A 113651-nucleotide genomic window follows, 5' to 3' on the forward strand; every position below is an offset into this window, starting at 1 on the left:
CGCCTTGCCGAGCGCGGCGCCGAGGCCGTCATCCCCTCCACCGCCTCCCGCAAAGCACCCATTCCCTACGACACCCGCGCCTACAAGGAGCGCAACCGCGTCGAACGCATGTGGTGCAGGCTCAAGGACTTCCGGCGCGTCACAACCCGCTACGACAAGCTCGCCCGGAACTACCTCTCGACCGTCCTCATCGCCGCAACAACCGCATACTGGCTCAATTGAGTCCGGACCCTAGGGGAGATTGGGGACAGGTCACATTTGCCAGCATCTCACCCTTGCCGAACAACTGCCGCCTGAGCCTAGTCGTTACGGCTGAAACGGCAAAAGGCGTCTCGCGGCTTGGCTGACGACATTCCGGACCTCTGGCGGCGTGCCGCCGCGACCATGAAGGAACCATTGGGCTGGCCTGCTTGGCCGGCCGTCATGCCATTGCCAGACAAGACAAAGTCCGGTGTTCGCGACGTGGACCTTAAGACCGTCGCAGGTCAAACGCCCCGGATCGTCATCCCTCTGAAAGAGCGGACCGGCCCCGGCTTGGAGGGTGTTCGGCTGCGGATTACGGCATGGCCGTTTCGACGCGAGCATGATGGGACAGCGACGCTTGAGGTTGTCGGCGGCAGGAACTCCACCGATCGAGTTTTGCCGTAGCCATCGCGATCACGCTGCCTTGGCAACGATCGACATGGCCGTGATCCGGTAGCGGCTCTCCTGGTCCTTGGGCCCCTTTTCCAGCTCGACCGTGACGATGCAGCGATCGAAGCGCTGGCTCGCCGACGAGAGGGCAACGAGTTGGGTGTCGGCCAGCTTGATGGTGGAGGTAGCGTTGGTGGTCATGGTGGTGGCCCTTCCTGATGAAGTCGCCGACCCATCGCCGGTACCACCACGACCCCGCGAGGCGACAGGCCTCGGCGGGGTGATCTTGATCAGGCATTCGTCGGTGGCAGCGATCGATCAGTCGCGATCGGCCAGTTCCCTCGTTCGCCTGTTGAGCAGGGTCGCGGCGTTGAGGAGATGCTGCACCTCGTAGAGCTTCGGCTCGACATGGAGCACATGCTTGCTCTCTACCTTGATCCGTCCGCCATCGGCCAACCGATTTCTAACTCGGCGTCGCGCAGCGACTGTTCCCACCTGCCTGACGATCTCGGATCAATTCGACTGGCTTGATGGCGCAAGACGATCTAAGCGAGACGGAGTGGCGGCTGCGCCTGATGTTCTGGTCCTCTCGATGGGCCAGAACGAACTTCAAGCTGGATTACCTCAGAGAGGCAACATCAACCGGGCTCAGTCTGCCTCGGCTCGCACCGCGCAGCCGTCCATGAACATGCGCACCACGGAATCAGCCAGTTCGTCGAGGGTATATTTGCCCTGCGGGTGAAACCACTCGAGAGTCCAGTTCATCGAGCCGATCAGCAGGAGACGCTGTAATCCCAGATCGATGTCCGGCAGAAGGGCGCGGTCCTTTCGCCCCCGCTCCAGAATGCCGATCCAGATGTTTTCGTAGTCGTCACGGGCCTTTTTACAGGCAAGCTGAACATCCGGCGGGGCCTGCTTGAAATTGCGAAGGTGCGTTGCCGTGTAGTCGCCGTAGACGTGAAACGCCTGGAGGTGAGCCCGTACCGCCGCATGCAGGCAGTTACGGAAGCTCGCATTCCCCTCGATCTGCGCAAGAGCCGTTACCACAGAATCTGTAACGCGCTCGATGCCAAGATTTAGAATTTCTGTAATAATCTCGTCTTTGGACTTGAAGTGGTAATATACGCTCCCCGCGAGAATATCGCATTCCTTGGCGATCTCCCGCATTGACGTCGATGCAATGCCGTTTTGCGCGAAGAGCCGGGCAGCCGCGTCCAGAATTCGTTGTCTCATGTCGCGAGGAGAATCTGCTTCCAATGTCCCGGCCCCGGTGCGGTTGTACATTGCTGATCTTGCGTCCGCTTCATTGGTTCGACGTTGCCGCGATGTCAATCGGCGCTCAGATTGCGGTTCTGGTGCTGTTCCGAAGACACGCGGGCATCCGATGCTTCGAGGGCCGGCGAACTACTTCGAGCGCATGTCGCGGACGAGCGCGCCGTCCTTGCCTGTCCCCTGCGGCACCACCACCACGCGCCCACGCAAGCCGCATCGCTGCCTGAACAACTGCTCGACAGATTCGAAGAGTCCACTCTCGTGCGGGTCGATCATCGGTTCGACGACGATGCGAACGTCGTCGCCATCCGCGTCCCGATGCACCTCGACCCAGAGCCGCTTCGCCTGCCGAACCTCCGCCGCAAGCACCGCGATGTCGCGCGGGTGGATGAACATGCCCCTGACCTTCGTCAGTTCATCGGTGCGGCCGAGGATGCCGACAAGCCGCTTCTCCACGCGCCCGCAGGGGCACTCGCCGCCAGCGAAGGCCGAAACGTCCCCGGTTCCCAGCCGCAGCATCGGATAGACCTTGCGGGGAATGGTCACGACGACCTCGCCCGCCTCGCCGTCGGGACGCGGCTGGCCGGTCGCCGGATCGCAGATCTCGACCAGAATGTCGCTGCGGACATGAAGGCCGGAATGGACGTCGCACTCGTAACCGATAAGGCCGGCTTCCGCCGTGCCATAGGCCTGCCACGAGGCGACGCCGCGCTCCGCCAGGAAAACGCGAACATCGTCCGTGAGGCGCTCGCCCGCCAGTAGGGCGGCGCGCAGCCGCATCGTCCCCTGCCAGTTCGCGCCTGTCTCCTCATGACGCCGGATGAGCCCGATGAGATGGCTGGGCGTGCCGACGAAAACCGTTGGGCGCAGGTCCTGGATGAGCGACAGGACCGCCTCGCTCCCCATGGTTCCCGTTGGGATCACCGTCGCGCCGACCGATTGCAGCCCCTCATCGAACATGAAGGCGCCCGGCGTCCCCTGATAGGCGAGCGCGACAATGGCGATGTCGTCAGGGCCGATGCCGGCTGCTTTCACATAGGCGGCAAAGCCCCAGTAGTCCGGCCCAGCTCCGGCGAAATCGTAGGTTCCGCCGGGCGAACGGAAGATCCGCGAGACCTCCGCGAGCCCACCGAACGGCAAGACCGGGCCGAAGCCGTCCGCCACCTCCTGCACGGCGGCGAGTTTTCCCTTCGACAAGGTCGGCACCGCTGCGAAATTCGACGGGGTCAGCCCGTCGTGGGCAAGTCCCGCGCGGCCCATTCGCTGCGTGATCTCCGAACCGTCCGGCAGGTCCGAAGCGAGGCGCGCAATGCGCTCGAACACTCCCTCTCCCCGCTTCATGATCCTAGACCCACCGCTTTTTGCGCCGGTACCACTTCACGCTGCTGAAGCGACCCCGGTCATTGGCGCCCGCGCCGAGGTAGAATTCCTGGACGTTCTGGTCGTGCCGCAGATCCCGGGCGGCGCCCTCCAGCACCACCTTGCCGTCCTCGAGGACGTAGCCGTAGTCCGCGACGGCGAGCGCGAAGCGGGCGTTCTGCTCGACCAGCAGGATGGTCAGCCCCTGCTCGCGATTGAGACGCAGGACGATGTCGCAGACCTCCTGAACCAGCACGGGCGAAAGGCCCATCGATGGTTCGTCGAGCATGACGACCTGAGGGCCGGACATCAGCGCGCGGCCGATGGCCAGCATCTGCTGCTCGCCGCCCGACAGAAAGCCCGCGATCTGGTTTCGCCGCTCGCGCAGGCGCGGAAAGTAGTCGTAGGCCAGTTCCCGGCGCGCGGCGATCTTGCGCCCGTCGCGTTCCAGATAGCCACCGACGCGCAGATTCTCCTCGACGGTCAGGTCCTGGAAGATGCGCCGCCCCTCCATCACCTGCATGAGGCCGGCGGCTACCCTGCGGTCGGCCGCCATATGGGTGATGTCCTCGCCTCCGTAGGTGATGCGCCCGCGCGTCACCTCGCCGTCCTCGGTGCCCAGGAGGCCGGATATCGCCTTCAGCGTCGTCGTCTTGCCCGCGCCGTTGGTGCCGAGCAGCGCGGTGATCGCGCCGCTCCGGACCTGAAGCGACAGGCCCTTGAGCACGAGGACGTAGGAATTGAAGACGACTTCAATGTTCTCGACGGTCAGCATGAATTCATCACCGCGCGAAGGGGTAGAGGGACCAGTACATCTTGATCCGCTCCCACCGTGCCGCGAGCCCGGCGGGCTCGACGATCAGGGTCACGATGATCAAGGCACCGAACAGGCCTTCCCTGAGGAATGCGAGCATGTCGGTCAGCCGCGAGGCATCCGACACCAGCATCGTGGCGCCGGTCGTCAGCGCCTCGGGGAGCAGCGTTACGAAAATCGCCCCGAGCACCGAGCCGAGCACGCTTCCCAGCCCACCGACGATGACCATGACGAGCAGGCTGATCGACAGCCCCAGCCCGAACTGCTCGGGCGTGACATAGCCGACGTAATGGCCCCACAGCGCTCCAGCGATACCGGCGAGGAACGAGCCGATGGCGAAGGCGAGGACCTTGGTCCGGAACAGGTTGATGCCCATGATCTCGGCCGCGAGGTCGTGATCACGCACCGCCATGAGCGCGCGCCCGGTTGCGGTCCGCGTCAGGTTCCGCACGAACAGCAGCGACAGGACCGCCGCTGCCAGAAGAATCCAGTAGAATGGCAGATCACCGTGGATCTCGTAGCCGAAGATCTGCGGCGCGCCCGCCGACATGCCCGACGTGCCGCCCGTGACGCTGGTCCAGCCCTTGAACACGAATTCCAGGATGAACTGCGCCGCTAGGGTAGCGATGGCGAGGTACAGCCCCTTGAGGCGGACCGACGGGATGCCGAAGAAGCTCCCGACCACGGCGGCGACCAGCCCCGCGGCCGGCACCGCGACGAGAAACGGCACGCCTACGACGCTGACCAGATAGGCCGACGCATAGGCGCCGACGCCAAGGAATGCGCCGTGGCCGATCGAAATCTGGCCGGTAAAGCCGGTGATGACATTGAGGCCGAGCACCGCGATGATGTTGATGAAGATGAGGTTCGCCAGCCCCAGCTGATAGCTGTTCGCGAAGATCGGGAGGGCAAGCACGAGGGCGACCGCGGCTGCGATCCGTACCCGCCCCCATTTCGTCGGGAACAGGCGCAGCGCCTGCTCGTGCCGGACGATGAATTCACCGCTGCTCACAGCTCAGATCCTTTCGATAGCGCGCTGGCCGAACAGTCCGTAGGGGCGGACCATCAGCACCACGACAAGCAGGGCGAAGGCGGCGACATCGCGGAAGCCGTCGATGTCCAGGATGCTCTTGAACACGCCGTCCGCGACATTCTCGATCACGCCGATCAGGATGCCGCCGATAGCCGCGCCGACGACCGAGTCGAGACCGCCGAGGATCACCGCCGGGAAGACCTTGAGCCCAAAATGCGAGACGCCGAGATTGACGCCGCTGATGGTCGCGAGAAGCACACCGCCGACGGCCGAAACCACGCAGGCGATGGCCCACGACACCGCGAATATCCGACCGACGTCGATGCCCATGGCCATGGCCGCCTGCTGGTCGGTTGCCGTCGCGCGCATCGCCAGGCCCAGACGCGTCCAGCGGAAAAAGGCGCCGAAGGCGACCATGGCCACCAGCGAGAACGCCATGCTGAACAGATACTGGTATGATACCGGAACCCCGCCGATCATGACGGCGCCGTCCGGGATGGGCGATGGTATGATCTGCGAGTTGACGCCGAAAACGGCCCCGACAATCGCCCTGAGCACGATCGAAAGACCGAGCGTGATCATGATGACCGAGACGATCGGATCACCGACGACCCGGCGTAGCACCACCCTTTCGATGATGTAGCCGAGAATGCCGCAAAAGATGCCCGTCATGAGGAAGGACACCCAGAACGGCAATTGGTAGTTGACCGTCAGTGCAAAGCACACATAGGCCCCGACGAGCAGAAGCTCGCCCTGGGCGAAGTTGATGACGCGGGTCGTCTTGTAGATGACGACGAATCCGAGGGCGACCATCGAGTAGACGGACCCGACGACGACGCCGTTGACGATGAGCGAGAGCAGCGAAGACCAGCTCATGCGAGCTCCTTGATGGCAATTTCGACGTCGAGGCGCTGGGTTTTGCCCGACCGGAGGGCGACATCAATCGACAGGTTCGCCGCGATCGCGCCCTTGCGGTAGAGATCGTCGACCACGTCGCCGTACTTCTTCTCGATGACCGACCGACGCACCTTGTTGGTGCGGGTCAGTTCGCCGTCGTCGGCGTCGAGCTCCTTTGGGAGCAGCACGAACTTCTTCAGGTGGTATTCCGGTGGCAGGCCAGCATTGATCTGCCGGACGTGCGCCGCGATCATGTCACGCACCTGCGGATGCGCGGCGAGATCGCGATAGGTCGTGAAGGTGATGCGCTTGCTTTCGGCCCAGTTGCTGACGATCTTGCCGTCGATGTTGATCAGCGCGACCAGGAACGGCTTTCCGTCGCCGAAGACGACAGCCTCCTGGATCGCCGGAACGAACTTCAGCTTATCCTCGAGAAACTGCGGCGAAAAACTAGTGCCGTTGTCGAGGTGGCAAAGGTTGCGCAGCCGATCGATGACCACGAGATGCCCCGAAGCGCGGTCGATATACCCCGCATCTCCCGAATGCAGCCAGCCATCCACCAGCGTCTTCTCGGTTTCCGCCGGATTGTTCCAGTAGCCGGAGAAAACCGCGGGGCTCTGAGTCAGGATTTCGCCGTTCTCGGCGATCCTGATCTCCGTTTCCGGCAGAGGTCGGCCAACGCTGTCGAAGGCGATGTCCGCGCCCTGGTGCATGACCGAAATGCCACACAATTCGGTCTGGCCATAGACCTGCTTCAGCGGGATGCCGAGTGCGTGAAACAGCCGGATCGTATCCGGCGCCAAGCTTCCGCCGCCAGTCATCGGAATGCGCATCCGCGCAAGGCCCAGGCCGTCCTTGAGATGGCTGAAAAGTAGCGTCTCGGCGAGCTGACGCCCTGCCCTCACCCATAGCGGGATCGGTTTCTGGCTGGTCCTCTGCGCTTCGGCAGCCGCGACGTAGCGCGTGCCGAGTGGCAGAAGCAGCCTGTACATCAGTCGCTTGAAGGGCGTCGTGTCCTCGATGCCCGAATAGATCTGGGAAGCGAGATTTTGCCAGTACCGCGGCGGGCCGACGATGAAATTCGGCGCGATCTCGTAGATGTCCTGCGCGACCGTTTCGAGATTCTCCGGGAAGTTGACGGTGAAATGTGCCGCAAGGTGACAGCCGACGACGGACATCTGCTCGCCCATCCAAGGCATAGGCAGGGCCGAGAGGTAGTTGTCGCCGACATGCTTGGCATCGACCCGGTTCATGCCTTCGGCCATCTTGCCCATCGCCGAATAGGTGATGCAGGCGAGCTTCGGTCCGCCGGTCGTGCCGGACGTCACGGCGAGGACCGCGATGGCGTCTTCCGACCCATCGGCGATCAACTGTTCGACAGCCGCGACGGATGGAGGCGTGTCGCCAAGTGCGGCCCAGAACGTCTCCATCCTGACGACGCGCGGATCGCGATAGTCGTCGAGTCCCTTCGGCTCGAAATAGACGATCTTCCGGACGTTCGGAATCGCATCGCCGAGCGCGAGCAGCTTGTCGACCTGCTCCTGATCCTCCGCGAAGACGAAGGAGGCGTCGCACTGGCTGACGACGTGCAGGATCTCCTCGGAAGTCGATTCCAGATAGATGCCGACGGCGTAGGCGCCGATCGCCTGAGCGCCGAGTTCGGCATAGAGCCACTCGACGCGGTTGGCCGCGATAATGGCAACGCGGTCGCCGCTCTTCGCCCCGCTGGCGAGCAGGGCGCGCGCCGTCGCGATCGCCCGGTCGGCATATTCGCGCCAGCCGATTTCCTGCCAGATGCCGTAGCGCTTCTGGCGCAGGGCCACCATCGAGGCAGGAAGCTGTCGCGCATTGGCAAGGAGTTGCTGAGGAAAGGTCATCACGCGCGCCCCTCGGCAATGGAGTCGAACATTTGGGGGTCGCCGAGATAGGACCGCTGCACCTGCGGATCGGCCATGACCTTGTCGGGCGTGCCACGCGCGATGACTTTGCCGAAGCTGAGAACCGTAATGTCCTCAGACAGATCCATGACGACGCGCATGTCGTGCTCGATCATCACGATCGTCATTCCGGCCGTGCGATTGAGGTAGACGATGTACTTCGCCATATCCTCCTTCTCGGTCAGGGTCATGCCGGCCATCGGCTCGTCGAGCAGCAGCAGTTGCGGCTGCATCGCCAGCGCCCGCGCCAGCTCGATCTTCTTCTGCTGCCCGTAGGCCAGCGTGCCGGCGATCTGATGCCGAAGCGGCTGAAGTTCGAGCAGGTCGATGATCGTCTCGACTTCCTCGCGCGCCTCCACCTCGCGCCGCCGGCTTGGTCCCCAGAACACGCCGTCGAGCAGCACATTGGGACTAAAACGCCGGTGTCGGCCGATCAGGATGTTGTCGATGACGCTGAGGTGGCTGAACAGCGCGAGGTTCTGGAACGTCCTCGAAATGCCAAACGCGGCGCGCGCCGACGGCGACAGGCGCGTCAGGTCATTGCCCGCGAAGCGGATGCGCCCCCGCTTGGAGCGATAGCGGCCGCTGATGCAGTTCAGCAGGCTGGTCTTGCCAGCGCCGTTGGGGCCGATGATCGAAACGAGCGCGCCCGGAGGCACCGAAAGCGATACATCGGTGAGCGCATCGATGCCGCCGAACGAGAGTGCGAGGCTGTCGACTTCAAGGAGAGGAGCTGTCACGTCGCGGCTCCCTCTTTCCGGAAGTAGGCGGGTTCGCCGTAGGGCCAGACGTCGCCCCACATCTGCTGGCCGCCATCGACGGTAATGACCTCGCCGGTGACGAACGCCCCGGTGGGGCCAGCGAGATATGCCGCTGCCCCGGCAATGTCCCACGGCGAACCGCAACGCCGCATCGGGTTAGACTCCGCGAAACGCGCGGATGCCTCCGGCGGGTAGACCCCGAACCCGGTGGTTTCGACCATGCCCGGCGCGACACAATTGACCCGGATGCCGTGCGGAGCCCATTCGACCGCAACGGACTTCGACAGGTAGATCACCCCGGCCCGCGCGGCGCAGGTATGCGCGACCTGCGGCATGCCGCGCCAGATGTCGGCGACGATGTTGACGATGGTTCCGCCACGTCCGTCCTTGACCCATCGGCGCGCGGCCGTCTGCATCATGTACCAGGTGCCGTTGAGGTTGGTGTCGACGACCGCGTTCCAGCCCTTGATCGGGATTTCCAGCGCATCTTTCGGGAACTGGCCGCCGGCATTGTTGACGAGGATGTCGAGACCGCCCCATCCAGCCGCCACGTCGATCAGATGCTCGACGGCGTCGGGATCGCGAATGGACATCGGTACCGCCGCAACCTTCGCACCGAGGCCTTCGAGAAAGGTGCGCGCGATATCCAGCTTGTCGGCCTTGCGGCCGCAGATCACCAGCGACGCACCAGTCCGGGCGAAGAGCGTGGCGATCGCCAGCCCGATGCCGCTTCCCGCCCCGGAGACCAGCACCACCTTTCCCGCGAACAGGTTGGCGGCGTAGGCGAGCGGAGCAACCGCGAGGTCATCCATCGACGGACCGAATTGAGTTGGGTTCTCGGTCATCGAATGTCACTCGTAGCGCTTGGCGATTTCTTCGAGCATAACCTCGGTGGCGCCGCCGCCGATCGACAGGATCCGCGCATCGCGCACCATCCGCTCGATCTCGCTGTCGCGGATGTAGCCGAAGCCGCCGTGGAACTGCTGGCAGGCGTACATGACCTCGTTGACGAGCTCGCCGCCGAAGGCCTTCACCATCGAGACCTCCTTCACGCAATCGATGCCTCGCTCCATCAGCCAGGCCGTGTGATAGACGAGCTGGCGCAGCGCCTCGACGCGGGCGTCCAGCGCCGACAGCCGTTGCCGTATCGCCTGCTTGTCCCAGAGCACGCCCCCGAACGCCTTGCGCTCCCGGGCGTAGCGTCGCGTGATCTCCAGCGCGCGCGAGCATTCGCCGATCGCCATCGCGCCGATGACCAGTCGCTCGTTCTGGAAGTTCTTCATCACGGAGTAGAAGCCGTGATTGGTCTCCCCGAGCAGCGCGTCAGCGGGAATTTCGCAATCGTCGAACACCAGCTCCGCCGTGTCGGAGGAACGCCAGCCGAACTTCTCCAGCGGCCGGGCGACGTGAAATCCTGGCGTGCCCTTCTCGACGATGAACATCGACAGGCCGCGCGATCCCTTGGCCGCCGGGTCGGTCCGCGCGGCCACGAAGAAGACGTCGGCATGGACGCCGTTCGTGATGAACATCTTGCTGCCGTTCAGCACCCAACCCTTGTCCGTGCGTCGTGCGGTCGTGCGCAGCGCCGCGACGTCCGAGCCGGCATCCGCCTCGGTCACGGCAATCGCCGTGATCTTCTCGCCAGCGATCACCGCCGGCATATACTTGGCCAGCTGGTCTGGCGTGCCAACATGCGCGAGATGGGGCGACGCCATATCGGTATGGACGAGGACGGTTGCGCTGAAGCCGCCGAAGCCCGATTTCCCCGCCTCTTCCGCAAGGACGACGGTCGCCAGCTGGCTCAGCTCGGCGCCACCATATTCGGCCGGATAGCGAATGCCGAGGAAGCCGAGCTGGCCCATCGCCCGCAGCACATCGCGCGGCACGAAGCCCTGATCTTCCCAGGCCCGTCCGGCGGGCCGGACCTCGTTGTCGATGAAGCGGGCGATCTGTTCGCGGAGCGCGCGGTGTTCTTCGCTGAAGTAGATACTATTCACGGTTTCCCCCGGTATTCAGGATTTCTTGGGCAGCAAGCAGCGCGCGGCTGGCATTGCTGAAATTGGGCAGCCCGAGTTCCCGGCACAGCGACTGGCCGATCTGCGCCACCCGGCGCGCATCGATGCCGGTCGCAAGGCCGTGGCCGTCGAACAGCGTCAGCACGTCCTCGCTGGCGACGTTTCCGCTTGCGCCCGGGGCGAACATGCAGCCGCCCAACCCGGACGCCGCCGCATCGACGCGGCGGACGCCCGCCAGCAGGGCAACATCGAGATTGGCGATGGCCTGACCGTAGGTGTCGTGGAAGTGGACGCCGAGCCTGTCGAGCGGAACACGCCGAAGCACTTCGTCCAGCAGCCTTCGCGTTGCGGGAGGCGTGCCGCGCCCGATCGTATCGGCGAGATAGATGTCATCGACGCCGAGCTGGAGCAGCGCGTCGCACAGCTCGCCGACACGCGCCGGGTCGATCGCCCCCTCATAAGGGCAGACGAAACAACACCCGATATAGCCGCTGATGCGCACGCGGCTGCCACGACGCAATTGCTCGATGCCGGCAATCCGCTCCAGCGCTCCCGCCTTGTCGCAACGCTGGTTGCGCGCGAGAAACGTGTCGGACGCTGCGACGACCACGCCGGCCCAGTCGAGGTCTGCGGCCATGAACCGGTGCATGCCGCGGACATCCAGCACGACGCCGCCATAGGCGACCCCGCGACCGCGCGGCAGCTGGGTGCACAGCGTGTCTGCATCGGCCATGGTCGGGACCAGCTTCTGGTGAACGAAGCTCGCCACTTCCAGTCGTGAACATCCCGCCGCGATCAACTCCTGGACGAGTTCGATCTTGCGTTGCGTCGGGACGACAGTCGGGAGCGACTGCAATCCGTCCCGTAAGGTGACATCGGTCAGCATGACAGGGATATTCACGGCCACCCCTATGCTTCGCCGGCAAAACGGATGAGCGAACGACCCATTGCCACGGTGTCGCCCTTGCGGCATGCCACCTCGGCGACCACGCCCGGTCCCGACGCGGTCAGGTTGTGGATCATCTTCATCGCCTCGAGCACGACGACCGGCTGGCCAGCCTCGACGGCATCGCCCGGCGCCACCAGCACCTCGACGACAAGGCCCGGCGTCGGAGCGGCGATATCGAGGCCGGATTTGGCCCCCGCGCTGGCGCTGCTCATCCGTTCCGCCGGGTCCACGTAACGGAAGGCCTGCCGGAGCGGCCCCACGGCTACGAACCGTTTCGCCCCGCTGCGTTCGACCCTTGCCGTGAAGGCGCGGTCGCCGGAGCGAAGCATGAACCGCTCGCCGTCCTGGCGGGCTTCGATCGCAACGGTCTCGCCGTCGCAATCGACCTGATACGCACCCTTTCGGCCGGAGACCGCGACCCGGTGCCTGCCCCCCGTATCATCCTCGAAATCCACGACGAGGCGCGCGGCGCTCCCCGCCTGTTCGAGCAGCCGCCAGCCGCCGAGGCTGCCCCACGGGCTGTTCCGGCTCCGGTCGCGCTGGACCGCCTCCTGTGTAAGCACCTCCGCGACCGCCGCAGCCATCAGGCCGCGATGCATGTCCTCGCGCGATGGCGCGATCTCCCACGGCTTGAAGCCATCGAGGAAGCGGGTAGTCGCGGTGCTCGCGCGGAATTCCGGCGTCTGCAGAACCGCGCCGAGATAGGCAGCGTTGGTGGCGATGCCGTCGATTCCAAGCCCCTCCAAAGCCGTCGCAAGCCCTTGCCACGCGGTCTCGCGGTCGGGCGCCCACACGATCAGCTTGGCGAGCATGGAGTCGTAGTAGGGCGTCACCGTGCTGCCGGCGGCGATGCCCGTGTCGAAGCGGAACCGGCACGATGGCCCAACCTCGTCCGGGACGACGATGCGCTCGATCCGGCCGAGCGCCGGGACGAACCCGTGCTCCGGCATCTCGGCATTGAGCCGCGCCTCGATGGCGTGGCCGTGAACGGCGACGTCGGCCTGCGTGAACGGCAGTGCTCCGCCACCGGCGACGAGGATCTGCAGCGCCACCAGATCCAGACCCGTCACCATCTCGGTCACGGGATGCTCGACCTGGATGCGCGTGTTCATCTCAAGGAAGTAGCAATCGCCCGATTGCGGGTCGTAGAGGAATTCCACCGTGCCGAGCGAGCTGTAGTCGATGGCTTTGGCGAGGCGCACCGAGCTTTCGAGCAATTGGAGGCGCAGGGCCTCGGGCAGCAGCGGCGCAGGTGCCTCCTCGAAGACCTTCTGATGCCGGCGTTGCAGCGAGCATTCCCGGTCGAACAGGTGCACGAGATTGCCGTGCGCATCGCCCAGGACCTGAACCTCGATATGGCGGCCGGCCGGGATGAAGCGTTCGAGCAGGACCGAGGAATCGGCGAAGGCGGCGGCGCTCTCGCGGCGCACGAGATCGAGCGCCGTGGCGAAGCCCTCGGCATCCTCGACGATGCGGATGCCCTTCCCGCCTCCGCCGGCGCTGGCCTTGATGAGCAGTGGAAAGCCGACCCTACGCGCCGCGGCGGCGAGAACGTCGTCGCTCTGATCCGCGCCGTCATAGCCGGGAACGGTGGGTATGCCGCGCTCGGATGCGATGCGGCGGGCCTGCAGCTTGGAGCCCATGGCCACGATCGCTTCGGGCGACGGGCCGATGAAGGCGATGCCTGCCTCCGCGCAGCGTCGCGCTAGGCCGGGGTTCTCGGCCAGGAAGCCATAGCCGGGATGGATGGCGTCCGCGCCGGTCTCGCGCGCGGCCGCCACCAGCCGATCCGGCAGCAGGTAGCTCTGTGCCGCGTCGGACGGGCCGATCAGCACCGCCTCGTCGCAGGAGCGCACATGCAGCGCGTCGCGATCCGCCTCCGAATAGACCGCGACCGAGACGATGCCGAGCTTCCGGCAGGTGGCCGCGATGCGACAGGCGATCTCGCCTCTGTTGGCGATCAGGACCTTGCGGATCAGGCGCGCCATGACGGCACCGTCTTGTTCAGGAAGGTGCGGATTCCCTCGCGACCGCACTCGGTTTCCCACGCGTCGGCCAGGCGATCGGCGGTGTAGGGAATGTTGTCGTGGTCGGCGTGGCTGTCGACATAGGAGATCAGGGACTTGGTGATCCTGATTGCCTCCGGAGCGGCTTCCAGGAAGGCGGCGATCTCGCGTTCGACGCCAGCATCGAGCGCGTCGTCCGAAACGACTTCGTGGACGAGCCCCAAGGAATGCGCCTCGGTGCTGGAGAACTGCCGGCCGGACAATGCATAGCGACGCGCGTTCGCGGCTCCGATACGGCGCACCACATGCGGCGCGATATTGGCCGGCACCAGCCCGAGCCGGACTTCGCTCAGCGCGAAACGGGCGCTCTCCGCCGCTACGACGCTATCCGCGATAGACACGAGGCCGACGCCGCCACCGAACGCTGCGCCGTTGACGCGCGCAATGACCGGCTTGCCCATGCCGTTCGCCGCCTGAAGCATGTCCGCCAAAGCCCGGCTGCTGGCGACCCGCTCGCTTCGGGAGGCCTCATTGATGGCGAGCATCCAGGCAAGGTCGCCGCCGGAGCAGAACATCTTGCCGGCGCCGGTCAAGACCACGAGCCGGACCTCGGCCATGCGGTCGCACTGCACGAAGGCGGCATTCAGTTCGCCGATCAGCCCGTCATTCAGCGCATTGCCGTTCCGGGGCCTGTTCAGCGTGATGCGGGCTACTCCCCGCGTGTCGGTTTCGATGGTCAGATTGTCGTACATGATGGCCGTTCACATCCGGAAGACGCGGAAGCGCGCAGGCGCGGGCGGCACCCGGTCCGCAAGCGCCAGACAAAGCCCGAGGACGTCTCGCGTCTGTGCGGGCTCGATGATCCCATCGTCCCAAAGGCGCGATGTGGCGTAGTAGGGGTCGCTCTGGGTGTCGTACTGGTCGCGCACCCGTTCCTTGAGCTCGTCGATTTCCTCGTCCGTGACCGCGGCTCCCTTGAGGCCGTTGCGGCGGACATCGACGAGCACGGTCTCGGCCGTCTCGGAGCTCATCGTGGCCACTTTGGAGTTCGGCCATGTGAACAGGAATCGCGGCTCGAATCCGCGCCCGCACATTCCATAATTGCCGGCTCCGAAGGAGGCGCCGATGAAGACCGTGTATTTCGGCACCGTGGCACAGGCGACCGCCGCCACCATCTTGGCGCCGTCCTTGGCGATGCCGCGTTCCTCAGCCTGCTGGCCGACCATGTAGCCGGTCGTATTCTGCAGGAACAGCAACGGCGTGCCGCGCTGGTTGCACAGTTCAATGAAATGCGTCGCCTTCAGCGCCGATTCCGAAAACAGAATGCCGTTATTGGCAACGATGCCGATCGGGTAGCCGTGGATGTGCGCGAAGCCCGTGACGATCGTCGTGCCATACGAGGGCTTGAATTCCTGGAACTCGCTGGCATCGACCAGCCGCGCGATAACCTCGCGCACGTCGTAGCCGATCTTGTAGTCCACCGGCACGATTCCCGTGATCTCGTCCGCGTCGTACAGGGGATCGCGGCTCTCGCGACGGTCGAAGGTCTGCGTGGTCGGCCAGTTCATCTTCCCGAAGATTCCACGAACGGCCTGATAGGCCTGCTCCTCGGTCTCCACGAGGATGTCGGAAACGCCGGACTTGTAGGTGTGCAGCTCCGCGCCGCCGAGGGTCTCGGGATCGACGATCTCCTTCAGCGCCGCTTTGACGATGGGCGGGCCGCCGAGGAAGATCCGGCCGATACCCCTGACGATGACGACCTCGTCGCACAGGGCGGGAATATAGGCTCCGCCAGCCGTGCAGCCGCCGAGCACAACCGCGATCTGCGGCAGACCGTCCATCGACAGGCGGCACTGGTTGAAGAACGAATTGCCGAAATGATCCTTGCCGGGAAAGGTTCGGTCCTGCGTGGGCAGGAACGCACCGCCTGAATCGACCAGGTACAGACACGGCAGCCGGTTTTCTGCGGCGATGCGCTGGGCTCGCACGTGCTTCTGAACGGATTCCGGAAAGAGGGTTCCGCCCTTCACCGTCGCATCATTGGCGATGATCATCACGGGGATGCCGTGGATCTGGCCGATGCCCGTGACGATGCCGGCGCCTGGCGACTGCCCCTCGTACTGGCCATAACCGGCGAGCGTCGACAGTTCGAGAAAGGGAGAGCAGGGATCAATGACCTGACCGATCCGGTCGCGAGCCAGCAGCTTGTTGCGCTCGAGGTGCCGGCTGATCTCGCGCTGACGGTTGCCGGAGACCACCCATGACTGGCGCTCACGCAGGGTCCGCGCCAGCGCCTCATGGTCGGCTCGGTTCCGGGCATAGTTGGGGCTATCGCGCTCAATGCGCGTTTTCAGCGACTGCATGATGTAGGCCTGAAACCTGGGGGCTGGCGGGCGGCCGGCACGTTGCCGGCCGCCGGTCGAACGGCTGCGGCGAGGACCTTAGTGGCCGAGCCAGGACGGACGACGCTCGAGCCTGACCGTGCCGAGCGGGACCGGCTTCCTGGCCTCGATGCGATACAGCAGGGTGACGTCGCTGGACCGGTGGTCGCGCGCCGTGAACACCAGCGGTTCCATCAGTCCGTCGACCTCGATCGGCGTTCCGGAATCGAGCGCCGTCTTGATCGCCTGTCCCGTGAGGCTGCCGGCGCGATCTGCGGCCTTCATCGCGGTGGCCAAAGCAATCATCGATGCCCAGCCGCGCAGGAAGTTCGGGTCGTCGAGCTGCGCGGGATTGTCGGCAGCCGCGGCCATTGCCGTCGCCACCGGCAGACCGCGCGCCGTCAGCGCCGCAAGCTGGACGGTGACCATGCCTTCGATGCCGGGGCCCGCGAGATCGATGAGGTTCGGATCATAGGTCCACACGCCGCCATAGAATTTCGGCGTAAAGCCTGCCTTGTGGCTGTCGCGAATGATGACGGCGACGGTCGAGGCAATCTGCTGCAGCCAGATGAAGTCCGGCTTCAGGTCCTTCAGGCGGGAGACCGGTGCGACAGCATCGATCGCACCGGGATTGACCACCTCCCGGCCGACGATCTCGATCTTCAGTTCGTCAGCATAGCTCTGAATGGCAGGCAGGACGCTCTTGCCGAAAGCATTGTCCATATAGACGATGGCCAGCCGCGGCCGGCGCGTCGTGTCGGTCCAGTTGTCTGCGATATGCTTCAGGCCGGCCCGGGCCTGAGCCGAATAATCTGCGCCGGCAAAGTAGTTGTAGGGTGCCCGCTGCGGGTCGGCGAGATGCGCCGAATAGGATGCCGAGAACCACGGCATCCGGTCACGCGCCACGGTATCCATCAGCGCCTCGGTGTCGCCGCTACCGAAACCCTGGATCGCGATGACGCCCGCGGCCTTCAGTTTCCGATAAGCCGCAAGAGCGCGCGGAATTTGATAGCCGTAATCCTCGGCGAGCAGCGTGATCTGCTTGCCGCCGATGCCACCGGCCGAGTTGATCGCCCGAACCGCCGCCTGGATACCCCGCGCATAAGGCACGCTCTGGGCTGCCACCGGACCGGTGGCGTCATAGAGCAACCCGATCTTCACATCCTGCGCGCGGCTTTCCGCCGCCATCAGCGCGACGGCGAGCCCTCCGGCGATCACCAGCCCCTTTGCCAAACTGATCATGGTATCTCCTCCTACCAAATGCTTGTTTGGTACAAAGGCTCCAGGGCGCCCCGCTTGTCAATGGTCCCTCAAATCCATCGGATGGATGATAGACCTTCGGCATATCACCACGCAGGGGCCGGCCCTCCGTGGCCCGCGCGCCCTTGCGCCGTCAAACCCGGGCGCTGCGCGGTCATCGCCGCCTGCCCCGGTTGGCGTTCGCCTTTTCGGCCCTGTTCGGCAACTGGGCCGGCGTCATGTTGCCGAGCGCCGAGTGTGGTCGGTGATGATTGTAATCCTCCTTCCATGAGGTGATAGCGCTCCGGGCCTCGGCGAGCGTCGAAAGCAGCGTGCCGTTGAGACGTTCGTCCTGGAAGCGCCCGTTGAAGCTCTCGACGAAGGCGTTTTGCATGGGCCTGCCTGGCGCGATGTAATGCCCTTCGGCCCTCATGGCATCAACTCATTGACCTGACACCATTTTCCCCTCAGGCTTGAGCGAGCGTCAGAGTGTTTTCGATCAGGTCACCGGCCACCTTCTGCTATTTTTCAAACGAAGGTCTCTGCGATATCCGCGCCGGCCAGTGGCCCTCGCTCACGAGAGACGTCACGGTCCGGCGGACAAGGTCTTCGACCGCCCGCACCGCGTTGGAGGGCGGGACGCTAGCAAGTCGACACAGAAACACCGACCTCTCGACCAGAGGTTCCACGATCCGGGCCCCCGACAGGCGTCCCGAAGCGAGTTCATCCCGCACCGACGAATAGGAGAGGATCGTATGGCCGATCCCGGCCATGGCGAGATCCTTCAGTTGCGGCACGGCGTCGACCTCGGCGATGACATGCAGATTGACCCCGGAACGGCGCGCATATCCGTCGATCAGTTCGCGAAGGCTGTGCATGCGCGCCGGCAGTATGAGCGGATAGTGCTTCAGGTCCGCAAAGGGGAAGGCACCGGTCGTGGCGCCATGCCCCGCCTCTATCGGCAGGGACTGCGCTGGTCCAACAAAGAACAGTTCCTCGTCGACAAGGGGCTGGTAGTGCAGCCCCTGACCGGTATCGGCTTGAAACATGAACCCAAGGTCGAGATGGCCGGAGCGCAGCCATCCCGGGATATATCCGGTGCTGCCTTGATTGATCAGCAGGGAGACGCGCGGCCAGGCGCGGACCACCTCCTTCACGATCGGCACCGTCAGGGCCACGGCGAGAGACTGGGCCAGCCCGATCGCAACACGGCCGATCGGCTGGGCGGCTTCACCGCGCAGGTCTTCCCGAGCGACATCGAGACGCCGCAAAATCTCGCGCGCATGGGTCAGAAGCTTGGCTCCGGCGGCGGTCGGAACCACACCGCGCCCGGTACGCCACAACAATTCGACGCCAAGCTCGGCTTCCAGCTTCCTGACCTGCAGGCTCAGGGCCGGCTGGGCGATGCCGAGCCGCTCGCTGGCCCGCGAAAACGATCCGTCGTCGGCGACGGCGGTGAAATAGCGAAGCGTCCTAGCGTCCATTAGATATATGGATTCGCTATAGCTACTATTGTCAATATGTCTTTGCGATATTGCTTGGAAGCAGGGAAGTTCCTCCTGCCGGCCTGAGAACGGGCAGGCGAGCGGATTGGCCAGGACGCGGAACACACGCGACGGTCAGGACGCTCCGGCCAAGAAGAAGCCGTCACGGAGGAAGCCATGACGATCAACCGAAGGACCGCGCTTGCGGGAGCCATAAGCCTTGCCGCCCCGGGAGCGCCATTCGCTCCCACGCCCCTACGCGCACAGGCGTGGCCGTCCAAGATCGTGCGCCTGCTGGTTCCGTTTGCGGCCGGCGGGCCCTCCGACTTTATCGCGCGCCTTCTCATCAATCCGCTGAGCGAGGTTCTGGGGCAGCCCGTGATCGTCGAGAACCGCGCGGGCGCGAACGGCAACCTCGGCATGCAATCGGTCATCCAGGGGGAGCCTGACGGCTATACGCTGCTGCACACCACCGTGACCATGCTGTCCGTCAATCCCATTCTTTACCCCGAGGCCCAGCTTCGGCCGATGGAGGAACTGGCCCACATCAGCACGACCGCCTCGCTGCCCAACGTGCTGGTGGTCAATCCGGCCATGAATATCCATTCGGCTGCGGAATTGGTCGCGCTGGCCAAATCGAAGCCCGGCGGGCTGACATGCGCCACGTTCGGACCGGGGTCATCGTCACATATTCTCGGCTCCCTGTTTCAGAAGATCGCCGGGTTCGAGGCTGTTCCCGTCACCTATCGCGGCAGCGCTCCGGCTCTGGTCGACGTGATGGGCGGCCGGGTCGATTTCCTGTTCGACAGCATGACGACCAGTGTCGAGCAGGTTCGGGCGGGAACCGTCCGCGGCCTGGCGGTGACCTCGCCGACGCGGATGCCACAATTGCCGGATCTGCCGACCATGCGGGAGATCGGATTTCCCGGATTCGATCTGACGTTCTGGCTTTCGCTGCAAGTGGCCGCACGAACGCCCCAGCCGATCGTGGAACGTCTACAGGACGCCCTCGGCAAGGTCATGGCCCGAAAGGACTATGCCGACGCCTTGCGCCTGCGCGGCGCCGAGCCGGTGATCGTGCCGCCGCGCGACCTGACGGCCTTCATCACGCGCGAATGTGCCCGATGGGCCAGCGTGTCCCGCGACATCGGCCTGCAGCCCGCCAAATAACGGCGGATCGATCACATGGCTGGCGATCGTGCCTCGCTCCCGCGGCATGCCCGCCAGCCGGCAACCCAAACTTCGGCGTCTCCTGGACGAACTGCAATGAAACCGCTGCGAAACATCACCGTCGTCGATCTCAGCAAGGTCCTGGCCGGACCGCTGTGCGGTCAATATCTCGGCGACCTCGGGGCCGACGTCATCAAGATCGAGCCTGTCGACGGCGGCGACGACACACGCGGCTGGCTGCCTCAGCGAGAGAAGCAGTCAGGACTCTTCCTGGCGGTCAACCACAACAAGCGCAGCCTGGCCGTCGATCTGAAGTCCGACGAGGGCCGTGCGATCGTCCACGCGCTGGTCGCCAAGGCGGACGTCGTGCTTCAGGGCTTCGGCGGCGGCACGGCGCAACGGCTCGGCGTTGACTACGAGACGGTGTCGAAACTCAATCCCAACCTGATCTATTGCGAGATTTCCGGCTATGGCCGCAGCGGTCCGCTCGGCGACAGCCCCGGCTACGATGTCATGCTGCAAGCCTTCAGCGGCATGATCAGCACCATGGGCGAGCCGGGCGGCAACGTCACGCGGGCGAGCTTTTCTCCCGTCGATATCGGCACTGGCCTGCACGCCGTCAGCGGCGTCCTGGCCGCCCTGCTCGAACGCTCGCAGACCGGACGTGGCTCTTACGTGGAGGTCACGCTGCTCGACACCTCCTTGAGTCTGATGGGCTATCTCGCGCAGGGCTACTGGCTGACGGGCAAGATCCCGCAACGGATGGGCAGCGCGCATCCCTCGCTGGCGCCATACCAGGCCTTTTCCGCCGCCGACGGTGAGTTGATGATCGGCGTCGGCAACGACGCCCAATGGCGCCGACTATGCGCGGTCATGGATATGGAGCCGCGCGCGACCGACCCCGCCTTCGCAACCAATGAAGCCCGCGTCGAAAATTTCGACGCTACCGCTGCGCTGGTTGAGGACAAGGTGAAGCAACGACCGGTCGCCGCCTGGCTGGAGGCACTCAGTGCCGCCGGCATTCCCTCCGCACCCATCCATACGGTCGACCAGGCACTGGCACATCCGCAGGTAGCCGAGCGCGGCCTGATCGTTGAAACCGACCACGCGCTTCTGGGGCCTTTGCCCCGCATTGGCTATCCGGTCGCCTTCAACGGCGAGCCGCGCGGCACCCGATCGGCGCCGCCGCTGCTTGGCGAGCACAGCGCCGATATTCTGGCCGGGCTTGGCTATGGCGCCGAGGCAATCGACGACCTGGCGACACGCGGGATCGTCAAGCTCGCGGCCTCCCCCGCACGGCCGGTCGGATGAACCTCCCGCCTTTGTTGCGCACGACAGTTTGAGGATATCGCCCATGACCGCCGATACGGCCATTCGCTACGAGAGCTCTGGGGGTATCGCCGAGATCATCCTCGACCATGCGCCTGTCAATGCGCTGAGCGTCCCGATGATCGAGGCGATCATTGCGGCGTTGAAGCGCGCTGCCGCCGATGATGCTGTGCGGGCCGTGTTGATCGCCAGCGCGGTGCCCCGCCGCTTCTGTGCCGGCCTGAACCTGGAAATCCTGCGTGGAAAGGCCGGGGCCGAGGCACGCCGCTTCGTCCAGCGGCTCTATGTCGACCTCTCGGATGCGCAGCACAATCTCGGCAAGCCGTCGATTGCCGTGGTCAGCGGCACGGCGCGCGGCGGCGGAATGACACTGGCGGTTTCCTGCGACGTGCTGATCGCCAGCGAAAGCGCCACATTCGGCTATCCCGAGATCGACGTCGGCGTCACACCAGCGATCCATTTTGCCAATCTGCCGCGTATCATCGGCCGCCACCGGGCGTTCGAACTGCTCTTCAGCGGCCGCTCGTTCGGCGCCGACGAGGCGCGCGAACTCGGCCTCGTCAGCCATGTCTATCCCGACAAGGACGCGCTGGAGGAAGCGCGCAAGCTTGCCCGCGTGTTCGCTGCGAAATCTCCCGCAGTCATGCGTCTCGCCCGCGCGGCCTTCATGCGCGCCAACGACCTGGACTACCGGCGAGGCATTGCCAATGCCGTCGAAGACTTCTGCAACGTCGTGGCGACCGATGACGCGCAGGAAGGCCTCAGCGCTTTTGTCGAGAAGCGTGCGCCCAACTGGTAGGCGGAAGAACAATGCCATTCGATCCGGCGGGCGCCGCCGCCGGATCAAGCAGGTTACGCGAGCCTGGATTGCGAGCTGAAGCGCCCGGTTCGACTGCGTGACGGCAAGTCGCTCTCGGAATGCTTTTGAAAAATGAGCGCCGGGCCGGCGCCTTGGCGCCAGCCAGCCCGGAGCGATGCAGGGTTCTGAGTCCCGGCCCGCTTCCATTGGCTTGGATTATTGCGCGACGAAATCCTTGCGGCGTCGCAACAGATATCGGTGCCGCCCTTCCAGGACGAGGACACCGGCCTGATTGTGCACGGTGCTCCTCAATCCCACCACGCCCGTCGTACGGTTGGCCGACAACTCGTCCACCTCCAACGCGGGATAGAGCGTGTCACCGACGAAGACCGGGTGGAGGAAGCGGCTCGACTGCTCGATGAAGGCCTTGAGCGAGTCCTCGACCATGTGCGGAAAGGTTCCGGCGCCCGCCACGGTCTGGATGGCGATCTGGTAGCCATGGGCCAGCATGTCTCGCAGTCCATGAGCCTTGCAGAATTCCCGATCGTAGTGGATCGGATGGTTGTCGCCGCTCGCGGCCTGGAAGGCCAGGAAGATGGCGTCGGTCATTGTGCGGCTCGGCAGGCAGAAGCGCTCGCCGATCCTGAAATCGTCGAACCACCGCTGCTCCGGAATCATTCGGTGCGAACGGACATCAAATGCGGCTCTTTCACTCGTCATTGGACGCTCATCCCGGTCTTCTTCACCACTTCTCGCCACTTGGCGATTTCGTCCTTCACGAACGCGCCAAGCGCTTCCGGCGGGGCCGGTTCCACCAGTTCGGCACCGATTTCCGCGAACCGCATCCGCAACGCCGGCACCGTGAGGGCCTCATGCACGGCGCCATTCAGGCGCAACACGATGTCCTTCGGCGTCGCCGCAGGCACAAAGAGCGCCGACCACGTATAGGCCTCGTAGCCCCTCACACCCTGCTCATCCAAGGTCGGCAGGTCTGGTACTATTGAACTGCGCCGGAGCATGGACCAGCCAATGGCCCGCACCGTTCCGCCCCTCGCCTGTGCCAAACCGCTGGCCGCCGCGTCGATGTAGAAATCCAGCCGGCCTGCGGCGAGATCAGTCAGCGCTGGCCCCGAACCTCGATAAGGAACGTGCAGCGCCTCGGTCCCAGCCATCATCAGGAACAGCGCTGTGCCTAGGTGCGGTGCGCTTCCGATGCCCGCCGAGCCATAGCTCGCTTGCCCGCCGCGTTCGCGAATCCATGCGATCAGCTCGGGAATGTTCCGCGCAGGGAGATCGTTCCGGACCAGTACGACGAGCGGAACCTTGGCCACCAGCGCGACCGGAGCGAAGTCCCTCTCGGTATTGAACGGCAAGCTTGGGAAAAGCGATGGATTGACTGCGTGGGCAACGGTCGTGAGCAGGATGGTCCGACCATCCGGAGCGGCTTTGGCGACAGCGTCGGTCCCGACAACGACTCCCGCCCCCGTCCGGTTCTCCACGACCACGGATTGGTTCAGCGATCGCCCGAGATGCTCGCCAAGGAGCCTGGCCTGGATGTCGGTCGGGCCGCCGGCAGCATAGGGCACGACCATTCGGAGGTTGGGGGCCGCCTGCGCGCCGGCAGGACGCGGGAACGCGATGCCGGTCAGAATGGCAGGTGCAAACGCTAGAACTGAACGCCTCGACAGCATGGTTGCGGTTCCTCCTGAGCCTTTTGAGAACCAGAGCGCATACCGAGGCCTATGAACACGCGGCCGCGAGTTGGATATCTCGATCTCGGAGGCGAGACTCACACCTCCTTGCCATGCCGAACAAACGAGTAATAATCCGACCGTCATGAAAGATAGTTATAATGGTGGGGTGCAAAAACCCCGCCGCTCAATCCGATCCGAGTGTTCGAGGCGGTGGAGCGGCACTTGAGTTTTACGCGCGCCGCTCAGGAGCTCAGAGTGACGCAAGGAGCCGCAAGTAAGGCGATCGCGACGCTCGAGTACCATCTGGGCTTCGCGCTCTTCGAGCGCACTGGGAGCGGGCTGGTGCCCTGCGAAGGCGTCGAGCAGTTTGCGCGCAAGGTCCGCTCGTCCCTCCAGAACATCCACGAAGCGACCAGGGTCCTGTCAGCTCAACGGATGCGCCTGCGTGTCCTGACGCTGCAAGCCTATTCAGGCTTCACCTCTCGCTGGCTCCTGCCACGAATGCCGAAACTTCACGCCGAGCACCCGGACATCGACCTCCGCCTGACGTCGGCCCACGACGGGCACGGCAAGGTCCCCGACGGATCTGAAGCGAGGATTCGATACGGTCGCGGCCATTGGCGCGGTGTTGCAGCCGATCTGCTGTTTCGGGACGAACTCTGTCCGGTATGCTCGCCGAGCCTTCTTGCTCCGCACGGCGCTCCCTATCCTCCCGAAGTCGTCAAGGCCATGCCGCTCATTCATCTGCGCGGCTTTCCCGGGGATTGGAATGAATGGTTGGCTGTGGCCGGCAGCCGGGATGTGAAAGGCGGTCGGTCGATCTATGTTGAAGAGCTGAGCGTCGCCTACCAAGCGGCGGAAAGCGGGGCAGGCGTGGTCCTTGGCCAGCGCAAGCACCTCACCCGCGAACTGAATGCGGGTACGCTCTATGAGCCGTGCGCAGCCGTGCTCAGGCGAGAGCTCGGCTATTATCTCACCTATCGATCAGAGCTCCTCAAGGACACCGCGTTTTTGGCGTTTCGAACGTGGCTTCTGTCGCAGGCGCGCGAGACGGGTGAACGGGGCTAGCCGGACTGGACGACGTCCTCTGGCGTAATCTCCACGGCATTGGCATCTCGCCGTATCGCTCAGACCAAGCCGCCGGGCGCGGACGTGCCGACGTTCGGTCCGAGCCGCAGACTGGATTACGAGGTCGAGCTCGGCATCTGGGTGGGTCCGGGCAATCCCGACGGGCGGCCAATCGCCGTTGACGATGCGGCCGATCACATCGCCGGCTACTGCCTGCTCACCCCTGATTCAGTGTGCGGGATTGCTGCGCTCCGGTCGATCCGAACATAAACCCACGCGAGTATGGCATGGTCGGAACCTGCGTTGTCAGAACGGCAGACCGGTCATCGCCACTGCCGTCGACGGCATGCCGGAACGCTTGGCACACCGCGACGAAATCGCCGCTGTGCGGCGACAGGCGGAGCGCAGTGACGCCGGCGCCCCGCAGCGTCCCGACGTCGTCGATCAGGTTGCAGCAATTGTAGGACAGCGTCTGCACGCCGTTCACGGCGAGGAAGTCCTGGCCGTCGAGGGTCTTGACCACCATTCCGTCGGGGTCCTGATCGCAGACGAACTGACAGGAATCCTTGGTCCGGCCATGGACGCGGGCGTGATAGCAACGGGCCGAGATGGCCAGCGGCACACGACCGAAGGCGAATACCTCGACCCCGATGCCGAGCGGACGGGCCGCCGCGGCAAGGCTTGCCACCGAAGCGAAGGGCAGTTCCGGAGGCAGGCAGACCGCCCGTGCACCACGCCCGGCAAAGAAGCCGAGCGTCGATTCGTTGTAGACATTCACGAGCGGCCCGATCGAGAAGGCCGGCTTGTCCGCCTGCCGGTCCTTGCCGACCCAGCGCATCAGCGTTAGGTCGTCGATCTCGACCTCGTGGTCGTTCTGAGCGAACAGCCCGGCGGCGGCCCGCCGCTCACGTGGCAGGGTGACGAGCGCGAGCGAGGCGAGCACAACGCTCTTGCCGCCCCGTTCCAGCCGCTCCGCGGCCTCGAGGACGCGGTCGGCATAGAGCGGCAGGCGCTTCGAGCAGACGGCCTCTCCGATGACCACCCGATCGACCGGCGCCTCGTCGGCGAGGCGAGCGTAGAAGTCACTCCAGGCATCGGTGGCCCAGTGGAACAGCAGTGGCCCGACGGTCAGTTCCATGACGTTCTCCGCCCGCGCCTCAACGCCAGGCCTTGCGATAGGCGCCGGCCGTCGTCTGCTGGCCTTCGGTCAGGCGCCACAGTTCGCTGGCCGGAATGGGCAGGCCTGCTGCTTCCGCCCTGCTAGCCTTGCGGAAGGCGCGAACCACGGCCTCAACATAGGCGCGGCTGCGCTGCCGGCCCTCGATCTTCAGGGCACGGACGCCGGCGCGGACGAGCTGCGGCATCAGTGTCGCGGCATCAAGGCTCACCGGATCCTCGAAGATGTGGCCGCGATAGTGCTCGGTCTGGAAGCAGCCCTTGCACAGCGTCGGGTAAGGCGCTGCGACTGCCTTTGGCACGCGATGGATGGTGAAGCCGCCGAGGCGCGCGACGAGATCATCGCACTCCTCGGAATAGGCGACATGGCTCGCCGGAGAGCAGACGCCGTGCATGTTGGGGGAGCGACCGGTCGCATAGGACGACAGCGAGCAGCGCCCCTCCGCCATGACGCAGAGCCCGCCGAAGATGAACACTTCGGTCTCGACCTCGATCTCGCGATTGATCGCCGCGATTTCCTCGACCGTCAGCACACGCGGCAGCACGACGCGGCGGATGCCGAACGTCTCGGCGTAGAAGTTGATGGCGTCAGCGTTCGAGGCCGCGGCCTGGACCGAGAGATGCAGGCGTCGGCCCGGATGATGCTCGGCCGCATAGGCCAGCAAGCCGGTGTCGGCGAGTATCACCGCATGCGCCCCGCAACCGAGTGCGTCATCTACGGCGGCGTGCCACAGCGCCTCGCTGCCGGCGCGCGGGAAGGTGTTGATGGCGACGAGAACCTTCACGCCGCGCGCGGTGGCATAGGCGATGCCCTCGGCCATCTCGGCGCGCGAGAAGTTGAGGCCGGGGAAGTTGCGGGCGTTCGTCTCGTCGTTGAACCCGCAATAGACGCTGTCGGCGCCGGCATCCACCGCCGTCCGCAGGGCGGCCGGCGTGCCGGCCGGGCAGACGATCTCGAGTCGTTCACCGGCCATGCTGCAGGCCCCCCCGGTTCGGTCTCGACAGGCTGACGCCGGTCAGGCGTTCGACGAGGGGGAGAATGTGGGACACCGGCGGCGCGGCCAGCGCGCGCAGGGGGCCGAGGCCGTGAAGGGCCTCGGCCGATAGATCGATCTCGGCGTCGTCGATGGCGTTGCGAAGCGCAAGGACCGCCTCCGTGTCGCCCTCGACGACCAGGTCGCGAGAGAAGAACAGCGCATCGCCGTCATAGCTGCCATGGACGAGGCCGAGGAGGGCCGCGAGGGGCCCGCCGATGCGAGCGTCCCGGAGCTGCGTCGTATCGCGCGGCAGGACGCGCAAACGGCCGTCCGTCGCGGCGGGATGAAGGATGACGACGAAAGGCAGGTCCGTGGGATCGATGAGGTAGCGGGAACCGGCATGCACGCCCAGCCTGTCGAACAGGCGCGGATGGCGCTCAGTGGCGACCGCAACGAGCCGGGACAGGAGCGTCTCGATCACGATGGACGGTATCCCACGCAGCAGCAATGCGGCGGCCGCCGGAAACGTCGGGATGCGTTCGGACTGATCCATGGTGAACTTACGGCAGGTCGGCGAGGCCGCGTCTTTGCGCCATCTCAAGGCGCCGACCTCGAAGGCTGGTCAGGAAGCAAGATCGTCGCATGCCAGAGAGGACTTTCGGGTGCAGCGGGATCATCCGCGGTTTCGCGGCCTGCGGGAATTTCTGGCCTTTCTCGCGGCGCACGAGGATCTCGCCCGCGTCGCGACGCCGGTGGACACAGTTCTCGACATGACTGAAGTGCAGCGGCGGATGCTGCGCGCCGGAGGGCCGGCCCTGCGCTTCGATGCCGCAATGGTCGGCGGCCGCCCCGCCCTCATGCCCGTCATCGCCAATCTGTTCGGAACGGAGGAGCGCGTTGCCGCGGGCCTCGGCGTCCGCCGCGAGCGCGTCGGCGAACTCGGCGAGCTGCTGGCGGCGCTGCGCGAGCCCGCGCCCGTGGACGGATTGAAGGACGCCCTGTCGCGCTGGCCGATGATCCAGGCGGCGCTGTCGACCCGGCCCGCCGTCGTCCGTTCTCCTCCCTGCCAGGAGGTTCGTCACGTTGGCCTTGCAGCCGATCTCGCGATGTTGCCGGTGCAGACCTGCTGGCCAGGCGAGCCCGCCCCGCTCATCACGTGGCCGCTGGTCGTCACGCGACCGCCGGATGGCGAATGGGGCGACACCGGACGCTACAATCTCGGCGTCTATCGCATGCAGGTGGCGGGCCGCGACACCGCGATCCTGCGCTGGCTCGCCCATCGCGGCGGCGCCGCCCATCACCGGGCCTGGGAGGCGCGGACCGAGGCCATGCCGGTGGCGGTGGCGATCGGCACCGACCCGGCCACCATGCTCTCCGCCGCCCTGCCGCTGCCAGAGACCGTGTCGGAGATCCGCTTCTCCGGCGTACTGCGCGGCGAGCGACCGCGGCTGGCGCCGGCCGTCACCGTACCGCTGATGGTGCCGGCCGACGCCGAGATCGTCATCGAGGGCTGGGTGCACCCCGGCGAGCGCGCGCCAGAAGGCCCCTATGGCGACCACACCGGCTACTACAATGCCGTCGAACACTTCCCGCTCATGCGGGTCAGCGCCGTCACAACCCGCACGGACCCGCTCTATCTGACCACCCATACCGGGCGGCCGCCGGACGAGCCCTCCGTGATCGGCGCCGTCTTCAACGAGCTGGCTCTCCCCATGATCCGTCGGCAGATCCCGGAGATTGGCGATCTCTGGCTGCCCCCGGAGACCTGCTCCTACCGGACGGCGGTGGTCTCCATCGACAAGCGCTATCCCGGCCAGGCCCGCCGGGTGATGATGGCGCTGTGGGGCATGCTGGCACAGTTCAGCTACACCAAGACCATCGTGGTCGTGGACCGCGACATCGCCGTGCGCGACTGGAGCGACGTGATGTGGGCGATCGCCACCCGCTTCGATCCCTCGCGCGATCTGGTCGTCATCGACCGCACGCCGATCGACTATCTCGACTTCGCTTCGCCTGAGGCGGGGCTCGGCGGCAAGCTCGGCATCGATGCGACGACGAAGGTCGGCGCGGAGACGCATCGCGAATGGGGTGCCGTCCTCTCCATGCCGAAGGACGTCGAACGGCGGGTCGATGCCCTGTGGCCGAGGATCGCCGCGGACCTGGCGGGGCGAAAGCCATGACGCCGCGCGTGGTCGTCGGGGTCAGCGGCGCGTCGGGCGCGGTCATCGCGGTGCGGATCGTCGAACTCCTCGCAACCCTCGGCGTCGCCATCGACCTCGTCATATCGTCCGCCGCCGAGCGGACACTCGCCCACGAGATCAATGCCGCCGCCGCGGACCGGCTGCGGGCCCGCGCCGACGTTGCCCACGGCATCGACGACATCGGCGCCACCATCGCCTCGGGGTCCTATCCGGTGGCCGGCATGATCGTCGCGCCCTGTTCCATGCGCACCTTGGCGGCCATCGCCCATTCCCTGTCGGACAACCTGCTGGTGCGCGCCGCCGATGTGCAGCTGAAGGAGCGGCGGCCGCTGGTTCTACTCGCGCGCGAGACGCCGCTGCACCTCGGCCACCTCAGGGCCATGACAGCGGTCACCGAGATGGGCGCCGTGATCATGCCGCCCGTTCCGGCCTTCTACCGGCGCCCCGCCAGCGTCGAGGCGATCATCGACCATATCGCCCGTCGCGCAATCGACCAGTTGCGCATCAGCCCGCAGATTGCCGGGGCGTGGACTCCCTGATCGGCCTTGGACCTGTGCCCATTGCCTGAGGTGACGGCCGAGACCGGCAGGCAACGATACGTTCATCCGCGACTGGCCCAAGGCAGACGGTGGAGAACAGAAACCCACCCCATCCGGACGTGCCGAATCCTGGTATGATCGTCACCGGAATGGTCTGCGGGCATGTTGAGCCGACCAGACGGAACGCACGGATGGTCCAAAGATCAGTCTCGGATAAAAACCAACCTAGGCTCTAACTGCCGCTGGATGACAAATCAGTGGCAGGTCACCCCGCTTGATGATCTGAAGAACTGCGCCGCGCTTGAAGTCATCGGTGAAGTTCGCTTTGCCCATCGGGGGCCTCCTTACCTCAAAACTGGGGAAGAACGCGCCCTGGAATCTAGGGGCGAGGCCTGGCGCAGGTCGGACGTCCGGCGCGGGCGCTCCGATCATCCGCGGCCGGGGGATTGAATCCTGAGTATCCCGACGCGAGCATTCTCGACCTCAGTCATGGCTGCGCCCGCGGCAATTGCGGGGCGGCCATGATCTTGGCCGCCGAATAGACCAGTGAGTGGGCAAGACCGAGCTGGTTGAGCCGGGCGCACACATGGTCCACGGGTGATCGCCTGATCCACTCCCCGACAATGGCGTTAGGCGCCTCGATATTCGCCCAACGCTTGCCGCGGGTGAGGAACCGCTCGCCGGCGGCAGGGGCGGCATCGCCATCGCCTCGCATAGCCGGCCGAACATCGGATCCGATGATACGGTGAGGACGAGAAAACGGCCGCCCGCCGGCTCGAAGTGATCACCGGGCGCGGCCGCGAAATGCAGATTGCCGAGGCACGAACGACTGGTGCCAAGCCTGTCGGACGCCGTCACCAGCACAGACGCCCAGGAGCCGGCGCTACTCGGCCCATGCCACCGAGTGGTCGCGGACGATCTCTGTTGCGCCGATGCTGCCAGGCGGTCGACCATAGACGGCCGCCTCGACGATCTCGGGGCCAAGGAATGCAAGCTGGATCATCATGCGGATGTTGCGGCTGCTCTTGCGCTCTCGCGCGGCAGGCGCATCAACACCATCGACACGCCCGGCGACCAGATCATCAAGCCACGAGCGCGCCTTGACGATCGCTTGGACCAGCCGCTCGCGATTGGCACGCTGCTGAGAGGCGGCGGCCGCGACCTTGTTGCCCGCTGCCGCGGCCTCGTGAATGACCTTCTCAAGCTTGGTCTGTCGGGCCGAGCTTCGGCTCGGCCGCCGAGGCCGAAGGTGCTGCCCGCTCGGTCCGGTCCTTCCGCTTCGTCACCATCGCCGACCTGCCGCAACCTGCGCCCTCGCGCCGGTCACACACACGCTCTCTTCGCTCCAGCAGTCCAGTCGAATGTGCGAGGAAGCTGGAAGATTGCGCGCATGTCTGGAAACAGCGGCCGCCAAGTGCTGCACCAATTGCGGGCGTACAGCTTCAGTGCACGCAATGTCATCCCTTCATCACCGACACCGTCACAAACGCTGGCCGCCACTGGCATCGATGGTCTGGCCCGTGATCCAGGCACCATCCGGCGAAGCCAGCACTGCAACAATGGCCGCGATATCGGCCGGCCGCCCAACCCGGCCGAGGGCGATTGTGCTGGCCACGGCCTGAGCCGTCTTTGGATCTCGCGCGCGAGGATTCATGTCGGTCGCTGTCGCACCGGGCGAAACCGCGTTGACGGTTATGCCGCGCCGTCCCAGTTCGTTGGCAAGAATGCGCGTCAGCGCCTCAAGGCCAGCCTTGGCTGGTGCATAGACGGCCATATGCGCGAAGGCAGCGCGCGTCCCTATCGAGGAGATGTTGATGATGCGGCCACCGTCGCGCAGATGCGGCAAGAGACCCTGGATGACGAAGAAGGGCGCCCGAAGATTCACTGTCACGGTCCGGTCGAAATCTACCGGAGTTGCATCAGCGAACGGAGCACCGCCGCCAACCCCCGCATTGTTGACGAGGATGTCAAGGCGGGGATCGGCAAACTGCGTGGTGAGGACGCTGGTGACGCGGGACACAAGTACATTCGCGCCCTCGGCCTCGGCCAGGTCCGACTGAACCAGAATGCCCTGCCCGCCGGATGAACGAATGGAAGCGAGGGTCACTTCGGCTTCTTCGACCGCCCTGTTGTAGTGAACGATGACATAGGCGCCATCGGCCCCAAGCCGCTCCGCGATGGCGCGGCCGATCCCGCGGCTCGCGCCGGTCACCAGCGCGAGCTTTCCCGCATGTACGCGCATGTCAGAGCGACCAGCCACGCGCGGATTCGAGCTGGCGCGCACGATTGATCAGAGCGCGACGGTCGATCTTGTTGGTGCCGGCCCAGGGCAAGTCGGCAACGAACTCGATGCGCCGCGGATGCTGGTAAGCCGGGCCGTTTTCGATCGCGAAATGCTTTACCCCGTCGACGCCGATGGAGACAGCGCTGGCGTCAGGCTCGCGGCGGACAATGAAGGCCACCGGCACTTGACCGCGGTCCTCGTCGGGGAGCGGCACGACGGCCGCCTGTTGAATCTGCGGATGTCGCTCCAGGAGCTTTTCAACTTCGCCCGGATAGATGTTCTCGCCCGAGCAGACGAACATGTCGTCGGCGCGCCCGACGAAGAAGTAGAAGCCGTTCTCGTCGCGGCGGAAGACATCGCCGGAGCGATACCAGCCTTCGTCGAGCACCTCGGCACTCTTGCCCGGCAGATTCAGATAGCCGGGTGTGACGGCGGGATTGCGCATCAGCAGCACTCCCTCGTTCTCGTCCGGCCCGTCGACGAGCTTCACCTCGCCGGTGGCCAGCGGGTAGCCGACCGCGAGCGGGGGCTGCGGGACACCTCCAGGGTGAGGGCCGAACACGGCAGGCCCGGCCTCAGTCGTGCCGAAGCCGTTGGTTACGGGAATGCCGGGGAACAACGACCGAATGCGCTCGATCAGACCCAGCGTCAGCGGTGCAGAACCAAGCCTGATCCGGCGCAGACTTGAGAAGTCGCGACCCTTCAGCACCTCCGTTTCCTTGACGACACGCGCGAGCATGGTGGGCACCGCCATCACATTCGTGACCTGGTAGCGCTCCAGCGCGTCGATATAGCTCTTCGCTTCGAAACCCGACAGATAGACCACCGCATTGTTGGTCGCGAAGACACTCTTGCTCTGGAACAGCCCGTTCATGTGGAACAGCGGCTGGGCGATGATCGAGCGCTCGGTCTCGCGCTCGACGGCAGCCGTCGTCTGCTCCAGCGCCCAGAGCTGGCCGAAATGGGTGAGCGGCACGCCCTTGAGCCGGCCTGTGGAGCCGGATGTGTAGAGGATCTGGCCGATCTCGTCGGCGGCGACCACGACGGTGTGGAACGGCCCGGGTACCGCGCGCGCCGCAAAGCCATCCGGTCCGTCATCGTCGAAACTGACAACCGGCACGCCGGCCGGCACCTGCGCGCGACGCGCGCCATCCGCGAAAGCAAAGGCGATGCGCGAATCCTGAAACACATAGTCGATCGTGTCCTGCGCCACCTTGGTATTGACCGGCACGGCGACGAAGCCGGCGCGCATGATGCCGAAATAGGCCGCGATGTACTCGGCCCGGTTCAGCGAGAGGATGGCGACCGCCGCGCCGCGCGGCAGGCCGGCACCGGTGAGCAGACGCGCGACGCCGTTGGCGAGGCCGTCGACTTCGGCATGGGTGAGGACGAGCGGGCTTTCCGGCCGATGCAGGTCGATCACCGCCGTGCGGTCGAGGTCGAGGGAGCGATCGATAAGATCGCCGAGATTGTTCCAGCGGGGCATGCCGGGCTCCTGATCGTCGGGCCTACTGGCCCTTGAGGCGGGGATTGAGCGCGTCGTTGAGGCCGTCGCCGACCAGATTGAGCGCAAGGACCGTGAGCATCACCGCCACGCCCGGCACGGCGCAGATGTACCAGGAGGTGCGGATGAGCGTGCGGCCGTCGCCGATCAGGCCGCCCCAGCTCGCGACATTGGGGTCGCCGAGGCCGAGGAATGAGACGGCGGACTCGAACAGGACGGCGCTGGCGACCACCAGCGACGACAGGATCACCACCGGTGGCAAGGCGTTCGGCAGGATCTCGCCGACGATGATCTGTACGTCCTTCATCCCGAGGGCGCGGCAGGCCTGGACGAATTCGCGCTCGCGCAGCGACAGGAACTCGGCGCGCGTCAACCGCGCGATGGGCGTCCAGGTGACGATGCCGACCGCGATGGTGATGTTGCCGATGGACTGGCCGAGGATCGAGACGATGGTCAGGATGAAGATGATGTTGGGGATGGTCTGGAACAGCTCGGCCGCGCGCATCAGCACCTCGTCCAGCCAGCCACCGAAATAGGCGGCGATGGCGCCGACGGTCACGCCGATGAGAGTTGCGGTGAAGCTCGCAAACAGACCGATGAGCAGCGTCGTGCGCGCGCCATGGGCGACGATGGCGGCGATGTCCCGTCCCAGTGAATCCGTGCCGAGCGGATGACGCCAGGTCAGGAAAGGCCAGACTTCCGGGCGGCCGACGATGCGCAGCGGGTTGCGCGGGAAGAGATAGGGCGCGGCCAACGCCGCAACGACGACGATCACCAGGACGGCGAGGCCGGCGAGCGCCGCGCGATTGCGCGCGAAGCGGCCGAGGAATGTCAGGAAGGGGGCCATGCTGCTAGCGGGCGCGGATGCGCGGATCGAGCTTGAAATAGGCGATGTCGACGGCCGCGTTCGAGACGGCGACGATCAGCGATGACAGCACCAGCACGCCCAGCACCATCGGGTAGTTTCGGCTCATGACGCTGTCGAGCATGAGGCTGCCGATGCCCGGCCAGGAGAACACCGCCTCGACGACGACGCTGCCGCCGACGACGGTGCCAAGCTGCAGGCCGAGCAGGGTCACCACCGGCAGCAATGCATTGCGCAGGACGTGACGGACGACCACCGCCCTGCCCGTCAGCCCCTTCGACCGCGCCGTGCGCACGAAATCCAGCCGGAAGACCTCGAGCATCGAGGCCCGCATGATACGGGCGTACATGGCCGAATAGAACAGGCCGAGCGAGAGCGCCGGCAGCACAAGATGACGGGCGACATCGAGCGTGTCGCTGACGAGGCCGCCCTCGCCGCCGACCGTGCGCATGCCGCCGACCGGCAGCCAGCCGAGCTTCACCGAGAACAGGATGGTCAGTATGATGCCGAGCCAGAAGGTCGGCGCGGCAAAGAAGAACACGGCGCCGAGCGAGATCAGGTTGTCCCAGATCGTGTTGACCTTGACCGCCGCGACGACACCGGCCGTCACGCCAATGACGAGCGCGACCGAGATGCTGGCGAGCATCAAGAGGATGGTCGCCGGGAGATGCATCATGATTACGTCGAACACGGGCGCGTTCTGCCTGTAGGAGAAGCCGAAATCGAGGGTAAGCACCGACCAGATGTAGCGGCCGAGCTGCACGATCGCCGGCTGGTCGAGCCCATAGAGCACGCGCATGCGCTCCAGCAGCGCGGGATCGCTGACCTGCTGGTCCGCCGACATGATGTCGAGCAGCGTTCCCGGCGCCAATTGGATCAACGTGAAGTTCAGGACGATCACGCCGAGCAGCAGCGGGATGACCTGAACGAGACGCCGAACGAAGATCCGACCCATTGGATTTGCTCCTATCGGTCGAGCCAGACGCCGGCCCAGCTATCACCCATGAAATCAGCCGTCTGCGAATGTCCGCGCACATCGGCACGGGCGATCGTGGTCGACTGGATTTCGACGAGCGCGGTCCAGGGCAAAGCCTCGGAAAGCACCTCCTGGAATGCGCGCGCCAGCGTCACGCGCTTGGCAGGATCAATTTCGGTGGAGAGCTTCTCGACGACGGCGTCCAGCTTCGGATCCGAATGGCCCGTCGCGTTCCGGAAGGCACCGCCCCTGATGATGTTGTCGGTGGTGACGAAGCGCGTCCATTCCGGCACGAGTTCGACCGTCCCCGAATTGTTCGACAGGGCGATGTCGTATTCGTAGTCGGTGTAGATGCGCTTGAACGAGGTCGCGCGATCGGGGATCGCGAGATCGACCTCGATGTCGAGATCCTCCAGCGCTTGCCGGACATACTGGCCGAGCTTGACGTTCTCCTCGAACCAGCCGGCCGCGACGAGATTGAGCTTGAACCTTCCGCCGCGCTTCTTCGGAAAGCCCGCTGCATCCAGCAACCTGCCGGCCTGTGCGAGATCGAAAGCATAGGGCTTCAGCTTCGGATCGAAGAAGATTTTGTTCGTGCTCGGTACGGAGCCGGATGCCGGTTTGGCGAGACCAAAGAAAATCGTGTCGGCAATGAACTGGCGGTCGATGGCGAGGTTGATCGCCTTGCGGATATCGGGGCGCTTGACGATGTCGCGACGGCTGTTGAACTCGATGGTCGATACCCAGGCCGAATTGTCATAGCCGACCGTGGTCGAGACAAAGCGCTTCGTATCGACCAGCCGCTTGATGTCTGGCGCCGGCGTCGGGTTGAAGACGCCGAGGTCGAGCTGTCCGGCCTCGAAAGCGGCCGAACGTGACGCGGGATCGCGCCACCAGCGGATGACGAGACGATCGAGATAGGGCTGCGGCGCGTTCCAGTAATCCTCATTGCGAACCAGCTCGGCATGGCTGCCGCGCACCCATTCCTTGAACTTGAACGGGCCGGTGCCGACCGGCGCATTGTTCGCGGGGTTGGTGAGGATGTCGCGGCCCTCGTAGATGTGCTTCGGGATGACCAGCCCGGCCTTGCCGGCCAGCACCGACTTCAGGAAGAACTCCGGCAGCGGCGTATCGAACTTCAAGAGCGCAGTGGTGGCATCGACTGCCTCCGCGGCGACAAGCGCCTTCAGTGCAATGCCCGCCGACAGCGGCTTCCAGTATTCGAGCGCGTTGAACACAATGTCGTCGGCGGTTAGCGGCTTGCCGTCGTGCCACACGACATTGGGACGCAGCTTGATGCGATAGGTGCGGAAATCCTCGGACGGTGTCACTTCGAGCGCCAGCACCGGAACAAAATCGAGATCGTTGTCGAGCGTCAGCAGGCGCTCGTGAATCTTGGTCGAGGTAAAGTATGGGCTAGAGCCGCCGCCCGGCGGCACGAACAGGGCCTGCGGCTCGAAGCCGCCCCAAGTGCCCGTCAGCGTGCCGCCGCGCTTCGGCTGCTGGCCGGCCCGTTGCGCGAAGGCATGAGAACCAAGACCGAGAGCGGCTGCGGTGCCGGCTGTGGCGGCGAGCAGATTTCTACGGGACAATTGGGACATGACATGTCACCTCGTCGGTGGATCGCCGGGTGGCGATCAGTTGGATGCAAGGGTTGCGTAGGTGGCGCGGCCGATCGCCAGCAGCGCGCCGCGCTCGTCGAAGACATCGACATCGGCAACGCCGACGCTGCGGCCGTTGCGGCGGACCTTCGCCTTGACGATCAGCGCCGTGTTGACGGCGGGGCGCAGGTAATCGACGCGGAAGTTGATGGTCGGCAGGCCGCGTCCGACGAGTTGCACCAGGGCGAAATCGCCAACCGTGTCGATCACCGAGGCGATCGGCCCGCCATGCCACTGGCCCGTGCCTCCGCTGCGTTCGAGTTCCGGGCGGAACGGAGCACGGACGGTGATCTCCTCATTCGCCGCGTCCGCCTCGACGACCTTGAGGCCGAGGAAGGCGATGAACGGCGAAGCATCGAACCTGGCCTGGATGGCCTCCGCCGACAGCGGAACAGCGACGGCATCAGTCGCTTTGGAAGCGGCGGCACGAAGGGCGTCGGCGCTCATGGCGTCACCACGACCTTGCCGAAGACCTCGCGATCCTCGATCACGCGCAGCGCCTCGCGGGCCTCCGTCAGCGGGTAGGTCTTGTCGACCAGCGCCTTGAGCTGACCCGACGCGACGAGATCGAACAGCGTGCGAATGTCGTCGGGCTCCCAGCCGTTGGAGCCGAGAATCTGGAGTTCGAAGGTCCAGATGAAGCGAATGTCCTCGGTCGGCGCATAGCCGGCAGTGGCGCCGCAGGTCAGAAGCCGGCCGCCGAGGCTCAACGCACGCAGCGACTTCACCCAGGTGTCTCCGCCGGTGAAGTTGACCACCGCGTCGATGCCGCCCTTGGCCCCGCCGCGACGGCGATGCGGCTTGCCGTGACGCTCCTGGATCACCTTGAGGAAATCCTCCTGCGTGTAGAGGATGATCTCGTCGGCGCCGAGTTCCTTAAGGCGCCTGCCCTTCTCCTCGCTGCCGGCTGCCGCGATGACATAGGCCCCGGCGAGCTTGGCGAGTTGCACCGCGCAAACCCCGACGCCGCCGCTGGCGCCGAGGATCAGCACCTTCTCGCCGGCGCTGATCTTGCCGATGGTGCGGACCATGCGCAGCGCCGTGCCGTAGGCGACCGGCAGCGCCGCGGCCTGTTCGAACGAGATGGCGTCAGGAATGCGGATGAGCTGATGCGCCTTGGCGCGGCAATATTCGGCGAGGCCGCCATTGACCGTCTCGCCCATCAGCCCGCCTTCAACGCGGTTGATCGGATCGACGAGGACGCGGTCGCCGACCGACCATTCCGTGACGCCCCCGCCGATCTCGGCGATCTCGCCGACCACGTCGAGCCCGATCACCACCGGGAAGGGAATTTTGATTCCGGGCATGCCGCGGCGGGTGAACACGTCGTGGTAGTTCAGCGAGCTGGCGCGTACCCGCAAGACGACCTCCCCCGCCCCGGCGGCGGGCGTCGGGAAGTCGGTCTCGTAGACCAGTTTGTCGAGACCGCCGTGCTCACGCAGGACAACCGCATGCATCGCCAATTCGCTCCGGTGTTCACCGCTTCTCGACGCAGCTTCGGCTGCCCGATGCGGAGTGCTGGCTGGCGGTCGATCGGCCCGATGCCGAGGGCCACAAGGAGCCAGCTGATTACTGCAGAAGTCTCGGAAGCAACGCCGTCCAAGTCAATGAAATGTACTTTTTAAAGAACGATCATCTATGGAGGCAAAGTCTCTCACGACGGGATCATGGAGATTGTTTCGTCCAATCAGGGCAAATTATAGCCAACCTGCCATTGGCTCTAGGCGAATCGTCCTCTTTAACGAACGACGCAGTGTCACCGCGGCATCGCTGCCGTATCCCGCCAACGCCATCCCTGGGTCCCGCAGAAGCACGACGCGTCGCGCGACATGCCATAGCTCCAACGGAAGCGGGTTTGCGGACTAGGTGCTTAGTCCCGAGGTCAGGTGAACTGGGACGGACTTGAAGCGGCCCGGCTGTTCTGCCGAGGCATTGCAGATGGCTTCGTAGGCGTGAGGCCTTGCAGGGCCTCCAAGCGCGGTCATCAGCACGCTGACGGCAACACCCTCGGCCCGTTCCAGCATCGCGATCACCTGCGCGAGCTTGGTGCCCTCCAGGAAGCGGCTGATCGCCGAGTTCTGCCCGCCCGCCCGCCGATCACGGAACGCGAGACATCAGCAAACCGGATTAAGAAACAGCGATGACCAAATCCATTCGATGGCCACCCATGCATTGACACGTATAATTAATTGAAAGGCAATTTGCAATTTGCAATTTGCAATTTGCAATTTGAAAATAAGCAATACAAATTACAAATAGACCACAAATAGGCAAGTCTATCTCAAGCTAAATACTTCTGAAATTCGCGAATAGCAGCCGCAGCCTCGCGATAAAAGACCCTGGCGGTCGAGGATCTGGATAACGCCATTGCCGGTCTGAATCGCATTGCTTTCACTGAATCCTTTCAAGATTATATTCACTGTTGCCCGACGCAGAGACATCACCTCGGCTATCGTTGCTTGCGTCACCGGGATTGCGCGACGATTGCATCGGTCGTCAGTCGTTAGCAGCCAACGTGCAAGCCGTTGCTCCGCACTGTGGATGTTGACGCAAGCGCTTGACTCCATCAGCTGGAAGATCAGCGCACGTGCATACCGTTTCACCGCCGCCATGACGGCTGGTTCCCGCGCCGTGACCTCGTTCAGGGCATCAATCTCCAGCCACGAGGCATAGCCAGCCACGGCTACGACACTGGTGCTGAGCGCGGCTTCACCACCGAAGAGCAAGGCGGCACCGACAAATCCTTCGTTCCCGATCGACGCCTTCTCGGCTGAAACGCCGCTCGGTTCGGTCTTCCGAAGCGAAACTACACCCGAATGCGGAAATATGGCGTGGGTGAATGGCTCGCCCTCTGAATAGAGCCTTTGGCCAGCGGAAAGAGGCCTGATGCTCAACGCATGACGTAGCGTGTCCAGCACATCTTCGCCGAACGCCAAGAGGACGCGGTTGCGTATGCTGAAGTCGTCTTGGTCTTTAGACATGTCGTCGGCAAATCCTAACCGGGGGCGTTAGGGAAGGTAACGGAATGTTAACGAAATTCGATTACGTTACCGTACATCACAATGACGGCAAGGAACATTTGATGGCGCATTACGTAACGCTTGAGCCATTCGACGCGCATTGAGCTTCCGAAACCGTAGCCGACTGGCACCGTGAAACGCAACCGCACTAAAGTTCGACGCTCTTCACGTGCGCACATCGTCATGCGCCTACCTGTCGCCTGGCGGGATCTCTCCAGCAGGCTCCGAGCCCGGAGGAATGATGCACAATCGCCTCGTCGCCCCTACTCAACCGCCCAGTGTCACCGACGCTGTCGAGCCGGCGGCATCGCTCCCTGAACCCCCGCGATCATCCCCCGAAGAGCAACCACAGATCAGCTACATGTTCGAAAATCGCTTCAGCGAGAAGAGCTCATCGCTCTCCGACGGGCGCTCAATCAGACGGCGATCGTTGCCGCTACAGATCGGGCCGGGCGGATCATTCATGCCAATGCTCGCTTCTGCGAGATCAGCGGATATGCCGAGGATGAACTGATCGGACAAGACCACCGAGTTCTGAACTCCGGACATCATCCCGGGGAGTTTTTCCAGGGCTTGTGGCGGACGATTGCACGCGGCGATACTTGGCATGGAGAGGTACGCAACCGAGCAAAATCTGGGGCGCTTTATTGGGTCGATACCACAATTGTCCCCCTCCTCTCGCCAAGCGGACTTCTTCAGGGCTATGTGTCGATCAGGTTCGACATCACGGCCCGCAAGCAGGCAGAACTTGAGCTTGCGACTGAGAATGTGTTTCGACGGCAGGCGGAAAATCTCCTCCGCCAGATCGTCGATACGATACCGGCTGGGATTTCGGCGTTCGACACGAACGACAGACTTTTGATCTACAATGACGCCTTCAAAGCTTTCTACCCGAAGGTGGCCGACCTAATTCAGGAAGGCGTCAGTTTTGGGGAGATTTTGAGGACTGCAGCGGAGCGCGGTCAGTTCGCGGAGGTTGGCGGGCGAGGTCGGGACATCGAGGCGTGGCTAGCGCGCCGGATGCGAGAGCATGCCAAGCCGACACAGACCCTTGTGCAGAAGCTCGACGACGGCCGCTGGGTTCAGATCCTCGAGCGGCGCACCGCGGACGGACTGCATGTCACAACTCGCGCCGACATCACCGAACTCAAAGTTGCCGAGCAAACGATACGGAAGCAGGCTGAACAGGATTCCCTGACCGGGCTTGCAAACCGTACAGCGGTCTACAATCGAGTTGTGCGGCTCCTCGCGGACAAGGCGCCGCAGGGTCTGCTCGTGGTGACAGACCTCGATAATTTCAAGGCGATCAACGACACGCTCGGCCACGACGCAGGTGATGAACTGCTCGTCGTCGTGGGACGCCGCCTCGCCGGTGCAGTACGCAAATCCGACATGGTCGCCCGGCTCGGTGGTGATGAATTTGCTATCGTCATAGACGGCATCACATCCAGGCAGGTTGCCGAACGGCGTTTGGCCCGGCTCGCCAATTGCGTACAGCAGCCCGTCGCGCTCACCGGCCGGACGGTTCAGCCGCGGATCAGCATGGGTGTGGTCCTGATGACCACCCAGAGCAAGAGCCGCAGGGATCTCTTCCGAGAGGCCGATCTGGCACTTTATCAGGCCAAGGCCGCGGGGCGTGGGAGGTACACCTTCTTCGACGAGACGATGTTGAAAGCGGCGGAGCGACGTCAATCGGATATCGAAGAACTCAGGATGGGCCTCGACCGTGACGAGCTCCGCGTGGAGTTCCAGCCCCAGGTCAATCTCCAGACCGGGGAGGCCGTGGGGCTGGAGGCCTTGGCGCGTTGGCAGCGTTGCTCCGAAACGGTATCGCCCGCCTCCTTCATTCCACTTGCCGAGGAATCCGGGCTGATCATCCCGCTCGGGACCCGCGTCATCGAAATATCCCTCGCCTTCCAAGCCTCCATGCGGGCAAAGGGGCTCCGCCCCGGCCGACTGGCGATCAACGTCTCAGCCGCCCAGCTGAAGCTAGACGATTTCGTCGAGACCCTCGCCAACCAGCTAAGCCGGTTCAGGCTGAGACCCGCGGATATCGAGATCGAAATCACCGAGACGGTGCTGCTCGACCGCTCGATCCATCAGATTGTGCGCACAATCGAGAAGCTTGACGCCCTGGGGGTCACGATCGCTCTCGACGACTTCGGAACGGGCTACGCGTCGCTTTCGCACCTGAAACAGTTCAAGGTCGATCGCCTGAAAATTGACCGTTCCTTCGTCGCCGACATCAGGCCAGAGGACGGCCGCGGCGTGATCGCGCGGACAATTGTGTCACTCGCCCACAGCCTGGGGATGGATGTGGTCGGTGAGGGCATCGAGACGCAGTTTCAGTCGGAAGCTTTGCGGGCGATCGGCTGCGACATCGGCCAGGGGTACCTGCTCTCCCCACCGCTCGTTCCCGACGAGACCGAACGATATCTCCAGCAACGCGCGACCGTTCCGGTCGTGCCGTCCATGCGCATCGTCGCCTGAACTCGGCAGCATGATCTCTGGGAATGACAGATGCGCAAACCTCGTCGCGGCATCCACCGACCCACCAGCTACGTGACCATAGGTACCCCTGACAACGTCGTTGATTTCCCCGGCCTGCAAAATCTGGAACAGGACGCAGGCCCGCATCGCGATGTCATTGCAACGGTCACCCACATCATCCGTCAGATGAGTGGCCTCGTGAATGCAATCAACGAGGGGCCGGCAACCGACGACGAAAAGGCCAAGTACGCAATCTGGCTTTGCTCGGCATCGGCTTTGTGCCTCCGCGTCCAGCTGGAATATTTCGATCACTTGATCGACGGCAGCGCGCGAACTTCCGATGGTCCGTCATTCGAAGCTCCGCTGTCCCCGGGGCCTCCTGCGTGAGCCCCCCACAGCAACACTGGAGAGAATTTCGCACGCAGGTGTCACTGCCGGCGGTCCTTGTTTCACGGGATAATGAAAGTGCGCCGCCTTTCCATGACCTAGATGGCAGCAGACTTGTCGCCGCTGTCGACTTGATCCAAGCGGATTACTTTCGCGCCTTGTCAGTTCCGGAGATCGCGCAACGAGCCGGCATGTCTCGGTCTCACTTCACCCGGTACTTTGCCGACGCCTTTCGGGACCACCCGGTACCAGTGCCTGTTGCGCGCCCGGGTCTGCCACGCGGCCCGCCTGATCTCCGCACCAGAGCATCCCCCGAGGACCATTGCGAGACTTGTGAGCTTGGCAGCGCCGAACGGATGCGCGTCATTTCAAACTCGCTTTCGCGACTACCCCCCGTGTTTCCGCGACACCTACCTATCCGCATAAACATCTGAAATGCGTTGAGTTTTTCTCATGCTCGCATTCCCCTGAGCTGTCCTCTTCCCCGATCAAGCGAGGCCCCGAATGAGCATCCCAACCCACCAGCGTCTGGCCTTTCACGGCATCGATGCGAATGTCTCTAAAGTCCTGCGTTCTCACAAGTCTCTGGTCCTGGAGATGATGCCCTCTATCCTCGACATGTTCTATGATCACATCGAGAGGTTCCCCGAGACCAAGGCGTTCTTCCGAACCCGCGACCACATGATGCACGCCAAGAAGATGCAGTTGCGGCATTGGAGCCTCATCCTCGACGGCAGATTCGACGAACACTACGTCGCGTCGGTAACGAAGGTCGGTGAAGTCCATAACAAGCTGGGGCTCGAGCCGATCTGGTACATCGGCGGCTACAATGCCTTGGTCACCGGGCTCCTTGACTCCATCGCGGCCAAGTTCAACAGCACTTGGCTGAACCGGGGCGCTTCTGTCACCCGAGCCGACGTCCAGAGGGCGGTGGTGAAGGCGGCCATGCTCGACATGGATTTCGCGATCGCGGTCTATGCTGAAGCGGGGCGACGCGATCGGCGCGAGACTCTCGACCGGCTCGCCAGCGAATTCGAAAGGACCGTGGGAACGATCGTTTCCGGGGTAGCAGCGCAATCGGCCGAACTGAAGACCGCAGCTGAAGCACTGAGCGCCACCGCGCAGCAGACCGCCGACCAGTCGCGAATGGTGTCCAGCTCGTCGGAGGAAGCCTCCGCCAATGTTCAGACGGTTGCTGCCGCCACTGAGGAGTTGTCCGCGTCGGTTTCCGAGATCGGATCGCAGGTGAACGACTCAGCCCGCATCGCGCGAGAGGCTGTCAGTGACGCCGAGAGAACGGTCTCGTCAATGCGTGCGCTTGCGTCCGCGGCCCAAAGTATCGGAGACATCGTGGATCTCATCAACAACATTGCCGGCCAGACCAACCTCCTGGCGCTGAACGCCACAATCGAGGCAGCACGCGCAGGCGAGGCCGGTCGAGGGTTCGCAGTGGTCGCCCAGGAGGTGAAATCGCTCGCCGAGCAGACGGCGAAGGCGACAACCGAAATTGGTGCGCAAATCGGCGAGATCCAGCGCTCGACCGCCGACTCGGTCAACGCCATCGATGGCGTCGCCAACATCATCCGGTCGATGGATGGGATCGCATCGTCCATTGCCGCCGCCGTTGAGGAACAGAGCGCTGCGACCAACGAGATCTCCCGCAATATCCAAGAAGCCGCTCACAGCACGAGCGCCGTCATGAACAATATCAGCGGCGTGACCGATGCAGCGGCTCATACCGGTGGGTCTGCCACGAGGGTTCTGACTTCGGCAACCGATCTCGAGCACCGGTCGCAGCGTCTGCGTGAAACCATGGCGACATTCCTGGCAACCGTCCGGGCGGCCTGACCGTCCCGGACCTTGCGGCACCCCTAATCGTTCCGCGCAGGGGCTCCGCAAACCATGCAGCCGAGCGCCCGACGGACAACTTGATGCGGACGGCGAGGTGACCGGTCCGGGCAAGTCGTGAGCTCGAAAGGGGCCGGCACCTGACAGCGCCGGCCCCTCCTTTGTGTGTGTGGCGTGTCATGCTGCCTGCACGCCGTGAAGGAAGGTCTGCACTTCCTGGCTGAGATGGCTGGAGATCTGCGCTACCTCCTGAGCTGCCGACAGCACCTGCGAGGACGCAGCGCCCGTCGACGTCGCTCCATCGCGAACCGTAACAACGCTGACCGTGACCTGTTCTGTGCCCCGTGCCGCTTCCTGCACGTTCCGGGCGATCTCGCCGGTGGCAGCCCCCTGTTCTTCCATGGCGGCTGCCACGCTTACCGAGACGCCCAACATCTCTTCGATCACCTTCGCGATCGTCGCAATGGCAGACACGACTGCCTCGGTGGATTGCTGGATTTCGCCGATCTGGGCAGCGATCTCGCCCGTCGCCTTGGTTGTCTGGCTCGCCAGTTCCTTGACCTCAGCGGCGACCACGGCAAACCCCCTCCCGGCTTCCCCGGCGCGCGCCGCCTCGATTGTGGCATTGAGTGCGAGCAGATTGGTCTGCCCCGCAATGTCGTCGATGAGGGAAATGACGCTGCCGATCTTCGCAGCGCCCGCGACAAGCCCCTGAACGATCGCTTGGGCCTCGGTCGCCTGCTCAACTGCGCGGGCTGCCGTACCGGACGACTGTGCCGCATGACCCGAGATTTCGCGGATCGATGTCGCCAGCTCTTCCGATGCGGCCGCGACCGTCTGGACACTCGCGGACGTTTCCTCCGCCGCACCGGCAAGAGATGCAGCCGCCTGGGTGTTGTACTCGGCCGTCGACGTGAGAGAGCGGGCGCTCGCCTCCATCTCTGTGGCCGCGGAGGCTAGTTTCGAGGTCAGCGCGCCGACCGCCGCCTCGAAGGCCTTGGTCAGGCGGTCAAGGGTTGCAGCACGCTGCATCTTGGCGTCGTTCTCCGCCTCCCGTTCGGCTGCAAAGCGACGATTATCGATCAGATTGTTCCGAAAGACTTCGATCGAGCGAGCCAGCGCCCCGACCTCATCCTTCCGCCTGACCTCCGGCACCACCAGATCGGTATCGCCGTCGGCGAGCCTTTGCGTGGTTCCCGCCAGTTGATTCAGCGGGCGCGCCACCCGCGCGGCGGCAACCCAGAACGCGAAACCGGCAACCAGGAGACCGAGAACCAGGAGCCCGACATTTGCGGCGAGCGCTTTCGTCGCCTGTGATGCTGTTTCCCCCGCCAATGTCGCAGTCGCCTGGCCGATCGCCTCGTTCAGGCTAAGAATATCCTCGATGGCGCGCGTCGCCGCGGACACCCACTGGTTCGCATCGACGGGGTAAGCGGCGTCCGTGATTCCGGCCCTGTAGACGCGCTCGCGCAGAACCTGAAAGTCTCCAAAATACCCGGCTTTGATACGGGTAACCGCCGCCTTGAGGCCCGCCGAAGTATCTTCACGGCCGATCTGAAGATCAATCAGGCCCCAGGCGAGTTCCACACTGCCCCGAAGTCGCGACAACTCATCCAGGAGCTCCGGCGAAACGGCGCGCCCGCCGGAAATCACCGCGGCGATCGCCGCCCGCTCCCGACCTGCAAACTCGCTGGTGACCCATGCCAGATGCTTGAGCTTCTGGAGCTCGGCAATACGCGCCTCGGCGTTCTCGATCCGCAGCTCTGCCGCTAGGCGGAGCTGCTGCGACGCTTCGACAAGCGTTGTCAGCCCGGCGATAGTGCGGGGCGCGATCTGAGGTGCCCGTTGATCAACCGGCTTGACGATCTCGCCATCGACCTGGCTCCGGGTCGCTTCCACCTGCCGCATCGCGGTGTCTATCCGTCCCAGCTCGGGAAGGCCCGAATGTGTCGCGCGCAGGCGCTCCAGGGCTCCCCGGAGCGCTCTGTCACCCTGCTGTCGAAACTGTCCAAGGAGAGCCGTATCGCTCGCCGACGCGGGAGACGAAGAGTTCAGCAAGGTCGCCGTCCGGCCCCGCTCAGCCGCCCAGCTGCCCGCTGCTGCCAGGAGGAGATCGCCGGTGGCATTCCCCTCTTGAATCGCCTGCACGGTAGTTTTCTGCCGAAAGGCGGCAACGCTGTGCTGAATGGTCAGCCCGATGAGAAGCACCGCAAGGGCGGCAACGGCGGCGAACAGAACAGTTCGCAGGGACAAGTGCGACAGCATGGGACGTTCTCCGTGGGGAAGCGTACGGGAGGCGGCTTGTGACGAATTCGGTCATGCCCAAACAGCGAAGTCTGCGAACTTCGTGACCGCCTTCGATGCGCTATTGCCACCGTGAGGGCGGCTTTGGCCTCACGGTGGAAGTCCGCTATCGGACTTATTATGTCTTATATCGTACATTTTTAATGGTTAACCGTGGGTTACTCCGCCCGCTGGCTGCACAATTCTTGAGCGCCTCCTGTCGCTAGGAGCGCTGTGCGGTGCGGTGCGGTGCGAGATGTGGGTGAATGCGCCGTGAATCGCCCCTAGATTCCTAGGCGCCTTCTTCCCGAATTCTTGAGGCAAGGATGGCTCCGATGGGCAAGGCGAACTTCACCGAGGACTTGGAACGCGACGCGGTTCTTCAGATCGCGCGCCGTCGGCCCGACCGAACGATGTCTGGGCGATGGACTTCATCCATGCCCAGCTCGCCGCCGGCAAAAAGATCAGGGCGTTGACCGTCATCGACACCCTTTCGCGCTTCTTGCTCGATCGACCCGAAGTTCAGCTACCGGTCGGAGGGCATCGTTGCGGCGCTCGAACGGGTTTGCGCGACGTTCGGCTACCCTCGGCAACGTGTCTGGTCGCCACGAAGACGCCAAGCGCCCTGAATTCCGATGTCGAAGGCTAAAAGGTCCGGGTTACCTTGTTCAGAAATGGCGGGCGATCAGGATCGAGCCCCATGCTGCGCGCTTCTCGCTCGATCGACCGGTAGGCAGGGACGAGCATGCAGATCGGGTCGCATGTCGGATGATCATCGCCGATCCAGGGCAATTCCGAAGCGGGTCCGCCGGCCAGCAGCACTCTTGCGCCGTTGGCGGCGAGGTCCGCGCGCAGGCGGTCGATCGTCGGCGCTGTCGCGTCTGCCTGTCGCAATGCGAGCACAGGCGTGTCGCTGGTCACCGACGCCCGAGGGCCGTGGCGCAACTCGGCGGCGCTGTAGGCAAGAGCCGGCGCACCGATGGTCTCGGCGACCTTCAACGCGATCTCGCGTGCAGGACCCAGGCCGAAGCCGCGGGCGGTGACGAATGTGGCGCGCGAGCGCCCCAGCGTCTCGCCCCACGCGCTCCAGTCGAGCGATAGCGCCGCGGCGAGCCGATCAGGCATGCGCATCGTCGCAGCGAGCAGGTCACGGTCGCCGGCGGCCTGTCCGATCAGGCAGGCGCAGGCAAGCATGGAGTTCACGACGGACTTGGTTGCCGCAACCGACTTTTCCTCGCCGGCCGACACGGGAATGACGATATCCGCAGCTTTCGCGACGGGAGATTCGACATCGTTCACGATGCCGATCGTGATCGCGCCGTCAGCCGCGGCGGCACGAAGCGCGGCGACGAGGTCAGGGCTCTGGCCGGATTGGGAAATGACGACGAACAGGCCGTTCGCCATGTTCGGTTGCCGGTCGTAGGACGTGACCACGGAAGGCGCCGCGAACGAGGCGACGATGCGCAGTCTCGTCTCGATCAGGTAGCGAAGATAAGTGCCGACATGGCCGGAACTGCCGCGGCCGCAGATCACCGCAAATCGTGGCGCTCTTTCCACCAGGGCGGCGGCGGCACGAGCGATCGGTCGCGCATCAAGGAGTAGGCGTGCGGCAACCGAGGGAATCTCGGCTGCCTCCTGCGCCATGGCGGAACTCATCCTGCTCTCCTCGGCTCTCCTGGCCCATTGAGCTGGAAGCTCCGTGGCGCAAATCGCGCGTCCGGCGCCGGAGCGAAGGGATCAAAGAGGCTGCGCTGGAGCGAGCTGACGGCAAGCTCCACGGCCCCGACCAGAACCGCACGGCTCCCGAGCAAGCTCTTCTCGATAGCCGGGCGGCTGCCGAGAAATCTGGCCGCAAGCGTCCGGACGCGCTCAAGCAGCTCTGCCCGCGCGCCGATGCTGCCGCCGAGGACAATGATCTCGGGGTCCAACACGGCCCGGACGGCCATGATGGCATGGACGAAGATGCGGGCAGTTTCGTCGATGGTCATCGCGGCAGCCGGGTCTCCGGCGTCGAGCCGGTCGAAGACGCCGCGCACATCGTCCGCCTCGCCTCCCAAGCTCCTGAACCTGTCCACGATCGCGGCGCTTCCGATTGCGGTCTCGAGCGTGCCGAGTCGAAATCCGCGGCTGTCGAACGGGTCGCCGCCGATCGGCAGGTAGGCGATCTCGCCCGCGCCGCCACGCGATCCCTGGATCAGCTGGCCGTTGGCCACGATCCCCATCCCGATCCCGGTTCCGAGCGCGATAAAGGCCATGTCCATCACATGGCGACGCTCACCCTGCTGACGCTCGCCGACCGCCGCCACATTCACGTCGTTCTCGATGACGACCGGGAAGCCGAGGGCCCGGCCGAGCTCTCCAGCCACATCGATGACGTCGAGCCCGGGAATGTTCGGGGCCAGATGGATCTGGCCTGTCGCCGGCTGGACGACGCCGGGGCTGCCGACAGCCCCGCAGCGGATGAGCGAAGGATCGACCCCGCCCTTGGCCGCGACATCCAGCATCACGTCCTTGATCTGCCGCACGACATGCAGGCCGCCCCTGCGATCCGTCGCGAGCGTCGCCTCCCCGACGATCGTGCCGAGCAGGCTCGCCACGGCCACATTGACCTTGGTGCCGCCGAGATCCACCCCGACAACGTAGGCGCTCCTCTCGTCAAGCTCGTAGGTCGTTGCGCGTCGCCCGACCGCGCCCTGCGTCTGGCCGCAGAGCCGAATCCAGCCCGCGCCTTCCAGAACCTTGGCGATCTCCGATGTGGTCTGCTTCGAGAGGCCGGTCAGCCGGGACAGTTCCGCACGCGACACCGCCCCCTTCTCCAGCATGGCGGCGAACACGGCGCGGAGCGATGCGAGACGTGCGACCGAGGCTGCCCCGACGGCTTCCATCTCGAGAGATCCTTTAGTCAGCATTGCGAACTATCTATCGCAGCAATGGTCATGCTGTGTCAATCTTTCATACGAAAACGCCTCAGTACCGAAAGCGCAAGGAGGACTTTTCGCTCAATTAGTCCGTGTTATTGACAAACTCGCCACGGGCCGCTTTGATGAGGGCTAGGACGAAGGGGCGCCGTGAGGGAGCAGGCATGTGGCACAAGCGTGTGTGTCCTCATTCACGACCCGGCCCAGCCATCTCGCCACCAGTCCGGCGGGGACAGCCATTCGGGGAACTGCAGCGGATCATCCGCAGGCCGGGATTTTCGACGTGACCGCGACCATGGGACGCGCCGCGATCGAGCTGAGCGGAGTCGGCAAGCTCTTCGCCGCCGATCGGGCTGGCTCGCCGCCTGTGCTTGGCTCGGTCGACCTGACCATCGGCGACAATGAGTTCGTCGTGCTGCTCGGGCGGAGCGGCTGCGGCAAGACCACGCTGCTCAACATCGTGGCCGGGCTCGAACAGGCAACGAGCGGCGTCGCGCGCGTCGCCGGCCGCCCTGTTACCGGGCCGGGCGGCGGCAAGGGCATGGTGTTTCAGCAGAACGCCCTTTTCCCCTGGCTGACGGCTGCCCGCAACGTGATGTTCGCGGCCGAGAACCGAGGCGTCGGCAGGGCGGACGCCCAGGCGCTTGCCGACGATCTCCTCAGGCTCGTCGGACTGGAAGGCGTCGGGGACAAATATCCCGCGGAACTGTCCGGCGGCATGCAGCAGCGCGTTGCCATCGCCCGGGCGCTCGCGCTCGACCCGGACATTCTCCTGATGGACGAGCCGTTCGGCGCGCTCGACGAGCTGACCCGCAACGAGATGCAGGACGAGTTGCTGCGCGTCTGGCAGGCGCGCCGCAAGACCGTGCTCTTCGTCACCCACTCGATCTGGGAGGCCCTGATGCTCGCCGACCGGATCGTCGTCCTCGCTCCGCGTCCAGGCCGCATCGTCCTGGAGCGCCGGATCGATGAGCCACGGCCGCGCTCCCGCTCGTCCCTGTCTCTCGTGGAGACCCACGAGGCCATCTGGCAGGCCCTGCAGGAACGCTGACGATGGCCGCGCCCCGCCCCCGCTCGCTCGCGCCGGTGCTCGTCCCACTCGCCGTCTTCGCGCTGTTCTTCGCGACCTGGGAATATGCGGTGCACGCCGGCTGGCTGCGGCGGCTTCTGTTTCCGCCACCGAGCCGGCTCGTATCGAGCACCGTCGAGCTCGTCACCAGCGGCGTACCTGTGGGCAAGCTGCTCGCCGATCACCTCGGCGCGACGCTGGCGCGGATCGGCGGCGGCTTTCTGGTCGCGGTCGCGCTCGCGATCCCGATCGGCCTGCTCATCGGCTCGCGTCCTGTTCTCGACCGCATGACGCAGCCGATCATCGGCTTCTGCCGCTCCGTCGCGACCCTGAGCCTGCTGCCTCTGGCGCTTGTCTGGTTCGGCATCGGCGAGGCATCGAAGATCTTCCTGATCGGCTATGGCTGCTTCTGGGTGATGCTGTCGAACGTCGTGGCCGCGGTGCGCCTCGTCGACCCCGTGCTGCTGCGCGCTGCCCGCACGATGGATACGCCGGCGCGCCGCATCTTCATGCGCGTGATACTGCCCGCCGCCCTGCCACGCATCGCGGCCGGTGCCCGCATCGCGCTCGGCGTCGGGTTCATGGTCATCGTCGGGGCCGAGATGATCGGTACGACGACCGGGCTCGGCGCGCTGATCATGGAAGCGCGAACCTTCTACCGGACCGACGTGACGATGGTCGGGATGGCGACCCTCGGTCTTCTCGGCCTTGCGATCGCGGCCGGGATGACACGCCTCGAACATGCCCTCATGCCGTGGCTGCCGCGCGAGAGGGAGGCCGGCCGATGAGACATGCAATAGACCGGTACGCCGGCACGATCGGGGTCGCATTGTTCCTTCTGATCTGGGAACTTGCGGCGCGTCTGGTGTGGCGCGACCCGGCTGTGCTGCCCTCGCCGATCCAGGCGATCGGGCAAGCCTGGACTGTGCTTACCCTGCCGGAGCTGCTCGGCCATGTCGGCGTGAGCCTGGGGCGGATTCTCGCCGGCTTCGCCATCGCCGCCACTCTCGGTGTCGGCCTCGGCCTCGCCTGCGGCTGGTTCCGCGCACTTGGCTGGATCGTCCGGCCGCTCGTCGAAGTGCTGCGCCCGATCCCGCCGCTCGCCTGGATTCCGCTCGCCATCGTCTGGTTCGGCCTCGGCGAACCGTCGAAGATATTCGTGATCGTCCTCGGCGCCTTCTTTCCCATCTTCACGAACGCCTATCGCGGCATGACCATGATCCCGCCCGTCCTGTTCAGGGCCGCGCGGACCATGGATGTAGAGGGGTGGCGGCTGCTCTGGAGGGTCGCCGTTCCGGCTGCCATGCCCGATGTGGCGGTCGGCCTGCGGGTCGGGTTCGGCCTCGCCTTCGGCATCCTGGTCGCGGCGGAGCTCATCGCGGCCGAACGCGGCATGGGCCATCTGATCATGGAGGCGCGCCAACTCGGGCACCTCGGCGTCTCCGTCTTCGGGATCGTTCTCATCGGCGTCGTAAGCCTGCTGGCGGACCGGCAGCTTGGCATCGTCATCGCGCGCACCGTCGGACGGTGGGCAAAGGTCTAGGCACGAGGAGGGATCACGATGAACAGACGGGAACTGATGGCAGGCGTCGCGGCAACCGGCGCCATGTTGGGCGCGCCCAATCTCGCACGCGCACAGGCAAAATCGGAGATCACGAAGCTCGATATCGGCTTCGGGCTCGATCCGGTCTTTGCGCCGCATATCCTGGCCATGCAGAAGGGCTGGCTGAGGGAGGCCGGCTTCACCGAGGTGAACACGAAGTCGTTTACCAGTGGCGCGCTTGCGGGCGAGGCTCTGATCGCCGGTCAGATCCAGCTCTGGACGCCGGGCAATCTGCCGCCCATCTCGATGGTTGCGAACGACATCCCCGTCGTCGTGCTCGGCACGAACTGCATCGCCACCGAGGCCGATCGCCTTGTCGCCCGCAAGGACGCGAATGTCCGCAAGCCGGAGGACCTCTACAACATCAAGATCGGCCTCCTCGCGGGCTCGACGGCGAGCGCGATGCTGCAGAACATCGCCAAGCGTTACGGACTCGACGAGAGGCGGCTGCAGGCCGTCAACCTGCCGCCGCCCGAGCAGCTTGCCGGTCTCAATTCAGGAAACGTGCAGGCGCTGCTCTGTTGGCAGCCCTGGGGCTACAACGCCGTGAAGGGCGGAGGCGAGCTGATCCACAGCGGCACGACGAGCTATTTCGAGGCCAATCGCGGTCAGAAGGCCCAGGTCTCGGCGACGCGGTCCCTGTTCGTGACCAGCCAGGACTTCGCGCGCAGGAACCCGAACACCGTGCGCGCACTGATGGCGGCGCTCGTGGGGGGCCAGAAATACGCCGCCGACCCGGCCAACCGCGCCGAGGTGCTCGGCCTCGTGGCGCGGGAGACCAGACAGGACCCCACGCTCGTCGAGGCAATCTGGGACCAGTACGCCTTCAACCCGGCCTTCGATGAAGCCTATGTCGCGGACATGCGCTCCATGGCCGGCTACCTGGTGGCTTCGGGCCGCGTGAGAACCGTCACGGACCCGATGGAATACACTTTCACGGCCCCGGTCGCGGCGGCGGATCCCGCTCTCGTCAAGATCCAGGGCAAGGCGAGGATCTGAGCGCCGTGAATGGTCTTGGAATCGCTCTCGTCGGCGCGGGATTTATCGCGGACTACCACCTTGACGGCCTTTCGGTCGTTGCCGAGGCGGAGGTCCGCGTGATCGCGAGCCGGACGGTGACCAAGGCGCAGGACGTGGCGGCCCGCCACGGCGTAGCGGACGCGACCGACGACATCGGGGCAGCGATATGCCGGCCCGATGTCGCGGCCGTGGTCATCACCACGCCCGACGACACGCACGAGGCGCTCGCCTGCGAGGCCATGCGTGCGGGGCGGGCCGTTCTTCTCCAGAAGCCGATGGCACCGACCGCGGCCGCCTGCCGGCGCATTCTTGCCGTCGCCGCCGAGACCGGCGCCGACCTCCAGGTGAGCTGGATGCATCGTCATTTCGAAGAGGTCGCGGCGGCGCAGGCGCTGCTGGCCAACGACGCCATCGGGCGCGTGACCTCCGTCAGAATCCGCAACGCCACGCCCGGCCCCGACTGGGGCGACTGGTTCTTCAGGCGCGACGTCGTCGGCGGCGGGGTCGTGCTGCAGCTTGGGATCCACGGCATCGATCTCGTCAGTTACCTCTTCGGTCCGATCGTCGCCGTATCGGCCCGCACCGCGACACTCCTGAAGGAGCGGCGCCTTCGAGACGGCCGTGTGATCTGCGTCGAGAACCCAGACACCGCCCATGCCGTCTACGAACTCGAGGCCGGCCCGCTCGTCGCCCATGAGATGTCGATGATCGAGCCCGCCGGCACGGACCGCTTTCGCATGGAGATTTATGGCACGGACGGCGTGCTCTGGCTGCGAACGGAGCACGGCCCACTCGCGCTGAGGCGCAAGGGCGCCGACAGCTGGACCGCTTGTCCGGTGCCCGTGGCTCCCCTCGGCTATCGTCATCACCGGGCCTGGGTGGATTCTCTGCTTGGCGGTACCAAGCAGGCCTCTGCCAATGACGGTCTCCGAAGCATGCTGGTTGCCGAGGCAATCGCGGCATCGGCGGAGCGCGGCGGGGCCCGGATGCAGGTCGAGCCCACGTGAGCAAGTCGATGATCGCCAAGCTCCCCGTCGCCAGGCCTCGCATCGCTGTGCTCAGCTTCGCGCACTATCACGCGAACTTCTGGACTGAAGCCTTCCTCGCCGACCCTGACGTGAGCGTCACCTGCGTCTGGGACGACGAAACCGCGCGCGGGCAGGAAGCCGCCGACCGGTTCGGAATTGCGTTCGAGCCCGATCTGTCGGCCGCGCTTGCCGGCTGCGATGCGGTCGCGATCTGCTCGGAAACCGCAAGGCACCCGGAGCTGACCCTTGCGGCTTGCGCCGCCGGTCGCGCGGTCCTCTGCGAGAAGCCGACGGCCCGCACGGTCGCGGAGGCCGACGCGATGGCGGCCGCCGTCGGGCAGGCCGGCATCCTGTTCATGCAGAGCTTCCCCAAGCGCTTCGACCCGGCCTCGCACGCGCTGAAATGCCTGATCGACGACGGCCAGCTCGGGCGCGTCCACCTCGTCCGCATCCGGCACGGCCATTTCTATGGATTGCAGCCCGAATTTCGCGAGCGCTGGTATGTCGATCCCGAGCTGGGTGGCGGCGGTGCATTGCTCGACGAAGGGATTCACGGGGCGGACCTGCTGCACTGGCTCTTCGGCCTGCCGGCATCCGTGACCGCGGAGACGACCTCACCCGTTGCCGGCCTTGCCGTCGATGAGACCGCGACGGCCCTGTTCCGCTACGCCGATGGCATGATGGCGGAACTGACCGCTTCCTTCCTCCTCCCCGCCGCCGATACCTCCGTCGAGATCTACGGAACGCGGGCGACGGCGCTCCTGTCCGCCGTGGACCTCGCGTCCCGCGACATCACGCGCGAGGGCTTCCTTCGCGTTTCGGCGGAAGTGGCTGGCAAGAAGCGATGGAAGACCCTCGACGTGACGCCCCGCTTCAAGCTCGGCCAGTTTCATCATCAGAACGCGATTGGCTTCGTGCACTGCCTGCGCACCGGTGAGCCACCGCCGGCGGGCCTGGCGGAGGGCCGCGCCGCGCTGCTCATGATCGAGACTGCCTATGCCGCCGCCCGGACAGGCACGCGACAGCCGATCGGGCCGGAGCCGGGAGACTCAAGACAATGATCCGCGCACCCCTGCCGCCCCGGCTGACCCCTCTTGCCGACGAGTTCGGGCTCGTGCCGCTTTACGGCGACATCCACAATCATTGCGACCTGAGCTACGGGCATGGCCGTTTCGCCGACGCCCTCGCCCGGGCGGCGCTCCAGCTCGATTTCGTATCGATCACCGGCCATGCGCACTGGCCCGACATGCCCGTCGACGATCCGAGCGTCGCCCACATCGTCGCCTTCCACGTCGAGGGCTTCGCCAAGCTGCGGGAGGGCTGGCCCGGCCACTTCGCGGCGCTGGCAAAGGCGAGCACCGACAGGCTGGTCGTCTTTCCGGGTTACGAGATCCACTCGGCCGCCCACGGCGACTATACGATCGTCTATCGTGATCTGGATCAGGCTCCGCTGCTCCTCGAGAACAGTCCGGCCGAACTGAAGCAGGCGCTCGATCGCGAGCTTTCCGGACGCGCCTTCGCCTTCCCGCACCACATCGGCTACCGGCTCGGCGCACGCGGCATCAACTGGGACACGTTCGATCCGGCGCTTTCCCCATTCGTCGAGATGAATTCGATGCACGGCTGCGCCGAGGCCTCGGAGACGGACCGCGGCTATCTGCATTCCATGGGGCCGGTCGACGGTCGCTCGACCATGCAGCACGGGCTTGCCGCAGGGCACGTCTTCGGCATCGTCGGCAACACCGACCATCACTCGGCCTTCCCGGGTTCCTACGGGCATGGCCGCATGGCTGCCTATGCTACCGGCCGCGACCGCTCCTCCGTCTGGGATGCGATGCTTGCGCGCAGAACGAACGCACTGACGGGAGACAACATCCACCTGCTCGCCGCCGTGGGCAATGCCGTCCAGGGCGGAATCGTGCCCCCCTCGAAGGACGGCATGCTGCGTATCGAGGCCGTGGCAGGCGGGTTCATTGATGCGATCGACGTGATCCGCAACGGCAAGCTCGCTCATCGAATCTCGCCGGAGATCACGCCCGCACTGTTGCCCGAAGCACCCGAGACGGTGCTTTATCTGGAGCTCGGCTGGGGAGCGCGCGGTCGCAGCCACCGCTGGGAAGGCCGGATCGCGGTCGAGGACGGCGAGATTCTATCTGTGGAGCCTCGCTTCAGGGGCGCCGAGATCGTCTCTCCGCTGGAGGGCGACGATCACGGCCATGCTCTGCCCTCCATTGCCCTCGACGGGGATGCGGTGAGGTTCGCCGTCACGGCCGAGGCGAACCCGAACAATGCGACCTCCGCGACCCAGGGTCTGGCGCTCCGCCTGAAGCTCGGCACGCGCGCGGTGATCCGGGCCGAACTGTCGGGTCAGCGGGTCGACATTCCCGCCGAGCGGCTCTTTGAGGGGGCCAAGAGTGGCAATCTCGGCCCGATCGACAGTCCGGCCTGGCGCTTTCACGCGCTGCCGAGGCCGCATCAGTGGCAGTGGCATGGCGAGGTGCCGCTCGGCTCGTTCGACGCCGGCGAGAGCCTGTATATTCGCTTGCGACAGGCGGGTGCGCAGATGGCCTGGACATCTCCGATTTTCTGTCGCGCGCCCGAAGCCCGTTAGGAGACCAACGGGCGTAGCGAGATGAGCGTCCTGCATCGAAGCGCCGGCCGACGCCACCAAGTTCGCACCAGCGCGTCTCAGGAGCGTCCCCGCAGGAAAACACACTTCGCGCCGTACGATGAAGGCCAAACCCCTGGACACCGCATTCGTTAGCGCATTTGTCCGCGATCCGGCGGTTGCTCGGTATGTCAGACCGATCGCGGATCACCCTGTTCGCGCGTAGCCCATTCGACCGCCTGCAGGGCCCGCCAGTCGACCTTGTTCGATGCCGAACGCGGCAGGTTGTCGACGAACGCGACGGCGCGCGGGGCCTTGTAGGCCGCCATCCGCTCCCTCGCCCAGGACATCAGGCCATCGGCGTCCAGTTCCATGCCGGGCCGCCGCACGATCAGAGCCTTGACCGTCTCGCCGCGATGATCGTCCGGCGCGGCTATCACGCAGCATTCCTGGATGGCGGGGTGCCCGTATAGCACGGCCTCGCATTCGGCCGGCCAGACCTTGAAGCCGGAAACCGAGATCATGCGCTTCAGCCGGTCGACCATGTGGAAATAGCCGTCCTCGTCCACCCGGCCGAGGTCGCCTGTGCGAAGAAACCGCCGCCCCTCCCGTTCAAGAAACACTTCGGCATTGGCCTCGGGACGGTTCCAGTAGCCGCGCATCAGCTGGGGGCCGGAGACGATGATCTCGCCGATGGCGCCGGTCTCGACCTCGTCGAGTGTCTCGGGATCGATCACCCGCGCGATCGTATCGTGCACCGGAATGCCCAGGCATTGCGGCTTGGGGCGATCGGGCGGATTGATGTGGGTCGGCGAGATGGTTTCGCTCATGCCGTAGCCTTCGATGTAGCGAAGGCCCCAGCGGCGAAGCAGTTCCTCGGCCACCGCCGCGGGCATCTTGGCGCCGCCGCCGGTCACGACATTCAACGTGTCGAAAGCGCTTGCGTCGAAGCCCGGCGCGGCAAGGGCGTCGACGACCATGGTCGGAGCCGCGCTCCACATCGTCACGCCATAGGACTTGAACAGCGACGGAATGAGATCGCGGTCCCAGCGGGTCATGATCACCATGGCCGCGCCCGAGACAAGACTGCCGTTCAGCGAGAACTGCATGCCGGCGACGTGGAACAGCGGCATGAAGGCGGTCAGGACAGTGCCGTCCCCAGCGCCATACCATCGGGCCTGGAGAATGGCCGTGTGAAGCACGCTGGCATGCGTGTGGATGCAAGCCTTTGGCTTGCCGGTCGTCCCCGACGTGTAGGGCATGACGCAAAGGTCGTCCGGCCCCGTATCGTCGGGCAGAGGAGCGCGGGTCTCTGCGCATGCGTCGCGCCAGCCGACGATGCCCGCGTGCAGGCGGTCCGGCAGGCGGCTCCCGTCGATCACCGCCGGAAGCCTGAATTGCCTGGTATCCGGAAGGGCGTCGCCATAGGCCGCCGCGATGACATGCCGGAGCGGGTCGGGCATCAGTGCCGCAAACCGGTCCAGGAGCTCCGCACCGACGATCGCGACACGGGCTCCGCTATCGGTCGCGAGATAGGATAGTTCCCCGGCCGTGCTCATCGGGTTGATCGGAACAACCGCGGCGCCCGCTCGAACCACGGCCTGGAAGGCGATGACGAACTGCGGGGAGTTCTGCATGTCGAGCAGGACCCGGTCGCCCTTCGACACGCCGCAGGCATGTTGCAGGAAGGCAGCGAGGCGCTCGACCTGCTCCAGCAGGGCGCGATAGCTTACGGAAGCACCATAGAAGCCGATGGCCATGGCATCGCCCCGGCGCGCCGCCGTGTTCCGCAGCGCCTCCGACAGGGAGCGAGGCAGCGGGCCGAGGTTGCGGGTAACCCCGGCAGGCCAGAAGCGATCATGCAGTTCCGCGACATCAGCCGTCATTGCCGAACTCTCCATGCCGTTGCGTGCCAGGAATCGCATCGGCCACAGCAACCCCGCTGCTTCATGTCAGGGAACCCACCGGGGCGGGCGCTTCTCGACGAAGGCGAGCGGCCCCTCGGCCCGGTTTGGCGAGCCGCGCATGCGGCGATAGGCCGGCAAGGTGCCGCCACGCATCATCGCATAGGCCTCGCGCTCGCCGAGATGCAGCGTCCTCGCGACGACTTCCTTCGTCGCGGCGACCGCCGTGGGCGCGGCTTCGCAGATCCGCCGCGCCAGTTCGAGCGCGACGGAAAGTGTCTCTCCAGGCTTCACGACCCGGTTGACGAAGCCGTGTTGCGCAAGCTCTTCCGCCAATGCCGGACGACCGGTGAGCAGAAGCTCCATCGCGATCATGGGCGGCAGCCGGCGCGGGGCCCGGATGACCCCGCCGCCCTCGGCGACGAGGCCGTGGCGCACTTCGGGCAGAACGAAACGAACTCCCTCTGCCGCCACCACGAGGTCGCAGGCGAGCGCCAGTTCGAACCCGCCGCCCGCCGCAGTCCCGTTGACTGCCGCGATGACCGGCTTGGCGAGGTTCCAGCGCTCGGTCAGCCCCATATAGCCGCCGGCCCCGAAGCGGCTCTCGTCGCCGTTGCCGGCAGCGACATCCTTGAGGTCCCAGCCGGCGGAAAAGAACCGATCGCCGGCACCGGCGACCACGCAGACGCGCAGATCGGCATCGGCCTCGAAGCGGTTGAAGGCGGCATCCAGCCCGTCGCTCATCAACTGGTCGATGGCATTGGCCGGCGGACGATCCATCGTCACCACGAGGATCGAGCCGTCCTCGACCGCCGTGCGGATCATGCCGCCGGCTTGCCGTTGTCGAAAGCCCACGACTTGCAGACGATCTTCCAGCCAACGGCGAACTTCACCAGCAACAGCTCGTCCACGAAGCGGTTCGGCAGCAACGCGTCGCGCACGCGGACATGCGCTGTCGTCGGGCTGGCAATCGTTGCGCTGACCACCTCGTCGTAGCGCGGATCGTTGCGCGAGGCCGGAGACGCACGGTTAGCCACCCGCTCCATGTAGGCGTCCATCCCGAGCGCCGCGGTATTTCCCGCTTCGGAGGTGAACAGCTGTGCTTCCGGATGGAATACCGCCCGGAACCCTTCGACGCTGCCGTCGTAGAGTGCGTCGAAATAGCCCTGCACCGTGGCGAGGACCGCCTTCAGATCGTCCATCAATGTGCCCCTTCCATCGTCGCATTGTGCTCCCGGTCGGCGAGGAACAGGCTGTCGTCGAGAATGGACAGCAACCGCTCTGATTCAGCCTCCGAGATGATCAGCGGCGGCGCGAGGAACAGCGAAACCTGTTCGCCGCTCGTGCCGATGACGGCCCCGGCGCCGAGAGCGTGGCCGGCGACACGCGAGGCGATCGGGGCCTCCGGCGTATCTGCAAGCCAGTTGCGCCAGTCCGGGCCATGCAGCTCGATCGTCCAGTGAAGGCCCTGGCCCGCGACACGCGAGACGCTCGGATGCCGGGCGGCGATTTCGGTGAGGCGGCGGGCGTAGAGCCCCTCCAGCGCCTTCACGCGGTCGAGGAGGCCTTCGTCCCGCACGATCCCGAGATAGGCGCTGACCGCCGCCATGGCCATCGGATGCCCGCGGAGCGTGCCGTAGTTCTGCCAGCTCTTGCCGTCGAGTTCGGCGGCGACATCCTTGGAGACCACGATCGCCGCAACGGACACCATGCCGCCGCCGAGACCCTTGCCGAGCGTCACGATATCCGGACGCGTGTCACCGCCCTGGAACGCGAACGGGCGCCCGGAGCGCCCTACGCCCGTCACCACCTCGTCGGCGATCCACAGGCAGCCCTCGCGGCGCGCGATCCCGGCAACCGCATCCTGATAGGCACCGTCGTGATAGTAGCCGCCCTGGGTGTAGTCGATGATGACGGCGGCGGAATCGCGCAGTTTCTCGGCCGCGCCCGCGAGGCGTTCGTCGAGGGGCGGCAGGCGACGGGCCGCCTCCGTCGCGGAGAGATAGGTCGCCCCTTCCGGTGCCGGCAGCACATGAACCTTCGCGCCCGGCGGGGGAATCTTGGTTCCGCCATTCGGCGCCGCGAGGCCGCCATGCCAGTGCGGCTGGACCGTGACGTCGCGGCTGAGGCCGACCAGACCGTGATAGGCGCGCTCGCGCGTTGCGATTGCCTTGCGTCCGGTCAGCGCCTGCGACAGGGACAGGGCGATATCGTTGCCCTCGCTGCCGCTGAGGCAGAAGCGCACGGCCCCGGCCCAGTGCTTCTCGCCCTTGAGCGCGACATCGAACAGCTCCTCCGCCGCCTTGTCGCGGCCGCGCCAGCTCCAGCCCTCGCTGACCATCGGCAGCCCCGCCGCCTCGCGCAGCGCTTCGGCCATGCGCGGATGCCCATGCCCGAGCGGGCCGCCGGTATTGCTCCCGTCGAGCACCTTGCGCCCGTCGCTGAGATGGAAGTGCACGCCCTCGCCGCCTACGACCTGCGGCGCTTCAGTGCCGGCATTGAGACCCGTGCGCAGCAACCGGCCCATCGACGACCTCCCTGATTGTCTATCGCGTGACCTTAGGAGCGCGATGTGGGCTTCAACAGCGCCAGTTCCGGCATGGAATGGTGAGCCAGATCCGTCAGGCCGAGCGAAGCGCCGCGGCAATGGCGGCCAGTCTCGGATGAGCCTCCTTGGCGTCCAGCCGGCCATAGCCAACCAGCAGCCCCTGCCTGTCCGGCTCGCCGAGGTAGCACTGGGATAGCGGCTGGATGAAATTGCCGGAGGCGCGGCTGAGGCGGGAGACCTCGCGGTCGGTGATCCTACCCTCGAGGACCGGCCGAAACAGAGCCGTCAGGTGAAGCCCGGCGGGCGTCGGCGGCACTTCGAGTTCGTCGGGCATCAGGGTGCGCAGGGCATCCAGCACCGCCGCCTGCCGCTCGGCATAGACCTTTCGCATGCGCCGGAGATAGCGCAGCAAATGCCCCTGGCGCAGGAACTCCGCGAGCGCCAGCTGCGTCGTGCCCGCCGTGTGGACGTCTATGCGCGCGCGCCCGCGCGCGAAGGCTTCGGTGAACAGCCTGCTCGCGACGAGATAGCCAATCCTCAGGCTCGGCAGCATCACCTTGGAAAAAGTGCCGAGATAGATGACCCGTCCGACCCGATCGAGCGACTTCAGCGATGCCGTCATGCTGTCGCGGTGGCGGAACTCGGAATTGTAGTCGTCCTCGATGATCCATGCGCCATGCTGACCGGCCCATTGCAGCAGCTCCTGCCGGCGCTCCAGGTTCATGGCGACGCCGAGCGGGAACTGATGCGACGGGGTCACGACGGCGAGCTTGGCATTGGGCGCGCGGCGAATGCCCTCGGAAACGATCAGCCCCTTCTCGTCCACAGGGACCGGGACGAGCTTCGCCCCGGCCGCCTTCAGGCTCCAGCGCGCCTCGATGAAGCCGGGCTCCTCCACCCAGACCTCGTCGCCGGGATCGAGCAGCATCCGGCAGCAGAGGTCCAGCGCCCCTGAACTGGCGCTTGTGATGGCCACTTCGTCGGGCCGGCACAGCAGGCCGCGCACGGCACCGAGATATTCCGCGGTCGCCTCGCGCAGCGGCTGCCATCCCAGCGGCGACATGTCGACGCAAGCGGAGCGCGGCGGGTTCGCCCAGGTCTGGCGCAGTAGGCGCGACCAGACATCGAACGGGAAGCCCGACACGTCGGGCGTGCCCGTGCTGAACGGCGATCCGAGGTCGAAATCGTAGCGGGTGTCCAGCACCGAGCGCCAGCGCTGCGACAGCCAGTCGTCCGACGCGGTCGACGACGGTGTCGGCGCCGGCACCACGGGCGCGGAAGCCCGGGCGACCGCCGCGACCTCGACGCCGCCGCGCGGCACGGACCGGAGATATCCTTCCGAATAGAGCAGGTCGAACGCCGTCAGCACGATCGCGCGCGAACAGCCGAGTTCGGCGGCCAGCCTGCGCGAGCCGAGCAGCCGCGTCCCCGCGCTGAGGCGGCCGTCGAGAATCTGGTTGCGCAGGTGAGCCGCGACCTGCTGGTAGAGCGGCAGGTCGGAACCGCGGTCGAGCCCGACCCCGGCCACCGACACGCGGCCCCCCGTCGCGCTGTCGCGAGCCATCACGCACCCCGAAAGTTGACGCGGCAAGGTTACTAGACCCGCGTCGCCGGATCTCCGAATCCGCCGCCGCCGCACCCCTCAAGCGTGACGAGATCGCCGGCTTTCAGCAACAGGTTTGCCTTGCCCGCGAGCGGCTCCCGGGCGCCATCGCGCTCCAGCGTGACGACATAGGGCTTGCCGGGTTCGCCGCCGCTGAGGCCGTATGTCGGCATGACCGTGCGCTCGACACAGGTCGTCAGCCACATCGAGGGAGCGAGCACGCGGTAGCTGCGAATGACGCCGTCGCCGCCCTTGTGGCGCCCTCTCCCGCCCGAATCCCGCCGGATGGCCTGGCGCTCGACCCGGATGGCATAGTTCGCTTCAATCACCTCGGCGGGTGTGTTCGAGGTATTGGCCAGATGAACCCTGGTCGCCGGGCATCCGTCGCGATCGTGCCGAGCCCCCTCGCCGCCGCCGTGCACCTCGTAGAGCATGCGCCAGGACTGATCGGGCATGGGCTCGGCGAATGCCAGAAGACCCGAGGTCGCCGGGCCGCCTGCCGAGAGCTTTTCGGGAATGACCGATTCCATGGCGAGGAAGATCGCATCGACCACGCGCATCGACGTCTCGTGGTTGCCCGCCGCCACGGCGGCGTTCCAGCCGGGCTCGAGAATGGACCCCGGGCGCGTGATGATCGTGATCGGCCGCAACGCTCCGGCATTCTGCTGCATGTCGCGACCGCTCATGATGCGCGCCGCATAGACGACAGCGGAACGGGCGATGAAGGGCGTCGTGTTGCAGAAGGTCGCGACCTTGTCCGCCGATCCCGACAGATCGAAGGTCGCTTCGTCGCCGCGGATCTCGATCCTGACGTGGATGCGCGAGGGCTCGCCGTTCGGTCCGCCATCGTCGAGGAAGTCCTCGCCCTCGTAGACGCCGTCCGGCAGGTCGGCGATAGCCGCCCGCATCTCGGCCTCCGAGAGGTCGTGCAGCCGCGCCATCGTGTCGACGAAGGTCTGCGTGCCGTACTGCTCGCACATCTCCCGGATGCGCCGCTCCGCGGCGGTGGTCGCGGCGAGCTGCGCCATCAGGTCGCCTTCGCAGGAGACGGGATCGCGGACATTGGCGAGGATGAAGTCGAGAACCGGACGATTGACGCCGGCGGAACTGGCAATGGGCAGAGGCGGGATGCGGATCGCCTCCTGGAAGGTATCGACGGCGCGCGCGAGGTAGCTCCCCGGCCAGGTCCCGCCCACGTCGGGCCAATGGGCGAGGCTGAGCGCGAAGGCGATCAGCTTGCCGTCCACGAAGACCGGTCGCGCCACCTTGACGTCGTTGAGGTGGTTACCGCCGAGCGCGCCGACATTGTAGATGATCGCGTCGCCCTCTTTCATGCCGCTGGCCGGGCACACCTTGAGCAGTTCCCTGATCGTATAGGCCATGGCGCCAAGGTGGATGGGAATGTCACGCCCCTGCCCCACCAGGCCGCCCTCGGCATCGGTGATGGCGGACGACAGATCGCCGGCCTCGCGCAGCAGCGGCGAGCGCGCCGAGCGCGTCATGACAAGACTCATCTCTTCGGCTGCCGCCGAGAGACCATGACGGATCACCTCGACGACGAAGGGGTCCAGCGTGCTCATGCCGCGCTCCGGTTCAGGAAGAGGTTGCCGAGATCGTCCGCGCGCGCCTGCCAGCCCGGCGGAACCACGACGGTCGACCAGGCATCCTCGATGATGGCCGGGCCCGAAACCGTCGCCGCCAGGGTTTCGCGAGCTATAATGGCGGTTGGCACCGGCCGGCCGCCCTCGAAGACGCAGTCGCGCACGCGTTCGGTGACCGGCGGGCGACCGACATCGGGCCGCGAGAACGCGGTCATGGATGCCTTGACCGCCTGCACGCGCACGGACTCGATGACGCATGACTCGCCGGTGGCATAGCCGAAGAGCTGCTGGTGGCGGTTATGGAAGTCCGCCTCCAGCGCCACGATGTCGAGCGGCATGGCAAAGCCGATCGGAATGCTGTCGCTTTGCGCGGCATAACGCATCAGCGCCACATGCTCGATGGCGATGTCGCGCTCCGCTATGCCATTGGCGATGAGCGGCGTGGTCGCCTCCCTGACCAGTTCGCCGACACGTTCGGCGAAGGCTGCCTGCGGGAAGCCGTTCAGCGGCATCCTGACGGTTCGCTGTTGGAGAAAGCTGAAGTCGGCGGTCAGGCAGCCGAGCGCCGAGAAGGCGCTAGAAGCGGCGGGCACGACAATTTCCTTGAGCCCGTAGATGTCGGCGAGGCCCGTCGCATGCATCGGGCCACCACCGCCAAAGGCGAGCAGCGTGCAATCGCGGCCATCGACACCGCGCTCGACCGTGACGCGGCGCAGGGCGCGCGCCATCGACGCATTCGCGACCTTGACGATGCCGAGCGCCGTTTCGGTCAGGCCAAGCCCGAGCGTTTTCGCGATCGGGGCGATGACCCGGCGGGCGGCCTCGACATCCAGCTGGATCGTATCCCCGAGGCGAGCTTCGGGATCGAGATAGCCGAGCACGGCATTGGCATCGGTGATGGTCGGCCGGTCGCCGCCCCGGCCATAGCAGGCAGGCCCCGGCACGGAGCCGGCGCTCTTCGGTCCGACGGTCAGTCCGCCGGGTCCAAGGCTGACGATCGACCCGCCTCCCGCGCCGATAGAGTGCACGGCCAGCATGGGCTGGCGCAGCGGACGCCCGCCCATCATGCGGGTGTCCGTCATTTCCGCAGCACCGTCGACGATCAGGCAGACATCGGTCGTGGTTCCACCCATGTCGAACGTGAGAACACGGGGACGACCGAGGTCCCGCGCGAGGCGCGCCGATGCCGAAACACCTGCGGCGGGGCCGGACATGGCCATGACGAGAGGGCGGCGCTTCACGGCCGGGATCGGCACCATGGCGCCGGCCGAGTGAAACACCTGCAAACCCGCGCCCAGCGGCAGCTTCTCCTCGAGCTCGGTAAGGTATTCGACCGCGATCGGCATCGCAGCCGCATTGAAGGCCGTCGATGACGCGCGCTCGTATTCGCGCGCCTCCGGATTGATCTCGTGCGACACGCACAGATGCGGCACGACGCCTTCGAGACGCTCCGCAAGCATCTTCTCGTGGACAGGGTTCGCGTAGGAATGCAGCAGGCAGATCGCCACGCTCTGCACCTCGTTGGCCTTCAGCCAGGCAATGAGGCGCTCGATTTCGGCTTCGGGCAGGGGCTCGACGACGACGCCTGAGTGATCGAGGCGCTCCTTCACCCCGAAGCAGAGCGCTGGCGGTACCAGCGGCGGCGCCTTCGGACGGATATCGAGGCGATAGAGTTCCTCGCGCCGGTAGCGCGCGATCTCCAGCACGTCCTCGAAGCCGGCCGTGGCCACCAGCGCCACCCTGGGAAGCCGCTCCTCGACGAGAGCGTTGGTCACCCGCGTCGTCCCGTGCACGAAGCGGCGGACGTCGGCGGCGCCGAGTCCCACGGCGGCGAGCGCCTCGAGCATGGCACGCACGGGCGCGTCCGGGCGCGAGGGCACTTTCGCGATGCGGGTCTCGTTGCTCGCGGACTGGACGGCGATGATGTCGGTGAACGTGCCGCCGATATCCGTGCCGATGTCCCAAACCCTGGTTTGCACGTTCGTCTCCTCGATGAGGTTCACTTCGGCCGGCCTTGTCAGCCGGCCAGCGCCCGCTGGGGCTCGAAATGCGGAATGGCGTCGAGCAGTTCGCGGGTGTAGGCCGCCTGGGGAGCGGCGAAAAGCTCCCTGCTCGCTCCCTCCTCGACGACGGTGCCCTGGCGCATGACCACGATGCGCTCGCACATCATGCGCACCACGTTGAGGTCGTGGCTGACGAACAGGAACGACAGGCCGCTGTCCCGGCGCAGATCGTCGAGCAGCTTCAGCACCACCGCCTGCACGGACACGTCGAGAGCAGCCGTCGGCTCGTCGAGCACGAGCAGGCGCGGTTCGACCGCGATGGCCCTCGCGATGCCGATGCGCGCCTTCTGACCGCCCGAGAGCTGGTGCGGGAAGCGCCCGAGCAGGTCGCGCGGCAGTCCGCAGCGCTCGGCTGCTTCCTCGACGCGCCGCCTCAGCTGCGCCGCGTCCTGCGGCTTCACCAGACGCTTCACCGGATGGGCGATGCAGTCGAAGGCGCTGAACCGTGGGTTCAGGCTGTCGTGCGGGTCCTGAAAGACGATCTGGATATCCCGCCGGCGGGGCGAGGCATGGAAGTCCCGCGCGGGAATGGCCCCGATATCCTCGCCGTCGAACAGCAGCCTGCCGCCGTCGTGGTCGACGAGCCGGCAGATCATGCGCGAGATCGTGCTCTTGCCGGAGCCCGACTCGCCCACGAGCCCCAGGCTTTCGCCACGACCGAGCTTCAGCGACACGCGATCGACGGCCGCGACGTCGCCATAGCGCTTCACCAGGCCCTCGGCGTCGAGCAACGGCGGCGTTCCGCGCTCACGGGCGATCGCCGGGCCGGGCGGTCGCGGCGCTTCGCCCACGAGATCGTCGACGGTCGATTCGAAGGTCGGCGAGGCCGCGACAAGCCTGCGGGTATAGGGATGCTGCGGATTGCCGAAAAGCTCCGCCGTCGGCGCCCGCTCGACGACCTTGCCCTCCTGCATGACGACGACGTCGCGACAATAGCGAGCCGCAAGACCCAGGTCGTGCGTGATCAGGATCAGCGCCATGTTCCGCTCGGCCGTCAGCTGCGCCAGCAGGTCCATCACCGTCTTCTGCGTCGTCACGTCGAGGCCGGTGGTCGGCTCGTCCGCGATGAGCAGGGCGGGATCGCAGGCCATGGCCATGGCGATCATCACGCGCTGGCACATGCCGCCGGAAAGCTCTTCCGGATAGGCGTCGAAACGGCTTGCCGCGTTACGGATCCGCACCGCCTCGAGCAGTTCCAGCGCCCGCGCGCGCACCTGCGCCTTCGGCAGGTTCTGGTGGGCCTCGATGGCGTCCATGATCTGCCGGCCGATGCCACGGATCGGGTTGAGCGCGGACCTGGGGCTCTGGAACACCATGGAGATCGCGGCGCCGCGCAGGCTGTTCATCCGGGACGACGGCGCCCTGGTGATGTCCTCGCCCCTGAACAGTATCCTCCCCGAGGGAATGCGCGCGGACCGGTCGAGGAGCTGCGTCACGGCATAGGCGGTCACCGACTTGCCCGAGCCGCTCTCGCCGACGATGGCCAGGGTTCCCCCTTGCGCGACCTCGATGTCGACGCCGCGCACGGCCTCGACGATTCCGCCGCGCGTCGAGAAGGAAACCCTGAGGTCCTCGACCTTCAGAAGCGGCTCGGTCATGTCCGCATCCTCGGGTCGAGAATGTCGCGCAGGCCGTCACCGAGCAGATTGAAGCAGAGCACGGCAAGCATCAGGGCGAGGCCGGGAAAGGCCACCAGCCACCACTGGCCGGTGCCGATGAAGCGCGCGCCCTCCGCGACCATGATGCCCCATTCGGGCGTCGGCGCCTGGACGCCGAGGCCGAGGAAGGAGAGCCCGGCGGCATTGAGGATCGCCCAGCCGAGATTGAGCGATATCTGCACGGCCATGGCGGGTAGGATGTTCGGCAGCAGGAAGCGCAGGACGACGGCGGCATCGCTGTCGCCGCCGGCGCGCGCCGCCTCCACCCATCCGGCATGGCGCCTGACATTGACCTCGGCGCGGGCAAAGCGAATGTAGAACGGCAGATTGATGATTGCGGTCGCGATGATGATGTTCTCGACCCGGTTGCCGAGCGCCGCCACGAGCGCCATGGCGAGGACAAAGAGCGGGAACGCCATGAGCACGTCGACGAGCCGTCCCACCCAGCGGTCCAGCCTGCCGCCGACATAGCCGCAGAAGCTTCCGATGACGGCGCCCGCGACGAAGGACAGGCTGACCGCCGCGGCCGCGATCGTCAGATCGAGGCGGGTCGCGGCCAGGAGACGGCTGAAGATGTCGCGCCCCAGCTGGTCGGTCCCCGCCCAGTGAGCCGCCGATGGCGGCTTCAGCGCGTTGGAGACATTCGACGCGACCGGGTCGTAGGGCGCGATCCACGGGGCCAGGACGGCGACGGCGACCAGCAGGAAAGTGCCGGCGGCGGCGAAAGCCGTGACCGGGTTGCCGCGCAGCACCCAGCCAGCGTGCCTGAGAGTGCTGCTCATTCGACTGTTACCCTCGGATCCGCGATGCCGTAGAGCACGTCGATGGCGAGGTTCACCATCACGAAAATGGCCGCGATCAGCAGAACAAAGCCCTGCACCGGCGCATAGTCGGACGCCAGCAGCGCATCGAGGGCATAGGAGCCGATGCCGGGCCAGGAAAAGACCTTCTCGACCAGCACATTGGCGCCCAGCATGGTCGAGAACACGATGCCGATGATGGTCAGCACGGGCAGCATCGCGTTGCGCAGCGCATAGACGATGACGACCCGCCAGCTGCTCATGCCGACCGACCGTGCCGTTCGGATGAAGTCGCCGCCGAGCACGGCGAGCAGGGAAGCGCGCGTCATGCGGGCGAGCGGCGCCAGAACGAACAGCGCCATGGTGAAGGCTGGCAGGATCAGCTGGCCGAACGCAGCCCGCCATCCCGCGAAGTCGCCCACCATGAGGAAATCGATCAGCAGGAAGCCCGTGATCTCCGGCGGCTGGGCCGCGAAGATGTCGATCCGGCCGGTAGGATCGGGGGCAAGGCCGAGGAGGTAGTAGAAGACGTAGATCAGCAACAGGCCGGAGACGAAGGTTGGCACGCATACGCCGAGCGTGCAGACGAAACGCACGCCGTGATCGATCAACGAATTCGGCTTCAGCGCCGCGACGATGCCGAGCGGGATCGCGAGAGTCAGCGCGATGATCAGCGCGAAGAAACTGAGCTCCAGGGACGCCGGAAGCCGCTGGGCAAGATCGGCCAGCACCGGCTGGCCAGTGGTCATGGACCGGCCGAGATGGCCGGTCGCGATGTCATAGAGGTAGCGGACGAGTTGCTCGTACATCGGCCGGTCGAGACCCATCTGGCGGCGCAGCTCGTTGATCTCCTCCTGTCCGGCATTGGGGCCGGAGGCGAAGAACGTTGCCGGATCGCCCGGCAACACGCGCATGAGCAGGAACGTGAAGACGACGACGCCCAGAAGCGCCGGCACCGACGCTCCCAGCCGCTTCACGACTCTCCTGCCGATGTTCTTCGCCGCCGACATCGATCAGGCCCGCACGAGGTCCCGATAGTCCACCTGACGATGGAACCAGTAGGTGTAGCCACTGATGTTCCGCGCCATGACCGCATCCTGGTTGGGTTGCCAGAGCATCACCGTCGGCACCTCCGTGGCGGCGATGGTGATCATGCGCTTGCAGGCGGTGGCATATTTGGCCGGATCGGTTTCGAACCGCGCGGCCTGGACGAGACTGTCCATTTCCGCGTTCTTGAAGCCGCTGAAATTCCAGCGGTGCTCGCCGCTGAAATAGGTCCGCAGGAAATAATCCGGGGCCGGCAGCCAGGCGGTTCCCGACTCCATGAACAGCGGCAGGCGTCGCTCGACCTGAAGAGTGACGAACTGGGCATCCGGCATTTTCTGGACGGTCACCTCGATGCCGATCTTGGCCAGAGCCTCCTTCACCAGAACCGCCGCCGGCTCCGCCGCCGACGCCGCGCCGGCAGCGAAGGAGAAGGTCGTCTGCAGACCGTTGGGATATCCAGCCTCGGCCAGGAGGGCCTTGGCCTTCGCCAGGTCGGTATTCAGCGGCAGGCGCTGCGGGAAGGCCTCGGTCGGAACCTCGGTCCAGCGGGCGCCGAACAGCCGCCGTCCACGACCGAACAGGGCCGCCTTGAACATGTCCTCGTAAGGCAGGGCCGCGGCGACCGCCTGACGCACCTTGGGATTGTCGAACGGCGCGAGGCGCGTGTTGAAGACGATGCCGGTGAAACCGTTGGTTTGCGGCACGGCGACCAGCTTGATCCGCCCGCGCTGTTCCAGCGCGTCGATGTCGCTGGCCTGAAGGTCGATCGACAGATCCGCGTCGCCCCGCTCCAACAGGTTGGCGCGGGTCGCAGCCTCCGGCACGGTCTGTGCGATGACGCGGCGGAAGAACGGCAGCTTGCCTTCGGGACCGTTCTTCCAGTTCTCATTCCGCCGCAGCACGGTCTGCTGGCCCGGGCGGTGGGTCTCGACGATATAGGCCCCGCCCGCCGCGGTGTTGTCCTTCAGCCATGCCAGAGCCCAGGGGTCGTCGCTGGTCGCGTGCTTCTTGGCCAGCACGCTGTTGAACATCGGCGACAGCGGGATGGACAGGTTGGCGAGCGCGAGACGGTCGGGACGGTCGAGCGAAACCTCGACGGTCCGGTCGCCGACGATCTTGAACTGCTCGGGCTTCGTCAGGGATCCGGATGCGACCTGGGCCGCGGCCAGGGACTTCGCCGATACGGCGCGGTCGAGGGACCATTTGACGTCGGCGGCGGTGACCGGCGTGCCGTCATGCCAGGTCGCGCCCTGCCGCAGATGGAACGTGAAGGTCCGCCCGTCGGCGGAGCGGTCGACCTTCTCGGCCAGTTCGCCACGGATATTGTCGAAATCGAAGGTCCACTGACCTTCCACCTCCTTGCGGCCGAACGAGCCCAGGCGGTCGTAGATGCTCATGCCCACCCCGAACGCCTCGCGCGTCGATCCGGGAACGGTCGCGTCGAGCGAATTGATCGTGCCGGCCATGACGTGGCGAAGTGTCTCGGACCGCGTCTGGGCATCGGCGGACCGGACGGAAGCAGGCAGGAGCGCTGCGCCCGCAGCGGTGGCCAGCGCGGCTTTCAAGCCTTCACGGCGGGTGATTTTCGGAGAATTGGGTTTCATCGATCACGTCCCTCTGGCTGATTGGTTGCTTGGCGCGGTCTAACACGCAGTGTTTTTCTTCTGGCTCATCGGACCGCACCATGCACTGGCCATGGAAGGTCCAGATTTGAAGCAAAGCCGTGAGCCAGAGGCAAATGCTCAGATGTCAGATCTGGCTTCGCACACGGATCGGCACCGAGCGCCCCCGCTGACCGGACTGTCCGCCGGTTTCCTCGCCTGATTCAGCCAAGAACCCCTCCCGTCACGCATCGGTTTCGCGCGACACAACCGACGGGAACAACGGCTGCAAGAGTGTGGAGGAACGCGGTGCTGACGCGGCGATGGCTTCGGCGCGTCAGCCGGGTCACACGCGGGCCACGAAGCGATCGACGTCAACGGCGATCGACGTCAACGGCGACCGCCACATTCACCAAGCACGCCTTTGGAAATCGCAACAGACAGGGGGCGTCATCTGACCTCGTGTCTGACGCAAGCGGGGCCGCCGATTTGCAGGGAGCCGGGAGCCGGGCCTGGGCTGGCGCGCGGTTCGGTGGAACGGGCTGCGCCTCTGCGAGAGCGCGGGTCCGCAAGGCGACCGAAGACTCTATGCAACCTTGCTTCATTCGCGACCATCACCCGCAGGACGCAACGGCGCACAATCACCGCTCGCAACAAAGTGACCTGCCCGCGCCGGCAACCGGGTTGTATTCGAACTTCGCTAATTGTGGACTGGTTCCAAACAAGAGGCTGCCTCCAAGGTCCGGTTCAGAGCGGGAGACGGCGCGTGGCGAAACTCAACATCAACGGCCAGGTGGTCGAGATCAGCGCAGCGGACGATACGCCGCTGCTCTGGGCGCTGCGCGAGCAGGCAGGGCTGACCGGCACGAAATATGGCTGCGGCGTTGCCGCCTGCGGGGCCTGCACGGTGCATATCGACGGGCTGGCGACGCGCTCCTGCGCCATGCCGATCAGCGCCATCACCGAAAGCCAGAAGATCGTCACGATCGAGGGCCTGTCGCCGAACGGCATGCACCCGATTCAGGTCGCCTGGCGCGATCTCGACGTGCCGCAATGCGGCTATTGCCAGTCCGGAATGATCATGGCGGCGGCCGCCCTGCTGGCCGAAAAGCCCAATCCCACCGATGCCGACATCAATGCGGCGATGACCAATATCTGCCGCTGCGGGACCTACAATCGCGTGCGCGCCGGCATCAGGCAGGCCGCCGGCGTCCGGCAGGGTTGAGGGGAAGCGCCATGACACTCATCGACAACGTCGCCCCCACCCGTCGCTCCGTGCTGAAGGCCGCAGCCGGCCTTGCCGTCGGCTTCTACCTGCCGGCGAAGGACGCGCTGGCGCAGGCCGCCCCGCCTGCCGCCGCGCCTGAGATCAACGCCTGGGTGGTCATCCGCCCCGACGATACGGTGGTGCTCCGCATGGCCCGCTCCGAGATGGGACAGGGCACCCGCACCGGCCTCTGCCAGATGATCGCGGAGGAACTCCATTGCGACTGGTCGAAGATCGTCACGGAATATGTGACGCCGGGCCAGTCGCTGGCGCGCAACCGCGCCTGGGGCGCCTTCCTCACCGCCGGCAGTCAGGGCATCCGTCAGAGCCAGGATTACGTGCGGCGCGGCGGCGCGGTGGCGCGCACCATGCTCATTCAGGCCGCAGCCGACGCCTGGGGCGTACCGGCCGCGCAATGCACGGCCAAGGACAGCCTCATCACCCATGCCGCCTCCGGTCGCTCGGTGCGCTACGGACAGGTCGCCGCCGCGGCGGCCCGCCTCACTCCGCCGCAGGATGTCGTGCTCAAGGAGCCGAAGGACTGGACGGTCATCGGCCAGTCGGTGAAGCGGCTGGACACAGCCGCCAAGACGACGGGTTCGCTGATCTATGGCTCCGACCTGAAGATGCCGGGAATGCTGATCGCCGTTCCCAGGGAATGTCCGGTCTTCGGCGGCCGCGTCGCTTCCTTCGACGCCACCAAGGTCACCTCGATGCCGGGCGTGAAACATGTCCTGAAGGTGGGGGACACGGCAGTCGCCGTGGTCGCCGAGACGTTCTGGCAGGCGAAGACCGCGCTCGATGCGCTGCCGATTGAATGGAACTACGGGGCGAACCGCGCCGTGTCGTCGCAGACCATCGACGCCATGCTGACCGAAGGCCTGAGCGCGTCGGAGGCCTTCGTCGGCAATTCCAACGGCGACGCGCGCGCCGCCATCGCAGCCGCGCCACGCAAGGTGGAGGCGGTCTATTCCTACCCCTTCCAGAACCATGCGCCGATGGAGCCGATGAACGCCACGGTGGTCTGGACCGCGACGCGCTGCGACGTCTGGTGCCCGACGCAAAACGGCGAGGCGGCGCTGGTCGCAACCGCCGCCGCTGCCGGCCTGCCGCAGACATCCTGCGACGTGCACCGTGTCGATCTTGGCGGCGGCTTCGGCCGGCGGACGACCCACGACTGGCTGACGCAGGCGGTGCTGATCGCGAAGCAGGTTCCGGGGGTGCCGATCAAGACCCAGTGGACCCGCGAGGAGGACATGGTGCAGGGGCGCTATCACCCCGTCACCAAGTGCAAGCTGACCGGCGGGCTGGACGCGCAAGGCAACCTCACCGGCCTGCACATGCGCATCTCCGGACAGTCGATCCTCTCCTACGTGTTCCCAACCGCGCTGCAGAACGGCCGCGACCCCGTGCAGTTCCAGGGGCTCAATGCCGGCGGCAACGACAGTCAGATCGGCTATTCGTTCCCGAACCTGCTGATCGACCATGCGATGCGGAACACGCATGTACCGCCGCACTTCTGGCGGGGCGTCAACCACAACCAGAATGCCATCTATCTCGAATGCTTCCTCGACGAGCTGGCGCATGCGGCCGGGCAGGATCCGCTCGCCTTCCGCCGCAAGCTGATGGGCAATCATCCCAAACACCTGGCGGTGCTGAACGCGGTGGCCGAGCGCATCGGCTGGAACACACCCCCGCCCGCGGGCGTCCATCGCGGCATCGCCCAGCAGATGGGCTTCGGCAGCTATGTGGCAGCGGCGGCCGAGGTCTCGGTCGATGCCACAGGCAAGCTCAAGATGCACCGCATCGTCGCGGCGACGGATTGCGGCTACGCGGTCAATCCGCGCCAGATCGAGATGCAGGTGGAGGGTTCCTTCGTCTATGGCCTCTCGGCGCTGCTCTACGGCGAGTGCACCGTGAAGGACGGCCAGATCGTCGAGACCAATTTCGACACCTACAACGTGCTGCGCATGGACGAGATGCCGAAGGTCGAGACCATCGTCATGCCATCCGGCGGGTTCTGGGGCGGCGTTGGAGAACCAACCATCATGGTGGCCGCGCCGGCGGTGCTGAACGCCATTTTCGCGGCGACCGGCAAGCGCATCCGCACCGTGCCGCTCAAGGACCAGAACCTGCGCGCGTGATGCGGGTGGGCGCGACGCTTCTTGCCTTCTGCCTTGCGGCCCCCGCCGTGGGACAGGAGGTTGCGCGCTACGCGGTGACTGGCGATGCCGTCGAGGCGCCGCTCGCAGGCCTCTCGGGCGATGCCGCGCGCGGCGCCCGCATCGTTCGCAACAGGGAGACCGCGAACTGTCTAATCTGCCACACCGTGCCGGATCCCTCGGAAACCTTCATGGGCGAGATCGGACCGCCGCTCGCCGGCGTGGCATCGAGGCTGTCGGCCGGTCAGATCAGGTTGCGGCTCATCGATCCGACCGAGGTGAACCCGACCGCGACCATGCCCGCCTATCACCGGATTGCAGGTCTCGTTCATGTCGAGGCACGCTATCGGGGCCGCCCGGTCCTCTCGGCACAGGAGATCGAGGATGTCGTCGCCTATCTGTCGAGCCTGAAGGAGTGAGACCATGACGGCACACCGGGATCACCCGGCGATCGTTCTGTCCCGGCGAACGGCGATCGCGGCCACGGCAACGGCGGCGCTGCTGCCCCGTCTGGCAGGCGCGCAGCCCGCCTCCGGCGAGACCTTCGCGGCAGCCGAACAGGCGATCCTTGCGGGCCGCGTGCCGGTGTCAGCCGGCATCTTGCTCGACACGCCCCCTCTCTCCGAGAATGGCAATTCCGTCGATCTGACGATCAGGATCGACAGCCCGATGACCGTGGATGACCACGTGTCCTCGATCTATGTGCTGTCGGAAAAGAACCCGTTCCCGCGTGTCGCCGCGTTCCATATCGGCCCGCGAGCCGGACGGGCGGAGGTGGCGACGCGCATCCGGCTGGCGGAGACCCAGTCGATCGTCGTCCTCGCCGAGACGAGCAAAGGCGTCGTCCACCGGGGCACGCGGGAGGTCATCGTCATTCTCGGCGCCTGTGTGGACGGAGGCTGAAGCCATGGCCAGCGCCACCATTCCCGCGAGGATCACCATGCCGGCCGAAGCGCGCCGCGGCGAGATCATCGAGATCCGCGTGCTCGTTCGCCACGCCATGGAGCGGGGCCTCGACGCGCCGGGCCTGAGGCCCGTGCCGCGCAGGATCATCCACACGTTCCGCGCCTCCTACGGGAACGAGGAAGTGATGCGGATGGAACTGTCGCCCGGCATCGCCGCCAACCCCTACATCGCCTTCACCACCGTGGCGACCGAGACCGGCGAGTTCGTCTTCGAGTGGCTGGAAGACGGCGACGTGACCTACGAGCGCCGCCAGACGCTGACGGTCGCATGAGGCTCGCGGCTGTCGTCGCGGGATGCCTGCTGGCGGCGGCAGCGAGCGCGGGCGAGGTGCGGGCACCCGCGACCTTCCTCTCGCCTGATCTTCGCGCGCTGCAGGAAGACGCCTCCCGCCATCCCGGCTGGTTGTGGGTCGACGAGGGCGAAGCGCTCTGGAGGGCCACGCCGGCCACGGCGAGACCCTCGTGCCAGGGGTGCCACGGGGACATCGCGTCGATGCGCGGGGTCGCCGCCCGCTATCCCGTCGTGGCCCGCGACGGCACACTGCTCAATCTCGAAGGGCGGATCGAACGCTGCCGGACGCAGAACCAGAACGCACCGGCCTTCGGCTACGAGAGCGACGCACTGCTGTCCCTCACCGCCGCCGTCGCGCTGCGCTCGCGTGGCATGCCGGTTTCCGTCGCAACCGATGGGCCGGCCGCGCGCTTTCTCGCGGAGGGCCGGCGCTTCTACGAGACGCGACAGGGGCAGCTCAACCTCGCCTGCGGCCAGTGCCATGACGAGAATGTCGGCCGGCGTCTGCGCGGCGACGTCGTTTCGAGCGGACTTGGCACCGGCTTTCCCGCCTATCGGCTGGAATGGAACACGATGGGTTCGCTGCACCGTCGCCTGCGCGCTTGTTCGCTCGGCGTCCGGGCGACCCAGTTTCCCTACGGCTCCTCGGAATATCTCGCACTGGAGCTCTATCTCGCGGCGCGCGCCGGAGGCTTACCGGTCGAAGCGCCCGGCATTCGTCGCTGACCGACCGGCCATGAGCCGTCGCGCCGCGCCGGAATGAACTCACCGGCGCGCTCGCGAAGTCCGAAACGGGCGACGGTCTTGATCGGTGGTGCAGGGCGTTCTACGGACACGTCATGACGGTTTCGAGCGAAGACGAACTGGCGGCCCTGAAAGGGATTGGGCGCATTGTTGCCGATACGCTGGCCGCGATGGGCCGCGCCATCGAGCCCGGCATGACCACGCTCGAGCTCGATCAGTTCGGACGGAAGCTGCTGGAAAGTGCCGGCGCGCGTCCGGCGCCGGAACTCGCCTACGACTTTCCCGGCGCGACCTGCATCAGCGTCAATGAAGAAATCGCGCACGGCATTCCCGGTGTCCGCCAGATCAAGCCGGGCGACCTGGTCAATATCGACGTCTCCGCCGAGAAGGGCGGCTACTTCGCCGATACAGGCGCTTCGTTCGCCGTGCCGCCCGTGGCCCGCAACGTCGAGCGCCTTTGCAGGGACGGCCGCAGGGCCATGTGGGCCGGTCTGGGGCAGGTCGGGGCTGGCCGGCCTCTGGCAGGCATCGGGCAGGCCGTCGGCAGCTTCGCGCGCAAGCACGGCTATACGCTGGTGCGCAATCTCGCCAGCCACGGCGTCGGCCGCTCCCTGCACGAAGAGCCAACGGAGATCGCGACCTGGCCCGACCCTTCCGAGCGCCGCATCATGGCCGACGGGATGGTGTTCACGGTCGAGCCCTTCCTCTCCCTCGGCGCCGAGCTTGCCGAAGACGGCGAGGACCCCTGGACGCTCTACAGCCAGCCTCGGGCCCTCACGGTCCAGTATGAGCATACGGTCGTGGCGACGCGGAACGGACCGCTGATCGTGACCATGCCCGGTCAGCAGGGATAAGCTGCAGCCGCCGAAGTCCAGTTCCAGCAGTTCGCCAATTCCGGCTTCACCGTCTTCGGCGCCCGCGCATCCATCCACACGGCGCTGATGACGCTCGGCGTCGAGACGCGGCTTCGCGACGGCATGAGAGCATCGCTCGCGCTCGACGGCGAAGCCGGCGACCGGTACCGCGCGATGCGCGCGAGCGTCGGTCTCGGCAAGGTCTGGTGAGCGCAGGGCATCCGCGGGCCTTGCCCATGAGTCGACCGAGAGGACCTACGCCACCATCACGCTGCCGCCGGAGGGCGACAGCGTCTGTCCCGTGAAATAGCCGGCCTCGTCGCTTGCCAAAAACACCGCCGCGGGAACGACGTCGTCCACGGTTCCCGCGCGACGCAGAGGATAGGCCGCGACCGCCGCGCGGATCGCATCGTCGGTCATTCCCGCGGCCAGTTCCGTCTGGATGATGGCCAGGGCGATGGCGTTGACGCGGATGCCCGTCGGCCCGAGCTCGCGGGCCAGCGCCTGCGTGAAGCCGATCATGCCGGCCTTGGCTGCCGACAGATGCGTGAAATTCGCCGCGCCGCTGACGCCGAAACTGCCGGACATGTTGATGATGGAGCCCCGCCCCCGCGCGATCATGTGCGGCACGGCAAAGCGCGAGCATAGAAACATGCCGCGCAGGTGAACCGCGATCATCTCGTCCCAGACCTCGATCGGCATTTCAGCCAGCGGCCTGGCATTGAGGAGCCCGGCATTGTTGACGAGGACATCGATGCTGCCGAACCTTGCAAGCGTCGACCCGACCATGGCCTCGACCGCGCCGGCATCGGTCACATCGGTCGCGCATATGTCCACCGCATGGCCCGCCCGATCGATTTCGCCCGCCACGCGACGCGCCACGTCGATGTCACGGTCGGCGATCATGACTCGCGCGCCTTCAGCGACGAAGCCTGCGGCCATCGCCCTTCCGATACCGCGCGCCGCGCCGGTTATGATGGCCACCCGGCCACCAAGTCGCTGGTTCGACACCGGTCTGCTCCATTGGTCGCAGGGAAACGACAAGTGATCGCATGGAAACGACAAGCCCGAGGGAGGTCCCTCGGGCCGGTCGCGCAATCGTCCCGTGGCGCTGGATCAGACGAGATATTTCTGGAACTGCTGCGAGCGGGCGCGCGCGGCGGCCAGTTCTTCCGCCGTGAACTTGACCTTGCCGGCGAAGCGGTTGGTCACCAGCGCGTTGAGGTCAGGGCGGGTCGCGCCTTCGCCAGCCGCATACTGCATGACGAAATCGGCCATGGTGGAAACCTTGGCCGGATCGGAATAGCCGAAGCCGTGATCGGTCAGCTCCGGCACCAGATTGGTCAGGTTCACGAGGCCGAGCCCGATCCGCGAGTATTCCTTGCCGGTCGAGGAGATCGATACTTCCGAATTCGCCTTCAGGAAGATGTCGATGGACTCGTCGACGTTCGTCTGGGTGAACTTCACGGCCTCCATGGCGCCCTGCACGAAGGCCTCGCAGAGCGCGGCGTCGCGCTGCAAGCGCTGGGGCTGCGTGGTCAGCGCCTGGCCGTAGAAGTCGATCCCGACGCTCTTGAACAGCATGAAGCGCACGTCGGTGCCGAGCGGCGCGAGCGAGGGTACGGTGCTGGTGGCGAAAGCGGACACGGCGTCGACCTGCTTTTCCGCCAGCGAGCGCTCGCGCACCTTGCCGTCCAGCTGAATGATCTGGACCTTGGCGAGATCGAAGCCGGCCTTGGCGGCATAGAGAGGCAGGAACGGATACTCGCCGGACGTCACGCTGGCGCCGAGGCGCTTGCCCTCGAGGTCCTTCGGCGAGCGGATCGGCGAATCCGCGCGAACGCCGACGCCCATCAGCACCTCGTAGTTGATCTGCCCGATGCAGGTGATCGGCAGCTTGCGGGCCGCCTGGATGATCACCGTCGGCGTCGGCGCCATGCCGAAGTCGAACGTGCCCGCGCTGACCGCCTGCGCCGCCGAGTTCGACCCCGAGCCACGCGCGACGCTGACATCGAGGCCGGCATTTTTCCAGAAGCCCTTGTCGCGTGCGACATAGGCGAAGAGGTTCGGACCTTCCGGCAGCCATGACGTGGTGAAGCTGACCTTGGCAGCGCCCTGCGCAACGGCGGGCGAGGCGAGCGGCAGGCCTGCCGCGACCGCGCCGAGCCCCATGGTCTTGATGGCCGTGCGTCGAGAAATCGTCATGACCTGGCTCCCTTATGATTGCGCCTGGATGCGTTCGATAGGGAAGCTTTTCTCCGCGCGTGCTCGCGTGCAAGCGAAATTATGCCAGTTTCATAATTTCGCATGCACTTGAGTCATATGCCCAATCTTTCCGCTGTTTCGGCCAGACACTGCGAGCTACGATGCCAACGTCGCATTCCTTCGCAAGCGGAATGCATGCCACAAGTTAAATCATACATTCCATTGCCTACATTTTGGCATGCAACCTTGGGAAGCTGCGCATGCGGAACGCAGATCAGGATCGATCATGGCGGACAGCCTGTTGAGCGCCAGCGGCCTCCCTCCATCACCGGCGCATCACTATGCCGGGCGGTGGCAAACTCCGCTGCATCCTGAAACGCTGCCGGTCTTCTGCCCTGCTACCGGTAGCGAGCTCACCCTGAGCGCCGCCGCAGGCCCCGCCGATGTCGCTGCGGCCTGCGCGGCGGCAAGCGCCGCCCTACCCGCCTGGTGCGCCATGGATGCGCTGGACTGGGGCCGCATCCTGCGCCGCCTTGCCGACCTGGTCGCCAGTCGCATCGACATGCTGGCCGCGCTGGAATCCGCGACCATCGGCCGCCCGCTGCGCGAGATGCGCGCGCAGATGGGCCGCATTCCCGAATGGATCGAGTATTTTGCCGGCATCGCGCCCGGCCTCGAGGCCGAGGCGAAAACGCTGAAGGGCCATCTCCTCAGCTATACGGCCTACGAGCCCTACGGTGTCTGCGCGCTGCTGACGCCCTGGAACCATCCCATCCTCATTCTGGTCAAGAAGCTCGCGGCCGCGCTCGCTGCGGGCAATGCCTGCATCGTCAAGCCGTCGGAGCTAGCGCCGATCTCGACCCTCGTCTTCGCCCAATGGTGCGCGGAGGCGGGACTGCCTGCCGGCACGGTGAATGTCGTCGTCGGCGACGGGCGAGCCGGTGCGCTGGTCTGCGCGGCGCCGGAGGTTCAGCGCATCGATATGACGGGCGGCACGGCGACGGGACGGCGCGTCGCGGCCGCCGCGGCCGAGCGGCTCGTGCCCTGCACATTGGAACTCGGCGGCAAGACCCCCTTCGTGGTCTTCGAGGACGTCGATGTGGCGGAAGCGGCCGCGGGCGCGGTCTTCGCAGCGTTCATCGCCGCAGGACAAACGTGTGTCTCCGCGTCGCGCCTTCTGGTGGCGCGGCCGATCTACGAGGCGTTCAGCGAGGCGCTTCGCGACCGCGTCGAGGCGCTGCGGGTCGGCAACCCCGCCGACGCGGCAACCGATGTCGGACCGGTCATTTCCGCTGCATCGAAGGCGCGCTCCCTCGGCCATATCGACAAGGCCCGGGCGGCGGGCGCTCCGATCCTGGCCGGCGGTGCGCTGCCGGAGCTTGGGGCGGCGTGCGCGGGCGGCTATTTCGTCCCGCCGACCGTGTTCCGCGATGTCGAGCCGCACATGGACCTGTTCCGGGAGGAAGTGTTCGGGCCTGTCATCTCCGTCACGCCGTTCGACACCGAAGCCGACGCTCTGCGGCTCGCCAACGATCCCCCTACGCGCTCGGCGCCTCCATCTGGACCCGTGATGTCGGTCGCGCCCACCGCATGGCGCAGGCGGTGCGCGGCGGCATGGTCTGGGTCAACGACCACCACAAGAACGACCCGCGCTCGATCTGGGGCGGTTTCGGCGACAGCGGCTACGGCTGAAGGGACACCGCGTCAGCGTCCGGTCCAGACTGCCGGGCGCTTGGCCACGAAGGCTTCGACGCCGTTGCGGAAATCGTCGCTGCCATAGCAAAGGCGGATCAGGTCATCGCCGTCGATATCCGTCGCGGTGAGGCGGCGGACCGCCTCCTTGGTCGCGCGCATGGTGAGCGGCGCGTGCCCGGTGAGCCGCCCGGCAAGGTCGGCGGCGCGGCCATCGAGGTCCTCCGGCGCGACGATGGCGCTGAGGAACCCTCCGGCAAGCGCCTCATCGGCGGACAGCATCTCGCCTAGCAGCAACATGCGCTTGGTGCGCGCGGGGCCGAGCTCCGCCAGCAGGCGCGCATGGTTCTCGATGGACAGACAGTTGCCGAGCGTCCTCGCGATGGGAACGCCGAACTGCGCGGCGGGCGTGCCGATCCTCACGTCGCAGCAGGCCGCGATGGCGAGGCCGCCGCCGACGCACCAGCCGTCGATCACCGCGAGCGTTGGAACCCTGATCGCCTCGATGGCGGCAAGGATCGCCTCGATCCGTCGCTCATAGGCGATGCCGTCCTCGCCTGACCGGAAGGCGGCGAACTGGGCGATGTCCGTGCCGGCGATGAAGGCCTTGCCGCCGGCACCGCGAAGCACGACTGCTCGCAGGGTCTCATCGGCGTTGACCGCCTCGCAGATGGCCGCGAGCTCATCATACATCGCCCAGGTCATCGCATTGCGTGCCTGCGGGCGGTCGAAGAGCACATGACCGACGGCGCCGTCGCGGCGATAGCGCGTGATGCCCTGATCCATCGAATGCTCTCCTCTGCGGGGCCTGGCTACCGCCCGCACATCTCCCGACGCGGGCCAGAGACCTATCACGCTCGGTTGGCGAGATCCCAGACCACGTCAGTCAGCACCTGCGCACCGGCCGTCAGATGCTCGGGCTCCGTCCATTCGTCGGGATTGTGCGAGATGCCACCCCGGCAGGGCACGAAGATCATGCCGGCCGGGCAGACATAGTGCAGCTGGCGTGCGTCATGGCCGGCGGCCGAATAGACGTCCATGTGCGGGACCCCCCGCGCGGTTGCCGCCGCGGCGATCGCGGCCCGTATGGAGGGCGCGAAGTTCAGCGACGGCGAATGCTGGATCTGCTGCAGGTCCACGGCGCAGGGCCCCCTGTACCGTTCGACGATCGCCCGAATCTCGGCATCGACCCGGTCGACGACGGCATTGTCGGGATGGCGCAGATCGACCGAGAAATAGACCTCCGCCGGCACGACCGAGGGAGCGTTGGGCGTCACCCTCATCATTCCGACGGTGATGAGCGTGTCGTCCGGTTCCATCGCGGCCTCATCCATGGCCTGGATCATCCTGACGGCCGCCATCATGGCATCCTTGCGGTCCCGGCGCAGGGCCGTGCCGGCATGGGCGGCCTCGCCCGTCACCCGAATGCGGTAGCGCCGCGTACCCTGAATGCCGGTGACGACGCCGAGCGGAATGCCTGCTGCCTCCAGAACCGACGCCTGCTCGATATGCGGTTCGACATAGGCGGCGATCGGGAAGCCGAACGGACGCTGCGGCACATCGACATCGCCGGCAAGGATCGCGGCGACGGCCTCGCCGATCGTGACCCCATCGGCGTCGCGGATCGGCAGCACCTTGTCCAACACCTTGGTACCGGTGAACAGGTCGGAGCCGGTCATGCCCGGCGCGAAGCGCGATCCTTCCTCGTTGGTCCAGGCGACCACTTCGACGGATCGCAGGGGCCGCCCGCCCGCAGCCACCATCGCCTCGACGGCTTCCAGCGCGGCGAGCACGCCGAAGACGCCGTCGAACCTGCCGCCTGTGGGTTGCGAGTCGATATGGGACCCGGCGACGACCGGATCGAGCGAGGGGTCCTGTCCCTCGCAGCGCAGGAACAGGTTCGCAGCCGCGTCGGTGAACGGCTTCAGGCCAATGGCACGGCCCCAGGCGACGACTTGCGCCCTCGCCTCGCCCTCGATGGGAGACAAGGTCGGCCGATCGACGCCGCCATCGGCGCGCGCGCCGAAACGTGCAAGCTCCATGTGGCGCGCCCAGAGGCGTTCGCCATCGACGTGGTCGGAAAGGCGCTGCGACACGGCCGGCCTCAGTCGGCACGCATGATCTGCGCGGGATTGGCGCGCGGGTCGCGCGGCCCCCAGCGGCCGGCCTCGACCTGCGCGATGAACTCCGACAGAAGGCGGTTGAACAGTTCCGGCTCCTCAAGGTTCAGCGTATGGCCGGACTTCGGGAAGACAGCGAAGCCGCAGCGCGGCACCGTGCGCTTCAGGAACAGACCCGGCTGGATGCAGTGATCGTCCTCGTCGCCGGTCATCACCAGCAACGGCGCCTGCATGGCGCGGAACTCGGCCTCCAGATCATAGAGCGATGGGCGCTGCATCTGCACGCCGCGCATGGTGTTGGCCGCGCCTAGCGAGTCGTGCTGGCCGAGCCTGTCGGCGAACAGCTTCCAGCCGCGCGGGTCCTTGTCCTGGAACTGCACGCGCGATGCGCCTTCCGCGTAGGTCGGGGCGAAATCCCTGGCGCCGCGCTCCTGGAAGTTCTTCGCGACCTGCTCCGAAATGCCCCTGAAATAATCTTCATGGGCCTTTTCGGCACCGTAGCCGGCGCCGGCCGCGACCAGCGACAGGACCCGTCCGGGATGGCGCAAGCCGACATGAAGGGTCGCAAAGCCGCCCATGGAAAGCCCGACGATATGGGCTTTGTCGATGCCGGCGGCGCTCAGAACATCGACGATGTCGTCGGCCGCGCGCGCTTGCGAATAGCGCGCGATATCCGTCGGCACTTCGGAGGGCGGGAAGCCGCGCGCGGCGAAGGTGATGCAGCGGTGCCGGCGCGCGAAGAAATTCATCTGCGGCTCCCAGCTCCAGTGGCTGCCGCCGAACTCGTGGACGAAGATGATCGGCGTTCCGGCGCCGGCCTCCTCGTAGAACAGTTTCACGCCGTCGCTGGCGGTGGCGAATGCCATGGCGCCCTCCTCAGATCACCGAGCGCCGCGAGGCGATGCCACCATCCACCGTGAAGATGGTGCCGGACGTGTAGCCGGAACGGTAGGAGGCGAGGAAGACGATGAGGTCGGTGACCTCGTGGACATGGGCCGGGCGCTTCAGCGGATAGCGCTGCTCCAGTTCCTTGTAGCGATCGGAATCGCCCAGCCAGTCGGCGGCGCGCTTCTTCAGCATGTTGTAGATGCGGTCGGTATCGACCGGCCCCGGATTGACGCCGACGACGCGGATATTGTCGTCAAGCGAGTGGCCGCCCATGGCGCGGGTGAAGGCCATCAGGCTGGCATTGCCGGTGGTGCCCGCGACATAGGCGGGATCGAAAACCTCACCGCCATTGCCGATATTGTTGATGATGACGCCGCCGCCGCGCGCCTTCATGCGAGCATAGATCTGGCGCGTCATGTTGATGTAGCCGAAGACCTTCAGCTCCCATCCCGCGCGCCATTTGGCCTCGTCGACATCCCAGAGCGAGCCGCTCGGGATGACGCCGGCATTGTTGACCAGCACGTCGACATCGCCGGCCGCTTCCGCCAGCTTCTCGGCCGAGCCCGCATCGGTGAGGTCGAGCGCGTGGACGGTGACCGAGACGCTGTGCCTCGCCTCGACCTCGCGCTTCAGCTGTTCCAGCTTGTCCGCCGATCGCGCCGTGACATGCAGGTTGCAGCCCTCTTCGGCAAACGACCCGGCAAGACCATGGCCGATACCCTGAGACGCGCCCGTGATGAGGACGGTCTTGCCCTTCAGCCCCAGATCCATTTGAAAATCTCCACGAAACGAGCGCGCGGCGGCTGCCGGACGGATCAGAAAAGTTTGACGGCTTCGTTCTGGCCGCGAGCCTGCTCGACGAGCGTCGGCAGGAGGTCGACGAATTCCTGCACCCAGGCCGTCGGCACGCTGGTGCTGACCTTGATGAACCGGTCGCCGAAATTCGGCGTGTGGTAGGCGCCCTGCCGGATCATGATGTCGTGCTTCTGGTAGGCAGCGACCAGCGCCTCCGGCTTCACCCCAGCCTTCTGGCACTCCAGCACGATGAAATTGCCGTTGGACGGATAGACCGGCATGAGAAGGCCGGGGACCTTGTCCGAGGCCTCCCTGATCAGCTTCTGGTTGGCCCGCTGCTGTGCCAGAACCTGCGGGAACCACTCGTCCTTGATCCTGAGGCCGGCGAGCGCCGCCCGCTGGGAGAGGATGTTTGAGCCAAGATTGTTCGGCGGCGCGCTGGCCAACCGTTCGATGACGTCGGGATGAGCGACCACCGCGCCGACGCGCATGCCGGCAAGTCCGAGCCATTTGGAGAAGGAGTAGATGGTGATGGTGCGCTCGGGGTAGCGCGTCGCCGCCAGCGTGTGGTCGTAGGCGAAGTGGCGATAGGTGCAGTCGTGGATGAGGTAGGCGCCAGCCTCCTTCGCGATCGCCGCGATGGCGTCGATCTCGGCGGCCGTGCAGGCCGAGCCCAGCGGGTTGTTGGGATCGACGAGGTAGATGACCTTGGTCTTCGGCGTGATCGCCGCCTTCAGCCGCTCGGGCGCGAGGCGATAGCCATACTCCTCCCCGTAGATCGGGATCTGCGTGACGGTGCCCCCGACCGAGCGGGCGAAAGCCATCGGCCAATTCCAGGTCGGGTCGGTGGTGATGAACTCGTCGCCCAGGCCGAGCAGCGTGTGACACACATGGTAGAGCGAGGCGACGGCGCCATCCGAGAGCAGTGCCGCCTGCCCGATCAGGCCGAGATCGGCGATGATGCCGTGACGCAGCTCCTCCAGCCCCGCCGGGGGAGCGTAGATGTGGAACTCCTCGTCGCGAATGCACTTTTCCATGGCCTCGATGACGGCCGGGTGCGGCGTGGCGTGATTGGTGTTCTGGCCCATCCATCTGAGGCCCGGAGTGTTCACGAGCCTGTCGAAATGGGCGTTCCGAACCTCGAATGCCTTCGTCATCCCGCCACAACCTCCATCTGGCATAATGCGACCATCCGGGCGCCGCGAACGCTCAAGCTATGGCATCCTTTCGTTGAGGCGAACAGCCCAAAAATGCATCTTCAGCAAAAATTGGATGCAGAAATTATAATCTGGCATAATGAGACTTGAAATGGCCGCTCTCTGCGGCAATGCTGGCGACATTGAAGCGGGCGCGCCGTAACTGTGGAATGGGTATGGCGCTGGGTCCTGGTCGCATCGGGGCGCAGGCGGGGGTTCGGAGGGCATATGGCGACGGCGACAGCGCGCAAGGAGACGGCGACAACGACGGCCAATGGGGCGCTCGTTTCGATCCGCGGCGTGGGCAAGACCTACTTCACCGGCAGTTCCGCCATTCCCGCCGTCGCGTCGGCCTCGCTCGAGGTCGCCCGCGGCGAATTCGTGTCGTTGCTCGGCCCCTCCGGCTGCGGCAAGAGCACGCTGCTGATGATGATCGCCGGGCTCGAGAAACCTACCTCGGGCGCCATCGATCTTCTGGGCTCGCCCGTGCTCGCGCCGCGCCGCGACATCGGCATCATCTTCCAGGACGCGACGCTGCTGCCGTGGAAGAGCGCCCTCGAAAACGTGCTCTTCCCGATCCGCATCCTGAAGCTGCCGCTCGACCAATACATGCGGCGGGCACACGAGCTGCTGGCCATGGTCGGTCTCGCGGGGTTCGAGCACAAGAAGCCGGGTGAGCTTTCGGGCGGCATGCGCCAGCGCGTGACCATCTGCCGCTCGCTCATCCACGACCCCGACATTCTCCTGATGGACGAGCCGTTCAGCGCGCTCGACGCCATCACCCGCGACCAGATGAACGTCGCCTTGTCCGAGATTCTCGAGACCTACAAGAAGACCGTCATTTTCGTGACCCACTCGATCCGCGAGGCGGCATTCTTGTCGGACCGCGTCGTCGTCATGGGCGGCCGCCCCTCGGGCATCATCCTCGACATGCCCATGCCCTTTCCGCGGCCGCGGCGCTTCGAGGTGGAGGAAACCGTCGAATTCACGCAGGTCTGCCGCGAGCTGCGGCTGACCATCGAAGCCGCGCACGGCCACGCCCCGTCAACCCACGCCGCCCCCGCGGGCGCTTCCGTCATCGAGTGAGGGCAGGCCATGGCCGCAACGATCGGAACCGAGACTGGCGCAGTGCTGGTCAACCCCGCCGCCCGGAACCGCGCCGCCGCCGGCCTGCGCAGCATCGTGCTGCCGCTGGGCCTCGCGCTGTTCGTGCTGGTCGCCTGGCAGGTCTATGTCACGGTGGCGAACATCCCCTCCGTGATCCTGCCCTCGCCCATATCGATCGCGAAATATATCGTCGCGCGCTACGATATCCTGCTGATCCACGCGATCCCGACCACCGTCGAATCGGCTGTGGGCTTCCTGCTGGCGCTGGGGCTCGGCGTGCTGCTCGCCATCCTCATCACCTATTCGCAGGTCGCGCGCGAGGCGCTCTATCCCAACCTCGTCTTCTTCCAGCTCATCCCGAAGATCGCGCTGGCGCCGCTGTTCATCATCTGGCTCGGCGTCGGCTCGCAGTCGCGCATCGCCTTCTCGGTGTTCATCGCCTTCTTTCCGGTGGTCATCGCCACGACCGCCGGGTTCCTCAGCGTCGACAAGAGCATCCTGCGTCTCTGCCGGTCGCTGACCGCGACGGAGTGGCAGGTGTTCACCAGCGTCCGCTTTCCCTCGGCGCTGCCGCACATCTTCTCCGGCATGAAGATCGCCATCACGCTGGCGATCATCGGCGTCATCATCGGCGAGTTCATCACCGCGCAGGCCGGGCTCGGCTACCTGATCATCTTCGCGACCGCCCGCGCCGACACGGAAGTGTCGATGGCGGCCATCGTCGTGCTTTGCATCTGTGGCTTGTTGTTGTACGGCCTCCTGGCGGTCGCGGAGATGATCGCGAACAGGTTCTACTCAGCGGATAGCCGATGAAAACGCGCAACGGCCGCGAACCCGGCAAGACGGCGGCGGTCGAACCGGAATCGCTTTCGGCCGAAGTTGTGGTTCGCCTCGAGGAGGAAATCCTCAAGGGCGTCCGGATGCCGGGCGACCGGCTGGACGAGCGTCAGCTCGCCGAGCAGTTTGGCATGTCGCGAACGCCGGTGCGCGAGGCCCTCCAGCGCCTTGCCGCCAGCGGTCTCGTCATCTCGCGGGGGCGTCAGGGCCTGCAGGTGGCGCATCTGTCGCTGGCCGACCTTCTCGACGCCTTCAGCGTCGTCGCCGAACTCGAAGCGCTCGCCGCCTATCAGGCCGCGCGGCGCATCACCGCCGATCAGCGTGTCAGGCTGCAGGCGGCGCACGATGCCTGCGAGACCGCCAGCCTCGCCAACGACGTATCGCCGTTCTACGAGGCGAACCTCGCCTTCCACGAGACCGTGGCGGCTGCGAGCCACAACCGCATCCTCCAGGAAGAGCTTCGCCGGCTGACGCTGAAGATCTCGCCATATCGCCGGACGATCACCTACCAGCCGGGGCGCATGGTCTCGTCGATCCCCGAGCACGGCGAGGTCATGGACGCGATCTTCAAGGGTGACGGTGCGCGCGCCAGTCGCGTCATGCGGGGTCACGTCACGTTGCTCGGCGAAGGCCTGTCGGACCTGCTGCATTTCCTGCGCTTCTCCGACCAGAAACTGATCCCGGAATTCGCGATCAACGACTAGAGGCAGTTCGACTGCCTTTGCGAGCTGTCCGAGCCGGCGGGAAGATCACGCCGGACGGCACGGACGCGCCTGTGGCGAACCGGCCTGCGCGGTCTCACCACGTGCAGAATGCACAACGTCCATCGCTCCCGTTGCCCCTGTACACATGCCGCCGCGCGTTCGGGAACCGCCTGCGCCTCGCAGCCGCCCCGTCAGGCGTCGCTGAAAATATCTGACATTATTGAAAATAGCATATTGCCAAGGAGACGGTACGCTGGATAGCGTTGCGTCAAAGCCCGGCGGTCCGCGCCGACAAGAAGCGTCAATGCCGGGCGCGGGAGCGCCGTCCTGGGAGGACAATCATGATCACTCGCCGCCGGGCCCTTGCCGGGCTTGCCGCCACCCCCGTCCTGGCCGCGCCGACGCTGCTTCTCGGGCAGGGCATTCAGGAGCGCACCATCCGCTGGGGGCATCTGAACAACACCGACCATCCGACCAGCTTCGGCGTCAGAAAATTCGGCGAGGTCCTGCTGCAGAAGAGCGGCGGCAAGATGCGCGTCCGCGAGTTCGCGGCATCGCAACTCGGCAATGAGATGCAGCAGCAGAGCGCGGTGCGCGGCGGCACGCAGGAGGTGATCTCCGCCTCCACGACGTCCCTCGCCACTGTCGTCAAGGACTTCGGCCTGCTGGATTTCCCTTTCATCGTCGCCAATGTCGCTCAGGCGGAGAGCCTTATCCTCGGCGATTTCGGCAAGGACCTGCTGAAGCTCCTGCCCGAGAAGGACATGATCGGCCTCGGCTACTGGGGCCTCGGCTTCCGCAATGTAACCAACAGCGTCCGGCCGATCGCCAAGGTAGAGGATTTCCGCGGGCTGAAGCTGCGCGTCATCCCGAACCCGGTCTATCTGGAGACCTTCCGCGCCTTCGGCGCCAACCCGGTGCCGATGAACTTCGCCGAGCTCTATACGGCGCTGGAAACGAAGACCGTGGACGGACAGGAAAACCCCTACGCGGTGACGCTCTCCAACAAGTTCTTCGAGGTGCAGAAGTTCGTCTCCTCGACCAACCACACCTACACGCAGAACATCATCACCGTGAGCAAGCGCTTCTGGGACCGGCTGTCCGAGCAGGAGCGCGCACTGATGACCGAGACCTATCAGGAGACGCGGGATTACCAGAAGGACCAGACGCGGATCGCGTCCGAGAAGGCGCTCGACGAACTGAAGACCCGCGGCATGCAGTTCACCGACGTTGCCCCCGCCGAGCTCGGCCGCATGCGCGACGCCATCAAGCCCGTCGTCGACAAGTTCTCGGCCGAGTTCGATCCGGCGCGCGTCCGCCAGTTCAACGGCGAACTGCAGCGGATCCAGGCGATCAACTGACGGCCCGGCCATACACCCGTCTTGCCGGCTGATCCGGCGAGGCACCCTCTTCCCGCTGGGGTTCCCGCCGCATGGACATGCTCGCCCGGGCGATCGACCTATATTGCCGGCTCACGAAAGTTCTCGCGGTCGCCTGCCTCGCGCTGATGGTCGTGCTGGTCTTCGGCAACGTCGTCCTGCGCTACGGCTTCAATTCCGGCATCGTCGTTTCGGAGGAGCTGTCGCGCTGGCTGCTGGTCTGGCTGACCTTCTTCGGGGCCATCGTCGCCCTGCGGGAGCACAAGCATCTCGGCGTCGACACGCTGGTTCAGCGCCTGCCACGGCCGCTGAAGCTCGCCTGCTTCATCGTCAGCTACCTGTTCATGATCTATGCCAGCTACCTGCTCATGAACGGCAGCTGGCAGCAGATGCTGATCACCGCCGGTGACCGGGCGCCGGCGACCTCCCTGTCGGTCGGCATCTTCTACGCCTCGGGCGTGGTGTTCGGCACATCGGCGCTGGTCATCCTGTTCCACGACCTCCTGCGGGTGCTGCTCGGGCGCGCGAGCGAGAGCGAGCTGATCGCGGTCAGGGAGTCCGAGGAAGGGTGAGCCGCGGCGAGCCCATCGGAATGTGCCCCTCATGACCATCGCCATCTTCACCTTCTCGCTCCTCGGCGCCATGGCGATCGGCATGCCCATCGCCTATGCGCTGCTCATCTGCGGCGTCGCCCTGATGGTGTCGCTCGACATATTCGACGCCCAGATCGTCGCGCAGAACGTCATCAACGGCGCTGACAGCTTCCCCCTCATGGCCGTGCCGTTCTTTCTGCTGGCCGGCGAGCTGATGAACCGCGGCGGGCTTGCGTCGCGCATCGTCAACGTCGCCATCGCGCTGGTCGGCCATCTGCGTGGCGGCCTCGGCTATGTCGCGATCCTGGCCTCCTGCATCCTTTCGTCCCTCTCTGGATCGGCCGCCGCCGATGCCGCGGCCCTCGCCGCGCTGGTCGTGCCGATGATGGTCGCCGCCGGGCACAGCAAGCGGCACTCGGCCGGCCTCGTCGCGGCCAGCGGCGTCATCGGCCCGGTGATCCCGCCGAGCATCGGCTTCGTGCTATTCGGCGTCGTCGGCAATGTCTCCATCTCCAAGCTGTTCCTCGCGGGAATCGTGCCGGGCCTGATGATCGGCCTCGGCCTCTGCGTCGCCTGGTGGTGGGTGGTGCGCAACGAAGAGGTGAAACCGTCGCCGCCACGCCAGTCCGGCACGCAGATAGTCAAGGCGGTCCTCGACGGCTTCTGGGCCCTGCTCCTGCCCGGCATCATCATCGTGGGCCTGCGCTTCGGCATCTTCACGCCCACCGAGGCCGGCGCGGTCGTCGCGGTCTATTCGCTGATCGTCGCGATGTTCATCTACCGCGAGCTGAAATGGAGCGACCTCTACGAGGTCTTCGCGACGGCCGCCGTGACGACCGGCGTCGTGATGTTCCTGGTCGCCGCTGCCCTTGTGTCGTCCTGGCTGATCACGGTCGCCGAGATATCGCAGCAGGTGGTCGATCTCCTGAAGCCCTTCATGTCCAACCAGACGATGCTGCTGATCGCCATCATGGTGCTGGTGGTCATCGTCGGCACCGCGCTCGACATGACGCCGACCATCCTGATCCTGACGCCGGTGCTGATGCCGATCGTCCGCGAGGCCGGCATCGACCCCGTCTATTTCGGCGTTCTCTTCATCATCAACAACTCGATCGGGCTGGTCACGCCACCTGTCGGCGTGGTCCTCAACGTCGTCTGCGGGGTCGCCAAGATCAGCATGGAGGAGATCATCAAGGGCGTGACGCCGTTCATGATCGCCCAGCTGATCGTCCTGCTCCTGCTCGTGCTTTTCCCGGTCCTCGTCATGGGGCCGGCGAGGTTCCTTGCCGGCTGATCATCAACCGGGTTCCCGACCTGCCCACTGGACGCGCCATGCCTTATCGCCTGAGCATCATCAACGGACCGAACCTCAACATGCTCGGCACGCGCGAGCCGGCCATCTACGGCCATACGACGCTCGCTGAGATCGAGCGCTCCTGCCGCAAGCGCGCGGAGGAGCGCGCCGCCACGCTGCTGTTCCGCCAGAGCAACGGCGAGGGCGCGCTCGTCGACCTGATTCAGGCGGCGCGCGAGGAGGCCGACGCCGTCATCATCAACCCCGCCGGCTATTCCTTCCATTCGGTGCCGATCCTCGATGCCATGAAGATATTCGAAGGCCCGGTCATCGAGCTGCACCTCTCCAACATTCACGCGCGCGACGAGTTGCACCGGCACTCGATAACCTCCACGGCGGCGACGGCGGTGATCTGCGGGCTCGGCCCCTACGGCTATCTCGCGGCCATGGATGCCGCCCTTCACCTTCTGGAACAGAAGCGATGAAGGCGGGTCAGGGCTTCCTTGCCATCTGGAGCGATGTCGCGCCGGAGCGGGAGACGGACTATCTCCACTGGTTGACCCGGGAACACACGCAGGAGCGCCTGTCGATCCCCGGATTTCTCGCCGTGCGGGTCTTCCGCAGCCGCGCTGCCGCCGTCCGGCGCTATTTCATTCTCTACACGCTGACCGAGAGCGGCGTGATGGGGAGCCCCGCCTATGTCGAGCGACTGAATGCACCGACCCCGTGGTCGCAGAGGATCATGCCCATGCTCGGCAATTTCCAGCGCGGCGGCGGCACGGTGACGGCGAGGCTCGGCAGCGGCTTCGGGGCGGTTGTCGCTCCCGTCCTTCTGGACGGCAACGAGGCGCTCCAGACATCGATCCGGGCGGCCGAGGTCGCGGCGCACGATCGCCTCGTCGCGGCATCGCTGCTGGCGGTGGATGGGGCGGGCACCGCTATCCGGACAAACGAGAAGTCCCTTCGCACCGGCGATCGCAGCTTCGACACGCTGCTGCTCGCGGAGGCCGTCGATGCGGATGCCTTGACTTCCGTGCTCGGCGAATTCGAGCTGTTCGATCAGGTCTTCGCGCTGGACAAGGCGCAGCTGACGAGCTGAAGCATCGACCGGCGGGCTCAGAGCCTCGGGATCGTCACTGGCGGGAGGCCGCGCTTCTGTGCGGCGATGCGGAACGGCGCATTCGGAGCGCCATATCCGGCATAGCCCCGGCGCTCGACGATCTCGAAGAAGAACCCGTCGCTTCCGGCCCGGCCGTAGAGCTGGAAGAACTCGCCCTGCGCATCGCGGTCGTACAGGATCGCCGCCTGTTCCAGCCGCGCGACCGTCTCGTCGCCAAGACCGAAGCGCGCCGCGAGATCCGGATAGTAGTTCGGCGAAACGCGCAGCGGCTCGAAGCCGTTCGCCGCCAGCGCCGCTGCGGTTCGCATGATGTCGCGCGTCGAGAAGGCGATGTGCTGGATGCCCGCGCCGAAGAACTCATTGACGAAATGGCCGGCCAGCGTGCGGCGGTTCTCGGCGCCGTTGAGGGTCAGGCGCAAGCCGCCACCCTCGTTCTCGATGACCTGACTGCGCACGAGCCCCCCGGGATCGACGACGTCGACCATGGGCAGTTTCCGGACATCGAAAAGCGACGTGTAGAACAGCAGCGAGGTCAGCAGCTCGTCGACGAACATGGTCTGCGCGACATGGTCGATGCGTTCGAGCCCGGCATCGCCGCCGCGCGCCGGATCGTCGCGCCCGATGAACTCGTGTTCCCACAGGCCGACAAGCTTCGGCGAGCGATCGACGAAGTAGATGACGCTGCCACCGATCCCGCGGATCGCCGGCATGCGGATCTCGCCGGGATTGGGCTCCTGCTCGAACGGCTCGGCGCCGAGCCCCACGGCCCGCGCCAGCGTCGCCTCGGCATCATCGACCTGAAGGCCGATCGCATAGGCGACGGCACCATGAGCCAGGAAGGCCGACCGCGCGAGCCCCTGCTGCTCGCTATTGACGACGATATTGATCTGGCCCTGCCGATAGAGATCGACAGACTTGGAGCGGTGCCGCCCCGCCTTGCGAAAGCCGAGCGCGTGGAGTGTCCCGCCGAGCTGTCCCGCCCGTGCCTCGTCGGCGGCGAACTCGACGAACTCGACCCCATGGACCACCGATCGGCCAGGCAGCGGCGCGGCAGGGACCGTGTCGCGCGGCAGGTCGCGCGACACCTGATCCATCAGATGGAGGAGCGAGCGGTGACCGTCCTTCGCGACGACCCGGGCGGAGCCGCCGCGGAACTGGTCGTTGAAAATCTCGAGCGACAGGTAGCCGTCATAGCCGGTCGCGCAGACCGACCGGACGAAATCGCGGACAGGCAGGTCGCCCTCGCCCGGCATGTTGCGGAGATGCCGGCTCCAGTGCAGCAGGTCCATGTGGATCAGCGGCGCATCGGCCAGCTGGACGATGAAGATCTTCTCGCCGGGGATGGACCGGATCGTCTCGGGATCGATGCCCTTGGCAAGGGAATGGAAACTGTCGAGCACGAGGCCGATGGCGGGATGATCGGCGCGCCGGACGATCTCCCAGGCGTCGCGGTGGTCGTGGACATGCCGGCCCCAGCACAACGCCTCGTAGCCGACGCGCAGGCCGCGCCGCGCGGCCCGCTCGCCAAGCTCCCGGAAATCGGCGGCGGCGCGATCGATGCCGCCAAGCGCATGCGGGGACACGCTGGAGCACACCAGCATCATGTCCGCGCCAAGCGCCTGCATGAGGTCGAACTTGCGTTCGGCGCGGTCGAAGGCCGCCTGACGGTGCGGCTCGGGCAGGGTCTCGAAATCCCGGAACGGCTGGAACAGCGTCAAGGCCAGCCCGTGGTCGGCGATCATCCGCCTGACGGCGGCAGGCGTCTCGCCGGACACGAGGAAATCCTGCTCGAACAGTTCAAGCCCGTCGAACCCGGCTTCCGCAATTGCCCTGACCTTGTCGGGCAGGGTGCCGCTGACCGAGACCGTCGCGATTGATGTCTTCATGCGCCCGCCCCCGTCGGCACGGGCGCGCCGATCAGCTCGCGCCTGAGAACGTCGGGTGCGACCGAGACGCCCGAGAAGATCCGGAACGCGTCGATCCCCTGAAACAGGAAGAGATCGAAGCCGGTCATGACCTCGACGCCGGCAGCACGCGCCTCGCGGAGGAAGCCTGTCCATTCTGGCGTGTAGACGGCATCGAAGGCCCAGCGTCTGCCGGGCAAGGCCGATGCCGGAATGGCATTGCCGCCGACCCCGTCCATCCCGAGCGGAGTTGCGTTGACGATGCCGTCCGCACCGCCGGCAGCCGTGGCGATGTCGCCGGCAATGGAAATGCGCATGCCGGTGGCTGCTGGCTCGAGCGCCAGGGCGAGCTGGCGCGCTCGGCTTTCGTCCGGGTCGCAAAGCCGGAGTTCGCTGGCGCCGAGCCTTGCCAGCGCGAAGGCGATGGCCTTGCCGACGCCGCCCGCCCCGGCCATCGCGACGACGCCCGGAGATACCTTGCCGAAACGGTGCAGGAACGCCGATGCGAAGCCCGAGAAGTCGGTGTTGAAGCCGCGCAGCTCGGCGCCCTCGAACAGGATGGTGTTGCACGCGCCGAGCGCCGCCAGATCGCGCGGCGGCGAGGCGACATGTTCGAGCACCCGCTCCTTGTAGGGGTAGGTGATATTGACGCCCCGGAAGCCCCGATCGCCGCAAGCCGCGAGCACGTGGTCGAATGTGTCGCCCAGTTCAGGCGGAATCAGCGACTCGTAGGTGACGTCAATGCCGCTGAGGCGGCCAGCCAGGCGATGAAGTTCGGGAGATCGCGAGCGCTGGATCTTGTCGCCGATCAGGCCGAGCCGTAGCGAAGGCATCATAAGCTCCCGGCGCAATGATTGTCAGTCATAGCGCCGTTCGTATGATAATCAAGAAAATCTATGATGCTCTAGCGAATGGCGCCCGTCCCCAACGCATGCTCGACGCCGCCCTGTATGTGACGCGCCAGCAGGTCGCAGGCCTCGTCGGCGTCGCGGCGCAACGCCGCCTCCTTCATCGCGAGGTGTTCGGCGGCCGCGATCGCCCCGCGATAGCTGAGTGCTATCATCTGGTAGCGCAGATATCGCTCGAACACCGTCGCGTGCGCGTCCATCAGCACCTGTGATCCGCAGGCGGAGACGAGCGCCTGATGGAACAGCCAGTCATAGCGCTTCCAGAGATCGGCATCGGTCCGATCCCCTTCCGCCATGCGCGCCTCCATCTGCGCCAGCTTGTGATGGGCGGAGATGACGCGCGCCTCCCAGTCAACGTCGCCCTGCGCGAAGGACTGGCGCAGGGCATGCGTCTCCAGGAATTTCCGCAAGGCGGCGACATCCAGGAGGTTCTCGACCGAGATCCGCATGACCTCGAAGCCGCGCTGGCCTTCCGCCAGCACCAGTTTCTCGGAAACGAGCCGGCTCAGGGTTTCGCGCAGCGTGCTGACGCTGGCGCCATAGTCGCGCCGCAGCACTTCCAGCTTCAGCTTCATGCCCGGAGACAGGACGCCGGTGATGATGTCCGCGCGGATGCGGCCATAGGCGCTCTCGCCGGCGGTCTGAAACAGGTTGTCGCTCATGCCGCGAGCCGGCGCTCCGGCAGGGCCTGCCGTTCGGCTATGGCCTCGACGCAGGCCCTGACATGCGTGTCGAGGACCAGCTTGGCCCGGTCGAGGCGCCGTTCCAGCGCGCAGGCCAGAAGTTCGGAATGCTCCACCGTCGCGATCTCGCCACGGAAAATGCCGACGACCATCTGGTAGCGCAGGTATTTGTCGTAGACCCCGGCGTGGATTTCGAGCAGTTCCGGCGAACCGCAGGCTGAGATCAGGCTGTGGTGGAATTCCCAGTCGTAGCGCTTCCAGTCGGCCGCGTCGGCCGGCTTGCCGGCCAGCAGAACCCGCTCCATGCGCGCCAGTTTGTGATGGGCCGCCACCACGCGGCCCTCCCATTCGAGGTCGCCCGCCGCGAAGGACAGTTCGAGGGCGTGCTGTTCGAGCAGCAGGCGCATCTCCGCCAGCTCGGACAGTTCGGCCAGCGATACCGGCGCCACCGCGAAGCCCTTCTGCCCCTCGGCGGAGACCAATCCCTCGGAAGTCAGGCGATTGAGGATTTCGCGAAGCGTCGAAACGCTGGTGCCATACTCCGCCCGCAGGCGGTCGAGCCTCAGTCGCTGCCCCGGTGCGAGCCGCCCGAAAACGATCGCCGAGCGAATGAGCTGGTAGGTCGCCTCTCCGACGGTGCCCGAAGAGCTTGCGGCATCACGCATGGCTGGTTCCGCGACGTAGGCCCTTCAGATAGCCAGGGTGCGGCTGGTCTGGCAACTGGCATCCAGACGCGACGTTCCGTGTCGAGGGACACGGAACACGGTTGCCCCGAATATCCGCGTCAAGCGCTCGCGCCGCAGTGCCGGAGCCGTAGGCGCGCGTATCGCTCAAGCGCTCTTGGGCTCCCACTCCTCGCCCCAGATCTGGACGACGTGACCGGGCGTGACCTCGCGGTACTGGCGCGGCGGCGGCACGTAGTCGGGCAGGCGCACCGGGCTGCGGATCTCGTCGTTGGAGACACCGCGCCGCTCGCCGCGACGCGTCGGATCCGGCACCGGCACGGCAGCCATCAGCTTCTTCGTATAGGGATGCTGGGGATTGCCGAAAACAGCCGCGCGCGGGCCGAGCTCGACGATCTCGCCGAGATACATGACCGCCACGCGATGGCTCATGCGCTCGACCACCGCGATGTCATGGGAGATGAACAGGTAGGCAAGGCCCATATTCGCCTGCAGGTCGAGCATCAGGTTGACGACCTGCGCCTTGACCGAGACGTCGAGCGCCGACACCGCCTCGTCCGCGACGATCAGCTTGGGCCCCAGCGCGAGAGCGCGCGCGATGCAGATGCGCTGGCGCTGGCCACCGGAGAATTCGTGCGGGAAACGGGAGGCCATGTCCGGCTTCAGCCCGACGCGATCGAGCAGCTCGCTGACCTTGTCGCGCGCCTGCGCCGTGGTGGCGAGGCCGTGGGCATAGAGCGGCTCCGCGATCGCCGAGCCGACAGACATGCGCGGATTGAGGCTGGCGAAGGGGTCCTGAAAGATGATCTGCATCCGCTTGCGCATGTCGCGCAGCGACCGCCCGTCCATCTTCAGAACGTCTTCGCCATCGACCACGACGGAACCGCTGTTCGGCTCGACCAGCCGGAGGATCGAGCGGCCGGTGGTCGACTTGCCGCAGCCGGATTCGCCGACCAGCGCCAGCGTCTCGCCGGCATGCAGCGAGAAGGACACGTTCTCCACCGCGTGAACGCGCCCCGAAACCTTGCCGAAAAGACCGGACGTGATGTCGAACCGCGTGGTCAGGCCGGAGACTTCCAGCACCGGCCGCTCGGCGGCCTTCACGGTGTCCGGCGTTTCGACCGGCACGTCGCTCTCGCCGGTCGTCTTGTTCACCACCGGGAACCGCATCGGCCGCGCGCGGCCTTCCATGGAGCCGAGCCGCGGCACGGCGGAAAGCAGCGCGCGGGTATAGGGATGGGCGGGCGCCGCGAAGATCTGGGCGGTGTTGCCGGCCTCGACCGCCTCGCCCTGATACATGACGACCGTGCGGTCGGCGATCTCGGCCACCACGCCCATGTCGTGCGTGATGAACAGGATCGACATGCCCTCCTCCTCCTGAAGCAGTTTCAGGAGTTCGAGAATCTGGGCCTGAATGGTCACGTCGAGCGCGGTGGTCGGCTCGTCGGCGATCAGCAGCTTCGGCTTGCAGGCGAGCGCCATGGCGATCATGACGCGCTGGCGCATGCCGCCGGAGAACCGGTGCGGGTATTCGTGGAAGCGCGACTTCGCCGCCGGGATGCGAACCTTCTCGAGGAGCCCGATTGTCTCCAGTTCGGCTTCCTTGCGCGACAGGCCCCGATGCGCGATCAGCGCCTCGGCGATCTGGAAGCCGACGGTGAGCACCGGGTTGAGCGAGGTCATCGGCTCCTGGAAGATCATCGCGACCTCATTGCCGCGGACCTCGTGCATGGCCTTTTCCGGCAGCGTCAACAGGTCACGCCCGGCCAGCTTGATGCTTCCCTCGATCTTGCCGTTCTGGGGCGGCACCAGTCGCATGATCGACAGCGCCGACACCGACTTGCCCGAACCCGACTCGCCGACAATGGCCACGGTCTCGCGCGGCGCGACATCGAAGGAGACGCCACGAACCACCGTCGTCCAGCCTGCATCACCACGGAACGATGTCCGGAGATTCGATACGGACAGCACGGGCATCGCCAAGCCTGGCGAAGGGGCAGTGACAAGCTGGCTGGCGGCGCTCACGGTGCTGCTATCCTCGGAGAACGGGAACGAAGCCCCAAAGCTCCGGTGCCGGAGCGATGAAGTCAATACACCAGCGGATGTTCTTGACCGTCGCGATTGCATGGCGGCGGCGGGCTCGCATTCGTGCCGGCCGCCGGGCATGCCTGATATATGGGCGGACGCGACGGGCGCTGCCCGTCATCGGAACAGGATCACGACGATGAACGGCATTCCCGCGACCGCGCTGCTGCGCCTTGCCTGCGATTTGCTCACGGCTGCCGGAGCGCCAGAGGCCCATGCGCTGACCGTGGCCGAGGCAATGATCGATGCCGACATCGAGGGGCTCGGCTCCCACGGCCTCATGATGCTGCCCATGTATCTCGACCGCGCCTCCGCCGGTTCGATCGATCCGCGCGCCAGCGGGCGAATCGTCACCGATCAGGGGGCGCGCGTCGTCATCGATGCCGAGAACGGCTTCGGCCATCTGACCGCTACCAGCGCGGCCGCGCTCGCCGCCGACCGCGCCGAGGCGCATGGGCTTGCAGCCGTCGCGGTTCGCAACGCCTTCCATTTCGGCGCGGCCGGGCGCTATGCACGATCGATGGCGCTGCGCGGCTGCATCGGCATCGTCCTGGCCAACACCCGCCCGCTGATGCCCGCGCCCGGCGGAGCGGAACGCGTGGTGGGCAACAATCCGATCGCCATCGCGGTTCCTGCCGGGTCGGAGCCGATCGTGCTCGATCTCGCGCTCAGCGCGGGCGCGATGGGCAAGATCCGCCTCGCCGATTCCAAGGGCGAGGCCATTCCCGGCGACTGGGCGACCGACGCCTCCGGCGTGCCGACCACCAATGCGGCGGAGGCGATAGCAGGCATGCTGCTGCCGACCGGTGGCGCCAAGGGTTTCGGCCTTGCCGTGATGGTCGACCTGCTGGTCGGCGGCCTCTCGTCGGGCGCCATCGGTCACGAGGTGCGCCCGCTGTTCGGCGACCTCAGCCAACCCTATGGCAGCGCCAATCTGTTTCTCGCCATCAAGGTCGACGGCTTCCGCCCGCTGGCCGAGTTCGAAGCCGCCGCCAACGCCTTCGCGGACAATATCCGGGGGTCGAAGCTGGCTCCCGGCGCCTCGCCCGTGCGCATGCCCGGCGACCGGGCCATCGCCGCCCACCGCGCCTTCGGCGGCACGCTATCCCTGCCGGCCGCGACGCTCGCTGGCCTGCGCAGATCGGCGGAACGGCTCGGCGTCGCCCTGCCGGCCGAACTTCCGGCCTGAGCGCCGGCCTGTCAGCCGCCGAGATAGGCCTTCGCCAGTCCGCTATCGTTGAGCGCTCCCTTCCACTCGGACGGGCCGATCTCACCCACAACGCGGCCGAGCTTCATGACATAGGCCCGGTCCACCGCCTCCGTCGCGAGCGCCACGTTCTGCTCGATCAGAAGGACGCTGACGCCTTCCGAGCGGATCTTGCCGATCACCTCGACGAGGCTTTTCACCACCTTGGGCGCAAGCCCCGTGGAGGGTTCATCGAGGATCAGAAGGTCCGGCTGGAGCAAGAGCGCGCGGCCAACGGCGACCATCTGCTGCTCGCCGCCCGACAGAAGCTCGACATTGGCATCGAGCCTGCCCTTCATGAAGGGGAACAGGTTCAGCACGGCGTCGAGGGTGAAGCGCTCGGCCGATTTCGGCCGCTTCTTTCCCTCGTGTTCGGCAAGTTCCAGATTGGTCTTCACCGTCAGCTCGCCGAACAGCCGCCGGTTCTCCAGAACAACGCCCATGCCCGCCGCCGCCCGGCGGTGCGCAGCCTGTCCGTGAATCTCGACCCCATCCTTGACGATGCGGCCGGACCGAACCGGGTTGAGACCGCAGAGCGCGCGTACCAGCGTGCTCTTGCCCGCGCCGTTCGGACCGATGACCGCGACGCCCTCGTTCGTCCCGACCGTCAGGTCGACATCGTGCAGGACGGTCATGGCGCCGTAGCCCGCGGAAATCTTGTCCACCGACAGCATGGCTCAGGCTCCGAGATAGGCTTCGCGCACGCGCGGATCGGCCTTGATGGCGGCGAAGGTGCCGCGCGCGATGATCTCTCCGAAGCACAGGACGCTCACGGTCGAGGACACCGCCATCAGGTCCATGTCGTGCGAAACGAGGAAGATGGTCATACCCTCGGAATTGAGCTTTTCCAGCAGGGTACGGAGCTGCTGCGTCTCCTCCGCGTTGAGGCCCGACGACGGCTCGTCGAGGCAGAGGAGGTCCGGCTTTGCGAGCGCCGCGCGCGACAGCTCCAGGAGCCGCTGCTGGCCGGCGGGCAGATCCCCGGCGCGGATATCGGCGATGCCGCGAAGGCCGAAGCGACGCAGCGCGTCGTCGGCGACGTCGTGCATCTCCGCCAGTTCGCGCCGCGAGGCCGGCACGCCGAACAGGTTGGCGAGGAAGCTGCTGCTCGACAATTTGTGGCAGCCGGCGACGAGATTTTCGTGCACCGTCATATTCGCGAAGATCTGCGGCGTCTGGAAGGTCCTGACGATGCCGGCATAGCTGCGTGCGGCGACCGGCATGCTGGCAACGCTGCCGCCCCTGTAGACGACGTCGCCCTCGTCCGGCGTCAGGAAGCCGGAGACGATGTTGAACAATGTGCTCTTGCCGGCCCCGTTCGGGCCGATCAGGCCGGTTATCTGGCCCTCGACGATGTCGAGCGTCACGCCGCGCAGCACGGACAGGCCGAAGAAGCCCTTCGAGATGTGCCGGACCTGCATCAACGCGTCGTTCTGGATGCCGATGGCGGTCATCGGCCCGCCCTCCCCTGTCCGTTCAGCAAGCCGCGAACCCGGTCGCGCAGGAAGCCGCCAATGCCCTGCGGCAGGAAGATGACCGCGAGAACCAGCACGCCGGCATAGACCAGAGCGTGGATGTCGCCGAGCTTGCTGAGGAGGTTCGGCGCCAGCGTGATGAAGGCCGCACCGAAGATGGAGCCGAAAATGGTCTGCGCGCCGCCGACCACCGCCACGAGCAGGAAGCTCACCGCGCGGTCGATGCCGAAACTGTCGACGCTGACGAAGGTCACGTAGCTTGCGAACAGGCTGCCGGCGAGCGAGCCGACCACCGCGCTCATCACGAAGACCTGCACCTTCAGCCTGTGAACGTCGATGCCGAGCACCATGGCCGCCGAGGGGGCGTCGCGCATGGCGCGCATCGCGAAACCCGCGCGCGACTTCAACAGGTTCGCATACAGCCAGAAGACGAGGCCCGCGACGATCCAGACGAAGTAGTAGAAGCGCTGCGGCGTGTTCAGCACGAAGCCGAACAGCGAGATGCGCGCGATGCCGCCGACGCCGAGCGTGCCGCCGGTGATCCAGTCCCATTCGAGGAACAGCACATGGCCTATCGTCGCCAGCGCCAGCGTCGCCAATGCCAGGAAATGGCCGGAAAGGCGCAGGACCGGCCAGCCGATCAGGAAAGCCACGGTGCCGGCCACCGCCATGCCCGCGAACAGCGAGGGTACCCAGTGCCAGCCGAGCGCGGTGGTGCCGTAAGCGGTGGCATAGGCGCCGATGCCGTAGAACACGCTCTGCGCCAGCGAGATGATGCCGCACTGTCCCAGCAGGAAGGCGACGCCGACACCGGCGATCGAATAGAGCGCGGTGAAGACCAGGAGATCGACCGTCCCGCGTGACGCGACCAGCGGCACGCTGGCCCACACCGCGACGAACACTGCCGCTGCCGCGATCAGGGCGAGGTTGCGCGGCATGCGGTTGCCAGCCGCGAAGCTCCGGCTTTGATCGAGGCTCATCCGCCGGCCCTCCCGCGATGACCGAGGATGCCGTTCGGGATGGCGATCATGATCAGGATCAGGAACGTCATCGCGATGACGTCCTTGTAGCCGGAGGACACGAAGACGATGGCCAGCGCCTCGACAAGGCCGAGCATGAGGCCGCCGACAATGGCGCCGAACGGGTTGCCCAGCGTGCCGATGATGGCGGCCGTAAAGCCCTTGAGCGTGAGCAGCAGGCCCATCTCGTAGTGGATGGTGATCAGCGGCGAGACGAGCACGCCGGCAACGCCGCCGACCGCGCCACCGAGCAGGAAGGTGAGCGAGCGCATCAGCGGCACGTTGATGCCGATCGTGGTCGCTCCGTCCGCATCGATGGAGGCGGCCATGATCGACTTGCCGATGAAGGTCTTGGTGTAGAAGAAGCGCAGCGCGACGACCACCGCCAGGCTCAGCACGATGAGCCAGACCGCGTGGACGCGGATGGCGGCGTCAAACACGTCGAGCAGCTCATTGCCGCCAAGGCCGCGAACCGGATGGGAGTCGCGGCCGAAGAACAGCAGCGCCGCGGCGGATACCGCGAAGGCGCCGCCCAGCGTCACCAGCAGGAAGGACTCCTCCGTGCCGCCGCGCTTGCGGGTCGGGCGGACGAGCAGGAGCTCGACGGTCCAGCCGACGATGGCGCCCGCGACCATGCCGCCGAGAAAGGCGATGAGGATCGGCGCGCCGAGGCGCTCCATCGCCAGATAGGCGGCAATGCCGGCGACCAGCGAGAAGTCGCCCTGCATGGCGTTGACCACGCGGCTGCCGCGATAGATCACCGAAAGCCCGAGGCCGATTAGGCCATAGACGCAGCCATTGGTGACGCCAGCCAGCAGCGACTGGATGAAGAGCGTGGTTGTCATCGGACCGTCGGACTCATGCGTCGGGGGAACGTGGATGCGGGCCGACTGCCCGCATCCGCCGCAATCGTATCAGGACCGAGCGGTCACCTTGAAGGGCAGGCGCGTGAACTGCGTCTTGACCAGCTTGGAAAAGACGAAGCTCGACAGTTCGATGCCGGTCATGTCGGCGGCCGCGAAGTTGTAGCTCGCCATCACGCCGCGATAGGGCTCGCGCATCGCCTGGGCGATGGCCTCGCGATCGGTCGGACCGGCCTTCTTCAGGGCGTTGACCGCGATCTGCAGCGCATCCCAGCCCGCCGCCTCATAGTTCTTCGGCAGCGAATTGTAGGCGGCCTTGTACATCTCCACGAAGGCCTTCTGATGCGGCTCCGGGTCTTCTCCGACGAGGAATTCCGGGAAGACGATGTCGTCGGCATATTCGCCCATGCCGCGCACATAGTCGTAAGGGGAGGAGCCGATGGCCGAGATGATCGGCTGGGTGATGCGCACCTGACGCGCGCCGCGGAACGGCACCGGCGAGGTCGCGATCACATAGACCGCCTCGGGCTGCGCCGCGCGGACCTTGGCGGCCTGCGTCGAGACATCCTGCGCGCCGACCTCGAACTTCTCGACCGCGGCGAAGGTGACGCCGTAGGTGGCGGCCTGCTCGCGCAGGCTGTTGTAGACCAGCTGGCCATAGCCGGAATCGTGCAGGACGCCGATCTTCTTGAAGTTCTGCGCCTTGGTGTATTCCAGCATCGCCTTGGCGTTGAGCGGCTGCGGCGGCAGGACGTGGTAGAGCGACTTGTAGGTCAGTTCGATCGCCGGCCCGAGGCCGGTCAGCGCGACCTGCGCCATCTTCTCGCCGTTGGTGAGCGCGGCGATGGCGCCGGTGCTCGCCGTCAGCGACGAGCCGATCATCAGCGGCACCTTCTCGTTGAAGATGAGCGCCTCGGCCTTGCTCTTGGCGATGTCGGGCTTGGAGCCGTCGTCCTCGATCAGCACGCGGATCGGGCGGCCGTTCACGCCGCCGGCCTCATTCACCACCTTCTCAGCGAGCTGCATGGCGCTGCGCTCGGCCTGGCCGAGGCCGGCGCCCGGACCGGTGAGGCAGAGCACGGCGCCGATCTTGATGGGCTCGCCGCCCTGCTGCGCGATGGCCGGTGCGTGGAGCGCGCCGAGCGCCGTGACGCCGGCCGTGCCCATCAGCACGGTGCGGCGCGAAATATTGGACCTGATCATTCCTGGTATCCTCCCGGGTGGAGCACCCCGCGCTTCTTCGGCCGGTTCGGTGCTGGTGGCATGGCGATGCGGCGATGCGCCCGGCGGCCCCTTGGACCGTCGGGCAGGTGATAGGCGTCATGCAGCCCGGGACATAGCGTCCGGCCGCATGCCTGTTCGGCCGCGTTACTCGGCCGCGGCGCGGTATTCCGGCGTTTCGAGCTGCGGCAGCACCTCGCGCATGAACAGGTCGAGCTCGTCGAGCATCACGTCCTTCGGGCACTGCGCCCAGTGCCAGATGAGCGTGATGTACTCGCAGGGTGCGTGGTCATAGATGTTGCGCCAGACGTCGCGGCTTTCCTGGATCGTGCCGCCGACGAACAGCTCGCTCTTCTTCATGCTGTCGACCAGCGTGTTCGGGTCGCCCTGCGGCATCTGCGGGAAGAACGGCGCATAGAAATTGTGGTAGATGTCGAGATCGTACTTCCGAAGCCGCTCGTCGAATTCGCCGGGCTTGCGGGTAATGTGCGGGAAGCGGACGATGTTCTGCCGCTCGCCGAGCGCGAAGTCGTAGCCCGACTGGCGCGCGATGTCATGATAGAGCCGGACGCCGTTGGCGACCTGCTCGACCGGCGAGAAATAGGTCGGGATGAAGCCGCGCCTGGCGCAGAACTCGACGCTCTCCTTGCTCTTGGTCGTGGCGCAGAAGATCGGCGGATGCGGCCGCTGGAACGGTTTCGGCACGACCGCGATCTTGGCGACGCGGCCCTGGTCGTCCACCTCGCCCTCGACGCCGGCGAGCCGGGCGGTCCTCGCGGCCGGATAGCCCTCGATACCGCTCAGCGGATAGGGCGCCTTGTAGGTCGGGCCATCGAGCACGACGGCATCCTGCGTCCAGGCGGCGATGAGCTGCTCGACGCGTTCCTCGAACACGTCGCGGTTCTTCTGGTCGGAGGCGCTGCCGTCGGAGACGGTCGCCGCGGCGCCCGCCCATTGCCCCAGCACGTTCGCCCAGCGCGACTGGTAGCCGCGGGCAACGCCGACCCAGTAGCGGCCCTTGGTCAGGTGGTCGAGGATCGCGGTTTCCTCTGCGACGCGGATCGGATCCTGCGTTGCCATGACATAGCCGATGGCGCCGATATTGATCTTCGAGGTCTTGGCCGCCCAGTAGGCATTGAGGATGCCGGGGTTCGGTCCGACCTCGTAACCCTCGGAGTGGAAGTGATGTTCGATCGTCGAGGCGCCCCAGACGCCCATGCGCTCGGCCTCGACGACGATGTCGGTCCACTCGTGCACGACCTGCTGGTACATGTCGCGGTCCATGCCCATCGGACGCTTGGCGATGCGGTCCTCGAAACCGTCGCTCGGGAACATCGGATAGAGCTGGAGGATGACTTTCGGCCGCGCCATGCGTGCCTCCCTTCATGTGCTTTTTGCCGAACCATAGAGAGAATGGCCGGTCGTGAGATGAAGCCTCTGGCTATGAGTGTTATCGCTGCCGGCTATAAGGCTGCGCCCGGAGCGAGCTGCCGCATGCCGCCGGAAAAGAAGACCAGCGGGTCGCGGTCGGGAGCCTGGTCAAAGGCGTCGACACGCCCGACGAAGATGACGTGGTCGCCGCCCCAGTAGCGGTAGAGCGTGCGGCACTCGAACCGCGCGGCGACGCCCGGCAGGACCGGAATTCCCTCCGGGCCGATGTCGAGTTCCAGCCCCGCGAAGCGATCAATGCCGGAGCGCGCGAACTGGCGGGCGATGCCTTCCTGTCCGTCCGCGAGGACGTGAACGACGAAGTGCGTCGCCTCGTCAAAGGCCGGGTGGCTCGACGAGGTCAGCGACAAGCTCCAGAGCACCAGCGGCGGATCGAGCGAGAGCGACGCGAAGGAGTTGACGGTCACGCCGCAGGCCTTGCCGGACTTCGTGCGGCTGGTGACCACCGTGACGCCGGTGACGAAGCGACCGAGCGCGTCGCGCAGCGCCCGCGCGTCTGTCGGCGGCGGGGCGGTCACGACCTCTTTCATGGCAACCAGGGTCATCGGGGGCTTCCTCGGCTGCGCGAGGCCCTTGTCGGCCCCGGCGACCTGAAACTAGCCGTTCCGTTGCCCCATAGAATGCTATAAGATCGTATGTCAGTTATAGCCTATGGATATAAGTCTTGGACCTGCGGCACGTCACGGCCTTCGTCGCAGCTTATGAGGAAGGCAGCATCAATCGCGCGGCCCAGCGCCTGAATCTCGCCCAGCCGAGCGTCAGCGGCATCCTCCGCGACCTGGAGGCCGAGATGGGCACGGCGCTTCTCGAACGGCTCGCGCGCGGAGCCCATCCGACCGCCGCCGGGGAGACCTTCTACCGCCACTGCCTCAAGGTGCTCGCCGAGGTCGACGCCGCCCGCAAGTCGGTGATGGCGGGTGCCGACCGCGTCGCCGGACCGGTCAATATCGGCCTCGCGCCGACGGTCGCAAAGGGCCTGATGCCGCGGTTCATCGCGACCTATCTCGCCGATTTCCCGGACGTCCAGCTGAGGATCACCGAAGCCTTTTCCGGCCCGCTCACGGAATGGACGCTGTCGGGCGATGTCGACTTCGCGGTCGTCGCCGTGCCACCGGTCGACCGCCGGCTCGTCACCCGCCGGCTCTCGCCTGATCCCATCTTCCTGATCTCCGCGCCGGGCGGGCTCGCCGCGCGAACCAGCGGACCGTTGTCCGGCCTGCCGCCGGTGAAGATCGCCCTGCCCTCGCAGAATAACGGCCTGCGGACCATGCTCGATCGCTACATCCACTCCGTCGGGATGACCGTCGACCGGCTGGTCGAGATCGACAGCCTCCACGGCATTCTGGAGCTCCTGAAGCGCAGCGACTGGGTGACCCTCCTGTCGCTGACCTCGATCCTCAAGGAACTCGACCGTGGCGAGCTGGCGGCGCGACGCACCGACCCGCCGCTGGACCTCGAATTCTACCTCGTCCATCCCGCGAGGCGCTCGCTATCGGCCGCCGCGCGGATCTTCGTCCAGCGTCTGGAACAGGCTTTCGCCGATATGGCGACGGAGCGGGCGAGGCGCAGCCTCTAGAAGCCACCGGGCGATCAGAAGCCCAGCAGTCCATAGATGCGCTTGACGTAGTTGCCGAAGGGCTCGGTGGTCTTGATATCGAGCGTGCGATCGGCCGGCAGGTCGATGGTGAAGTAATCCGCCATTCGCGCCGGCCCGGCCGTCAGCACCGCGCAGCGCGCGCCGAGGAAAACCGCCTCCTGGATGGAATGGGTGACGAACAGGATCGTCTTGCCGCTCTCGCGCCAGATGCGCAGCATTTCCAGGTTCATCTTCTCGCGCGTCAGCGCGTCGAGCGCGCCGAAGGGCTCGTCCATCAGGATCAGCTTCGGGTCGTGCACGAGCGCCCGCGCGATGGCGGCGCGCTGCTGCATTCCGCCCGAAAGCTCGTAGGGATATTTCTGCTCGAAGCCGGCAAGACCGACCATGGCGAGCAGGTCCCGCGCCCGCTCGCGCGAGGCCTTCTTCGGCAGTCCGAGGATGTCGGCGGGCAGCAGCACATTGTCGAGAATGGTGCGCCATTTCAGCAGCAGCGCCTGCTGGAATACCATGCCGACATCGCGCCCGGGCGTGAAGGCCATGTGGCCGTTGCCGATCCTGACTTCGCCGTCATCGGCGTCGTGCAGGCCGGCCAGAATCTTCAGCACCGTCGTCTTGCCGCAACCCGACGGGCCGACCAGCGCGACCATGTCGCCCTCGGCGACATCCATGGTCACGTTGGAGACGGCGACGAAGCGCTTGCCGCCGGTCGTGTAGGTCTTGGCGACATTGCGCAGGCGAAGCATCGGCTCGGCCGTGGTGAGCGTGTCGGTCATGCGAGCCAGCGCTCCAGATTGGCGGCGACGAAGGCGTCGTCGGCAAGGTCGGCATGCTCGCGCGAGACGCGGTCGATCAGCGCCGACTGGCCGGGGCTCAGCCCTTCCTTCGGGTTGAGGCACCAGATGCCTTCCAGCAGGCCCTGCCGGCGCAGCACCTCGTGACAACCGGCGATGCAGCCGTGGAAATCGTTGGCGACGTCGAAGAAGGCGGCGTTGCAGTCGGTGACCCGGGCGTCGAGCGCAAGAATGTCGGCCGGAACGGCCGGCTTCGCGGCCGCCGCCTTGAGGCGCGCCAGCAGGTCCACCGCGCCCCTGGTCCAGACCGACCAGTGGCCGAGCAGGCCGCCGCGCACGCGCACCTCCACCTGCCTGCCATCTCTCGCCGCCACGAAGGGCGTGACCAGATCGAGGACGATGTGATCGTCATTGCCGGTATAGAAGGCGATGCGATCCTCGGCCCCCGCCGCGACGATGCCGCGGACCACGTCGAGCGTGCGGTAGCGGTTGAACGGCGCGGCCTTGATGGCGACCACGTTGTCGATGGCGCAGAACTCGGCCCAGAAGGAAGCGTCGAGGTTCATGCCGCCGACCGCCGGCTGGAGGTAGAAGCCGACCAGCGGGATCTCTTCAGCGACGCGCCGGCAATGGGCGACGATCTCGGCCTGCGTCCTGCCCTTCATCGCGGCAAGGCTCAGGAGGCCCGCGTGATAGCCGAGCGAGACGGCAAGCTTCGCCTCGCGCACCGCCTGCTCCGTCTGGCCACAGACGCCGGCGATCATCACCAGCGGCCGGTCGGTCCAGGCGCGGGCATCCTCCATGGCGGCGGCCAGAACCGGCTCATAGAGACCGACATCGCGGATTTCGAACTGCGTGGTGTGGACGCCGACCGCGAGGCCCCCGGAGCCGGCATCGACATAGTAGCGGGTGAGCGCCCGCTGCCGGCGGCGATCGAATTTCCTGGCGGCGTCGAGCGCCAGCGGATGGGCGGGGATGACCGCCCCCTGCATCAGCACGGACCGGACATCGGCTGGAATATCGTTGCGGTGAAGGCCCATCGGTCGCGTTTCCCAGTCGGTATGTTGGTGGTCAGCCGAGTTCCGGCCCGGCAATGGCGAAGACCCGTTCCGGGTCGCCGAAGGGTTCTCGCCGCCCGAGCGCCATGCGCAGGTACGGGCGCTCCTTCGCAAAGCCTCGCTTCGCCAGAAGGTCTTCGATGATCGGCCGGCCCTCGGGCACGTCGATGAGGATCGGTCCCGGAGCGGCGGCCATGGCCGCATCCAGCAAGGCCGCGGCGGCGTCTTGGTCATCGGCCACGAGCGGGCCGATCGAGACAGCCGCGCGGCCCGGGCGGGCCAGCACGAAGCCGCTTCTCTCGGGCAAAACGAGAGCAACATCCGGCGCGCGCGCCGCCAGCCCCGCCACCAGCCCTGCGCGCGCCGCGCCGAAGGTTTCGGCATCGCGGGCGACGATCCAATCGAGATCGGCGGCCTTCGCCCGAACGATGCCCGGCGCGGCCTCGCCACCTCCCGGGCTCGTACCGCGCCAGCGCCAGAGCGGCGCGACCGGCTCGAAGCCAAGCGGCCGGTAGATGCGCTCGCCCTGTGGCGTCGCGTCGAGGACCGGTACGCGCCCGGTCTCCTGAAGCGCCGCGATAGCGCGCTTCAGGATGGCCGTGCCAAGGCCGCGCCCGCGCGCGGCCCTGGCGGTCAGGACCATGCTGATCCAGCCGAAACCGTCATAGGGTAGGATCGCGCCTGTCGCGGCGAGCATGTCCCCGTCCCGGACACCGAAGACGTTGCCCGCCCGGAAGAAGATGAGCCAATCGTCGGCCGACTGGTTCCAGCCGGCCTCCTGCGACAGCGCGAGCGCGCCTTCGAGGGCGCCCTCGTCCAGCCGCTCGACGGCGATGGTGTCAGTAGGCGCCATCCCGCACCTCGAAATGGGTGGGCTTGCCGAGGCTCGGCTTCTCGCGGGCGACCCAATCGGCCACCCAGTCAACCATCTTGGTCAGCGGCACGACCGGGTAGCCGAACAGGCGCGCAGCCTCTGCCGCATTGTTCAGCCAGGCGGTCGGCGCTTCCTCGCCGGTGACCACCGGCGCCTTGCCGAGGCGCTCGCCGAAGACCTTGGCGAGCCAGCGCACGGAGATCGTCTCCGGCCCCGTGACGTTCAGCGGCGAGGCAGGCACCGTCGCCTGCTTCAGCGCGCGCAATGCCTGCGCGTTCGCGTCGCCCTGCCAGATGACGTTGACATGGCCCATGGTGACGTCGATGGGGCGGCCGTCGCGCACCGCGCTCGCCACGTCGAACAGCACGCCGTAGCGCAGGTCGATCGCGTAATTGAGGCGGAACAGGCGGCCCGGCGTGCCGAGCCGACCAGAGAAATAGGCCATCATCCGCTCGCGGCCGATGCAGGAATTGGCATATTCGCCCGGCGGCGTCAGCGGGCTGTCCTCGGTCGCTCCCTGCCCGGACGTGGACACGAACGGATAGACGCAGCCGGTCGAGAAGGTGACGATCCGCGAGGCGCCGAAGGCCTCGGCGACGATCGTCGGGACATGGACGTTCATCGCCCAGGTCAGCGGCTGATCGCCCTCCGCGCCGAACTTGCGGCCGGCCATCATGATGACGTTCCGCACCTTCGGCAGCGCGTTGACGGCGCCACGGTCGAGCAGATCGCAGGCGATCGTCTCGATGCCGTGGCTCTCGAGCTCGTCCTTGAGGCCCTTCTCGCTGAACCGGGCGACGCCGTAGACGCGCTTGTCGGGAGCCGCGCGGCGGGCGAGGCGCGCCAGCGTCGGGCCCATCTTGCCGCCGACGCCCAGCACCATGATGTCGCCGTCGATCGCCGCCAGATCGCGCGCGAGGTCGCGGCTCGGCGTGGTCATGAAATCCTCGAGCGCCTCGGCCGTCTCGAAGCGCTCGGGAAAGGACGCGGCGTCGAGCCAGGCGACGGGGTCGCGGGTCACGTCGTTCATGTCGGGCCTCCCGGCCGGTCAGGATTTGCGGGCATCGCGCGGCACGAGCCAAAGCTCGAGCGCCAGCACCGCGAGATAGAGCGCGATGCCGATGAGGGTGAGCAGGACGACGGCCATGAACATGGCGGGCGTGTCGAGCGAGGCCTGGACCTGGATCATCAGGTAGGCGAGGCCACGGTCGGAGGCGATGAATTCGCCGACCACCGCGCCGGCGACGGCGAGGATCGCCGCCACCTTCATGCCCGAGAAGATGTAGGGCAGCGAACCGGGGAGCTGGATGTAGCGGAACATCTTCCAGCGCGAACCCTTGAGCGACTTCACGAGGTCGAGCAGGTCCGGCTCCACCTCGCGCAGCCCGCGCAGCGTCGTCAGCAGGATCGGGAAGAAGCACAGCGAGAAGGTGATCAGCATGTTGGTGCCGATGCCGTA

At 66.1% G+C, this 113651-nt stretch carries 105 protein-coding genes and 4 pseudogenes (1 of these 109 running past the window's edge); 40 read left to right on the plus strand and 69 right to left on the minus strand.

The features are described 5' to 3' along the window. On the plus strand, window positions 1-222 hold a 222-nt coding region (locus JNK84_RS19490), incomplete at its 5' end, for a transposase (RefSeq protein ID WP_293426996.1). A 435-nt stretch (window positions 223-657) separates the two neighbouring features. Here JNK84_RS19490 and JNK84_RS19495 read toward each other — a convergent pair. The 17 genes and pseudogenes from JNK84_RS19495 to JNK84_RS19575 form a co-directional block, all read right to left on the minus strand. Further along, a complete protein-coding gene (locus tag JNK84_RS19495) occupies window positions 658-834 on the minus strand; it encodes a hypothetical protein (protein ID WP_293426999.1) in 177 nt (58 codons plus the stop codon). A gap of 447 nt (window positions 835-1281) precedes the next feature. Further along, on the minus strand, window positions 1282-1917 hold the full coding sequence (locus JNK84_RS19500; protein WP_293427002.1) for a TetR/AcrR family transcriptional regulator: 636 nt from the start codon (window positions 1915-1917) through the stop codon (window positions 1282-1284). A gap of 120 nt (window positions 1918-2037) precedes the next feature. Further along, entirely contained in the window at window positions 2038-3228 is a 1191-nt protein-coding gene (locus JNK84_RS19505; protein WP_293427005.1) for a phenylacetate--CoA ligase family protein, read from the minus strand. Between the two features lie 22 nt (window positions 3229-3250). After that, window positions 3251-4039 carry an ABC transporter ATP-binding protein gene (locus JNK84_RS19510; protein WP_293427008.1) on the minus strand — a complete coding sequence of 263 codons (789 nt, stop codon included), beginning with the start codon at window positions 4037-4039 and terminating at the stop codon, window positions 3251-3253. Window positions 4040-4046: 7 nt separating this feature from the next. After that, window positions 4047-5090 (minus strand): branched-chain amino acid ABC transporter permease, encoded by a 1044-nt coding sequence (locus JNK84_RS19515; RefSeq protein ID WP_293427011.1) that lies wholly within the window; start codon window positions 5088-5090, stop codon window positions 4047-4049. A gap of 3 nt (window positions 5091-5093) precedes the next feature. Further along, window positions 5094-5987, minus strand: a complete 894-nt coding sequence (locus JNK84_RS19520; protein ID WP_293427014.1) for a branched-chain amino acid ABC transporter permease — start codon at window positions 5985-5987, stop codon at window positions 5094-5096. Further along, entirely contained in the window at window positions 5984-7885 is a 1902-nt protein-coding gene (locus JNK84_RS19525; RefSeq protein WP_293427385.1) for an AMP-binding protein, read from the minus strand. The genes JNK84_RS19520 and JNK84_RS19525 overlap by 4 nt, the downstream gene beginning before the upstream one ends. Then, window positions 7885-8685 carry an ABC transporter ATP-binding protein gene (locus JNK84_RS19530; protein WP_293427017.1) on the minus strand — a complete coding sequence of 267 codons (801 nt, stop codon included), beginning with the start codon at window positions 8683-8685 and terminating at the stop codon, window positions 7885-7887. The genes JNK84_RS19525 and JNK84_RS19530 overlap by 1 nt, the downstream gene beginning before the upstream one ends. Further along, a complete protein-coding gene (locus tag JNK84_RS19535; RefSeq protein ID WP_293427020.1) occupies window positions 8682-9518 on the minus strand; it encodes an SDR family oxidoreductase in 837 nt (278 codons plus the stop codon). The genes JNK84_RS19530 and JNK84_RS19535 overlap by 4 nt, the downstream gene beginning before the upstream one ends. Window positions 9519-9557: 39 nt before the next feature. Beyond that, the gene (locus JNK84_RS19540) at window positions 9558-10703 is read right to left on the minus strand and encodes an acyl-CoA dehydrogenase family protein (protein WP_293427023.1); all 1146 of its coding nucleotides are present in this window, start codon (window positions 10701-10703) and stop codon (window positions 9558-9560) included. Next, window positions 10696-11607 carry a hydroxymethylglutaryl-CoA lyase gene (locus JNK84_RS19545; protein WP_293427026.1) on the minus strand — a complete coding sequence of 304 codons (912 nt, stop codon included), beginning with the start codon at window positions 11605-11607 and terminating at the stop codon, window positions 10696-10698. Before JNK84_RS19545 ends, JNK84_RS19540 begins: the two co-directional genes overlap by 8 nt. A 23-nt stretch (window positions 11608-11630) precedes the next feature. Further along, entirely contained in the window at window positions 11631-13658 is a 2028-nt protein-coding gene (locus JNK84_RS19550) for an ATP-binding protein (protein ID WP_293427029.1), read from the minus strand. Next, the gene (locus JNK84_RS19555; RefSeq protein WP_293427032.1) at window positions 13646-14428 is read right to left on the minus strand and encodes an enoyl-CoA hydratase-related protein; all 783 of its coding nucleotides are present in this window, start codon (window positions 14426-14428) and stop codon (window positions 13646-13648) included. The genes JNK84_RS19550 and JNK84_RS19555 overlap by 13 nt, the downstream gene beginning before the upstream one ends. A gap of 9 nt (window positions 14429-14437) precedes the next feature. Beyond that, window positions 14438-16039 (minus strand): carboxyl transferase domain-containing protein, encoded by a 1602-nt coding sequence (locus JNK84_RS19560; RefSeq protein WP_293427035.1) that lies wholly within the window; start codon window positions 16037-16039, stop codon window positions 14438-14440. A gap of 78 nt (window positions 16040-16117) precedes the next feature. After that, window positions 16118-17299, minus strand: a complete 1182-nt coding sequence (locus JNK84_RS19565; protein WP_293427038.1) for an ABC transporter substrate-binding protein — start codon at window positions 17297-17299, stop codon at window positions 16118-16120. Between the two features lie 223 nt (window positions 17300-17522). Further along, a pseudogene (locus JNK84_RS19570) lies at window positions 17523-17726 on the minus strand (integrase core domain-containing protein); the annotation flags it as partial. Between the two features lie 91 nt (window positions 17727-17817). Beyond that, window positions 17818-18780 (minus strand): LysR family transcriptional regulator, encoded by a 963-nt coding sequence (locus tag JNK84_RS19575; RefSeq protein ID WP_293427041.1) that lies wholly within the window; start codon window positions 18778-18780, stop codon window positions 17818-17820. Between the two features lie 177 nt (window positions 18781-18957). Between JNK84_RS19575 and JNK84_RS19580 the strand changes: the two genes are divergently transcribed. The 3 genes from JNK84_RS19580 to JNK84_RS19590 all read left to right on the plus strand — a co-directional run bounded on the left by JNK84_RS19580 (window position 18958) and on the right by JNK84_RS19590 (window position 22078). Further along, window positions 18958-19950, plus strand: a complete 993-nt coding sequence (locus tag JNK84_RS19580; protein ID WP_293427044.1) for a Bug family tripartite tricarboxylate transporter substrate binding protein — start codon at window positions 18958-18960, stop codon at window positions 19948-19950. Window positions 19951-20046: 96 nt separating this feature from the next. Beyond that, window positions 20047-21261, plus strand: a complete 1215-nt coding sequence (locus JNK84_RS19585; protein ID WP_293427047.1) for a CaiB/BaiF CoA transferase family protein — start codon at window positions 20047-20049, stop codon at window positions 21259-21261. Between the two features lie 43 nt (window positions 21262-21304). Next, entirely contained in the window at window positions 21305-22078 is a 774-nt protein-coding gene (locus JNK84_RS19590) for an enoyl-CoA hydratase/isomerase family protein (RefSeq protein ID WP_293427050.1), read from the plus strand. Between the two features lie 216 nt (window positions 22079-22294). On the opposite strand, the gene JNK84_RS19595 is transcribed toward JNK84_RS19590, so the two are convergent. Next, complete coding sequence (locus JNK84_RS19595; RefSeq protein WP_293427388.1) at window positions 22295-22798, minus strand: MaoC family dehydratase; 504 nt, start codon at window positions 22796-22798, stop codon at window positions 22295-22297. Next, window positions 22795-23769 carry a tripartite tricarboxylate transporter substrate binding protein gene (locus JNK84_RS19600; protein WP_293427053.1) on the minus strand — a complete coding sequence of 325 codons (975 nt, stop codon included), beginning with the start codon at window positions 23767-23769 and terminating at the stop codon, window positions 22795-22797. The genes JNK84_RS19595 and JNK84_RS19600 overlap by 4 nt, the downstream gene beginning before the upstream one ends. Window positions 23770-23970: 201 nt before the next feature. Here JNK84_RS19600 and JNK84_RS19605 point away from each other — a divergent pair, with 201 nt between their 5' ends. Beyond that, window positions 23971-24840 (plus strand): LysR substrate-binding domain-containing protein, encoded by an 870-nt coding sequence (locus tag JNK84_RS19605; protein ID WP_293427056.1) that lies wholly within the window; start codon window positions 23971-23973, stop codon window positions 24838-24840. Between the two features lie 39 nt (window positions 24841-24879). Beyond that, entirely contained in the window at window positions 24880-25110 is a 231-nt protein-coding gene (locus JNK84_RS19610) for a fumarylacetoacetate hydrolase family protein (RefSeq protein ID WP_441343276.1), read from the plus strand. On the opposite strand, the gene ubiV is transcribed toward JNK84_RS19610, so the two are convergent. The 3 genes from ubiV to ubiT are packed head-to-tail and all read right to left on the minus strand — an operon-like array spanning window position 25058 to window position 27546. Then, window positions 25058-25978 carry a ubiquinone anaerobic biosynthesis protein UbiV gene (gene ubiV, locus JNK84_RS19615; RefSeq protein WP_293427062.1) on the minus strand — a complete coding sequence of 307 codons (921 nt, stop codon included), beginning with the start codon at window positions 25976-25978 and terminating at the stop codon, window positions 25058-25060. The genes JNK84_RS19610 and ubiV overlap by 53 nt on opposite strands. Before the next feature lie 19 nt (window positions 25979-25997). Beyond that, window positions 25998-26990: a ubiquinone anaerobic biosynthesis protein UbiU gene (ubiU, locus tag JNK84_RS19620; RefSeq protein WP_293427065.1), complete on the minus strand. Its 993-nt coding sequence runs from the start codon at window positions 26988-26990 to the stop codon at window positions 25998-26000. Next, a complete protein-coding gene (ubiT, locus tag JNK84_RS19625) occupies window positions 26980-27546 on the minus strand; it encodes a ubiquinone anaerobic biosynthesis accessory factor UbiT (protein WP_293427068.1) in 567 nt (188 codons plus the stop codon). Before ubiT ends, ubiU begins: the two co-directional genes overlap by 11 nt. A gap of 109 nt (window positions 27547-27655) precedes the next feature. Here ubiT and JNK84_RS19630 point away from each other — a divergent pair, with 109 nt between their 5' ends. Next, window positions 27656-29173: a UbiD family decarboxylase gene (locus JNK84_RS19630; protein WP_293427071.1), complete on the plus strand. Its 1518-nt coding sequence runs from the start codon at window positions 27656-27658 to the stop codon at window positions 29171-29173. Continuing rightward, window positions 29170-29733, plus strand: a complete 564-nt coding sequence (locus tag JNK84_RS19635; RefSeq protein WP_293427075.1) for a UbiX family flavin prenyltransferase — start codon at window positions 29170-29172, stop codon at window positions 29731-29733. Before JNK84_RS19630 ends, JNK84_RS19635 begins: the two co-directional genes overlap by 4 nt. Window positions 29734-30616: 883 nt before the next feature. On the opposite strand, the gene JNK84_RS19640 is transcribed toward JNK84_RS19635, so the two are convergent. From JNK84_RS19640 to JNK84_RS19680, 9 genes are all read right to left on the minus strand, one after another. Next, a complete protein-coding gene (locus tag JNK84_RS19640) occupies window positions 30617-30739 on the minus strand; it encodes a hypothetical protein (protein WP_293427078.1) in 123 nt (40 codons plus the stop codon). A gap of 474 nt (window positions 30740-31213) precedes the next feature. Next, window positions 31214-31993, minus strand: coding sequence for an SDR family oxidoreductase (locus JNK84_RS19645; protein ID WP_293427081.1), 780 nt, complete (start codon window positions 31991-31993; stop codon window positions 31214-31216). Beyond that, window positions 31977-33503: a class I adenylate-forming enzyme family protein gene (locus JNK84_RS19650; RefSeq protein ID WP_293427084.1), complete on the minus strand. Its 1527-nt coding sequence runs from the start codon at window positions 33501-33503 to the stop codon at window positions 31977-31979. Before JNK84_RS19650 ends, JNK84_RS19645 begins: the two co-directional genes overlap by 17 nt. Window positions 33504-33525: 22 nt before the next feature. Beyond that, the gene (locus JNK84_RS19655) at window positions 33526-34368 is read right to left on the minus strand and encodes an ABC transporter permease (protein WP_441343277.1); all 843 of its coding nucleotides are present in this window, start codon (window positions 34366-34368) and stop codon (window positions 33526-33528) included. A gap of 4 nt (window positions 34369-34372) precedes the next feature. Continuing rightward, a complete protein-coding gene (locus tag JNK84_RS19660) occupies window positions 34373-35341 on the minus strand; it encodes an ABC transporter permease (RefSeq protein ID WP_293427087.1) in 969 nt (322 codons plus the stop codon). Between the two features lie 11 nt (window positions 35342-35352). Further along, the gene (locus tag JNK84_RS19665; RefSeq protein ID WP_293427090.1) at window positions 35353-36963 is read right to left on the minus strand and encodes an ABC transporter substrate-binding protein; all 1611 of its coding nucleotides are present in this window, start codon (window positions 36961-36963) and stop codon (window positions 35353-35355) included. A gap of 36 nt (window positions 36964-36999) precedes the next feature. Further along, complete coding sequence (locus tag JNK84_RS19670) at window positions 37000-37470, minus strand: PaaI family thioesterase (RefSeq protein WP_293427093.1); 471 nt, start codon at window positions 37468-37470, stop codon at window positions 37000-37002. Further along, window positions 37467-38480, minus strand: a complete 1014-nt coding sequence (locus JNK84_RS19675; protein ID WP_293427096.1) for a quinone oxidoreductase family protein — start codon at window positions 38478-38480, stop codon at window positions 37467-37469. Before JNK84_RS19675 ends, JNK84_RS19670 begins: the two co-directional genes overlap by 4 nt. Window positions 38481-39299: 819 nt before the next feature. Further along, window positions 39300-40004 (minus strand): Crp/Fnr family transcriptional regulator, encoded by a 705-nt coding sequence (locus JNK84_RS19680; protein WP_293427099.1) that lies wholly within the window; start codon window positions 40002-40004, stop codon window positions 39300-39302. A gap of 465 nt (window positions 40005-40469) precedes the next feature. Between JNK84_RS19680 and JNK84_RS23515 the strand changes: the two are divergent. From JNK84_RS23515 to JNK84_RS19700, 5 genes and pseudogenes are all read left to right on the plus strand, one after another. After that, a pseudogene (locus tag JNK84_RS23515) lies at window positions 40470-40739 on the plus strand (PAS domain-containing protein); the annotation flags it as partial. Between the two features lie 9 nt (window positions 40740-40748). After that, the gene (locus JNK84_RS19690; protein WP_293427105.1) at window positions 40749-42533 is read left to right on the plus strand and encodes a putative bifunctional diguanylate cyclase/phosphodiesterase; all 1785 of its coding nucleotides are present in this window, start codon (window positions 40749-40751) and stop codon (window positions 42531-42533) included. A 30-nt stretch (window positions 42534-42563) separates the two neighbouring features. Then, the gene (locus JNK84_RS19695; protein ID WP_293427108.1) at window positions 42564-42920 is read left to right on the plus strand and encodes a hypothetical protein; all 357 of its coding nucleotides are present in this window, start codon (window positions 42564-42566) and stop codon (window positions 42918-42920) included. Window positions 42921-42958: 38 nt separating this feature from the next. Next, window positions 42959-43354, plus strand: coding sequence for a helix-turn-helix domain-containing protein (locus JNK84_RS23520; RefSeq protein ID WP_367272366.1), 396 nt, complete (start codon window positions 42959-42961; stop codon window positions 43352-43354). A 70-nt stretch (window positions 43355-43424) separates the two neighbouring features. Further along, a complete protein-coding gene (locus JNK84_RS19700) occupies window positions 43425-44768 on the plus strand; it encodes a globin-coupled sensor protein (RefSeq protein ID WP_293427111.1) in 1344 nt (447 codons plus the stop codon). Between the two features lie 177 nt (window positions 44769-44945). Here the strand turns inward: JNK84_RS19700 and JNK84_RS19705 are convergent, their stop codons facing one another. Next, entirely contained in the window at window positions 44946-47033 is a 2088-nt protein-coding gene (locus tag JNK84_RS19705) for a methyl-accepting chemotaxis protein (protein ID WP_293427113.1), read from the minus strand. 421 nt (window positions 47034-47454) lie between these two features. Here JNK84_RS19705 and JNK84_RS19710 point away from each other — a divergent pair. Further along, window positions 47455-47641: pseudogene (locus JNK84_RS19710) on the plus strand (DDE-type integrase/transposase/recombinase); the annotation flags it as partial. 55 nt (window positions 47642-47696) lie between these two features. Here the strand turns inward: JNK84_RS19710 and JNK84_RS19715 are convergent. Next, complete coding sequence (locus tag JNK84_RS19715) at window positions 47697-48695, minus strand: SIS domain-containing protein (protein WP_367272367.1); 999 nt, start codon at window positions 48693-48695, stop codon at window positions 47697-47699. Window positions 48696-48703: 8 nt separating this feature from the next. Continuing rightward, window positions 48704-49885 carry an ROK family transcriptional regulator gene (locus tag JNK84_RS19720; protein ID WP_293427119.1) on the minus strand — a complete coding sequence of 394 codons (1182 nt, stop codon included), beginning with the start codon at window positions 49883-49885 and terminating at the stop codon, window positions 48704-48706. Between the two features lie 367 nt (window positions 49886-50252). On the opposite strand from JNK84_RS19720, the gene JNK84_RS19725 reads away from it, so the two are divergent. The 7 genes from JNK84_RS19725 to JNK84_RS19755 are packed head-to-tail and all read left to right on the plus strand — an operon-like array spanning window position 50253 to window position 57300. Next, window positions 50253-51020, plus strand: a complete 768-nt coding sequence (locus JNK84_RS19725; protein ID WP_293427122.1) for an ABC transporter ATP-binding protein — start codon at window positions 50253-50255, stop codon at window positions 51018-51020. A gap of 2 nt (window positions 51021-51022) precedes the next feature. Next, on the plus strand, window positions 51023-51826 hold the full coding sequence (locus JNK84_RS19730) for an ABC transporter permease (protein ID WP_293427125.1): 804 nt from the start codon (window positions 51023-51025) through the stop codon (window positions 51824-51826). Then, on the plus strand, window positions 51823-52581 hold the full coding sequence (locus tag JNK84_RS19735; RefSeq protein WP_293427128.1) for an ABC transporter permease: 759 nt from the start codon (window positions 51823-51825) through the stop codon (window positions 52579-52581). The genes JNK84_RS19730 and JNK84_RS19735 overlap by 4 nt, the downstream gene beginning before the upstream one ends. An 18-nt stretch (window positions 52582-52599) precedes the next feature. After that, window positions 52600-53640 (plus strand): ABC transporter substrate-binding protein, encoded by a 1041-nt coding sequence (locus JNK84_RS19740; protein ID WP_293427131.1) that lies wholly within the window; start codon window positions 52600-52602, stop codon window positions 53638-53640. Between the two features lie 5 nt (window positions 53641-53645). Then, on the plus strand, window positions 53646-54668 hold the full coding sequence (locus JNK84_RS19745; protein ID WP_293427134.1) for a Gfo/Idh/MocA family protein: 1023 nt from the start codon (window positions 53646-53648) through the stop codon (window positions 54666-54668). Next, window positions 54665-55750, plus strand: a complete 1086-nt coding sequence (locus JNK84_RS19750) for a Gfo/Idh/MocA family protein (RefSeq protein ID WP_293427137.1) — start codon at window positions 54665-54667, stop codon at window positions 55748-55750. The genes JNK84_RS19745 and JNK84_RS19750 overlap by 4 nt, the downstream gene beginning before the upstream one ends. Then, entirely contained in the window at window positions 55747-57300 is a 1554-nt protein-coding gene (locus JNK84_RS19755; RefSeq protein WP_293427140.1) for a hypothetical protein, read from the plus strand. The genes JNK84_RS19750 and JNK84_RS19755 overlap by 4 nt, the downstream gene beginning before the upstream one ends. A 188-nt stretch (window positions 57301-57488) precedes the next feature. Here JNK84_RS19755 and JNK84_RS19760 read toward each other — a convergent pair whose 3' ends face one another. The 11 genes from JNK84_RS19760 to JNK84_RS19810 all read right to left on the minus strand — a co-directional run bounded on the left by JNK84_RS19760 (window position 57489) and on the right by JNK84_RS19810 (window position 72125). Beyond that, complete coding sequence (locus JNK84_RS19760) at window positions 57489-59183, minus strand: long-chain-fatty-acid--CoA ligase (protein WP_293427143.1); 1695 nt, start codon at window positions 59181-59183, stop codon at window positions 57489-57491. A 66-nt stretch (window positions 59184-59249) separates the two neighbouring features. Then, a complete protein-coding gene (locus tag JNK84_RS19765) occupies window positions 59250-60026 on the minus strand; it encodes an enoyl-CoA hydratase-related protein (RefSeq protein ID WP_293427146.1) in 777 nt (258 codons plus the stop codon). Further along, entirely contained in the window at window positions 60023-60403 is a 381-nt protein-coding gene (locus JNK84_RS19770) for a nuclear transport factor 2 family protein (protein ID WP_293427149.1), read from the minus strand. The genes JNK84_RS19765 and JNK84_RS19770 overlap by 4 nt, the downstream gene beginning before the upstream one ends. Next, window positions 60403-61728 (minus strand): class-III pyridoxal-phosphate-dependent aminotransferase, encoded by a 1326-nt coding sequence (locus JNK84_RS19775; protein WP_293427152.1) that lies wholly within the window; start codon window positions 61726-61728, stop codon window positions 60403-60405. The genes JNK84_RS19770 and JNK84_RS19775 overlap by 1 nt, the downstream gene beginning before the upstream one ends. A 94-nt stretch (window positions 61729-61822) precedes the next feature. After that, a complete protein-coding gene (pdxR, locus tag JNK84_RS19780) occupies window positions 61823-63313 on the minus strand; it encodes a MocR-like pyridoxine biosynthesis transcription factor PdxR (RefSeq protein ID WP_293427155.1) in 1491 nt (496 codons plus the stop codon). A gap of 32 nt (window positions 63314-63345) precedes the next feature. After that, window positions 63346-64932 (minus strand): hydantoinase B/oxoprolinase family protein, encoded by a 1587-nt coding sequence (locus JNK84_RS19785; RefSeq protein WP_293427158.1) that lies wholly within the window; start codon window positions 64930-64932, stop codon window positions 63346-63348. After that, on the minus strand, window positions 64929-66932 hold the full coding sequence (locus JNK84_RS19790) for a hydantoinase/oxoprolinase family protein (RefSeq protein WP_293427161.1): 2004 nt from the start codon (window positions 66930-66932) through the stop codon (window positions 64929-64931). The genes JNK84_RS19785 and JNK84_RS19790 overlap by 4 nt, the downstream gene beginning before the upstream one ends. A gap of 38 nt (window positions 66933-66970) precedes the next feature. Then, window positions 66971-68614: a dipeptide ABC transporter ATP-binding protein gene (locus JNK84_RS19795; protein ID WP_293427164.1), complete on the minus strand. Its 1644-nt coding sequence runs from the start codon at window positions 68612-68614 to the stop codon at window positions 66971-66973. Beyond that, window positions 68611-69456 (minus strand): ABC transporter permease, encoded by an 846-nt coding sequence (locus JNK84_RS19800; protein WP_293427167.1) that lies wholly within the window; start codon window positions 69454-69456, stop codon window positions 68611-68613. Before JNK84_RS19800 ends, JNK84_RS19795 begins: the two co-directional genes overlap by 4 nt. Further along, entirely contained in the window at window positions 69453-70484 is a 1032-nt protein-coding gene (locus tag JNK84_RS19805; protein WP_293427170.1) for an ABC transporter permease, read from the minus strand. Before JNK84_RS19805 ends, JNK84_RS19800 begins: the two co-directional genes overlap by 4 nt. A 3-nt stretch (window positions 70485-70487) precedes the next feature. Continuing rightward, window positions 70488-72125 (minus strand): ABC transporter substrate-binding protein, encoded by a 1638-nt coding sequence (locus tag JNK84_RS19810; protein WP_293427173.1) that lies wholly within the window; start codon window positions 72123-72125, stop codon window positions 70488-70490. Window positions 72126-72888: 763 nt separating this feature from the next. On the opposite strand from JNK84_RS19810, the gene JNK84_RS19815 reads away from it, so the two are divergent. The 8 genes from JNK84_RS19815 to JNK84_RS19850 all read left to right on the plus strand — a co-directional run bounded on the left by JNK84_RS19815 (window position 72889) and on the right by JNK84_RS19850 (window position 78616). Further along, on the plus strand, window positions 72889-73347 hold the full coding sequence (locus tag JNK84_RS19815) for a (2Fe-2S)-binding protein (protein WP_293427175.1): 459 nt from the start codon (window positions 72889-72891) through the stop codon (window positions 73345-73347). A gap of 11 nt (window positions 73348-73358) precedes the next feature. After that, window positions 73359-75533 carry a xanthine dehydrogenase family protein molybdopterin-binding subunit gene (locus tag JNK84_RS19820; protein WP_293427178.1) on the plus strand — a complete coding sequence of 725 codons (2175 nt, stop codon included), beginning with the start codon at window positions 73359-73361 and terminating at the stop codon, window positions 75531-75533. After that, window positions 75533-75970, plus strand: a complete 438-nt coding sequence (gene soxX, locus JNK84_RS19825) for a sulfur oxidation c-type cytochrome SoxX (protein ID WP_293427394.1) — start codon at window positions 75533-75535, stop codon at window positions 75968-75970. The genes JNK84_RS19820 and soxX overlap by 1 nt, the downstream gene beginning before the upstream one ends. A gap of 4 nt (window positions 75971-75974) precedes the next feature. Further along, the gene (locus JNK84_RS19830) at window positions 75975-76454 is read left to right on the plus strand and encodes a thiosulfate oxidation carrier protein SoxY (protein WP_293427180.1); all 480 of its coding nucleotides are present in this window, start codon (window positions 75975-75977) and stop codon (window positions 76452-76454) included. Window positions 76455-76458: 4 nt separating this feature from the next. After that, entirely contained in the window at window positions 76459-76788 is a 330-nt protein-coding gene (locus JNK84_RS19835; RefSeq protein ID WP_293427183.1) for a thiosulfate oxidation carrier complex protein SoxZ, read from the plus strand. Continuing rightward, window positions 76785-77534, plus strand: coding sequence for a sulfur oxidation c-type cytochrome SoxA (soxA, locus tag JNK84_RS19840; RefSeq protein ID WP_293427186.1), 750 nt, complete (start codon window positions 76785-76787; stop codon window positions 77532-77534). The genes JNK84_RS19835 and soxA overlap by 4 nt, the downstream gene beginning before the upstream one ends. A 113-nt stretch (window positions 77535-77647) precedes the next feature. Then, a complete protein-coding gene (gene map, locus JNK84_RS19845) occupies window positions 77648-78406 on the plus strand; it encodes a type I methionyl aminopeptidase (protein ID WP_293427189.1) in 759 nt (252 codons plus the stop codon). Window positions 78407-78493: 87 nt separating this feature from the next. Next, complete coding sequence (locus JNK84_RS19850) at window positions 78494-78616, plus strand: hypothetical protein (protein WP_293427192.1); 123 nt, start codon at window positions 78494-78496, stop codon at window positions 78614-78616. A 45-nt stretch (window positions 78617-78661) separates the two neighbouring features. Here JNK84_RS19850 and JNK84_RS19855 read toward each other — a convergent pair whose 3' ends face one another. Then, window positions 78662-79417, minus strand: coding sequence for an SDR family NAD(P)-dependent oxidoreductase (locus tag JNK84_RS19855; protein WP_367272368.1), 756 nt, complete (start codon window positions 79415-79417; stop codon window positions 78662-78664). Window positions 79418-79522: 105 nt separating this feature from the next. Further along, window positions 79523-80611, minus strand: coding sequence for an ABC transporter substrate-binding protein (locus JNK84_RS19860; protein WP_293427195.1), 1089 nt, complete (start codon window positions 80609-80611; stop codon window positions 79523-79525). Between the two features lie 286 nt (window positions 80612-80897). Here JNK84_RS19860 and JNK84_RS19865 point away from each other — a divergent pair. Then, a pseudogene (locus tag JNK84_RS19865) lies at window positions 80898-82303 on the plus strand (aldehyde dehydrogenase family protein). Between the two features lie 12 nt (window positions 82304-82315). Here the strand turns inward: JNK84_RS19865 and JNK84_RS19870 are convergent. From JNK84_RS19870 to JNK84_RS19890, 5 genes are all read right to left on the minus strand, one after another. Next, the gene (locus tag JNK84_RS19870; RefSeq protein WP_293427201.1) at window positions 82316-83089 is read right to left on the minus strand and encodes an enoyl-CoA hydratase/isomerase family protein; all 774 of its coding nucleotides are present in this window, start codon (window positions 83087-83089) and stop codon (window positions 82316-82318) included. A 65-nt stretch (window positions 83090-83154) separates the two neighbouring features. Continuing rightward, the gene (locus tag JNK84_RS19875; protein ID WP_293427204.1) at window positions 83155-84399 is read right to left on the minus strand and encodes a Zn-dependent hydrolase; all 1245 of its coding nucleotides are present in this window, start codon (window positions 84397-84399) and stop codon (window positions 83155-83157) included. 8 nt (window positions 84400-84407) lie between these two features. Further along, entirely contained in the window at window positions 84408-85289 is an 882-nt protein-coding gene (locus tag JNK84_RS19880) for an alpha/beta fold hydrolase (RefSeq protein WP_293427207.1), read from the minus strand. Window positions 85290-85299: 10 nt separating this feature from the next. Beyond that, on the minus strand, window positions 85300-86082 hold the full coding sequence (locus JNK84_RS19885) for an SDR family oxidoreductase (protein WP_293427210.1): 783 nt from the start codon (window positions 86080-86082) through the stop codon (window positions 85300-85302). 44 nt (window positions 86083-86126) lie between these two features. Then, window positions 86127-87263 (minus strand): pyridoxal phosphate-dependent aminotransferase, encoded by a 1137-nt coding sequence (locus JNK84_RS19890; RefSeq protein WP_293427213.1) that lies wholly within the window; start codon window positions 87261-87263, stop codon window positions 86127-86129. A 267-nt stretch (window positions 87264-87530) separates the two neighbouring features. Between JNK84_RS19890 and JNK84_RS19895 the strand changes: the two genes are divergently transcribed. The 8 genes from JNK84_RS19895 (at window position 87531) to JNK84_RS19930 (ending at window position 94315) form a co-directional block, all read left to right on the plus strand. Then, the gene (locus tag JNK84_RS19895; protein ID WP_293427216.1) at window positions 87531-88388 is read left to right on the plus strand and encodes an ABC transporter ATP-binding protein; all 858 of its coding nucleotides are present in this window, start codon (window positions 87531-87533) and stop codon (window positions 88386-88388) included. A 9-nt stretch (window positions 88389-88397) separates the two neighbouring features. Next, a complete protein-coding gene (locus JNK84_RS19900; RefSeq protein WP_293427221.1) occupies window positions 88398-89222 on the plus strand; it encodes an ABC transporter permease in 825 nt (274 codons plus the stop codon). Next, window positions 89219-89950 (plus strand): GntR family transcriptional regulator, encoded by a 732-nt coding sequence (locus JNK84_RS19905; protein WP_293427224.1) that lies wholly within the window; start codon window positions 89219-89221, stop codon window positions 89948-89950. Before JNK84_RS19900 ends, JNK84_RS19905 begins: the two co-directional genes overlap by 4 nt. A gap of 341 nt (window positions 89951-90291) precedes the next feature. Further along, window positions 90292-91311, plus strand: coding sequence for a DctP family TRAP transporter solute-binding subunit (locus tag JNK84_RS19910; RefSeq protein ID WP_293427227.1), 1020 nt, complete (start codon window positions 90292-90294; stop codon window positions 91309-91311). Window positions 91312-91382: 71 nt separating this feature from the next. Next, complete coding sequence (locus tag JNK84_RS19915) at window positions 91383-91901, plus strand: TRAP transporter small permease (protein WP_293427230.1); 519 nt, start codon at window positions 91383-91385, stop codon at window positions 91899-91901. A 31-nt stretch (window positions 91902-91932) separates the two neighbouring features. Then, a complete protein-coding gene (locus tag JNK84_RS19920) occupies window positions 91933-93216 on the plus strand; it encodes a TRAP transporter large permease (protein WP_293427233.1) in 1284 nt (427 codons plus the stop codon). A gap of 38 nt (window positions 93217-93254) precedes the next feature. Beyond that, window positions 93255-93701: a type II 3-dehydroquinate dehydratase gene (locus JNK84_RS19925; protein WP_293427236.1), complete on the plus strand. Its 447-nt coding sequence runs from the start codon at window positions 93255-93257 to the stop codon at window positions 93699-93701. Continuing rightward, window positions 93698-94315 (plus strand): hypothetical protein, encoded by a 618-nt coding sequence (locus tag JNK84_RS19930; RefSeq protein WP_293427239.1) that lies wholly within the window; start codon window positions 93698-93700, stop codon window positions 94313-94315. Before JNK84_RS19925 ends, JNK84_RS19930 begins: the two co-directional genes overlap by 4 nt. Before the next feature lie 17 nt (window positions 94316-94332). Here the strand turns inward: JNK84_RS19930 and JNK84_RS19935 are convergent, their stop codons facing one another. The 5 genes from JNK84_RS19935 to JNK84_RS19955 all read right to left on the minus strand — a co-directional run bounded on the left by JNK84_RS19935 (window position 94333) and on the right by JNK84_RS19955 (window position 100491). Continuing rightward, complete coding sequence (locus JNK84_RS19935) at window positions 94333-96222, minus strand: bifunctional sugar phosphate isomerase/epimerase/4-hydroxyphenylpyruvate dioxygenase family protein (RefSeq protein ID WP_293427242.1); 1890 nt, start codon at window positions 96220-96222, stop codon at window positions 94333-94335. Then, window positions 96219-97073 (minus strand): shikimate dehydrogenase family protein, encoded by an 855-nt coding sequence (locus JNK84_RS19940; RefSeq protein WP_293427245.1) that lies wholly within the window; start codon window positions 97071-97073, stop codon window positions 96219-96221. The genes JNK84_RS19935 and JNK84_RS19940 overlap by 4 nt, the downstream gene beginning before the upstream one ends. Window positions 97074-97144: 71 nt before the next feature. After that, window positions 97145-97810, minus strand: a complete 666-nt coding sequence (locus tag JNK84_RS19945) for a GntR family transcriptional regulator (RefSeq protein WP_293427248.1) — start codon at window positions 97808-97810, stop codon at window positions 97145-97147. After that, window positions 97807-98496, minus strand: a complete 690-nt coding sequence (locus JNK84_RS19950) for a GntR family transcriptional regulator (RefSeq protein ID WP_293427251.1) — start codon at window positions 98494-98496, stop codon at window positions 97807-97809. Before JNK84_RS19950 ends, JNK84_RS19945 begins: the two co-directional genes overlap by 4 nt. Before the next feature lie 165 nt (window positions 98497-98661). Beyond that, window positions 98662-100491: an ABC transporter ATP-binding protein gene (locus JNK84_RS19955; RefSeq protein ID WP_293427400.1), complete on the minus strand. Its 1830-nt coding sequence runs from the start codon at window positions 100489-100491 to the stop codon at window positions 98662-98664. Between the two features lie 247 nt (window positions 100492-100738). Between JNK84_RS19955 and JNK84_RS19960 the strand changes: the two genes are divergently transcribed. Next, the gene (locus JNK84_RS19960) at window positions 100739-101788 is read left to right on the plus strand and encodes an Ldh family oxidoreductase (RefSeq protein ID WP_293427254.1); all 1050 of its coding nucleotides are present in this window, start codon (window positions 100739-100741) and stop codon (window positions 101786-101788) included. Window positions 101789-101799: 11 nt separating this feature from the next. Here JNK84_RS19960 and JNK84_RS19965 read toward each other — a convergent pair whose 3' ends face one another. From JNK84_RS19965 to JNK84_RS19995, 7 genes are all read right to left on the minus strand, one after another. Next, window positions 101800-102519: an ABC transporter ATP-binding protein gene (locus tag JNK84_RS19965; RefSeq protein ID WP_293427257.1), complete on the minus strand. Its 720-nt coding sequence runs from the start codon at window positions 102517-102519 to the stop codon at window positions 101800-101802. A 3-nt stretch (window positions 102520-102522) separates the two neighbouring features. Further along, window positions 102523-103299: an ABC transporter ATP-binding protein gene (locus JNK84_RS19970; protein ID WP_293427260.1), complete on the minus strand. Its 777-nt coding sequence runs from the start codon at window positions 103297-103299 to the stop codon at window positions 102523-102525. After that, entirely contained in the window at window positions 103296-104300 is a 1005-nt protein-coding gene (locus tag JNK84_RS19975; protein WP_293427263.1) for a branched-chain amino acid ABC transporter permease, read from the minus strand. Before JNK84_RS19975 ends, JNK84_RS19970 begins: the two co-directional genes overlap by 4 nt. Further along, the gene (locus JNK84_RS19980; RefSeq protein WP_293427266.1) at window positions 104297-105184 is read right to left on the minus strand and encodes a branched-chain amino acid ABC transporter permease; all 888 of its coding nucleotides are present in this window, start codon (window positions 105182-105184) and stop codon (window positions 104297-104299) included. Before JNK84_RS19980 ends, JNK84_RS19975 begins: the two co-directional genes overlap by 4 nt. 69 nt (window positions 105185-105253) lie before the next feature. Next, on the minus strand, window positions 105254-106405 hold the full coding sequence (locus JNK84_RS19985; RefSeq protein ID WP_293427269.1) for an ABC transporter substrate-binding protein: 1152 nt from the start codon (window positions 106403-106405) through the stop codon (window positions 105254-105256). Window positions 106406-106570: 165 nt separating this feature from the next. Beyond that, on the minus strand, window positions 106571-107794 hold the full coding sequence (locus JNK84_RS19990) for an LLM class flavin-dependent oxidoreductase (RefSeq protein ID WP_293427272.1): 1224 nt from the start codon (window positions 107792-107794) through the stop codon (window positions 106571-106573). 92 nt (window positions 107795-107886) lie between these two features. Further along, complete coding sequence (locus JNK84_RS19995) at window positions 107887-108417, minus strand: flavin reductase family protein (protein ID WP_293427275.1); 531 nt, start codon at window positions 108415-108417, stop codon at window positions 107887-107889. Between the two features lie 119 nt (window positions 108418-108536). On the opposite strand from JNK84_RS19995, the gene JNK84_RS20000 reads away from it, so the two are divergent. Then, window positions 108537-109448, plus strand: a complete 912-nt coding sequence (locus JNK84_RS20000; RefSeq protein WP_293427279.1) for a LysR family transcriptional regulator — start codon at window positions 108537-108539, stop codon at window positions 109446-109448. Between the two features lie 14 nt (window positions 109449-109462). Here JNK84_RS20000 and JNK84_RS20005 read toward each other — a convergent pair whose 3' ends face one another. The 5 genes in view from JNK84_RS20005 to JNK84_RS20025 are tightly spaced (at most 31 nt apart) and all read right to left on the minus strand, a layout consistent with a single transcriptional unit that may run on beyond the window. Beyond that, on the minus strand, window positions 109463-110242 hold the full coding sequence (locus JNK84_RS20005; RefSeq protein ID WP_293427282.1) for an ABC transporter ATP-binding protein: 780 nt from the start codon (window positions 110240-110242) through the stop codon (window positions 109463-109465). Beyond that, window positions 110239-111300, minus strand: coding sequence for a dihydrodipicolinate synthase family protein (locus JNK84_RS20010; RefSeq protein ID WP_293427285.1), 1062 nt, complete (start codon window positions 111298-111300; stop codon window positions 110239-110241). The genes JNK84_RS20005 and JNK84_RS20010 overlap by 4 nt, the downstream gene beginning before the upstream one ends. 31 nt (window positions 111301-111331) lie before the next feature. Beyond that, a complete protein-coding gene (locus JNK84_RS20015) occupies window positions 111332-112171 on the minus strand; it encodes a GNAT family N-acetyltransferase (RefSeq protein ID WP_293427288.1) in 840 nt (279 codons plus the stop codon). Next, window positions 112158-113222, minus strand: coding sequence for an NAD-dependent epimerase/dehydratase family protein (locus JNK84_RS20020; protein ID WP_293427290.1), 1065 nt, complete (start codon window positions 113220-113222; stop codon window positions 112158-112160). The genes JNK84_RS20015 and JNK84_RS20020 overlap by 14 nt, the downstream gene beginning before the upstream one ends. A gap of 18 nt (window positions 113223-113240) precedes the next feature. After that, a protein-coding gene (locus JNK84_RS20025) for an ABC transporter permease (protein ID WP_293427292.1) crosses the window boundary here: on the minus strand, window positions 113241-113651 show its 3' portion. 411 nt of this gene lie beyond the right edge of the window; the window shows 411 of its 822 coding nt (coding positions 412-822); the start codon falls outside the window, past its right edge; the stop codon is at window positions 113241-113243.

Origin of the sequence: Phreatobacter sp. (assembly GCF_016793595.1) — a bacterium.
GTDB lineage: Bacteria > Pseudomonadota > Alphaproteobacteria > Rhizobiales > Phreatobacteraceae > Phreatobacter.

What these genes read in the sequence shown, in the direction of transcription:
- JNK84_RS19905 (WP_293427224.1), top strand. Translation starts at nt 89,219, where the DNA reads ATGAAAACGCGCAACGGCCGCGAACCCGGCAAGACGGCGGCGGTCGAA.
- JNK84_RS20020 (WP_293427290.1), bottom strand. Translation starts at nt 113,222, where the DNA reads ATGAACGACGTGACCCGCGACCCCGTCGCCTGGCTCGACGCCGCGTCC.
- JNK84_RS19510 (WP_293427008.1), bottom strand. Translation starts at nt 4,039, where the DNA reads ATGCTGACCGTCGAGAACATTGAAGTCGTCTTCAATTCCTACGTCCTC.
- JNK84_RS20005 (WP_293427282.1), bottom strand. Translation starts at nt 110,242, where the DNA reads ATGACCGACACGCTCACCACGGCCGAGCCGATGCTTCGCCTGCGCAAT.
- JNK84_RS19785 (WP_293427158.1), bottom strand. Translation starts at nt 64,932, where the DNA reads ATGAGCACGCTGGACCCCTTCGTCGTCGAGGTGATCCGTCATGGTCTC.
- ubiV (WP_293427062.1), bottom strand. Translation starts at nt 25,978, where the DNA reads ATGGAACTGACCGTCGGGCCACTGCTGTTCCACTGGGCCACCGATGCC.
- JNK84_RS19805 (WP_293427170.1), bottom strand. Translation starts at nt 70,484, where the DNA reads ATGTCGGCGGCGAAGAACATCGGCAGGAGAGTCGTGAAGCGGCTGGGA.
- JNK84_RS19580 (WP_293427044.1), top strand. Translation starts at nt 18,958, where the DNA reads ATGACGATCAACCGAAGGACCGCGCTTGCGGGAGCCATAAGCCTTGCC.
- JNK84_RS19715 (WP_367272367.1), bottom strand. Translation starts at nt 48,695, where the DNA reads ATGGCGCAGGAGGCAGCCGAGATTCCCTCGGTTGCCGCACGCCTACTC.
- JNK84_RS19795 (WP_293427164.1), bottom strand. Translation starts at nt 68,614, where the DNA reads ATGACCGAGCCGCTTCTGAAGGTCGAGGACCTCAGGGTTTCCTTCTCG.
- ubiT (WP_293427068.1), bottom strand. Translation starts at nt 27,546, where the DNA reads ATGGATCAGTCCGAACGCATCCCGACGTTTCCGGCGGCCGCCGCATTG.
- JNK84_RS19820 (WP_293427178.1), top strand. Translation starts at nt 73,359, where the DNA reads ATGACACTCATCGACAACGTCGCCCCCACCCGTCGCTCCGTGCTGAAG.
- JNK84_RS19920 (WP_293427233.1), top strand. Translation starts at nt 91,933, where the DNA reads ATGACCATCGCCATCTTCACCTTCTCGCTCCTCGGCGCCATGGCGATC.
- JNK84_RS19535 (WP_293427020.1), bottom strand. Translation starts at nt 9,518, where the DNA reads ATGGATGACCTCGCGGTTGCTCCGCTCGCCTACGCCGCCAACCTGTTC.
- JNK84_RS19945 (WP_293427248.1), bottom strand. Translation starts at nt 97,810, where the DNA reads ATGAGCGACAACCTGTTTCAGACCGCCGGCGAGAGCGCCTATGGCCGC.
- JNK84_RS19680 (WP_293427099.1), bottom strand. Translation starts at nt 40,004, where the DNA reads ATGTCTAAAGACCAAGACGACTTCAGCATACGCAACCGCGTCCTCTTG.
- JNK84_RS19900 (WP_293427221.1), top strand. Translation starts at nt 88,398, where the DNA reads ATGGCCGCAACGATCGGAACCGAGACTGGCGCAGTGCTGGTCAACCCC.
- JNK84_RS19740 (WP_293427131.1), top strand. Translation starts at nt 52,600, where the DNA reads ATGAACAGACGGGAACTGATGGCAGGCGTCGCGGCAACCGGCGCCATG.
- JNK84_RS19885 (WP_293427210.1), bottom strand. Translation starts at nt 86,082, where the DNA reads ATGGATCTGGGGCTGAAGGGCAAGACCGTCCTCATCACGGGCGCGTCT.
- JNK84_RS19735 (WP_293427128.1), top strand. Translation starts at nt 51,823, where the DNA reads ATGAGACATGCAATAGACCGGTACGCCGGCACGATCGGGGTCGCATTG.
- JNK84_RS19830 (WP_293427180.1), top strand. Translation starts at nt 75,975, where the DNA reads ATGACGGCACACCGGGATCACCCGGCGATCGTTCTGTCCCGGCGAACG.
- JNK84_RS19975 (WP_293427263.1), bottom strand. Translation starts at nt 104,300, where the DNA reads ATGAGCCTCGATCAAAGCCGGAGCTTCGCGGCTGGCAACCGCATGCCG.
- JNK84_RS19910 (WP_293427227.1), top strand. Translation starts at nt 90,292, where the DNA reads ATGATCACTCGCCGCCGGGCCCTTGCCGGGCTTGCCGCCACCCCCGTC.
- JNK84_RS19560 (WP_293427035.1), bottom strand. Translation starts at nt 16,039, where the DNA reads ATGCAGTCGCTGAAAACGCGCATTGAGCGCGATAGCCCCAACTATGCC.
- JNK84_RS19695 (WP_293427108.1), top strand. Translation starts at nt 42,564, where the DNA reads ATGCGCAAACCTCGTCGCGGCATCCACCGACCCACCAGCTACGTGACC.
- JNK84_RS19935 (WP_293427242.1), bottom strand. Translation starts at nt 96,222, where the DNA reads ATGAAGACATCAATCGCGACGGTCTCGGTCAGCGGCACCCTGCCCGAC.
- JNK84_RS19590 (WP_293427050.1), top strand. Translation starts at nt 21,305, where the DNA reads ATGACCGCCGATACGGCCATTCGCTACGAGAGCTCTGGGGGTATCGCC.
- JNK84_RS19550 (WP_293427029.1), bottom strand. Translation starts at nt 13,658, where the DNA reads ATGGCGCGCCTGATCCGCAAGGTCCTGATCGCCAACAGAGGCGAGATC.
- JNK84_RS19755 (WP_293427140.1), top strand. Translation starts at nt 55,747, where the DNA reads ATGATCCGCGCACCCCTGCCGCCCCGGCTGACCCCTCTTGCCGACGAG.
- JNK84_RS20015 (WP_293427288.1), bottom strand. Translation starts at nt 112,171, where the DNA reads ATGGCGCCTACTGACACCATCGCCGTCGAGCGGCTGGACGAGGGCGCC.
- JNK84_RS19985 (WP_293427269.1), bottom strand. Translation starts at nt 106,405, where the DNA reads ATGATCAGGTCCAATATTTCGCGCCGCACCGTGCTGATGGGCACGGCC.
- JNK84_RS19810 (WP_293427173.1), bottom strand. Translation starts at nt 72,125, where the DNA reads ATGAAACCCAATTCTCCGAAAATCACCCGCCGTGAAGGCTTGAAAGCC.
- map (WP_293427189.1), top strand. Translation starts at nt 77,648, where the DNA reads ATGACGGTTTCGAGCGAAGACGAACTGGCGGCCCTGAAAGGGATTGGG.
- JNK84_RS19675 (WP_293427096.1), bottom strand. Translation starts at nt 38,480, where the DNA reads ATGCATGCGGTTGTCCTGCGTGAGCACGGCGGTCTCGACAAACTGGTC.
- JNK84_RS19770 (WP_293427149.1), bottom strand. Translation starts at nt 60,403, where the DNA reads ATGGACGATCTGAAGGCGGTCCTCGCCACGGTGCAGGGCTATTTCGAC.
- JNK84_RS19520 (WP_293427014.1), bottom strand. Translation starts at nt 5,987, where the DNA reads ATGAGCTGGTCTTCGCTGCTCTCGCTCATCGTCAACGGCGTCGTCGTC.
- JNK84_RS19995 (WP_293427275.1), bottom strand. Translation starts at nt 108,417, where the DNA reads ATGACCCTGGTTGCCATGAAAGAGGTCGTGACCGCCCCGCCGCCGACA.
- JNK84_RS19500 (WP_293427002.1), bottom strand. Translation starts at nt 1,917, where the DNA reads ATGTACAACCGCACCGGGGCCGGGACATTGGAAGCAGATTCTCCTCGC.
- JNK84_RS19775 (WP_293427152.1), bottom strand. Translation starts at nt 61,728, where the DNA reads ATGGGCCGGTTGCTGCGCACGGGTCTCAATGCCGGCACTGAAGCGCCG.
- JNK84_RS19955 (WP_293427400.1), bottom strand. Translation starts at nt 100,491, where the DNA reads ATGCCCGTGCTGTCCGTATCGAATCTCCGGACATCGTTCCGTGGTGAT.
- JNK84_RS19940 (WP_293427245.1), bottom strand. Translation starts at nt 97,073, where the DNA reads ATGCCTTCGCTACGGCTCGGCCTGATCGGCGACAAGATCCAGCGCTCG.
- JNK84_RS19700 (WP_293427111.1), top strand. Translation starts at nt 43,425, where the DNA reads ATGAGCATCCCAACCCACCAGCGTCTGGCCTTTCACGGCATCGATGCG.
- JNK84_RS19640 (WP_293427078.1), bottom strand. Translation starts at nt 30,739, where the DNA reads ATGATGATCCAGCTTGCATTCCTTGGCCCCGAGATCGTCGAGGCGGCC.
- JNK84_RS19990 (WP_293427272.1), bottom strand. Translation starts at nt 107,794, where the DNA reads ATGGCGCGGCCGAAAGTCATCCTCCAGCTCTATCCGATGTTCCCGAGC.
- JNK84_RS19925 (WP_293427236.1), top strand. Translation starts at nt 93,255, where the DNA reads ATGCCTTATCGCCTGAGCATCATCAACGGACCGAACCTCAACATGCTC.
- JNK84_RS19800 (WP_293427167.1), bottom strand. Translation starts at nt 69,456, where the DNA reads ATGAGCAGCACTCTCAGGCACGCTGGCTGGGTGCTGCGCGGCAACCCG.
- pdxR (WP_293427155.1), bottom strand. Translation starts at nt 63,313, where the DNA reads ATGGCTCGCGACAGCGCGACGGGGGGCCGCGTGTCGGTGGCCGGGGTC.
- JNK84_RS19565 (WP_293427038.1), bottom strand. Translation starts at nt 17,299, where the DNA reads ATGATCAGTTTGGCAAAGGGGCTGGTGATCGCCGGAGGGCTCGCCGTC.
- JNK84_RS19525 (WP_293427385.1), bottom strand. Translation starts at nt 7,885, where the DNA reads ATGACCTTTCCTCAGCAACTCCTTGCCAATGCGCGACAGCTTCCTGCC.
- JNK84_RS19930 (WP_293427239.1), top strand. Translation starts at nt 93,698, where the DNA reads ATGAAGGCGGGTCAGGGCTTCCTTGCCATCTGGAGCGATGTCGCGCCG.
- JNK84_RS19980 (WP_293427266.1), bottom strand. Translation starts at nt 105,184, where the DNA reads ATGACAACCACGCTCTTCATCCAGTCGCTGCTGGCTGGCGTCACCAAT.
- JNK84_RS19670 (WP_293427093.1), bottom strand. Translation starts at nt 37,470, where the DNA reads ATGAGCGCCGACGCCCTTCGTGCCGCCGCTTCCAAAGCGACTGATGCC.
- ubiU (WP_293427065.1), bottom strand. Translation starts at nt 26,990, where the DNA reads ATGGCCGGTGAACGACTCGAGATCGTCTGCCCGGCCGGCACGCCGGCC.
- JNK84_RS19880 (WP_293427207.1), bottom strand. Translation starts at nt 85,289, where the DNA reads ATGGCATTCGCCACCGCCAGCGACGGCGTGAAACTGTTCTACGAGGAG.
- JNK84_RS19730 (WP_293427125.1), top strand. Translation starts at nt 51,023, where the DNA reads ATGGCCGCGCCCCGCCCCCGCTCGCTCGCGCCGGTGCTCGTCCCACTC.
- soxX (WP_293427394.1), top strand. Translation starts at nt 75,533, where the DNA reads ATGCGGGTGGGCGCGACGCTTCTTGCCTTCTGCCTTGCGGCCCCCGCC.
- JNK84_RS19585 (WP_293427047.1), top strand. Translation starts at nt 20,047, where the DNA reads ATGAAACCGCTGCGAAACATCACCGTCGTCGATCTCAGCAAGGTCCTG.
- JNK84_RS19665 (WP_293427090.1), bottom strand. Translation starts at nt 36,963, where the DNA reads ATGTCCCAATTGTCCCGTAGAAATCTGCTCGCCGCCACAGCCGGCACC.
- JNK84_RS19495 (WP_293426999.1), bottom strand. Translation starts at nt 834, where the DNA reads ATGACCACCAACGCTACCTCCACCATCAAGCTGGCCGACACCCAACTC.
- JNK84_RS19635 (WP_293427075.1), top strand. Translation starts at nt 29,170, where the DNA reads ATGACGCCGCGCGTGGTCGTCGGGGTCAGCGGCGCGTCGGGCGCGGTC.
- JNK84_RS19960 (WP_293427254.1), top strand. Translation starts at nt 100,739, where the DNA reads ATGAACGGCATTCCCGCGACCGCGCTGCTGCGCCTTGCCTGCGATTTG.
- JNK84_RS19575 (WP_293427041.1), bottom strand. Translation starts at nt 18,780, where the DNA reads ATGGACGCTAGGACGCTTCGCTATTTCACCGCCGTCGCCGACGACGGA.
- JNK84_RS19835 (WP_293427183.1), top strand. Translation starts at nt 76,459, where the DNA reads ATGGCCAGCGCCACCATTCCCGCGAGGATCACCATGCCGGCCGAAGCG.
- JNK84_RS19595 (WP_293427388.1), bottom strand. Translation starts at nt 22,798, where the DNA reads ATGACGAGTGAAAGAGCCGCATTTGATGTCCGTTCGCACCGAATGATT.
- JNK84_RS19660 (WP_293427087.1), bottom strand. Translation starts at nt 35,341, where the DNA reads ATGGGTCGGATCTTCGTTCGGCGTCTCGTTCAGGTCATCCCGCTGCTG.
- JNK84_RS19970 (WP_293427260.1), bottom strand. Translation starts at nt 103,299, where the DNA reads ATGACCGCCATCGGCATCCAGAACGACGCGTTGATGCAGGTCCGGCAC.
- JNK84_RS19705 (WP_293427113.1), bottom strand. Translation starts at nt 47,033, where the DNA reads ATGCTGTCGCACTTGTCCCTGCGAACTGTTCTGTTCGCCGCCGTTGCC.
- JNK84_RS19860 (WP_293427195.1), bottom strand. Translation starts at nt 80,611, where the DNA reads ATGACGATTTCTCGACGCACGGCCATCAAGACCATGGGGCTCGGCGCG.
- JNK84_RS19650 (WP_293427084.1), bottom strand. Translation starts at nt 33,503, where the DNA reads ATGCCCCGCTGGAACAATCTCGGCGATCTTATCGATCGCTCCCTCGAC.
- JNK84_RS19870 (WP_293427201.1), bottom strand. Translation starts at nt 83,089, where the DNA reads ATGGATCAGGGCATCACGCGCTATCGCCGCGACGGCGCCGTCGGTCAT.
- JNK84_RS19600 (WP_293427053.1), bottom strand. Translation starts at nt 23,769, where the DNA reads ATGCTGTCGAGGCGTTCAGTTCTAGCGTTTGCACCTGCCATTCTGACC.
- JNK84_RS19655 (WP_441343277.1), bottom strand. Translation starts at nt 34,368, where the DNA reads ATGGCCCCCTTCCTGACATTCCTCGGCCGCTTCGCGCGCAATCGCGCG.
- soxA (WP_293427186.1), top strand. Translation starts at nt 76,785, where the DNA reads ATGAGGCTCGCGGCTGTCGTCGCGGGATGCCTGCTGGCGGCGGCAGCG.
- JNK84_RS19545 (WP_293427026.1), bottom strand. Translation starts at nt 11,607, where the DNA reads ATGCTGACCGATGTCACCTTACGGGACGGATTGCAGTCGCTCCCGACT.
- JNK84_RS19950 (WP_293427251.1), bottom strand. Translation starts at nt 98,496, where the DNA reads ATGCGTGATGCCGCAAGCTCTTCGGGCACCGTCGGAGAGGCGACCTAC.
- JNK84_RS19915 (WP_293427230.1), top strand. Translation starts at nt 91,383, where the DNA reads ATGGACATGCTCGCCCGGGCGATCGACCTATATTGCCGGCTCACGAAA.
- JNK84_RS19965 (WP_293427257.1), bottom strand. Translation starts at nt 102,519, where the DNA reads ATGCTGTCGGTGGACAAGATTTCCGCGGGCTACGGCGCCATGACCGTC.
- JNK84_RS19895 (WP_293427216.1), top strand. Translation starts at nt 87,531, where the DNA reads ATGGCGACGGCGACAGCGCGCAAGGAGACGGCGACAACGACGGCCAAT.
- JNK84_RS20010 (WP_293427285.1), bottom strand. Translation starts at nt 111,300, where the DNA reads ATGGGCCTTCACCGCAACGATATTCCAGCCGATGTCCGGTCCGTGCTG.
- JNK84_RS19890 (WP_293427213.1), bottom strand. Translation starts at nt 87,263, where the DNA reads ATGACGAAGGCATTCGAGGTTCGGAACGCCCATTTCGACAGGCTCGTG.
- JNK84_RS19850 (WP_293427192.1), top strand. Translation starts at nt 78,494, where the DNA reads ATGACGCTCGGCGTCGAGACGCGGCTTCGCGACGGCATGAGAGCATCG.
- JNK84_RS19555 (WP_293427032.1), bottom strand. Translation starts at nt 14,428, where the DNA reads ATGTACGACAATCTGACCATCGAAACCGACACGCGGGGAGTAGCCCGC.
- JNK84_RS19765 (WP_293427146.1), bottom strand. Translation starts at nt 60,026, where the DNA reads ATGATCCGCACGGCGGTCGAGGACGGCTCGATCCTCGTGGTGACGATG.
- JNK84_RS19760 (WP_293427143.1), bottom strand. Translation starts at nt 59,183, where the DNA reads ATGACGGCTGATGTCGCGGAACTGCATGATCGCTTCTGGCCTGCCGGG.